Genomic DNA, 109354 nt, shown 5'->3' on the forward strand with positions numbered 1-109354 from the left:
ATCGGTCATAATGGCTCCGGAAAATCAACCATTGCAAAATTGCTTAACGGTTTATTAATGCCACATGATGGGGAAATTACCGTCGATGGTATAAAAGTAGATGACAATACGGTTTGGGATATACGGAAAGATGTAGGAATGGTCTTTCAAAATCCAGATAATCAATTTGTTGGTGCGACCGTTCAAGATGATGTCGCATTCGGAATGGAGAACAGAGGCGTTCCTAGAGAAGAGATGAGAGAGAGAATCCAGCGCACCTTATCTGCTGTTCGTATGCAAGATTACTTATTAACAGAGCCGCATCGTCTATCTGGAGGGCAAAAGCAGCGTGTAGCTATTGCGAGTGTATTAGCGATAGCTCCAAAAGTATTAATTTTAGATGAAGCCACCGCTATGCTGGATCCGACAGGAAGAAAAGAAATTATGCACACGGTCAGTGATATACAGGAGTCAGAAGGGCTCTCTCTTATTACCATTACACATGATTTACAGGAAATTGTTCAGGCAGATCGGGTAATTGTCATGAATAAGGGGCAAATTTGGGAAGAAACAACGCCGAGGGAATTATTCCTGCAGCGTGAAGGGCTACGTGAAATTGGTTTGGATGTGCCGTTTGTTGCACAATTAACGGATGAGCTGATCAAGCAGGGAGTTCAATTAAAAGAAGCAGCATTAAATCACGAAGAGTTGTTGGAGGAATTATGGAAATTCAATTCAAAGATGTAAGTTATATTTATCAAGAGAATACTCCTTTTGCCCATAAAGCCCTTGAAGACATTTCCTTTACCATCGAATCGGGCTCTTTTGTTGCTGTCATTGGACATACAGGCTCCGGAAAATCAACGCTAATCCAGCACCTGAATGGTTTAAGTCTTCCTAGCAGAGGAGAAATAACCATTGGTGACTTCCGACTAAGTTCAGAAGGGAAACCCAAAGATATTCGTGATTTAAGACGAAAGGTCGGAGTTGTTTTTCAATATCCAGAGCATCAGTTATTTGAAGAAACAGTGGCAAAAGACATCGCCTTTGGTCCGAAGAATTTTGACGTGGGACAAGAAGAAATTGACCGCAGAATAGAAAATCTGCTTCCAGCTGTCGGTCTGCCAGAAGAAATATTGGAGCGTTCCCCATTTGATTTAAGTGGCGGACAGAAGCGCCGTGTGGCTATAGCAGGCGTATTGGCAATGGCCCCAGAAGTTCTTGTATTGGATGAGCCAACTGCCGGACTGGACCCGCGCGGCCAGCGTGAAATCATGGATATGTTTTATCAGCTGCATCAGGAGCGCAATCTGACTACAGTACTTGTAACACATAGTATGGAGGATGCTTTAGCCTATGCGGATAAAATTATTATTTTAAATCGTGGACAAAAATATATGGAAGGTCCGCCGCTTGAAGTGTTTAAACAAACGGACAAGCTGCAGGACGTACAATTAGGTATCCCAGAAGTCATTCATTTTCTAAATCAGTATAATGAGCGCTTTGACACTTCTGTAAGGTATCAGCACCAATCCTTACAAGAGTTAGCAAAGGAGATAAAAGAACAACTGGAGGTGGGTTCCCATGAATAATGCTTTAATTATTGGTCAATATGTTCCCGGGAACTCACTTATACACCGACTAGATCCTAGAACCAAAATTACAGTTGTCTTTTTCTTTGTTATTATTGTATTCTTTGCAAACAATGTACCAAGTTATAGTTTATTAACAGCGTTCTCATTGCTTTGTGTATTTATTTCACGGGTGCCGTTGCGATTTATTTTAAAAGGACTTATCCCTGTCTGGTTTTTAATTATCTTTACATTTATTCTGCATTTATTTATCACGAAGGAAGGAAACTTGCTGGTAGAGTGGGGATTTATCAAGATTTATAGCGGAGGAATCATTCAAGGCTTTGCGATTTCTTTACGCTTTTTCTTGCTTATCTTAACGACTTCTCTATTAACTTTAACGACAACACCGATTGAAATCACAGATGCGATGGAGGAAATGCTTCATCCATTGAAAAAAATTAAGTTTCCTGTGCATGAGCTGGCCTTAATGATGTCTATCTCTTTACGTTTTATTCCAACACTGATGCAGGAAACAGATAAAATATCGCGTGCGCAGGCTGCTCGCGGTGTCGATTTTCGTACAGGCCCTATCAAGGATCGGGTAATGGCCGTTATTCCATTATTGGTTCCATTGTTTGTCAGTGCCTTTAAGCGTGCGGAGGATTTAGCGATGGCAATGGAAGCACGTGGCTATCAAGGTGGAGAAGGAAGAAGCAAGCTGCGTGAATTACACGTTGGTAAAAAAGATATTCTTGTTTTAATAGGTTTTGTACTCTTATTAGTAGCGTTATTTTTATTAAGACAGTAATAAATAAGAAAGGGGCTGTACAAATGGAAAGGATAAAATGCACGATTGCTTATGACGGTGCAGGTTTTGCTGGTTTTCAAGTGCAGCCCAATCAGCGGACAGTCCAAGGTACCGTGGAGAAAGCTTTAGCAAAAATCCATAAAGGAGAAACCATCCGCATTCAAGCATCAGGACGAACAGATACAGGTGTCCATGCAGTTGGTCAGGTCATTCATTTTGATACTCCTTTAACAATCCCTGAACGAAATTGGAAGCAAGCTGTGAATACACTCTTGCCGGATGATGTCCGAATAAATAAGGTCGAGAAGGTTAGTGATGCATTTCATGCCCGTTACAGCGTGAAACAGAAAGAATATCATTATTATGTTTTAAATCGGGAAGACCCAGATGTGTTTCGCCGGGATTATGTATTACACTTTCCTCGGAGCATAGATATAGAGGCTATACAAGCAGCCTGTAAGCATTTAGAGGGAACACATGACTTTACCACCTTTTCGTCAGCTAAATCGTCTGTAAAGGGCTCAAAAGTGCGTACATTATTCCATGCATCCTGTGAGAAGAAAGGCGACGATATGGAATTTATCTTTCGTGGAAGCGGCTTTCTATATAACATGGTCCGAATTATGGTCAGTGCGTTATTAGATGTAGGAATAGGAAAGCGCAAACCTGAGGATATACCAGAACTCTTAGCTGCAAAAGAAAGAGGGAAGTTGGGAAAGACGATTTCTCCGAATGGATTGTATTTATGGGAAGTCAGTTACGATGAGGAAGAAAATGACTCAGAGGAATAGACAAGTAGATAAGAAAAATGCAGGTGGAAGTTTTCTTTGCACGTTCGGAAAGTATAAAATTTTAGCAAGGAGGCATTTCGACGTAGCAAAAATTTTTAAGTACCAAGTATAAGTGCAACTAAGGCAACCCTACGCCATAAGACTTGGCTTGCCAAGTTTTCTTTAAATTACTTTCGTCCTAAGCTTGACTTTTGGTGCTAAAAGTTATAATATGATATATGGCATTTTATTTCTAAACCATGATTAGCCCCGGAATCTAATTATGTTAAGAATAAAAATATGATTACGAATGTAAAAGAAACGATAGATATATGGAGGGAAAAAATCATGCGCACAACTTTCATGGCAAATGAAGCAAATATTGAACGCAAATGGCTAGTTGTGGATGCGGAAGGAAAACGTTTAGGACGTTTAGCAAGCGAAGTAGCTGCTATCTTACGTGGTAAACATAAACCTACGTATACACCACATGCAGACACTGGTGATCATGTAATTATCATCAATGCAGAAAAAATTGAACTAACTGGAAACAAAATTAATGACAAAATGTACTACCGTCATTCCAATCATCCAGGTGGATTAAAATCTCGTACAGCAAACGAAATGCGTACGAAATATCCTGAGCAAATGCTTGAAATTACAGTTAAAGGTATGCTTCCAAAAGGACCTTTAGGACGCAAAATGTTAAAGAAATTGCATGTATATAGAGGCGCTGAGCATAATCATCAAGCTCAAAAACCAGAAGCTTACGAACTTCGAGGATAATTAAAGGGAGGTAAATGAATTGGCACAAGTACAATACAATGGCACAGGTCGCCGTAAAAAGTCAACTGCCCGCGTACGTCTAGTACCAGGTACAGGAAATGTTACTATCAATGGTCGCGATGCTAGAGACTATTTTCCATATGAAACACAATTATTAATCTTGAACCAACCACTTGTTACTACAGAAACTCAAGGAACTTATGATGTTCTTGTAAATGTACATGGCGGTGGATTTACTGGTCAAGCAGGTGCAATCCGTCACGGAATCGCACGCGCATTATTACAAGCTGACCCAGAATATCGTTCTGCATTAAAATCAGAAGGATATCTTACTCGTGATGCTCGTATGAAAGAACGTAAAAAATACGGTCTTAAAGGCGCGCGTCGTGCACCTCAGTTCTCAAAACGTTAATAGAAACATTGGTATATCAATGTTTACAGAGCTTTTTTGGTTCAAGTTGGTTCAAATTAACTTGAACCTTATAAAGCACTTAACAGATTTAAAGCATCGGCATCTTGCTGGTGCTTTTTTTGTGGCATTAATTCCAGATAATAATTCTGTGTGGTTTGAATTTTAATGTGACCTAATCGCTTTGATACATAAGCAATATCAATGTCTTGAGCAAATAAAAACGATGCATAAGTGTCTCTTAAACCGTGAAACGTTGTTTTTTTAATATCTAATTTCGTCAATAACTCAGATAATTGCTCCGACTGTTTAAAACCACCAAAACTGAAAATATAACCATTCTCTTTAACGGGTATTTTACGAATAAGCTCATATACTTCTTTATTTATAGAAACATCACTTTTTGCATTTTGTGTCTTTAATGAAGTATCTTCAGAAGTAGGACTGATTGAATGTCTAACCTTTATTCCGAGTAATTGGAAAGTATTTTGGGAATGATTTCGGTCTTGCAACGGGTATAAATACTATAAACGATGACAGTATAATAATTTTTCCTTTTGAATATATCGATGCAAAAAAACATGATGTGGTGGAAAGATTACCAATTGATTAAACACGATAGAATTAAAAACGTCACAAAAGGAAACTTACTAAACGCGGTGAACTCAGTTGCAGCTCAATTTATCATTTTGAGAGAATTAATTGAGTTTATTGATGAGTCCAACGGAAAAGAATATATAAGGAAAGATTACTGGTCTGAGTATTGGGTGCCAGTCGTATAACGAAGTAATAACTGAACCCAGTTGTTTTAGAATTGCCAGGGGCTCCTAATATATTCACCATCTATACATGGGTTATATGTAGGGGATTTTGATACACCGAAAATATACTGCATTTACATATATGAATTAAATGCTAAATAAAATATATTATAAGGTATAAAGAAAAATATTTAATAAATGTTTCAGAGGATTAACTAAATAAATTGTAATGTTTTAAAAAACAGAGATTAGTAAAATGTATGCCTTTTAATCTGTATAAAGACATCTTATAGTAACTAATCGGAACTTAATGTATAATTGAATTGATAGATTACTTGAATAATTTCATTTTCAGTCAATTGTTAGGAAAAATATTTATAGGGGGTACCAAATTGAGTTATTATTTTAAAGAGGTAAGAGCTTTTATTTCAACAAATATATCACTTAGAAAACCTCAAAGATTAGCACATAAAAGATTAAAAGAAAGTTTTTTAGAGGGAAAGGATACACATAAAATTATTGTCCTTCCAACAGGTGCAGGAAAAACAGGTGTAATTGGATTAGTGCCATTTGAAATAAGTGATGGAAAAGTACTGGTAATAACACCGAGTTTAGTAATTAGAGAAGGGATATCTGATGACTTTGACACGCGTACTCAATATAATTTTTGGACAAAAAGAAATGTTATTTTAAATGATGAGAATTTACCTTCAGTTTATAGATACGCTGGATATAATACAAGTGGTGATAAAAAGAGGGTAATGAGATATTTGAATAATGCTCATATTGTAGTAGCTAATATTCATAAGGTGTATAACAAAAACTCAAAGAAAGCACTAACAGATATATTAGATAAGGACTTTTTCGATATGATTATTATCGATGAAGCTCATCACTCTGCAGCAGATTCATGGTTAAAAACATTAGAACACTTTTCTGCTAAAAAAATAGTTAAGCTCACGGCTACTCCATTTAGGTCTGACGAAAAAGAATTAGATGGAGATATAGTGTATGAATATTCAATGGCAGATGCAATTAATAATAAATATATTAAAAATGTGGTTTCAGAGGATTATACCAATGAAGAATTGAAATTTATACTGGATGGAGAAGAAGTAGATAAAGAGACTGCTTTAGATATTATGGATAAAAACTGGGTATCTCGATCAGTAGCCTACTCAAAAGGGTGCAGTAAAACTATTGTAGATATGAGTCTGAAAAAACTTATAGAAAAAAGAACTAACGGAAATGCTCATCATCAAATTATTGCAGTTGCTTGTAGCATTGAGCATGCTAAACAAATAATGGAACTTTATGAGGAGGTCGGTCTAAGTGCTGCATATGTAACAAGTGACCGTCCAGAGGAGTCAGAAAAGGCGATAATTGAATTTAAAAAAGGACAAATAGACGTATTAGTAAATGTAAACATGCTTGGTGAAGGTTTTGATCATCCTAATATTAGTATCGCCGCTATTTTTAGGCCTTTTAGAACATTGCCTCCTTATGCTCAGTTTATAGGTAGAGCTTTAAGGAGAATACAGGAAGAAAACACAATAGATGATATCGATAATGTGGCACACGTTATATATCACAAAGAATTAGATTTAGATGAATTATGGAGTTATTACACAGGACAAAAAGAAAAAGCAGACAGAAAAAAAGGGATTTTAAGAGAATATGATGAAATTATATCTGAAAAGAATTTTGATGTTGGAAGAGTAAAGGTAGAAGGCGGAGTAGTTAAAAATACAAAAGAATTTTTGAGTGACGGAATAGGTAACCAATATAAGGTTGCTTTAAATAAAGTAATTGAAGATAGAGATGAAGAACTAAAGTCTACTGCAAAAAAAATGAAAGAGTCCGGAGTGTCTGAAGAAGACATAAAAGACTTTATTCATCAACAAAGACGAAAGTTAGAAAATGAAATAGATGAAAAAGCTAACAAATTAAGGGAGGAATTAATTAGGGAAGAATTACATGAGATACATAAAGAAGATATTGCTAATCAAGTTGAATACTTATTCGAAAAAACAAAAGTAGATCCAAAAGGTGACGAACTCCCATCTAAATCCAATAATCCCATTTATTCTTCAGCCAAAACTAACGACGCTTATGTTATGATGTATATTAACTTTAATTTAAAGCAAAAATTAAAACGAGGCATAGATGAGTGGGAAACATATGACTTTGAAGAAGCAAGAAAGTTACTACCAGGTGTAATTGAAAAATTAAATAAAAAACTTAATGAAAGGTAGATGAATATGAACAGTGTTAAAAAAGCTGCTGAATATTTAATGTATAAAGGACCAACATTAAACGAATTAATTCTTGAAGCAGGGGGAAAAAATTTTGCATATACTGTGAAAAATATTGAAAATGATGTTGTCCTAGAAGTGAAATCAAACACCTCGTATGATTTAGAGATAATTGATAGGTATTGGTATAATTCTGACAATGAGCTTTACAAACAGACATTAACTATGAGGGATAAAGAAAAAGTTATTTTTGACAAATATCAAGAAGCAAAAATTTTATTAGAAGCAATTAAACCAAATGTTAGTTTGATTTCATAATTTAATTGTAAGATAAAGAAGGACTTATTATCCGGCTGTTACTTTTGGTTAACCTAAAAATATGGACATAAACTTCGTTTATATTCCATGGTTTTATATGTCGTTTATAATCTGTTTATTTTCGATTCGTTAATTTTCCTAGGTTTCAAATGCTAAATCACTTATGATTTTTCATTTTCCCATATAAGTTATATCATACATTGATAATAATTTGAACGGGAAATATTATTGAAGATAGAGATATATATTACTCAACTTTCGCACACTCAAATAGACATGTAACCCTTGATATAGTTAGTGCCACCCATTGCTGTACTTGATTTTTTATTAATTTTTGGATTGCTTTATTGGTATGTTGGATGGCATCATCAAGAATCTCGATTAATTGCTGTAAAGCGACAGCCCAATCCAATTCATCGATTTCATCACATAATTCATAAAAATAAGCCGCCTAACGTTCGATCGTCTGTGTTACAACGATTTTGCCAAGAAAGCACGATATACCTTGTAAATACAATGGTTGTGTGGCTGATAAGGGCATCGTAAGACCGGCTTTGGAATTCTTTTTGTAGATTCAAAAGCGATTTGGTTGTCTTAAAAAAGACTTCAATATCCCAGCGCATTCCATAGATACGAATGATTTCTTGATCACTAAGCGTGCAATCCGTACTTAAAACAGCGAGCCAATCGCTCTTTTTATTACGATTACGCACAAATACCACTTTGACAGGTATACCATTGGCTTGTGTTGTATGAATCTAACGAAGGATGCCTTTCTTGCCGGATGCCGGTTTCGCCAGACGATAAAGTTCTTTTAAGCTGACATGTTTCTCATCTATCAAATAACGTTGTTTTAGGTTTTTCACCATGCCGATTACATCAAGACCTTGTTCTTTGATGTCCTTGATAAGAGGCGGCTGTGTGAACCAGGAATCCATCAACACATAAGAAGCACCTATGCCGGCATTTAAAGCACGCTGAAGCATCCCTGGAATTTGTTCTGGTGCCGTTTGTAAAGCTTCTTGGCGGCGTTTATAACCAGAACTACGCTTGTCGATGTCTTTGGAAACACCGTTGATTTGATGCTTTTTCGAACTTATTAAAGAGAAGTCTACAGGCATAAAGGTTGCGCCATCGGACCATCCCAAAGTTAACATACGGAATCCTTTATAAAACCTCATCTTTTGAGAAGCATGATCAAAACACCGGGGTATAAGCTCTACTTTTTTGCTTCGGTTCCGATCATAAGAAGAATCATCGATGATAAACACTTTGGGACGATAATGACTCGTAAAAATAGAAACTTTTGCGACAACAGAAGATGCTAAGGCAAGCAAAAAACGCCGCCAATTAAAGGTAGATTTGTTTAAAAAACGATAAACCGTATCTTTCGCCGGAAGATCTGTAGATTTCTTACTATCCAGCATACGAAACCAATTTTTATGTTCAAAGATAAGACGAAAGATTAATTGAAAAATAAACGCACTGGAAAAGCCAAAAGATTTTGTGATACCAGCGTTACGCAAATGTTTTAAAACACCTAATTCTTTAAATACAGATTTTATTTCAGTAGGCAGTTGCTTATTTGGGTCATTATTCGCTATCATAGTAGGAGACACCTCTTCTGTTTTGGTAGTGATTCTAGTCAAATCAACTATACCAAACGGAAAGGTGTTTTTTCATGTTTAAAATCTTTGTCAAGGAACCTACTACAGTAGCTGCAAGTACTTGAGCTTATTCATTATATTAGGTTTTTCTAGGTGCGAAAGTTGAGTATATTAGAAACAAAAGAATAATTAGTATTGTATTCAACTAACATCCATCAATTTAGTTCAAATTGGTTCTAGTAACATCAATTTCAATCCTTTTTCATACAATTTCATCCATATAACATATCCCGAAGTTTAAACGGATTAGGTACCCTTAGAATTCATGAGTATATTTCTCAAAAGGTTAATAGTTTTTCAACATCTAAACCTCTGCAACCACTTATGGTGCAGAGGTTTACTTTGGATCTATGTCAAGAAATTGGACACTAGAAATGGTGAATTTTTTAAATTCGTACCGTGCTACGTTTGCATCCCTCTGTGTTAAAAGAAGGGGAAAGTTCGCCCCTTCCTTTAACACAGAGACTAATAACGTTCTTCTATGAAACTATCTTACATAGATACATTTTTTCATACGCAATTGGTGACATATATCCAATCGTTGAATGAATTCGTTTGTAATTATAAAATTGTAAGTTAGAATTACTCATCTGCATGCTCCTTTAAATAATTTTTGATCCTCTCTAATACCTTTTGTTTTTGGTAATAAACGGTTCCCCTGGCTATTTCTAATTCGTTCGCAATTTCAGTATCACTCATATCTAAGAAAAAAAAGAACAAAATAATGAGTTGATTACTCTGTTGTAAAGACTGAATAGCGTTCGAAATCAAAAAGTCTTTTACTTTGATGGTACGACCATGAAAGTAAAAGTGATAAACATCTGTTACATAGTTGTCATACATGCTTAATTGATTGAGTTTATTCTGAGTTAATGCAGATAGTACAATTAAATTTTTATTCTGCCTGCTTATTTCTCGATAAATATCTCGTACAGCATTTCTTAAAACCGTTTTACAAAATGAATCAAATTGGCGTTGGATTCTTCTTTCTTGCACAGGTTCGTTTGTTACCATCTTTATCACCTCCTTTCTGAGTGACCAGCATTCTTACTTTTTTGCATAACTAACACGATGTGAAAGGTGGTTTTGCCGAAAAAAGAGAGAAAAGAACTAAAAAAAGGCCAAAAAACTAGAAAGTTCTTTGATCTAGATAAAAAATATTAAAAATTAGATAGAGATACAGAAATTCAACAAAGAAGAAAACAACGGCTACATACAACCAACTGCTGCTTTTTGATTTCATCCTTATTGATAATTTGTTTTTTTACGATCTTCTTTTCAATATTTTGAAAAAGATGATATAAAATTGACCAATTGAAAATAACCTCTACATCATGTTTAAAGGTAAAAATAAAATTGTCAGGTGAAGATTATTCTCGTGTGATTAAGGACTGTAAAAAAAGTAATGAAATTTAAATCAAAAATATTGGTAGTTAAAAAAGGAAATATAAATAACACTTATTTAGAACTATAAGAAACAAAATATAACATAACTCATTCGGATAGTATTTTAATATTTTGTGTCTGTTGTTCTACAAACTCTCGATATAAAGCATGATGTTGTAATAGATCCTGATGGCTTCCACTACCAGTTATTTCACCTTTTTCAATAAAGATAATTTTATCCGCATCAAGAATTGTTGATAAACGATGAGCTATAATAAAAGTTGTGCGACCCGTCATTAATTGTAATAATGCTTCTTGGACTATCAGTTCTGATTGACTGTCTAGGCTTGCAGTTGCTTCATCCAACAGTAATATTTTAGGATCTCGGAGAAATGCACGTGCAATATTAATACGCTGTTTTTGACCCATGGATAAATTCATTCCACGTTCTCCCACTGTTGTGTCCAGTCCTTCAGGAAAATCTATAATAAATTGATCAGAGTAAGCCATTTGGATAACTTTCCATAATATTTCATCGGGCGTATTTTTCTTTCTACTTAAACCATATAATAGATTATCTCGAATAGTTCCTGTAATCATAGAATTTTCTTGAGAAACATATCCAATTTGACTGCGCCATGACTTTAAAGATATGTCTTTTATCGGGGTATTGCCTATCTTAATATCTCCAGAGTTTGGTTCATAGTAACGCTCCAGCAAACTAAATAAAGTCGTTTTTCCTCCACCGCTGGGACCAACAAATGCAATTTTTTCTCCAGGTTGTGCTGTAAATGAAATATCTTTTAAAACTGATCCATGTTTATGGTAGGAGAAGCAAATATTTAATACTCTAACTGGTTTATCAGATATATCTATCTCTATCTCGATTTGACTCATTTCTTGAGGTAGTTCCAGAATTTCAATAATACGACTTGTTGCAGCTGTTGCTTTTTGTAGTTGGGTGAAAAACATTGTAAATGTAGTAACTGGCATAATAATTTGAAAGAGATATAACAGGAAAGCGACTAATGAACCCGTTGACAGTGAACCATCCACAACTCTAACTCCACCATAACCAATAACTCCGACAATCACTGCTGTCATGACTAGATACATAATTGGGCTGATTAATGAGACAATCTGTGCCTCTTTTAAACCAAATTTAAGCATTTTATGAATGCCTGTTATTCCTTGCTTTTTTTCAACAGACTCAGCTGTTGAGGCTTTCATTAACCGTATCTCGCTAAGAGTTTGTTGAATATTACCTGTAAATATCGCTGTTTCATCTTGTAGTCCACGTGAAACCTCCTTCATTTTATTTCCTAGTGGGATCATAATAAAAACTGTTACCGGAACAGAAACCAACATTAATAAAGTCATTTTCCAATCCATTATTAAAAGTATACTTACTGCTCCAATAATAGATATAATTCCCGAAATAAATTGAGGAAAATGATGTGAAATTAAATCTTTAACTACTCCTGTATCATTTACAACACGACTTATAATTTCTCCTGTTGAGTTCTCATCGAAATAGCTTACCGGTAATCGAAGTACTTTTAACCATATAAATTCTCTTAATCGTGAAATTATTTTTTGCCCGATTGCAGTCAGCATATAAGTCGAGAATCCATCAATGATTCCTTGAAGTATAAAAGCCACTATAATCAAAATGATGAAACTCGTACTTATAGAATCCATAGAAAAATTATCTATCAATTCCTTTGTAAATAGTGGTATTAAAAGACCCACAAATATTGACGCAATACTACCGAGTAAACCTAATGTTAATGCTACCTTTGATATATTTGTTGATAGTAAGAGAGAAGTAAATGGTTTGATTCCATCTTTTTTATCCATTTTGCATTCTCCTGTTTATTTGAATTTATAAACTTAGCCTTGAATGGTTAATAATTTTATTAAATAAGAAGCATAAAGAATTAATTTTCTCAGAACTTTAATAATGATTGATTAAAAACTGTTATAGTAAATAATATGTATAAAAGAAGATTAAAGACTGTGGCAAGATAAACGCTATTCTATACAAGAGAGTTTATATTAAATAATTCTTATAGATTTTCTAGTTATTCATTAATATTAATCTTTTCACTATTTTTTTTATTCCAAAGATAATAATATTCGCCTTTTTGTCGTAATAATTCTTTATGAGTACCTTTTTCTACTATTTCTCCTTGACTTAAAACAACTATTAAATCCGCATTTTTAGTACTCTGAAGCCGATGGGTAATCATAATTCTTGTAATATCTAATTGATCGATATAGTCATCAATATGCTGCTCGGTTGCAGTATCAAGATTGCTAGTTATCTCATCTAAAATAACAACAGAAGGATTATGGACAATTGCTCTTGCAATAGCTAAGCGTTGGCGTTGGCCGCCAGATAACATTGATCCATTTTCTCCGATTATTGTATTATATCCCATTGGCATGTTTGCGATTTCCTCGTCTAATTTAACTTTTTTTGTAGCCCTTTCAATCGCTTGTTGTGGTATATCCTTAAATCCAGATATATTATTACGAATAGTATCATTAAAAAGGAAACTATCTTGCAAAACAGCACCTGTTTGTTTACGAAAATCAGTTAAATTTAAATCAATTAAATTTTTATCTCCAATCAATACTTCTCCGTTTGTTGGTTGATAAAGTCCCAATATTATTCGAGATAGAGTTGTTTTCCCACTCCCTGTACGTCCTACTAAAGCTACTTTGCTACCAGCATTAATATCTAGTGAAATATTTTTAATTATGTTGACCTTCTGATGAGTAAATGTTATATTTTTTAATTTTATATCTTGATTCGAAAGTTCAAAATCTAGTTGTTTGTGATTATAATTTTCTTGCTTCGTCTCCAAGACGTCTTTGGTTCTCTCAAAAATGTCATCCATCATTTGAAACTGTCTAATATTTGTAATAACAGATGAAACAGGTATTACTAAAAACAGCCCTAATACACCCAACCCTACTAAACTTCCTAAAGATAAATTTCCGTAAATCACCTCTCTTGACCCAACCCAAAGTAAAATTAGAGGAGTACAAAATCGAATTGTTATAACAATAGTTTCTATTACAGCATCCAAAAGATATCGTTTAGTAAACATACTAATTTGCCTATTATTATAATAAGACCATCTATCTACAATAGCTTGATCTAAACCATTAGATTTTATAAAAGGGATTGCCCTTAACGATTCCACTAAAAAACTTTGTGTTGCTGTTTGAGAAGATAAATCATTACGGATAAAATCCTTAGTTTTTGGAATAAGTATAACAACCAAAAAAAATTGAATAAAGGCTAACCCAATTGCTACAAATGCTAGTTTAATAGATATAGTTAACATTGCTATAAAGAATATAATGAGTGTAATAATATCGAGCAAAATAGTTATGCCGCTTTTTGCTAATATCTCACGAATCATTGTAATATTATTTATTCTCATTGTTATATCACCGGTTGTTCGGCTTTCAAAAAATTTTATTGGTAACTTTACCAAATGTTCCATAAAATCAGTAGATAGGTTTTTACTTAGTTTCGCTTGTAATTTTATCTCAAAATATTTACGTAAAAGTACAAAAATACTAAACATGAGGAAAGACGTTATTATACCTAATCCTAATAGGGACAACATACTTAAAGAATTATTATTTAAAATAGAATTATCAAGTATATATTTAATTAAAAAAGAAGTTAATAGAGTCACTCCTTGCGTGAAAATAGAAAAAATGAGGACAGCAGATATAAGAACCCAATTTTCGAAGATATAAGGTAAATAAAAACGCTTAGTTGAAAAAGAAGTCATATCAGTGTTCATATTAGTATTATTAAAAATCAAGATTACGCCACTATAATGAGATTCAAATTCTTGCCTTTTAAGCTTTAATTTTCCCTTATTAGGATCTAGAATTGTCACTTCATTATTTCTCACCTTCTCTAAAACTACAAAGTGTTGATTGTCCCAGAATAAAATACAGGGAAAACAATGTGATATGTCAGAATTAATATCTTTAGAATTTATTTGATAAACTTTACAATTCAAGCCATAGTATTCAGAAACCTTTTTTAAAGTAGTCACTGATACACCATTTCTCTGGGCATCACATTGCTCACTTATTTTATTTAACGAAACTGGACGATTATAGTAATTCAAGATCATTGTTAAACAAGCAGGACCACATTCATGTTGCCCCATTTGTCTAAACAAAGGCACTTTTTTCATAACAACACTCCTTAAAAAGTTGAGCCCTAAATTTAGGACCCAACTTATGCATTAAATGTTTAAGTCTAATGGAGATTGAAGCATTAACACCGATGGCACCTGAGTTGGTGAGAATATTTTTAGTAATCCCAGGCCAATTCCTGCATAACCCATCATTAAAGATGGTGATTCATTATTCTTTTCAAATCCAGTTAACCAGCCTCTTTTTTTAATATCCCATAAAATTTGATGTGATAATTGACTAGCTTTTATTTCTAAATCCCTATCTTTTAACTCTTTCGCACCATATGTTAAAATATCTAAATTCCCCAAATCTCCATGACACAGCGAGTGGTCGTGTTCAAAACCACTTTCTAATGTTTTTTCCATTGCAATTTTTGCATCATTTCTAATGTGCTCTTGCTGATTGTATGGTAAGAGTAATAATCGACTTAGCCCAATCCCTGCTGCACCATTACACCACGCAACAAAGTTCTCATGACGGAAACTTCCATCGTTAAGCTTAATGTCTGCCCAATTATTCCTTTCTGAAACGAAAAGGGTTTTTTCAAATTCTAAACCTTTATCAGCCACTTTTTTATAAACAGGGTCATTTGTTAATCTGTAAATTTCATATAGTGCCCATATAATTCCTGATGCACCATGAGCAAATCCTGATGCTGGTTGTGGGTTTGCTTCTACTTTCCAACCTACGCCAACTTCCATAACATGGAGATTATCAATCAATTGATCTCCACATTTTTTTATAAGAGAATAAATTCTTTTATTTTTATACCTTTTATAAAGATTACACAATACGATTGCAGTTCCTGCAGCCCCAGTTAAAATATCATTATTATTATCCTTTTCAATTAGGTTCTCAAGTTTATCAAGAGATGGATGAAGTGCATCTAAAATCAGTTGTTCATCATTCCATAGGAGAGAAAGGTGGTCTAATAAATAAAGATAAGAAGCAATACCTCCAAATGCACCAATATCTATTGAAGAAGGTATATTTTTTAAAACAGGAACAAGAGATTGCTTTGAAATCTCAGTAAAATACTCACTATTTGTATGATAGCCTAAATATGCAAAGAATAGCGATATACCACTCACCCCCTCATATAATGTGCTATTTGTTGGACTTATTTTAAATTGATCTTCACGCTTATTGTCAACAAATGATCCAATCCATGAAAGATCTTTTTTACCATCTTGTTCTCCCTCAACCGCTCTTTTTGCTAAATATTCCCCTATTTTAATAGCTTCTTGTAAAAAGTCATTAGGCTGGAAAGATTTCTTTATATTTTTATTTAAATATTTTTGTTTATGGTTGTCATCTTTAATAACTAAAATAGCTGTTCTTATAAAGCTAATTTGTTCATCACAATCAATTTTATTTAAATTGTTAATTTTTGTTTGTATTTCTTTTAATGCACATGTTTTAAAGTAATGATTTATTATATTATCTTTGGAATTCCAAAGATGTGTAGACTTAGGTTTACTATAAAAATATGGAATATCTCCTGAAAATAAATCATTTTTTTCGCTATGCACTACATGTTTTAAGTATGGATTTAATTTAGTGTCAAGCCATAGTTTACCAAGAATCATTTCACGATCCAAACCATCTCTCATAAAATCTGGATGCAAACTGATTCTAAGAAGATTCGCATAGCGAGAGGTACCTCTTAATATTTGCCTAACTGTTACGTCTTTAAATCTGTCTATACTTTCTAGAAGATCTTCTTTATGATTCATAAAATAACTGTAAGTTTCTTTAAACCCAACAATTATATCTTCTTCGTAATCAGCAGCATTTATTGGCTTTCCACGCATCATTGGTCTATGATGGCTGACTGGAATCGGATAATTTCTTTCCTCTATCCGAATAGTATCTTTATCTCTATCAACAATTACAGTCGTTTTGTGTGGAGAAACTTGTCCTTCTTGTGCTCCTAGGCCACTTAAGTCAATACCTTCTATCCCGTCCTTACTACCGATTTTTCGAGGCAATAATCCAATTCTTAATACAGATTGTTCAATCTTATCTTGTGCTTTACTAAATGCGCTTGAATCTGAATATCTAGAATTATTATGAAATAAAGATTCTAAATCTATTAATACAGGATACTCTCCTTGAGCAATTAAATTTTGGTGATGAAAATCCACAGCATTTAAGGCATATAAAATAGCTAAATAGCTTCCAATACGTCGATAGAATCCGTTTAATTCTTTGGTTTCTTGACATTCTTTGTGTTGAATAAATTCTGACCAACCATAGGAGCCTTTATTTATAGTACGAACTGTTTTTAATTTGTATTTTAGTCCTATACTGTTCAAATAATTGATAAAATCATTAAACTTTTCATCGACTTCTAGTGAACGTGGTTTATAAACAATTTTTGTGTTTTCTTTAAAAGTAAAAATAGCAACTGTTTTTCCTTCATTATGTGAGTCTGAAACATCGCTACCTGTATCAATTGATACAACAGTTCCTAATGGCTTACCTTCATTAAAGTTCGTTTCTAAGAGAGGTTTGTCTTTATAAAATCGACATAAAATATCATAAGTGTTCTGAATCCAGTATTTCGTTTTTATAGCAAGCAATCGAGATAAAACAAGATACTCTTCTCTTATGGATTGTAAATATTCTTCATCATTTAGCATAACTTCATTATAATAAGTTGCTCTTTCCTCTGAAGTTTTTCCTTTTAGTTGATTGGATACCCTTGCTACATTTAATTCTAATATCAGTGTTCTACTACTTATGGATGCTAGTGATTTAGCTAAATCGTCTAGCAATTCTTCTATAACTGATGAATTAAAATAATTTTGCTCCATATTATAAAAACTCATCTGTTTGTCATCTATCAACTTTTCCTCGAGCATTCCTTTAGCTGTTTGGAGAAATGGTTTAACAAAATTAAAAAATATTATATTTTGTCTAGGGTTTATTTTCACATCTTGAAAAGATTGTTCACTCACTGCTTCTATGATCTCTATCCATTCTTGATGATTACTATAATTCAGTAATTGAACATTTTTCGTAGAAAGTATGTCCTTTAACCCGTCCTCATCAATTTGATAAGTAGCTAATACTTCATTTAGACTAATACCTTCATCACTTTCTACTATTTTTTTCCATCTATCTAATCTTTTATAGGTGATACTTTCCCAATTCTTATTGAATGCGTGATTGATAACCCTTTCATTTAATGCTGCTGATTTATTCCATTTGTCAAATTGTTTAGGCTGAGTCTGCATGAATTTACACCTCTTTTATATAGTATTTACATACAACTTTATCAGAGCTTTTTATTTGTTGGAATAATCATACATGGATTTAAATGGTTTTTTAAAATTATATATTAAAGAAAATTAATATTTGATTTGCAACATTATTTCACAAAAAGTTTATTGTATAATTACTTAAGGTGTCGTACTTACTCACGTATCCAAATCCATAGAATCGGTAATTTGATAAAAATAAAGGAGAGATATTAATGGATTTTTCAATATTTAAAAATAAGAAACTATTAATTGGAATGTCAGGAGCGATTTCGGCAGCTGGTATTTCTTCATATCTTTTATACTTTAATAATTACTTTAAGGAAATTAGAGTAGTTATGACTCCTACGGCAGAAGAAATTATTCCAGCCAGTACTATTTCTTATTTTGGATATCAGGTTTACACAGAAAATGGAGATAAAGAAATAAAACACAATCACATGACAATTGGTCGTTGGGCTGATGCTTATTGTATTATTCCTGCTACAGCTAATATAGTTGGACAAATAGCCAATGGTTTAGCTATGAACTTACTTACTACTACTGTATTAGCTCACTCTCATAGTACTATTTTATTTCCAACAATGAATGAATCAATGTGGCAAAAAAATATCACATCTAGAAATATAGAACAAATTAGAAAAGACGGTCATATTGTTGTAGATCCCGTAGAAATATTAGCTTATGAAGTTTCAAGTGGTACTAGGAAGACAAACCGAGCTATGGTTTCACCTGACAAAGCCCTTATCAAGATTGGAGAAGTTATTCAAAAAAGAGAAGGAAATTTATAGTTTTTTCAAAAGAGTTGTTTAAAACTAATCTCATGACTAATGAGATGGTTAGTTTTAAACAACTTTTTTATCAGTAGATGAGTTATGTGATAATTATGAGTTGTATTTATGATTAGATGTTAATATTATTTTAAATTATGTAATCTCTCAACCATTCCATTAAACAATATTTAAAATTAGTAACTAAAAACCGAAATAGAAAACAGAATTTATTTATCTTACTTCAATAGGATTAACTGAGAATTAAGGGATTATGTATTAATTAAAACTAAAGCTATCCTAAGTGATATTTATTAATTCACTAATCACCTTCTTTATGAACTTAATATTTTGCTCAACTTTCAAAAGATAGAAATTCAATCAAATCAATCAAACTCTCTAAATCCACATCATATGTATCTTTTCTCCCTCGAAGATATAATTCAGATAACGAATTCATCAGATTCATTCTTTTTATCTGTACTATCCTGCTGATCCGTTATAATATATCCTTTTCCAAATTTGGTTTGAATAATTTTAGGGTATCCAGGATTCCTCTCCACTTTTTCTCTAAGTGCATTTATATATACATATAAACTTGCTCTACTAGTAAGGTCGGCATAACTTATTAATTCTTCAGATGAGACAGTATTATTAATATTTAAGTATAGTAAATAAAGTATTTTGAATTCCTGTATAGCTAAAGGTGTATATTCTCCATTTTTCCATATACAATGTTTACCAATATCAAAGAACGTTGAAGGAGCTATTTCAACAAAATTCTTTTTATCAATTGAAAATCCACTCATTAGTTCTATTACTGGAGAAGGATTAAAATGTTCTGAAATGTGCGTTTGTAAGGAATCTAAAATAATTAAAGGACATTTTACTTCCCCCATTATTTTTAAGATAAAGTCATTTGATACACAAGTATCAAGTATTACTGCTAGAAAATTAGCTTCATCTATTTTCTGCTTTAATTCTCCAAAATCATTAATCCTTATTATTTCTACTCCGTGAGGTGTTAGTATATGATTTGTAAAGCCGGTAAAATAGCCGTTTTCTGAATAAATGAGAATTTTTTTCTTCATATTTCTCCTCCTCACAATTAAAGCCGTATAAACTTCATTAGTTTTGCATATAATAAAAAAACAAAGACTGATTTTCCATAAAAGAAAAACAGCCTTTGTTAGAAAAATCAGCAAATACATTCAGAAGTTAGTGTACAAACACCGCCTCCGCCAGGTAGTGTCCAAGTACAAGCAGCTTCCATGTCTCCTGCCCCAACTACTTTATCCATTTGAGCTTCCTCTAACTCATTGAATGGATTTCCAGCTGGATTTTGAGTAGATGCATTCTCACGTGCAAGTGGATCTTTCCAAGAATTAATCATAGCTTCTTTACTCATTATAAGTCACCTCCTTATTTAGTATATTATTAATATACAGGCTTTTTACTCTGGAATGGAAGTGCTTACAGTATATATGAACTAATCTTAAAATCTTGTCCTTAAGGATTTTTAATATCCATTCACGTAAGTTTCATAACTGCTTCTCTTATGTTAAAATATTAAATTGTATCTCTTTTAGCAAAATTTCTTAAACCATAAAAAAGTAAGATTGAAAAAGTCACAATCAATAAAGTATAGAATAAAAGATATGATTGAATGGGTGATTCGTCTTCTGGAGACATTGCTAACATTGGCTGTGTCCATGGGTAAAATTGACCTAATGGCGTACTTGCTACAATAATCGCTGGTAGTGTAAAAACAATCGTAACTGCAAGTGGAATGCCAAAGGTTTTAGAACGGATTGATATAATCAATTGTAAAACCACCAAGGGCAGACATGCCAATATACCTCTAATCATATATCCCAATAATGTAAAAACCGGTAAATTTCCATCCATCCCGATTAAATATCCAAAACTAATAAATAATATCATTAGGATAAGCATAGTAATGACAATCATTTTGATAATAGTTAAAAATTTACCGAAAAATATATTTGAATGACTAATTGGTAATGCTAATAGTTGTTTCCACCCACCTCCAACATGTTCACTTCTGCAAATAAGCGCGGCATACACCCCAACCAATATGGGCAATACAAATGGCCCCATAAATAATGCAACTTGTGTCCATGCCTCAATCCAAGCATTATCCCCTGGATTCATAAATAAATCATAATTCTTAAAAAAGTTGATATAGGCTAGAAATACTCCTAATAATGGACCAATGATATAAATTAGCCACATTTTAGATCTTTTTAATTTTAATCGCTCAACATATAAAATATCCTTCAACATAATCCCTCCAGTTCTTATTTGACTTCTCGTTTAGCAAATTGAATTGATCCGAGAACCAATAAGATAATACCTAAACAGAAACTGATAACAAGATAGGCTGAAAGATCCTGATTATAGCCTAAACCTTCATATTGCAAAATAACTGTCGATGCTTGGCTAGGATAAGCTAAGGGGAACCATCTAGTCGTTTGAGCAGCTGCTAGAAAAAGACCCATCATGGAAGAAACTGCTCCAATCAGGATTGAAAATGCTTGATTTTTTACTGTCATGGATAACCAAAATTGTACTGACATGATTGGTAAAATAACTACCAACATACTATAACTATCCCCGATCAAATACTTCCAAGGAGTGCGCCCTTCAAAACCCAACATGTTTCCTAGCAAAAACATACCAAGCATAAAAATAGTGGTTGAAAAGAAAAGGCTAATGAAAAGCCAACTAAACTTACTTAAGTAAACTCTCACTCGTGATATTGGTAGCGACAAAGTCTGTTTCCATCCATTCGCTTGATGTTCAACATTTGCTATAATGGATGCCGCAAGTGTTGCAGCTAAAGGAAAGCCCAGTCCGAATAATAAACTGTTATCATACAATAAATAGGTCCACATTGAATCAGCTTGGAACATTTCAGCCTGCTTTTCTACAAAATCCCCTCGATAAGTGAGATTTACTAGTTCATAAGCTAAGATAAGAAATGGAACCAATAAAATAATAATTGGCAATGAGGAACGTTTCAATTTAATTTTATCGGCCTTTAGTAAATGTTTCATAGGCTACCCTCAGTACCTGTTAATTCTAAAAAGATATCTTCCAGTGACTTTGTAACTTCTTCCAGACGATAAACCGATATCCCTGATTGTACAAGTGTTGCATTGATTTCAGATACAAATTCAGGTTTTGTTTCTTCCAACCATAAATAATCATTTTTCCATTGGGAACTTATTCCTTTTCCTTTTAATATAGAATGTGATTCCCTGCCATCGCTGACACCAACTTTTAATATTGGCTTACGTTTATGCCTTAAGCGATCAATGGAATCTTGAAAAATCATTTTACCGTTATTGATAATCCCTACTTCAGTTGCCATTTGATCTATTTCGCTTAATAGGTGGCTGGATACAAGAACGCTCATACCAGATTCAGGTAATTGTTTAATTAGTTCGCGTATTTCTTGTATTCCAGACGGATCTAAACCATTAGTTGGCTCATCTAAAATTAATAAGTCTGGCTCACTGAGTAGTGCGGAAGCAATACCAAGTCGCTGTTTCATTCCAAGAGAATACTCTTTTGTTAATCGATTTGCTACTTTGGTTAACCGGACAATTTCCAGGACTTCATGCACTCGTTTTTCAGGTATATTACGCAATCGACGAACTGCTTCTAGATTTTCACGCCCCGTTAAATTACCATAATAAGTTGGTGACTCTACCAAAGAGCCAATTCGCTGTAATATTTGAATGCGGTTTTTATTGAGATTTTGATTAAAAATTTTAATATTACCTTTTGTTGGCTTAATTAACCCCAATAGCATTCGTATGGTTGTCGTTTTTCCAGCACCATTCGGACCTAAAAAACCATAGATTTGACCACGCTCAATACTCATGTTTATTCCGTCTACAGAAATATTTTTCTTAAACTTTTTTGTTAGATTGTCAGTGACAATAATTTGATCATTCATTCTTTTCTCACCTCTCTTACTAATATCATAATCGAAATTTCCTAAACGCTAACATAACTCTTTCTTAACATCTCCTTAACAAGCATATAGTCTTTTACAAAGCCATTAATTGTCGTGTAAAATAGTAGAACAATGGAAAAGGAGGATATAATTTTGCAAATTCAAACAGAAGACTACTCCATTCTAATTATTGATGATGACCCCTACATTTTAGATTTATTAACAACAGTCTTTGAAAAAGAAGGTTTTCAACATATCTTTAAAGCAAGCACAGGAGAGGAAGCGAAGTTTCAAACGACTAAAAATAACCCGGATATTCTTCTATTGGATGTTATGTTGCCTGACACGGATGGATTCACTCTTTGCAGCCAACTTCGTTCATACACATCAGTTCCTATATTATTTTTGACGGCTAAATCAACGGATTTAGACAAACTACAAGGATTTAGCATTGGTGGAGACGATTATATTACAAAGCCTTTTAACCCTCTAGAAGTTGTTGCACGAGTAAAAGCTCAATTAAAACGTTCCAACCAATTAGAATCAAACCAGTTAACGAAAACAGTATACGATTACGGCTTTTTTAAAATTGATTCAAATAAAGGGAAATTAACCGTTAAAGGAAGACAAGTAGAATGTCCTCTGTTAGAACTGAAATTATTACATTACTTTTGTGAACACCCTAATCAAGTTTTAAGTAAACATCAAATTTATCGTGATGTATGGGGTGAGTATTATGGAGGCGATAACACTGTAATGGTTCATGTGCACCGTTTGCGTGAAAAATTGGAAGAAAATCCAAGTAATCCCCTATTGATTAAAACTGTTAGAGGACTAGGTTATATATTTGAATTGGATACAACAAAGGAATCATCATGAAACTAAAAAATAGAGTAGCATTTTATTTCGTATCACGACTCTTCTGGTTAATTGTTATTTGGGGTCTATTAATTGGGGTAAGTATTATTCTTTTTAGTTTTTTTCTCAGGCACGATCAAACAGAGACATCGGAATTATCAATTGAAGCAATAGCAAAAGATACGGTAATTCAAAACCAGAGAATTGATATTAATTATTCCGTAAAAGAGGATCTGCAAAACAATGATATGTGGCTACAGGTATTAGATGAAAATGGGAATGAAACTTTTTCATTTAATAAACCAAGAGAAGTTCAAGCACACTATAGTCCTGGGGAATTAGTATCTGATTATATTTATCCAGCAAATAATGGGTATCAGTTATCAACATGGTTTGAGACTATTAACGGACAAGAAGTGACATGGGTAACGGGAAAGCCTCTAACAAATAACAATCCATTTTTTTATTGGGCAAATAATTTGTGGATTCTTTCCATCATTGTAATTGGTATTTTTATTGCTTTATTTTTTGGGAAACAGCTAGGAGCTCCTTTATTATTCGTAATGTCTTGGATTGAAAATTTATCAAAAGGAAATTATGAAGAACCATCTTATCACTTAAAGTTACATTCAAAAAAACGTAATCAAAATAGAGGAAAACACAAAGTTTACCAAGAATTATTGTTGGCGCTTTCTAAGCTCACAACGAATTTAAAACAGAGTCAAGCGGAAAGAGAACGATTAGAAAAGACAAGAGAGGAGTGGTTGGCAGGAGTCTCCCATGACTTAAAGACACCATTATCAACTATCAAGGGGTATACAATGCTTATAGCTTCGGGTGAATACAATTGGGAAAAGAATGAAGTACGTAACTTTGCCGAAACAATGGAAGAACGAGTCGCATATATGGAACAATTGATTGAAGATTTTAGTTTAACCTTTCAATTAAAAAATGGTGCTATTCCTATAAAATTTGAACAAAATAATCTAGGAAATTTTATAAAAGATATTCTAGAACATATGAAGAAATTTCCCGAAGCAAGTAGTCAAATTTTTTCTTTTGATACTAATAAGGAACAAATATTATCTGACATAGATACTAAATTATTAAAAAGAGCCTTCGAAAACTTAATTGCAAATTGTATAAAGCATAATCCGCCAAAAACTAAAATCAAAATCGTACTATATGAAGAAACTGAAAAGATTCATATTACTATACAAGATGATGGTATTGGGATGAATCAAGAAACCGTTAATCAATTATTTAATCAGTATTTCCGCGGAACAGATTCTTCTTCTAATAATTCTGGAACTGGTTTAGGAATGGCAATTGCAAAGCAAATTATTTTAGCTCACGATGGAGATATAGTAGTAAAGAGTAAGATGCACATTGGAACCCAATTTCATATTATATTACCACGTAGACTACAAGAATAGCTGTTTGGATTAAGCAAACAATTTATCTTTTTAGATTAAAATTTTATACTTAATTCATATTTATAATAAGTTGAAAAGAAGGTGTTTCAATGGTTGTCTGTAAGAGTTGTGGGAAACAAAGGGGTTTATTCAAAACTTATAAATAGTTTTTGCTAATGATGGGCTAGAATGTTAAAACTGCGATAAGAAACAATAGAGAAATGATTCCTCACAATAGTAAAGCAGCACGAATTCAAGATTAGTTAGTAAGAATACGTGCTGTATAGCCGATAAAGGAATAGACTCTGTTGGGTCGTACTGAGAAGATATTCAAGGCATGTAGGAGTATTAGTGAGGCAGTTTCAAGAAAACATGATTTCTTTCATTTCTATCTTCAAAATAACAGTTAGATTAAAGTTGATCCTTACATTTCATGCCATTGGCATTTATAGTAAAACAGTTCGTACGGCTCCATGTCAAGGCATTTTGCGTAGGATGTAGACAAGGAGTATTCTGTATTTTTAATTGCCGGTTCACTGCATCAAGTAAGGAATCTTAAGCTACTTTTTAAAATTGGAAATCGTGTTGGCACTGTGTGGTAAATTCTTTGGCGAACGATGGTAAATAACATGGAAAGGGCGGTAAAATCCAGTGGCCGTAATCATCATATTCGCCATTTAATCCGATTTGTTCTTTCACATTCTCTATATCTATTGGCGGTTTAAACCAAGCCCCGACCAGTTCACCTTCATTATACTTTCCGAGATTTGCTATATAGACTTGCATTTCCACAGTGATCACTTCCTTTTATTAAAAATAGACGTAAAAAAACAGTAAATTTAAGAAATTTACTGTTTTTAAATACTTTAATTGTTTTTATTAATCAGGTGGATAATAGTCAATTCGTTTTTTAGGTTCAGCAGTCCATCGAGAACTGATATTATTTTTCTTACAAAACTGGTAGGTCTTTTCACCTAAAAACTCTCGTGTTTTTTCAAAATTTTTCGCCGAATGAGGGCTATCTGGGCTGTAAGTCCGCCAGCCGCAAAAATAAATCTTATCGGGTTCAGGAACATATTTAGCTTTATACCAGGCAATTTCATGAGGTTCAATATTACTTTTACTATATTGAGTGGGTAACTGTTTAGCAACATGTTTTAAAAACTTAAATGAAGTAAATGTTTCTTTACCCGGCTTTAAATTGAGTATCTCACATAACTTATAAAAATCTTGTTTAGATAAATTTGAAAGTTTATAGCCTTTTTCTAAATACAGAATAAAGCTAAAGTTTCTATCAATTATGCCAAAAAGTAATTCATATGGTTTTCGATCGATAAAGATTATAACTTCAAATTCAACATTGTTGTATGTGAATTTGAATTTATCCATCTTTGCATTATTTTCACCCATGTCAGATAACAAAGGCTTAATTTCTGGTAGTTTAAACTTAAATGTCAATTATATTCCCCCTCATATCTTCATAATATAAGAGTAATTATATCAGTTTAAAGAGTTTAATAAAAATTTGCGCATACTATAATGTTCTGATTAATTAAGTGCCACATTACTACCGCGCTATCGCTTGCTAGACCCACCTTTGATAAAAGTACGGGTAATATTAAGCCCCCTATGATTCTGTTTAACTCATGTTAAATCCTTTATAAATGGACTCAAGCAAGATTTTCACGCAGTTAAATTAAGTGTTCAAGAGGACTGGAATAACGGGATTACGGAAGGCCACGTAAACCGTTTGAAAATGCTTAAACGAATAATGTACGGTAGAGCCAGTTTTTCTGTCCTAAAAAACAGGGTCTTATATCAATTTTAAAAAATGATAGATTATTGTTGTTTAAATTCAACAGATACTTTCTCACCAAAAGAGCGTAAGAACCACTATAATAGACCATTTCTGCTAGATAAGAATGGACACTTTTAGGGGGGAGTAATTGCCTTGTATAGGTGTTGCCCCGGGAGGGGCAGCACCTATACAAGGCGTCGCGTCAATCTGCTCCCCTCGAATATAAAAATTCACCTCATTACGATATAGTCAAATTTGTTGAATATCGGTAATGGGGGAAAGAGAAAAGGTGGAAATTCTAGAAATGTATATGAAAATTAAACAAATGAAAGAACAAGGGTTTAAGATACGACGAATTGCCCGAACTCTGGGGATCTCCAGAACAACTGTTTATAAATATTTAGAGAAATCACCGGAGGAAATTGCGGAATGGATGGCATCCATAAAGGTACGAACCAAAAAACTAGATCCATACGAAATACTTATCCATACATGGCTTAGTGAACATCCAGACCTTTCGGCCTCTCAAATTCATGACTGGTTAAGGGAAAGATATCCAGATTTAGTTGTTGGGGGCAGCACAGTAAGGAGTTATGTTAAAGAGCTTCGTAATAAATATGGAATTCCTAAAACAGAGCCAAAACGTATCTATCAGGCAATAGCAGACCCGCCAATGGGGCAACAGGCTCAAGTAGATTTTGGAGAAACCAAACAGAAAACATCTCAAGGAAAGGAAATTAAACTTTATTTTATCAGTTTCGTACTCTCTCATTCTAGATATAAATATGTGGAATGGCTGGACAGACCTTTTACTACAAGAGATGTCATTCAAGCACATGAGCATGCATTTCAGTATTATGGCGGTATTCCCTATGAGCTTGCCTATGACCAGGATTCTTTACTTGTCGTGAGTGAGAATGCAGGAGATTTGATACTGACAAGTGAATTCCAGACTTATCGTGATGAGCGAAAACTTCAACTTTTTGTTTGTAGAAGAGCTGACCCAAAAAGTAAGGGGAGAATTGAGAATGTCGTTGGATTTGTGAAGAAAAATTTCGCTGAGAATCGAGTATTTCAACATATAGACAAATGGAATGAGGATTGTTTGTCATGGCTAGATAGAACAGGAAATGGGAACGTTCATAATACAACAAAAAAAGACCGGCTGATGTGTTCGCGTTGGAAAGGCAACACCTCAGACCGATCATTAAAGAGTTTCTTATAAGAAATATTGATTCAAGTATAACAAGAACCGTTCGAAAGGACAATACAATTGTGTATCAGTCCAATCGTTACTCCGTTCCTCTGGGCACTTATGAAAAAAATAAAGAGGTTTTTATTGAGGTAACAGATGAAAAGCGAGTTATACGAGAAGAAACAAATGGAGATGTCATTGCCAACCATCCGATTTCTATGGAAAAAGGCAAACTTATTCAGGATACGCAACATGTACGAGATCGTTCAAAAGGTATATCGGCCTTTATTGCGCTTGTTTCCGAAGAATTTGATAACAAGGCAATAGCCGCCGATTTCCTGGAGAAAATCCATCAAAATTACCCACGTTATATAAGGGATTAGTTAGGTATAATTTTAAAAATATCGAAAAAGACGGATCGAACGATCCGAAACGAGGCATTATCTGAATGCATGAGACGCGGGTTATACAGCGCAACAGAATTTACTGATGTGGTAGCATTCATTCAGCGTCAGCGACAATCTAACTCCGCACAAAAGGATGTCAATGAGGAAATCAAGATGTTGCATAGCGTTGATCCAGAATTAATGAACACACAGACCGAATCACGCGAATTAGATCGCTACCTAGATGTGTTAAAAGAGGGTGTGACAGGATGAAAAAATCGCTTGATCAATTACAACAGCAATTATGTTCCCTACGGTTATCAGAGACGGCAAAACACTTCTCTGATTCAACAAGCCGAATCAGAAGATTGGACGTATCAGACTTTTTTACACCAGTTAACAGCCTATGAACAGAAACGCCGGGAGGAAAAACAAATTGAAAAACGCTTGAAATGGGCTGCTTTTCCTTTCTATAAAACAATTGATACATTTGAAATAAACGAGCAGCAATCTCTAAGCAAGAAACAGCTACAAAATTCCAAGCACGAGATTTTCTCGTTCCACTGCATCTTGATAGACTTGTTCTTGTATTTCTTCACTTTTTTCATGAAGATTTCTCTTGGAAATGCGTTCTATGGTGGAATAGGGAACTTGTTCTTCCATGGATGTATACGTAACTGTGGCTCCATAAGTTTGACGTGCAAGATGGGTGGAAAATGCTTTCGTATACCGCTTTTTGGGCTCCACAAAAGAATATTCCCAGGTAAAAGTTGAATAACAATCATTGCAGGCTAAACAAATTGCAGGGATACGTAAGTCAACAGATTTTTCAAAAGCAGCTAGATGACGGATATCCCGTTTATAAGGAATCCCATTTCGTTTAACAAATGTGGAATGGCAATACGGACAATCCTGCGTATGATTGACTGGCGTTAGTTCAATAATGGCATGGTCTTCTTCTATCTCAATGTTTACAATTTTTATTTCTGGTAAATCTAAGAGTTCATTGATATACTGATAGGGCATCTGTCTTAGCTCGTTTTCTTTCGGTGTTGGAACTTAAAGAATAACAGGTAGGCAGATGTTTTTTATTTATTTAGCACTATTACCGTATTTATCCATTAGTATCAACCATTGATTTTGGTGTTGACCCTTAAAAATATCATGAAATTTTACAGTATTTTCCTTAAATAACCCTGAATATTTCTTAGGGTTTTCCGAAAAAAGTTGAACAAATGCTCTTGCGGAATCCCCTAAACTTTAAAAATGATATAGCATTAAGAACCTGTTGTAATCATTTATACACCGGTAATAATCCTTTATACCTTATTAAATTAATCCTTTTGTATTGAATAAATAATCCTAATTTCATTTTATTATATGTTATGGTAGATATTAGGGGGGATTGTAATGCAAAAAGATCAATTAGTAAATATAGCAAAAAAAATGATTAAAAATGGGTTTATAGAGGAAAGTATAAAAAAAGAAATAAGCCATTACATTGAATATAAATTTAATGAATCTATAAATTTTGCTAAAATTACTGAAGTTCATTTTGATATTTTTAGAGAGGATAAAAATAATTCATATAAGTTAAAAGCTATGACGATAATTGAGTTAATCATTCTAGCCTCTGATATTATGGACGATATACAAGATAAAGATACTCATAAGGATGTTCCATGGAGTAATATGGATGAAACTTATAGTTTTAATATTATTATTGGTATTTTGCTAATTTGTCTAAATGAAGTTAAAACATTAGGGAATAAAAGTGAGATAGAATGGTTACAAAATAATATATATCAATTTCTCTTACAATCCATTAATGGTCAACAATTAGATTTAAAAAATGAACTATTTACCGAAAGTGACTATTTGAACATGTGCTATTTAAAATCAGGCTCTTTAATTGCTCTAGCATGTATATTAGGAGCTGTTAATGTAGATAAGCAGTTAAGAGAAAAAATAAGTGAATACTCAAAATACTTAGGAGTAGTCTTTCAGTTAAGAAATGATGTTGCCGATATGAAAAATGGATTCATTAAAAATGATCTATTACTCAAAAAAAGAACCTTACCAATATTATATTTTTTAAACACAGACGATAAAGCATACGCTGCTATTAAAGATTATTATTTAAATAGCTCGTCAAATCAAGATCCTACAATAATTCATCATGAATTAATGAACAAGGACGCATTACTTTATTGTTCAATTGTAGAAAATATATTTATCAACAAATATGAAAGAATTATTAACCAACTTAATCTATCGAGAGAACAAAAAAATTTGTTATTAGGTATTATTTCCAACAGAAATGAATAATTAAATTAAAAAACTATTAAAAAAGCACTAGAGAAACCAACCTCTAATGCTTTTTTATAGTGTGCCCTGCATGGGTGAGAACTTGAAGGTTTATATTGTCACAATAAAGCAATCTCATTAATCTATGTATGTATGGTTATTTCAGATATAGTATATCACTACTTAAATTTATTGCTCATTGACAATATTAATAATAAACAGAACGATTCATTTTTTGAAAGTGATTACTATATCTATTCCCTAATTACTTATGATTCATAGGACACTCTTCTAGGATTAATAGTGGGAACTTAACCGAAAAGTGTCCATGAAACTTTCCTAGAATCAAATTAGCAAATGGTTTACTTTTCTATCGTAGGCAGCCTACTCCAACTTGCCCTGAAGTTCCTTTATTCCAGCTAACACCGAAGAACGAATAACCTTTTTGCATACAGTAGATACTTGCTGCTGTTACTACTACTACTGCGATAGAAGCTAATAAAACTAATGAAACAATAAACCAAAGTGGTGGAGCATTATAACCTTGTGCCCAATTTTCAACCTGTTGCATAATCTTGTCTTTTGAGCTCTCTTTTTTAACATATAAGTTCGACATGATATAATTCATTATTTTTCACCTCCCTTCAAGAGAAAATAAATCACTTCTTTTAATATCATATTCCCATCTTTAAAAAAAGGTAGGATACTGAAAATATGACATGCATAGGAGTAAATAAGTAAATCCATAAAAAAACTTTCGAGAAAGAACCATTGTTTAATTAAGTATAGAAATCCAGAAATAATAAAGCATATTATCGGACCAGAACATGCAATAATAATAGATTTAAATCCATGTATTTCATCGCAAGGAATTATACTAAAATGAGTTGGACTAATTTTTATTCTAATATGACTGTTATTTGTAATTTTTTTTATAAATAATATATGCATATACTCATGTATACTAATTGATAATATTCCACCTAAAAGATAGGTTAACGTGTATAAAATAACGTTAACTTTTATATAAAGTAATAATAATGAAACAATAAAGAAAAGGATAAAGAACCAATTGCACCATTTCATATAAAATAGAACGTACTTAATAATGTCAGTAAATATGATGGCATTAATGTTTATTTTTTTATCTACCATAATCTTTTACTTTACATTTTCTCTTATCTTTTTTCTATCTATATATACCTTAGTTAAAATTAAATAGAAAAACCAAAAAAAGATAATCGTTAAAATAATAGGTGTTAAATTATCGGTATTTACCCCTAAAGTTGTATATAAATCCCAGTCCTCGGTATTTTCCTCGACTTTTACAAATAACGAATTGAAAAATGAAGATGCATATCCAACTTCATCATGAGTAAACATCAGCTTAATCAAACTAATTACTAAGATTACTATCGTACTTAATACAGCTGACACTAGAGTTCCAATGATAATATTAACCATCTTCATGTAAGAACTCCTCCTTTAGTTTTTTTAATCCCAAACAACTTGTGTATATAACGAAAATATATAAAATCATCATTAATATACTATTGTACAGTTTTGATAAATCTAAAAATTGTAATATTAATGATATAAATCCTGAAATTACTACGATTATTAAAAATCCAATAAAAGGTGAGAATGGATTGTCCTTTTTTGCCGGAAATAAAATTCCAATCAAAGTTGAAAGTATAATCATTAAAACTAATTGACCAAAAATAATTAGAGTATCATAAAGATTAACGTTACCTTTATTTATAATAAGCCCTAATATCAATATTGGTAATGAAGTTATTGATATGTATAGATACTGACTGATAATTAGATTAATATAATCTTTAATTGCACTATAGTTAAATCTATAGTAATTTATTCTAATTGAATCAGTTTGAGTGTAAATATACAGTCCTGATGTAGTAACTAAAAACATAGCATATAACGGATTCAATATATCTAGAATAAGCAAAGAAATTGATAAAAAATATGCAATTATAAGAGTTGTTATGTTTTCCACTCTTCTCGATATTTGTAAAATATACAAATTAAACATAGTTAGTCTAAGTTTAATAGGCTTTTTAATTTTTAAATAATGATTATCTTCTGATCTGAAATTATTAGGAATATAAAGGATGATCATTAATAGTAAAAAAATGATTATTACAAGAATTAAGGATGTAACAATAAAACCATAATTACTGTACAATTCTATGTAAAATTGGGACCAGTGATTAAATTCACCAGTTTTATAATTTATATTATTTATAGATTGCACTATATCTAGATATAATATTGCCAAAATAACAATAAAACTTAGAATTGAAACAAGTGCACTTACTTTTTCTAATTTAATTAAATTTAATAGATATATGATTATGGAATTAATTAGTTGTAATAATAAATACCCTGTTAAACTCGTAAAAAAAACTGTGCAAATTAGTAAAGGAATATAGTGAAAGTTAGTGCGTAATACTACCGCAATAATAACAGCAATACTAATAAGAAAAATAATAATTAAAGACATAAGCAATTCAAAAATAATAAATGAACCATTTCTTTCATTATGTGTAACTGGCAATTGATTTGTTATTTTTAAGAAATCCCCTTTTTTTGAGAAAATAATTCTAGTAAAAACGAATATAATCGTCGTCCAAACGATAATATTTACACCTTGCATTTTAATAATAAAATATATAAAGTTAATTTGTTCGGAAACATCGGTGTCATCTAAAAAATTATATAGAAAAACTGTGGTTACCGTAATAGTTACTACTGTAGCAATAAAGATGAAAACTTTAAATATTTTCTCTTTTAATATACCCACACTTAGAATTCTTCTTAAAATAAATAAGAAATATAGCTTTTGCAAATTAAAAATATTTTTCAATTTCATTTTTCATGCCCTCATAATCTATAAGCTCTTTAAAAACATTTGTTAAATTAGAACCTGTCTTGAGAATGTTTTCAATAAGATCATCTATATATATTACACCTTTATTTATGAGTAACACCCTATTGCCTATCTCTTCAACTAAATCTAAATCATGGGTACATATTATTATGGAACCACCACGTCGTTTGTATTGTTCAAATAATAGTTTGGTTGCTTCTTTTGCTTCCACATCTATACCATTCAATGTTTCATCTATAATAATAAATTTATTGTTAATCATAAATGCACTAACTAATTGAATCTTTTTCCTCATTCCATGAGAGTAACTTTCTATCAATTGATTTAATTTAGACTCTAAAGAATAATACTCTACTAAGCGAGATAACTTTTCTTTATCCAATGGTGCATCATAAAAATCACATATCATTTCTATATATTCTTTACCTGTTAAAAAATCTGGTAAAAAATCCTCACTAGATAAATATATAATTTCTTTTTTAACCGATGGATTATCATGGGGAGTTTTGTTAATGGAAATAGACCCTTCTTGAATTTTAAGTAAATCTACTATTAACTTTATAAGCGTTGTTTTTCCACTTCCATTAGGGCCAGCAATTGTTAATAGTTCCCCTTTATTTAAATTAAAACTTACGTTGTTTAGAACCGTATTTTTTTCGTTATAATAATAAAGTATATTCTGAATATTAAGCATATACTCCTCCTATAAGTTTAATTATAAATAGTAATTTGTACGAATAGATTCTGATAAAGTCCATATTGACTAGCTTTTTGTTACAATGTTCTTAGCCACAAAAACTTTTCATAGAGACAAATCAATAAGGTCCATATCCATTTCTTAACTGGTTTTATTAAGCATTTCTGCATTGCCATCCGTACGTTGCAGCTTCTGCGGCAAGACCAATAGCATTAACTTTGAAACCAGCTTTCACTAAAGTATTAAACATTAATCTTGCAGCTAAATCATATTGTTTATTTTTAATATACTGATAAATAGCTCCAGTTAAAAATTGACGAGCTATATTTCCCATAACTGTTAGCAAATTTGTTAACCACACACTTTGCAAAACTAGCAGCACTCTGAGTACCTACTTCATCTTCTCCAATAGAAGAATCAGCTGTAGTTTGAGCTAGCTCATAAACAATAGCAGCATTTTCTTCTCCCTCTTCCACTTTTTCAAGTAAAAGTTCTTCGTCTTTAATTATATACTGACCTTTTCATTGAACTCACTGACTGTCTCATAATAAAATTCCATTTCTTCTTCCATTTTTTGAATTTCATCAAGTTCTTCATCTGTATAAGATTCACTACTTGCCAGTGCAATTCCAGGTGCTAATGTTGATAAAATCATCATCAGAAATAAATGGTTTAAAGTGATCGCTCTGAACAAATCTACTCATTCATTTCCTCTCCCAAGTACTTTTTGTAGTTTTCGCCATCCTTTTTACATAGACTTTAGTAAAGCTGCACGAATATAATGTCTAGCAACTACCTTAGTTAAATTCTATCATAGCTCTTTACAGTTTTTTCCCTAAAAAATCCCTAAACATTTTTAAGGTATTATTGCGGTTTTCCGCAAAATTTCCCAAAATTGTTTAGGGAGTATAGGTATAACAAATGTTGATTATTATATGATAAAGTATATATAGTGGATAAAATTAAGAAAAACTATATTCAGAATTTAGATATTTTTATAAGGTTTCCAGTTAGTCTCTGCTAGAGAATTAATGAATTTAGTAATATTATTTTCTTTGACAGAATCCTTGATAAAAGAAACTTCTTCAGATGAAAGATTTAATTGCATATTTAGATCATTACTAGCAAATGTTGACTTTTCATGCTCTGCTTTTTTCCCTAATTGTTGTTGAACAATTTGCATAATCATACTTTCACCTCCTTTCTAAATAAGTTGGTGTAAAAGGAGTGGAAATAAAATGCTAAAAATTGATAAATACAAAATAGTAAAACTATTGTTTTATTTACTACATATATATTTGTTGTATAGAGTCTTCTATCAAACTAATGAATATAATATTCAGTGGAATAATATGTATTTACCATGTATCTTTTCAACAGTTATTTCCATCTTTACTTATATGATATACACACAAAGTAGTAAAAAGTCCAGTCATTTTTTGATTTATTTTTTACTAATGGGTTCTTTAGCTTATTTTACAGCTTTTCTCCAATCAACAAATATTAATTTGGCTATTATGGTATTCACAGTTTGTTTTCAATTATCAGGATGGTTTTTTAATAAGTTTATTACTGAAATATTATATTTGCGAAGAATTAGTTATCGAAGAAAAAGCAAAACAGATAACTTAAATTTAATTCTTTTAATCTTTGTTATTTGTTCAGAGCTGTACTCTATTTTTTTCAACCAATTATCAAATATAATAAAAATTATTTCGATAATCTATTATTTAAGCAATATGCTTATTCCATTATTAAAATTATTTTACTTATTATTACATTCTAAGTATCCGGAAAATTCGTTTTTGCGTTGGATGTTAGGTATACCAATAATTGCATTTGGTCCTTTCCTTTTTCTCTTTGCGTTACCTTTATTAATTAATAAATCATGGGTTGATGCTGCTGTTACAACCTGGACTTTTTTTGCTATCCCAATTGGTTATACTTACTTAATTTTATCAAAAAATCTCTTAGGTTTAAGGTTTATACTAAATCGCTTACTTTACTATCTTTTACTGGCTGTAATACCTTCATTTTGGATTTCTTTAGTTTTAATTTGGTATAGTTCATTATTTCACCTTGTAGATTTAATTCAACTCTTTGGGTTTTTACTACTAATTATTGCAGTATTTCTCATGATTAAAGAACAAATTGACTACTATTTTCGCTACGCTTTCTTTCAGGACAAAAATAATGTTGTGCAAAGGGTTGAACAATTATTAAAAGATTTAAAAGGTATCCTGAGTCTCTCAGAATTAAATAATTATGTTACCCAAGAAATAAAGAAACAGTTTAACTCTGTTGAAACGACAATCATTAAGTATAATTCGAATACAAATCAAATAGTCAGAGAATATCTTATTGGGAATGCTGATTTTGAACATATCCCGTTTCAAAATATCGCCAGAAAAGAAGGTCGATTGTTAATTGACTATGAGAATAATATTGGTTTTTTTCTATCACGACAATCAAACACTTTTCACTACTTATGGATGAAGAAACCAAAAAATCATATGCGTTTTCATATCTATGAGAAATCATGGTTAATAATGTTTTTTTCTTATATCAGGCTTACCTATGAGAATATTTTAATTAACGAAGCTTTTGTAACGAAAATAATGGAATCTAATTTTGAATTTTCTTCTTCTCAATCTCGTTTTTTATTTCACATCGCTGAAGCTGAGAGAAGAAAGATAGCAGATAATATTCATAATACAATCTTACAAAACCAAATATACATTTATCGAAAATTAGACATTCTTGCGGAAGATAAATATTCTGAATTATTACCTTTAAAGAAGGAATTTAAGAATATTATTGATAGGACAAGAACAACCTACAGGGAAATTATACCTAACACTTTGCTCAATGATGGTTTATCTTATTCTCTAGATAAACTGTTGCATCAATCGCAACAGAAAGCCCCTTTTCGCTTAGATTATGAAGTAGAGTTAACAACTGGTAAATTCGATTATTACGAAAAATCCTTAATAATTTATCGTGTAGTGGAGGAGTTGATAAATAATGCAATAAAACATTCAGTTGCAAAACGTGTATCCGTCTATATAAGGGAAACTGAGAAAAAAATATATATAGACTACCTAGATGATGGTAAAGGTTTTAACAAGGAAGAAGCACTTGCTACAGAAAAAATTGGACTTAAAAGTATAATTGAACGAATTAAGAGTCTAAATGGAATAATTGAGTTCATTACAGATTCACCGAAAAATGTTCAGATATTTATAACAATACCGGAGTGATATTATGTTAAAAATTTTAATTGTTGATGATCATTATTTAGTGGGAGAAGGAACAAAAACAATGTTAGAAAGTGAGGGAGATATTTCTGCAAAATATGTATCTACAGGAAAAGAAGCGTTGATATTAAATGAAACATTCGATATTTATATTATTGATATCAATATGCCCGATATGACAGGAATTGAATTATCGAAAGATTTACTGAAAAAAAATAAAGAACAAAAAATTATACTATATACAGGTTTCGCCGAACAAGAGAATTTAGAATTATTTACTGAAATAGGCGTTAGCGGTATTATTAGTAAAACAGCTACAAAGTCTGAATTAATTGAGCTAATTCATAAGGTATTAGCTGGTCAAACTATTATACCTTTATCTATTTTTAGAGAAAAAAATAAAAAGAACGATGAAAAACAAAATTATGGATTAGCTGAAAGGGACTTAATTATTATAAAAGCTATTTCTGAAGGATTAAGTAATAAAGATATAGCTGAAAAATTATTTCTATCAGACCGAACAATAGAGTATCGTCTTTCAAAAATATATAAAAGTTTAGGAGTGAAAACAAGAGGAGAAGCAATAGCTGCTGCAATGCAATTAAAAATATTAGATATTTAACTCAACTTTCGCAGCCCAAACTAGGCAGGTATGCCCTGATATAACTAGGCAATCCTGCAAACCATTGTTGTAGTTGACTTATTATTAACTTTTTGAATTTCTTATTTGTCTTTTCTAAGGCATCTTCAAGAAGCTCGATAAGTTGTTGTAGTGCAACAGCCCAATCAAGTTCATTTATTTCGTCACAAAGTTCATAAAACATACCGCCAAGTGTGCGGTCGTCTGTGCTACAGCGATTCTGCCACGACAAAAGAATGTATCTCGCAAATACAATGGTGGTGTGGCTTATAAGTGAATCATAAGATCTGCCTTGAAATTCCTTTTGTAATTTTAAGAGAGATTTTGTCGCCTTGAAAAAGACTTCAATATCCCAGCGCATCCCATAAATTCGTATTATTTCTGTTTCTGTTAACGTACAATCTGTACTTAAAATCGCTAACCATTCACTTCTTTTGTTGCGATTTCGGACGAATACAACTTTTACTGGCACTCCATTTGCCATCGTTGTATGAATAGAGCGCAGGAGGCTTTTGTTTCCTGATGTTGGTGTTGCTAAACGGTAAAGTTCTTTTAAACCTACTCGCTTTTGATCAACTAAATAACGTTGATTTGTAGCTTTCACCATACCAATCACGTCAATACCTTGTTCCACGATAGATTGAATCAGTGGTTGCTGGGTAAACCAACTATCCATTAATACATAGGAAGCATTTATTCCTGCACAAAGTGCGCGAGAAATCATAGCTGGTAGTTGCTCTGGAGCTGTTTGTAATGCTTCTTCACGTCTTTTATAACCGGAAGTACGTTTGTCGATTTTATCCGAGATTCCATTAATTTTCGACTTCTTTGAGCTTAGTAAGGAGAAATCGATTGGCATAAAAGTAGCACCATCAGACCAGCCTAGTGTAAGCATACGAAAGCCTTTGTAAAAACGCATTTTTTGAGATGCATGGTCAAAACAGCGAGCGAGTAATTCTACTTTTTTACTACGATTTCTTTCATAGGCAGAGTCATCAACAATCAATACTTTTAGGCGGTCGCTTTTGGTCAAACGGCTAACCTTGGAAATCGTTGCAGCACTAAGTGAAAGTAAAAATCGACGCCAAGCAAACTTTGAATGATTTAAAAATCGATAAATCGTATCTTTCTCAGGCAGGTTTTCTGATTTTTTACTTTCAAGTAGACGAAAACAATTTCTCTGTTCGAAAATCAAGCAAAAAACAAGCTTGAATAAATAAGCACAAGAGAACCCAAAATCTTTTGTGATTCCAGCGTTCCGTAAGTGTTTAAGAATCTGTAATTCATTAAATGCAGATTTAATTCTTTTGGCAGTTGATTATTTGGGTCATTATCCGCTATCATAGTAGGAGGCACCTCTTCTATTTGGTAGTTTTTTCTCGACAATTAAACTATACCAAAAGTTGGGGTGCTTTTCTTCTATAATTACTTTGGTCAAGGTGCATAATGAAGCACTGAAAGTGTTATACCAGATAACGATTAGAGCTTATTTTTACTCTGCGAAAGTTGAGATATTTAATAATACTATCTTTCATTGAAATTATTAGTTATTAATAAAATTATGTTCAATTTCATATGTTTAAGTAAGATACATTAAAGTTGTGGTTTATTATTGTTCATCTTTTCTTAATTGAAGCTTTTATATTTTAATACGTATTTGTAATATGAAAATCATCCGCGTATCGTACAAATTTGAGTCCCCTTCTTTCTAGTTCTTTGTCTAATTCATCTAGGACAATATTTGAAAGAAGCGGACTCAATGGTCCACCTTATGCAAAGAAAGTTATTATGCAAAGTAATCGATATAAACCCCTGTATTTCGCTAATCAAATTCGATTTTCTTTGCATAATATCCGAGGTGAGGCAAAAGGTATTAAAGCTTTAAAAGCTTCATGAAGTTACATCGAAAGTTTCCTTTAACACAGCAGAAAAAGCTACACTTCAGTATTTCTCATTTTAAAGTCTGTTATTTTCATAAATACTGATTTGAAAAGATAGCACTATCCCGCCTCATATAAAAGTAATAAATACTGTTTTTTTAGATTTTATGCGTTGAGAGATCTCTGACATTTTGCAAAGTAAATGAAATAAAAAACTTATATCTATAGGTTTTATGATGTTTACTTTGCATAACGGAATACTTTGCATAATCCACCTTGGGGCGCTCCTTCTGTATTTGGATGCACCAGTCCATCCTCCATTATTCCCGCTTGTAGAAATCTGCGGATAAGTTGAAGGACTTTCGGGTCTTTGCCCCTCTGACTTAACGTTCTCATCAGGCGGTCGTGATTCACCTTATCGAAGAATTTCTCTAAGTCCATATCGATAACCCAGCGATATCCGTCCTTCATGTATTCTCTCGCTTTCCTCACAGCGTCATGACCTCGACGTTTCGGCCGAAATCCGTAGCTATATTCTGAGAAAGTTGGGTCGTATATCGTGGTAAGAACTTGTGCGATTGCTTGTTGGATAAACCGGTCTAGTACGGTGGGAATACCTAACTCCCTCATACCGCCGCCTTCTTGTTTACGGATTTCGTAACGGCGGACAGGCAGAGGATAGTAAGCTCCTGTTTCCAGCTGATCCCGAATAGAAGTCCAGTTTTCCACGATATGCGCTCGTATGTTTTGTACAGGAATTTTGTCGACACCGTGACTTCCTTTATTGCGCTTTACTCGGTGGAGCGCTGTTATTAAATTTTCTCGTGATAGGATCCTTCCAACATGATATCTAACTCCTGCGTGAATTGTCCTTTCTTCTTGTGTGGCAATTCCTCTCAGCCCTTCTAATGTCCCCCACGTGATTCACCGTTTCCTCCATTAGGAAGGTTTTATGTTTCTGCTTCATCGAGTATTGCGTACGCGAAGTGGCAATTCTCCGTAAATGATTCGGCCCTTCCCAGATACTCTAGAAGTATCTGGTACTATGGCTTCGGCTGACTTCTGATATTTCAGTGAACATTCGCATGTCCAGTTACGGTATGTGTACCGCATTTCTATCAGACCTCCCAGGGTAAGAACACGCTCTTCCTCTCCATGTCCCCTCTTCATTTACTCGATGCATCCTTTGGCAGTCTCATCCAAATGCATCTAGCCTTCTATGAAGTTCGTGTTCCTAGTGCCGGAGATTTGCCGCCGACTTCCTTCAGATTCTGGGTCACCCCAGACACCCTTGTCTTAAGCTAACCACTACTACTGCCTTCGTGGCTCGGGACTTTAACCCTAGAGAGTGTGCACATGCCTGGCACACCAAAATACCAGATTACTTATCCTAAAGTAATCTGGTATTTTCAGAAAGGATTTTATTACAATTAATAATTTTATGTTAGTTCTGTTCAAAACAAGTCATTTGAATAATCTAGTTATACCATCTATTTGATTCAAAATTGATAAGAAACTACGAAAAGTCTGTACCAGTCAACAGAATAATAAATACTATGAACCACAGTATTAACCTGCTTGCTTTTTGATACCACTATAAAATTCACTACCCGAACACAAACAAAGTTAAAAATATTTTTAAATCAAAGGTGTATGTTACGATTTTTAGGTTATTAATTAATGGTTACAGATAAGAAGGTAAGATTGAATTATTTAAACGTCTGCAAATACTAAAGTCAAAATAATAAAAAAAGTGTTAAAAATGTTTGACATGAAAAGCAAAATATATTATACTTACGTTAAACATATTTAACATTATGGAGGGCTTAAAATGGATTTTTTAGTAATTTTGTTTTTGGGATTAAATGTTATCATGGTTTTGATAATTGGCACATTATTATACCAATTATCAAAAAGTGGTGATGAAAGAAAAGAATTTATTAAGATGAAAACAATGGCTGATACATTCCTAATTACTGTAGGCGTTTTGCTTATAGACACCGTTGTTTCCTTTGTGAATGATGGAACAGCAACAAATAGCCCAATTATTTTTCTTTTTGTGATTGCAATTGTTTTCTTGATATCTCTACTAATAAATAAAAGAAAATTTGGTGATTAAAATGGAAAATAACATTTATCATTTAAGAAAAGAAAGAAAATTATCGCAAAAAGAACTTGCTGAATTATGTAAAGTATCAAGACAAACAATTATTGCTATTGAAAATAATAAATATGATCCTTCTCTTTCTTTAGCGTTTGATTTAGCGAGAAATTTGGATACAACTGTAGATAATCTTTTTATTAGTCGAAAATAAATAATCAGAGAAGCAATTTGAAAATATGAAAATCACAAAAGGCTATGAACTAAGTCCATTTTCGAATCTATGTACAAAACAAAGTGAGGCTAGTTATGTCCCAGCCTCTTACTTATTTAATTCATTCACTGCTTCTAATATATTAAAATCTAAATAACTAAAATGACAAAGTTTCGGTTGATTTGCTATTAAAGGACAGACAAAAAGCCCTTCACCTAATTGAAAATCCTTTTCTTTTGTATTAACTTCTGCACCAAACGCTGTTATATTCGTTTGTTTCTCAGCATTTCCAATCACGAACTTTACCGGAAGATTCTCACGTATATATGTTGGTATTAAGTTTGAATCTGATTTCTGCATAACAAACCAGATAAAGAAACCTAACTGTCTTCCTTGTAAAACTACTTGTGAAATTAAAGACATCACTTCATCACGTTTTTTCTTCTCCATCGACTGTAATTCTGTTTGAAAACTGGCAAAATTCATCAAAGATTAAAACATGTGCTGGATATCCAAAATCTACATACGTAGCTTCAAGTTTTGTGCCTAGTTTCTCTTTCAATTTGAATTTATATTGATTCATTAAATCATTAAAGTCTTTTAATAAATCAACAATATCACTGAAATTAGAAGCTGAGTTATGAGCAGTTATTTTTTCACCTATTACAGATAAACTTGAGTTTTTAGGATCTGCAAAGTAAAGATTATATAATTCTTTCTTGATTAGCATTTGAAGAATTAAGGAATACAGAGCGTACGTTTTACCTGATCCTGTTTGTCCAACAAATAATGAGCTATACATAGGTATTTTTGTGAATTTATCTATGAATAGATGCTGTTCCACTGTTTTTAATGAATACTCTTGAAACTCATTTAAATTTTCAAAAATAAGCTGACGGTTAATGTTGCTATCATAAATTTCAAATATATAATATTTTTCATCTCTAGATAAATAACTTCTCTCTACAACATATCTCTTTAAAGCAATTGATATATTGCTAGACCTAAGATCTTTTTCCATATGAATATTTTCAATATACAACTTACCGATGGATAATCCTTTTTCAAATTCTATTTTGATTTTTGGTAACTGTGCTATTTTTTTATTAAGGTGAAATTTAATGTTATAGTATTTTGAATCTAAAAAATATTTTCTTAAATTCAGTACAGTAGAATAGTGGATAAAAGCATACTTTATCCCTTTATAACCTTTATTCCTTATCATCGAAATAAGAGCTTGAACTGTAATTATTGAAAAGATAAAAGTTATTAAAAAGGGGTTACTGTATTTTGCAACCCCAGTATTCAATAGACTATCAATAATCGAGATAATTAATGTAAATATTGTAAGGAGGATAAGTGTAGTGTATACGTAGATACCATTTTGGATTCTACTTGTACTGATTGTCCTATTTCTTATTGACATTTACTTTCTCGACATCTTCAAATCTAAGAATTAGATCAAACTCTATAACAAAAGATTTTTCTGGAATGAAATTTATAAGTTTTACGTATTCACCTTTTTGTACGTCGATTGAGGCTTTATTATTTAGCACAGTTACATCAAAAGTGTTTAAAACATTGTTGTCACGTTCCAATCCATTTTTTTATCTACTCCATACTCCGTTTCATCTTTAGTGATTAATAATGTTAAAGTTACTCCACTTTCATTTGGATTTTTCTTACTTGTGTACGGTCGTTGTGATACTAATCGATAAAGATTGTGTGTATTTGCTAAAAACTCATCTGCTTTAAATTTGGTTTCAGTAAAAACCCATGCATTTGCAATTGGCATATTAAATTCCTCTTCTCATTTATTTTTTATACTTTTTTTAATTCAAAGAACAATTTTTTTGGTAAGACTAGCACCTCCATTTAATATTGATAGTCACTATCTTCATGTTCTATCAGGCCTATTAATATATTAACTTTATATATTTATGTATAGATGGTATACTTTTGGTAGTTTGATAGAAGAATATCTACCATATTCCGGGGGTGAAGATAATATTTGATTTTGAGACGTTTTTATATAAAGGCATAGGGTCGAGAATCAAAAACTATAGAAATAAGAAGCTAGGGGTCAAGCAAGACAAACTTGTTGCAAAACTAAAGACTGATTATTACATAAGTGTGGATACTTCTAGATTATCTGCTATTGAAAATGGTAGAGCACATAAAAAGAAAAATCCTCATCTATTAACAGAATCTCAGTTAGAGGGATTTACTGATTTATTTAATTGCAAAAAGAAAGAATTGATTTTTGGCAATCATATTGATAAAGAAGAAAGCGTGAAAATATTTTTATTAGCAATAACAATGAATAGCGAAAAAGACGGGGAAGGGAAATATATTATCCCTTTTATGGACTTTTTATTTAGGAAGAAAAATAGTCCGGAGTTAAGAAAAAGCATTAAGAAAAAATCAAGTGAAAGTAAAAATAAAATAGTAACTTTAAGTGAAAATAAAGAAATGTATCTAAGGACTATGAAGGGTTTAAACAAGGTTAAAGAAATGTACCCTTTTTTTACAAATGAAAAAGCATATGAAAAATATCAATTTCTTTTAGACGAGCCTCATTCCAGAATAGAGCTAATTTATTAATTAAACTATTAATGGGTGATTTAGAATTTGCAAAATACTATATCTTAAGAATGAGTAAGGTATGTGAAATAAATGGATCTAATGATGTTGTATATTCTTTTCTAGAAAATAAAGGGATGATTGGCGGAGCGTTAATAGGAGATAAAAATAATTTTTATATTTTTGCAAATGCGTTTGAAAAAATGTGGAGACGGCATAAAGAATTGATTATAGAATATTTCAAAGGGAATTTATTCAACAGAATAATAAAATCAGACCTTAAATATAAAGAAATAAAAAATGAATTATTTAATGATGTAATTACTGATACTAAATTTTCAAATCTTATCTTTTCAGTTATAGAAAAAGATAGATTTTCTATAGAGACTATGGATGGACATTATTTATTTTATCAACATCTGCTTAATAGGTATGTGGATAAAAAAATTGAGAATTCTATTGAACATACTTTGAGATAATGATTAGTTTAGTATAACAGGTATGCACAATCTATAAAGGAGTGAGATCGTTTATAAATGAAATCGTAATAGGGATTTTCTGAATTTACACATTAAATAATCCGAATATATGGTAAAATTATCAGGAGATTACAAGTTATCTAGTGTGATTATTTGGGGGTAAGATAATGGTAAGTACATATAAAGATTCGGCATATCAGTATCATTTAGAAAAGTTCAAAATATATCAGGACCAAAGTGGGGAAGATTTCGAAGGAATTGAGGAAGAGGACATAATTAGCAAACTGATGGAGGGAAACTTTGAGGATTTAGGTGGAATAACTGCAATTAGAGGATTTATGTATCAATATTACGTGACAATATATTATATTCTTAAGATGGTACAAGACCCTAAAAATAATTGGTGGGACAAAGTTGTATTTGAATATTTTGATGATGTCGCATTATTGCGAAACGATAAGATTCGGTTTATTCAAGTTAAGACTGTGAGACAGAACAGTTCAAATAGATTGCAACCAAACGACATCTATTCACGAAGCAAAAAAAAACGTGTGAATAGTGAATATGATCATTTTAATTCATGGATAGAGAAACTATTTAAAAATTATGATGTCTTTATTGATAAAGACCCGTCATCTCTAATCGAAGGCTACGTGGAAGAAATACCCTTCATTGATCCGGAGTTTGAACTTGTAAGTAATACACCCCATAATAGTCTTGGAGATTTAGAAGTATTTACACTTAATACATCATTTAAAGCAGATCTTTTAGACGACAATATTCTAAAGCCAAATATAGAAACTCCAGTAATTCTTAAAGATAAGAATATACAATTCAGTGAAGTTTTTTCAAAACCAGTGGATTTTTATTTAGAAAGGTTATACATCAATAAACTTGGTTCTTTCGATTCATTGAAGAATACAATTGAAGGTCTAATAGAAGATATTATTGGAATTACACACCCAATTAAGAAAACAATTGTCGGAGGAGTCTTCAGTAATTTGTTGTCTGAAATAGCACAAAGAACTTACAGAGATGATCCAGAAATGGATAAATCTGAGTTAGTCTTTAAAAGAGAAGATGTAAAAACATTAATTTATACATGGAGTGAGTCTTTGAAAGACGATGCCTCGAGTTATTTAGAAGACGATTCTCTATTAAGAACAATTAAATATCTGTTAGAAGCGCTTCGGAGCGAGTTTCAAGATGAGTTTAAGTCTAATCAAATGTTACTTAAGGAGTTACTTGAGACAATAGATTGGTTTAGAACAGAATTTGAGAAACAGTTTAGAAAGGACTCAAGATATTGCTTAGTGTTTCTAAACAAATTGTTTAACTTACAAAGTATAATCAAAGTTGAACAGTTCAATAATGATAAGAACAAGCAGCATATTAAGAGTTCTCTATCGTATATCATCCGTTGTTTAGTTTTCTATCCCTCTAGGAAAGTGGAATTCCAGAACTCTCAGTTATTGTTTCACACAGGGGAAATAGAAAACGAAAAACTTTTATTTACTATTTATAATGCCAGAAATAGATCAGGTACTGATATTGTAAAAAATACTGTAGTCTCTGCTTTGCAACAATGTGAGTACGGTTCTAACATTAATCAAGATTTATTTAGTTTAATAATTGACGAGAAGAAAGAACAACAAACAGGAAAATCCAAGACTAGTGAAAGACTTGCTGCAAGGTTTACTGTTGCTAAAGTTGAAAGAGATGACATATCAATAATTGATCCACCTGAAAACTTGAAATTTATTAATAAAGACGAAGTGGATGCTTTCTTCGAGTTTTTTAGTAATACGACTGGAGAGAGTGTTCCCACGTTTCAGGATAAAGAAATAGAGGCTAATTGGAAATTGAGTTTATTAGGGGAGTAGGTGATCTCTTTGCAAATTGAAGAGTTAATTATTAAATTTAAGCAGATGGGTTATGAACTAATGGAGTTTGAACCCTTTCAGGATGATATGTCTTATAGTGGAATACAGATGTGGGTAAAGGACTCAAGAGTGATTTTTGTAAAAGAATACGAGGCAAAATCGTTATTTCTTGACTGGTATATTTCCGAACAGCCACTTATAGCAAGCATATATAATTATCTTTCTGCAAATCACAAAAATAATATTTACTTTTTCATGATTCTTAATTTTGATTTGAATAATGACGATGATTTAACGCTTACCATAAACAAGGTTATTAAAGATGAATACGTTTGTAAAAAATATGTTTTTCAATCAATAGATGAAATTACGGATGTTCCTTTTCTAAGCAATCAATTTATTAAAATGCCACAATTTGATTATGATCAAGAGTTCAAATCTGGAATCTTGAATTTTAATAAGATAAATGAATTTGTTGGGGAAGAGAAAGAAAGTCTCAATAGTTTTTACTCACTGGCGAATAACTTGTTAGATTACTATTTTACTTCTTATTCCATCTTAGAAGAAACTAGTAAGCTTGAAAAAGATATCATTAATATAGGATTCAGGAGTGTAAGCGATGAAGATTAGTCGACTTAGAGTGGAGAATTTTAGAATATTTAGAGGTGTCCATGAGTTCGACTTGAAAGATAAGAAAGTGATCTTAATTGAGGGTTCAAATGGACACGGTAAAAGTACGATATTTGATGCTATAAATTGGGTGTTCACAGGCGAAATAAATCGTTTTTCTGGTAGCAGCGAACAATCCAAATTTAACTATCTTGTTAATAATCACGAGTATTTAAAGCAAACCTATAGAGTTAGTGTAGAAGTGGATATAGTTAATAGCCACGGATATGTAAGTACTATCAGAAGAGAAATTCGTAAACTATTATCAGGGAATATAGATAAAAAGCTTTTTGTTGAAGGTCAACAGTACACTATTCGAGATGGATTAAGAGCTATAATCAATCTAATTACAAAAGGGAACTTTTTAAACCAAGAACAAAAGTTGAACAGCTTTAGTTCAATATTTGCTTCTACTCAGATCTTATCCCAAGAGACTTTGGAAGACTTTGTGAAGGTTGATAAACCAACTGATAGATATGCAAAACTTGAAAACATACTTGGTCTTGATAAATATGGGAAAGAATTAAGAAATTACATTAATAAGAGTAAGGGTGCTTTTGAGAATGAAATAAATCGTATAGACTTAGAGCTTAAAGATATTGAAAACGAAATAAAGCGTCTTGACACACGGTATAGTGATAACGAATATATAATGGATTATACTGGTGAAGTCAATGAGGCGCATTTAATTAGTAACTTAAATAAATATTTTGATTCTTTGCCAGAATATCTTGTGAATTATGATGCTATAAAGATTCAAAGCCTGGAAGAAGATGAGATCCAGAAAATTAGAAATCAAAGGAAAGACTTAGAAAATAAAAATAGAAAATTACAAAATATGATTTCTAGGATACATAGATTTGAGATAACTAATTCTGATCTAAATGAAGAACAAACAAAACTTGACGCTTCGTATATGCATTTGATAAATACCAATAGAGAATTAGAAAAAAGAGAACAGGGAAAAATACGAGCTGAAAGTAGAAAAAATCAATTGTCATTACTTGAAGAAAACCTTCATGAAATAAATGTTTTGCAAGAAGAATTAAATGATTTAAAAGGTAAAGAGAACGAAATAATAAACTATCAATCTTATATTAACAGCAATATGGAAATAAAAAAAATCATTGAAAAGTATAATAACTACAGTACTTATATAAAAGAATTCGAAAGTAAAAAAGAAAGTAAAGAAAAAGAATTAAATAGATTAGAGTTACTGGATAAAATTCAAGAACTAGAGATAACAAACAAGAAATTGAAAAGTATTGAGAGTGAAATTAAAGACAAAAAAGAACAACTTGAACGAGCATACAGTAATAGGGAGAAGAAGAATCAAATTGTTGAGCAGTTGAAAACTAAGAAGAAGGACATTCGTGCAGATAATTTTCAACAAATTACTTTCTCACTACAAAGAAGTCTCTTAAATAGAGAATCTGAGAAAGAGTGTCCTGTCTGTGGTAGTGATTTTAAAGATGTAAATACTCTCTTGAGCCATGTTGAATTTAAGCTAAAAGAAGGCCAGGAAAAGTACGATGGAGTTGAGATAAAGCTTAGCGAAGAACTTTCTGCAATTTCAAGTATAGGTAACGAAATAAAGTCTTTACAAGAGCATATCGAATCATTGGAAGAAAAACTAAATGTAACATTGAAAAGTAAAAAAACTATTGAACGTAAGAAAATATACCTTGAATCTATTATTGGGGATTTGTCAGGTTTAGATAGACAAAATATAGAAAGTATAATAAAAAAGATTGATACTTTTATAAATGAACATGAACACTATTATAACTTAATTAAGGATGTGCTTGAAAAGTTTAATGAGTTGAAATCTTTAAGAGAGAAAATCAGTTTGAATGAGAAAAAGTACGAGAATTTAAAGAAGCCTTTCAAGGGTAAGTTTACTTATGTATTCAATAAAGATGCAATTACTACAAGAGTTAAGAAATTGGATAACTATTTGGATGGAAATAAAAAATCATTAAAACAGTTGAAATTAAAAACAGTTGAACTTGAATCTACAATCGATAGTATTAGAAATAAAATTGACCAAATTAACTACATTGTAAAGACATTAGAGTCAGATTATCCTAAAACATTCAAAAGTTATAGCATTAATGAATGTTTAATATACATTAAGCAACAATCAAAAATGATATTAGATATTGATGCTGAAATTGTATCTAGCTTAAAGAACGTTTCAGCTTTCAAAGAGAAAGATAAGTTGTCGAAAATACAAGGTGAAAAAGAGAAAATCGTTAAGCTTAAAAAGAATAAGGATTTAGAGCGTACATTAGTGAAAGAAAACTTAAGTAATATTGAAGTTTTTAAAAAAATACACACAAATGTTCAGAGTGATTTGATTAACAAGTACCTAAGAGATAATAGCAATATAATCAATCAGTTCTTTAGGCAAATCTCTCCTCACGCATACTACAAACATGTCAAACTTGTAACTAGAGAGAATGACTTATACGTATTACTTTCAGAGGAAGATAATTGGAGACTATTGGATGATCTAACTAGAGAACAACTAAAACAAGAAGTAAATGCAAATCTAAATTTTAGCGCAGCACAATCCACAATTCTTGCACTGAGTATCTTCTTATCTTTAAATATTACACAAAATTGGAGTAATCTGAACATAATCGGAATTGACGATCCTTTTCAACATTTAGACGATGTTAACACATATTCGTTCATTGATGTTCTCACCTCGCTTATTAATAACGAAGAAAAACAAATAATTGTAAGTACACACAATAAGAACTTTTCTGACTTGCTTATGTCGAAATTGTCTTTGCCTGCTGAAAATGTACTAAAAATATCAATTAATTCGTATAGTAAGAAACACATTGATGTTACAGCAGCAAATTATATTAATTGGACTCAGAATTAACAGATCATTTATTCTAGCGATGTACTTAAATTTGTTAAGTGTTCAGGCAAAGTTTTTAAAAAACTATCTTTGATGAAATTAAAAGAAGTAATTAGAATGAAAAAGTAAAATACATGTAAATAACTGCTGAAGAGATAAATGACTAAGACGAGCTGATAATTTTAAGGGAGAGTTTAGTTGGTATATTACCAAATAGCTTTGAAATAAACGTTAATCTAAAACAAAGTTTTTTATGATATCTATTTAATTGAGGGAGCTGTGTCGGAAAGTGCCATCTCTTAGGTAGTTTTTAAAGTGAAATTAGTAAAGCTAGAATTATTTTGTATAATTTAACAATGTATTCAACTAGCATCCATCTTTTTGGTTCAAATTGGTTCAAGTAATATTAATTTCAATCCTTCTTCATACATTTTTATCCATATAATAATTCCTGAAACGTTGATATGAAAGGATTTCCATGGATTAGTTACACTTGAAAATTATCTAGATATTTCTCAAAACGTTAATAGTTTTTCAACATCTAAACCTCTGCAACCACTATGGTGCAGAGGTTTACTTTGTTTAAAAATATTACTTATCTCTACTCCTTTCTATCAATAGAACAAGCGGCGCTAAGACTACTTTTACCGAGGTGCATTATGAAAATAATTTCAAACCGGCAGTTGCTCCTAATACCATCGCGATAAATACAATTCGCTTCCTTTTTTGTTCATAGAAAAATAATTCCTGCTTTTGCACCAGAGGCACCAATACCAGTCCATACAGCATAAGCAGTCCCCATAGATAGCTCCAAAACAAAACCAACAAGGCCCATGTTTGCCAATCACGGTCTTTGTGCAGTTTGTTTATCATTGTTATACCAACTCGACAATCCAGCTATAAATAATGAAGTCCAAGCCATTAAGATTCAACTCCCTCTTTTACTTTATCTTTCGTTTACTAATTACAAACCAATGACACCAGTCAATAAAATGGCAATCAACAGAATCTTTATTAGCTAAAATGGTTCCCAAAGGAAAGCAATATCTGCAAAAGTTGTTCCTGCTGTTCTCAGTCCAACAAAAACGGCAAAAGCCTGGGAGACAACTGTATAAATAGTCCCTTCCAGGCTTTTGTCTTTCCTTGGCATAGCCTAAGCTGTGAGTCTTTTCACGGACCAGACCAATCATTATTGCGGAATCCTAGAAAATATTCAATAGAATGAAATTAGTCCACATAATATATAAAATGAAGCTTTATTCGGGTTTTATATGGGTACGTTGCATCACAAAAAGTGTTGCATGTACTATTTAAGAAACCTTTAAACATTCCTATGTTATACTGCCTATATATTTTAATAACCAGAAAGGAAATGGAGAGATGTTGGATTGGTTTAAAAAGGCTGCCTGGTTTTCACTGGCCATCTTACTTGTATTCCTAGCAATCGTATGTTTATTTGTTCCATTTAATTCCATGACTGAAACGGATATAGATGCTGAAAGTCCGATTATACAAAAATATAGCACAAAAGGGCTTTATATGGGGCCCAGCTATCATGTTAAGATGTTAAATGGAGACGGATATGATGTATCAAAAAAAGAAATGTATCAATTGCAAATTGGCGATACATATGGAACGCAGAAAAATAGTTCCATTAAAAATGCTATTAAGTTAGGAGTTATTTTGTATCCGGTGAGTTTATTTATATTATGGGTTGCTTGGTTGATTTTTTCGGGTACATTTCCTGAATTGAAACTCGTGCAATGGGTTTATAAAAAAGAAGAAGCGCATGAAGGAAAATTAAAATATATAAAGGAAATTGCAATAAAAATTATCATTCCGCTATTTGTTGTAATTAGTATGATTATTTTTGCACTCATCGGAAAAAATGTATTTTATAAAATTTATCCAGTCGGGAAAGAAGAAGTGATGGCAGAAATTGTTGATGTAGAACAAGAAAATAAAATTGTCCCTAATGCAGGAGTCAGAGAAATAAATACATTCGCATTACAATTTGAGGATCATACAGGTACTACGTATGAAACAGAGAAAGATGTCTCTTCTTTTACATATGATTTATATCGAAATGAACAATATATACCAATTACTTATCGCACCAACCATCCATACGATATATTTATTCACTCTAATACGTTTAGAGAAATTTTAAGTGTACTGATGAGATTGGATTCTTTTGCCCTTTTCTTGGTTATTTATTTAAATTACTATACTATAAAAACATTTATTAAAAAGAGGAGGGATAGATACATTCGCTGACGATGCAGCACTAGTGAATCATCAATCATCAAAAAACTAAAAGCGATAATTCAAAGACGAAATTTGTTATTATGGATCGGCTAGACATTGGAGATGATCAATTATTGAATATTCATCATGAGTTCGGAAAGAAGCTATCCTTAGGGGAGAACAACAAATCCATGTTTGATGATGCTATTTATAGCGTTTTAATCGAAAAAGAAGAATGTTATCTATGCACACGGCGGGAGCGCACCTTTTTACCATTGCCACACAGACGGTCATCAATCTTCTTTAAAAACGTTAAATGAGCACTACTCGAAAGTTCTAGATCTTGAATTTATCTTCCGGTAATACAAATTATGTAAGGAAGCATGGGGATAACAATAAGTTCGAAAAGTTATTTATGAGTTGATAAATATGATAAAAGATAAAAATCCAGAATGAAGATGAGATTGGATATACAAAATATAAAAGTCCCACGACTATATCAATGTTTACAGAGCTTTTTTGGTTCAAGTTGGTTCAAATTAACTTGAAACTTATAAAGCACTTAACAGATTAAAGCATCGCTATCTTGCTGGTGCTTTTTTTTTTCGGCATTAAGTATAGATAACTTGCGTGAGTTGAATATTGAAATGTTCTAATCGACTCGTTAGTTGATTCGTAACGATTGAAGCAATACGAGTGCCAAAGGATAAATTGCAGACAGGAGGTGATTCATCAGTTCACTCAATTAACCCTATGCCGCGATTAACTGGCTATTATCGAGCGTAAATCAACCTATATATTTAATGTTGTTGACATAAACGAGAGCAGCTTATACAATTGTCTAGTTGCAGCGGAAAATTAGATTTTTGAAGGGTTATTTAACTTGTTCTTAAATTTAATGATTATATAAGGAAAGTAGAGAAATAAATTAGTATCGTAATTCTTTCGTCTTAGCAAATGGTTGTATATTAATACAGCAATTTCTGAGGCTTTTTTTATTTTAAAAGTATTACTGGTTAATGAAGGAGGTTTAAATAATGAAAACTACGTACAAAGATATTCTTTTAATTATGGTTGGAACTATACTAATAGCAGCATCTATTGAATTTTTTGTTATTCCGAATAAATTAGGTGACGGAAGTACATTTGGTATTTCCTTGATTCTGTATTATTTGTTTCAAATCCCTACAAGTATAAGTACATTGCTAATTAATATTATCTTTATTGCAATAGCTTATAAATTTGTAACAAAAAAGACAATCATTAATACTACAATTGGAACTATCATGATATCTATTTTCCTGAAAGTTGTAGGCTATATTCCATTTAGTGTTGATGATATGATTTTAGGTATTGTATTTGGAGCTTTATTAATGGGGGCTGGTGTAGCATTAATCTTTATCGCTGATGGTTCCACTGGGGGAACTACTCTGATGGCTTATTTATTAAATTATACGAAAGGGTATAGTTTTTCAAAAAGCCTGTTTTACATGGATAGTTTGATTATATTTGCCTCCATATTTGCGATAGGATTATATAATACATTATACACCTTAATTTTTGTTTATTTATGCATTAAAATCGTGGATGTCATTGTAGAAGGTTTTAATAATAAAAAAGCGTTGACCATTATGTCTGACAAATATGAAGAAATAGCGGAATTTTTTACTCATAAGTTCGGAAGTGCTGCAACTATATTTTATGGATATGGTTATTATGCTAATAAGGATAAACGTATTGTCTATGTAGTTATTAAAAAGAAAGAACTATTAAAAGTTAAGAAGAATGTACAGGAAATTGACCCAAATTCTTTTATTGTTATTCACGAGGTGAAAGAAGTTGCGGGCGGGAAATTTGGGTTTATGAATAAGAAAATATTAAATAATGCACGTAATTAACCATTTATAGTTACATGACCAGTAAACGGTGTAGTATTTCAAATGTTAAATATCTGTACTGGTTTCTGTATTTTTTGCTAATAGCTTGTTTATTTCAAGGGTCAGATTATATTATTAATCTGGCTTTTTATCTGTTACAAAGTTGCTAAAGATTGATATAGCGATACCAATAATGCCAATTGGCAAAATTACAGCCCACGATATGTTATGGATGTTGATTACATCCGTTACGCCCAATACCTTAAATATAAAAATTATAGTCATTAAAAAACCTACAACTTGTAAGCTTTTTTTATTAACTATGCGTCCTCCTTGGATCTTTTTCACACTAACGCCTCCCCGAAATAGCGTCTGTATAACTATTTTAATATTGTGTTTCACTATATATTCTTAGTCTCATTAAAATCTGGAAACGCGCCGTCCTCTGATACAGACTTAGCTCGAAAATAAAACGAGCACAAATAAGAATTAGTGAATCAATTATTTTTCATTCACTTCTTAATATAATAATATCATAATCTCCCAATATAAATAAATTAGATAAACATATATTTAAAACTTCAGGGAGTTCCTCAATAATTAAACAGGTATTCTAAACTCGTGGAATAATCAACAATAGAGTAAACTTAATAAATACTAATAGGTGGCTAAACGTCTTTGTTCTGTTTTTTACTTTGAAAATGAACGATTGTTCCCGGTTAGTCGTATTACATATAAATCATTATTGTATGGAGTAGATCTCATGGATGAAAAGGATTTAATCCGAAAGGCGAAAAAAGGAGATACATTGGCGCTTTCGCAATTACTACAGCAGAATTATTCGTTTCTCGTAAAGTATTTAATGAAAGTTACCCTTCATCCACAAATTGCAGAAGATTTAACACAAGAGACGATGATGAAGAGTATTGAAAAAATCCAACTGTATAATGGTGAATCCAAGTTTTCCTCATGGCTCATTACAATTGCAACGAACCTTTTCATCGATCAACAGCGTAGAAAGAAGCGGGAGAAAAAATGGCTAGAGCAGGAACAAGCGCTCCGGAAAATGAAATGGAATGCAGCCAATATGAACGAAGAATGGATAGATGTATTGGATGTACTTGCCCAAATTAAGGAAGAAATACGTATGCCAATTGTGTTAAAGCATTATTACGGATATTCATACGAGGAAATTGGAAAAATGATGGGTATTGCAGAAGGGACAGTAAAATCTCGAGTTTCCAATAGTCTAAAAAGTGTACGAAAGGAGTTGGCTGAACGTGAAGGAAAATGATTTTAAAAATAGTAATTCTATGTTGGATGATGAAGATGAATTAACGGTTAAGCAAGTAAAAGATGGTTTAGAAAAACTGGATCAATGGAATCCAGTATCTACTCCAAACTTACAATGGTTTCACCAGACTGTTGAATTAGAGAAAAAAAGAATACGAAAAAAACAATGGAAAGAGCTCCTCGCGTTTATTTCTGTTGCGGTATTTCTACTTACAATTGTGATTGCTGTCGTTTATCGTCAGCCAATTCTTTTTCTTTATTTTCAGCTTGTGGGGATTATCTTATTGCCCTTAGCTCTTAAGAAAAATAGAAAGAAGGTCCGTAATGAATGAACTCAAACGCTTTAAATAGCACACCGCTTTGGTTATTGGTTATGGCTGCATTCATTCTGATTTGCCAGAGCTCATGGATGTTTTGGGATGCGCGGAAGAGGGGGCACAATGCTTGGCTATGGGGCTTTTTAGGCCTTATTCAATTTCCAACCTACCTTATTATCTATCTTATTTTTGCAAGAAAAATATTTAAAAGAAAGGTCTCAGGATCAAATTCCTGAGATTTTTTTTTCTTTCGCGAGTGAACGATGCGGCGTACGTAACCGTATTAAGGGTAGATAAACAATTTGGAGGAGAGGAAAATGAATGAACTGTTAAATGGCATCCCATGGGGGGCGATTGCGCCAATTCTTGTCTTACAATTAATTCTTATGATTACCGCATTCGTTTCTTGTATTCGAGAAGAAAACACGAACGGACCAAAATGGCTGTGGATCCTTATTATTCTCATTATCCAATTAATAGGGCCAGTGCTTTATTTCGTTGTTGGAAGGAGAAATGATTAATGGCGTTATTAAAGGCAAGCGATTTAGTAAAAAGATTTGGAAATGCAAATGCTGTTAAGGGCATCAACTTTCATATTGAAGAAGGCAGGTGCGTTTCATTACTTGGACCAAATGGAGCCGGAAAAACAACGACATTAAAAATGCTATCCGGATTGTTGGAACCGACTTCCGGCAGTATTGATTTTAAAGGGAAAAAAGCAAAGGATTTAAGGCCGTTTATAGGGTATTTACCTCAATATCCTGCTTTCTATAATTGGATGAGCGGAAAGGAGTTTCTTGTCTTCGCAGGACAATTAGCAAAGCTGAATCGTAAAGAAGCAGAAAAAAGAAGTGAAGAATTACTAGAACGAGTGAGTCTAACGAATGCGAAGAAAAGAAAAATAGCGGGATATTCTGGCGGAATGAAACAGCGCCTCGGATTGGCACAGGCACTAATTCATCGTCCCCAATTACTCATTCTAGATGAGCCTGTTTCCGCACTCGACCCACTTGGGAGACGGGAAGTGTTGGACATGATGAGAGAGATTAAAGAGGAAACAACCATTCTCTTCTCAACGCATGTCCTTCACGATGCAGAAGAAATAAGTGACGACATTCTTATCATGCATGCTGGGGAAATTGCGATATCAGGTAGTCTGGAAAGTGTAATGGAAGCGTATCGACAACCTATTTTACAAATTGAATTTGAATCACAGGCTGCCGATTGGCTAAAGAGCATTGCGAGTTATAGCTTTGTATCTGAAGTAAGCATTCAAGGTAATAAAGCCAACATCGTATTAGGCGATATGGTAAATGGGAAGCAAACATTGTTAAAAGATATCGTGGATAGAAAACTTCCGGTTCGTAAGTTTGAGATATCTCAAACAACATTAGAAGATCTATTTATGAAGGTGGTGAAGGCATGACACAATGGACTGTTCTATATCGAAAAGAAATGACGGAAATGATGCGAAATTATAAAATGATATGGATTCCAATTGTCTTTATCTTGCTAGGTGTCATGCAGCCGGTTAGTTCGTATTATATGCCGGAAATCTTGGACACTTTTGGCGGTCTTCCAGATGGTACAATCCTTGAAATGCCTACCCCAACTGGGACGGAAGTATTAATGAATGTTCTATCTAATTATGGGATGCTTGGTGTACTTATCCTTGTTTTAAGTGCAATGGGGGTCGTTTCCGCCGAAAGACAGAGTGGAGTAGCGGGTATGGTCATGATAAGAGCTGTTCCTTATTCCTCATATATATTATCGAAATGGGCTGGATTACTTACAATTACACTCATTTCATTGTTTATCGGATATGCAGCTGCTTGGTATTATACGGGTTTACTCATTGAAACAGTCGCTTTTGAGCGCATTTTTCAAAGTGTAGTAATCTACAGCATCTGGTTAGTTTTTGTTGTTACTTTGACGCTCTTATTTAGTACGATAATGAAAGGAAATGGCAGTGTTGCTTTTGTTTCCATTTTTGTGGTCTTTGCCATTTCGACGGTTACATCCATTCTAGGAAAGTATATGAAGTGGAGTCCGGCTACGATGACGGAGCACACAGGTCAGGTCTTGTTGTCAGGAGAACTCGATTCTAGTTTCTTGCTAGCTTTTATTACAACCATTGCTATTATTATTTTCCTTCTCATCTTATCCATACAAATCTTTAAGCATAAAGAGCTGTTGGAATAAAAAAGGTAAACTACCGTGTGTATTCTTTTTTGATAAAGTTTGATAAAAACTTTCAAATGTTTTAAAAAATGATTTATTTGGGTTTTCCTTTAAATCACGATATATCATAAATATACATAATCCCATGCTACCTAGGCAAAATAGGAGCATGGAGGTGTATCTTTATGAGTAAAAAAGGTAAGAATAAGCGGGATGCTGTTGTCAATGATAAACAAGCAGTAAGAGAAAAGCTGTCGACAGAATTTGACCATGAATTTGCTAATGAACCATTAACCGAAGCGGAAAGACAAAATAATAAAAAGACGAAAAAACGTCAATAGTAAAAAAAGCACTTCTCATTTATTTGGTGAAGTGCTTTTTTTGTGCGAAGGCATTCGCACCTAGTGTGGATTTCTACACTTAACAAATCGTTAAAGGATTAGAGTACGCTACTTTGGTAAACAAGACCCTATATATCTTGGAAGATTTGCCACACTAGCCCCAACAGGACCTTCACCTACACATGTACATTAAATACTTCTTCATCGTTTGGCCTAGGAATATCCCCTGTGCTCCCTAATTTTAATGAATAATATATTGATGGCAATTAAATAATAGAAGAAAACAGTTTCCACACAACTAGGTTGATTACCTGCAAAAATTATAATATGGAAGGAATTTAGCTGATACACGAGAGATATGGTTTTGCTTTTGTGATTTTAGTCACAAAGATTTGCTGATAGATCAAGTCGTTCTTGGTGTTTTGTTGTGTTTAAAAATAATTTTAGTTGTTAAGAACCAATTTAATATAAATGTCTGTTCAAAATATGGAAGAAAACAAATTATAATTTGAGCACTCTCTTAACAATAAACATTTTGAAAGGAGTTTCTATATGAAATTAAAAGGGGTCTATATAGCATTTTTTGCGATTATTTCAGGCTTTTTAGCAGGCTGTGAACTACTCGTGCTCGACCCGAAAGGTCCTCAAGCTGATAAATTGGCTAATGTTATTTGGATTTCGATCATTACAATGATTGTCGTTACAATTGTAGTCCTAGTAATGTTGACCATCATTTTATTCAAATATAGAGCATCGAAGCAAGATCCTGACTATAAGCCGCCGCATATCGAAGGGAATAAATATGTAGAAATAATTATTGTTGGGGTTCCAATACTAATCGTTGCATTTCTTTCTGTAGTATCTGTTATTTCCGTACATCAAGTTGAAACTGCTCCCGAAGGATATGAAACGGATGAGCCGCTAGTTATTTATGCTTCATCATCTAACTGGAAATGGCATTTCAGTTATCCTGAGCAAGATATTGAAACAGTTAACTACGTATTTATTCCAACAAACCAAAATGTGGAATTTCGTTTATATTCCCATGGAACCATTTCAAGCTTTTGGATCCCGCAGTTGGCAGGACAAAAATATGCCATGTCTGATATGACAAACTACTTAAACATTGTTGCGGAGGAGCCTGGAGAATACTTTGGAAGAAACGCCAACTTTAACGGGGAAGGTTTTGCAGAAAATGAATTTAATGTAACAGCTTTGCCAGCTGATGAATTTGATTCTTGGATAGAGGATATTCAAAATACCGCTGAACCGTTAACAGAGGAAAAATTTGAAGAATTATTAGAACCTGGTCATTTAGGTCATATGACGTTTACTGGTACACATCAAGATTTCATGCCTGCTCCTGAAGGGGAAAACAGCCCTCATAATCATGGGAAATCTGATTCCGAGGATGATAGTGGACATCCTCATTAAGCAGAATTGGTAAATGCACATTTGCAGAGGTCAGACCATTTCTAAACTATGGAAAGGAGTTTTATTATTATGGATTTTTCAGATAGATTTTCTATCCCTCCCCATGACGATCCAATGCTTTACGCTTCCATCGTGGCTATTGTACTTACGAGTATTGCGATTGTTGTTGGTGTTACCTATTTTAAGAAATGGGGTTATCTTTGGAATAATTGGTTAACAACCGTTGATCATAAACGCATCGGAATTATGTATATTATTTCAGCATTGCTGATGCTCTTTAGAGGTGGGGCGGATGCTGTCATGATGCGATTACAAACTGCAGTTCCTGACAATACCTTCTTGGATGCGCAACATTATAATGAGGTTTTTACTACACATGGTGTGGTTATGATTTTCTTCATGGCAATGGCTTTTATTATCGGTATGATGAACTTTGTTGTTCCGCTTCAAATTGGGGCAAGAGACGTTGCATTCCCGCGTTTGAACGCGCTAAGCTTCTGGTTATATTTCACAGGAGCAATGTTATTAAATCTGTCTTTTGTCGTCGGAGGGTCGCCGGATGCTGGTTGGACAAATTATTATCCAATGGCAGGTCCAGAATTCAGTCAACATGTTGGGGTTAACTATTATAACTGGGCTCTGCAAATTTCTGGTATCGGAACACTCATGACAGGGATTAACTTTATCGCTACCATTATAAAAATGCGTGCTCCTGGTATGAAATTAATGAAAATGCCTATATTTATCTGGGCTGCTCTCATTACAAATTTGATGATCGTACTTGCGTTTCCCGTTTTAACAATTGCTTTATTAATGGGAACGCTTGATCGACAGTTTCTTACCAACTTCTTTACAACGAGCGATGGCGGTATGGATATGATGTGGGCAAACCTGTTCTGGGTGTGGGGACATCCTGAGGTGTATATTTTAATCATACCTGCTTTTGGTATTTACTCAACAATTATTGCTGCGTTTTCCGAGCGGAATTTATATGGTTATACGTCAATGGTTGCTTCTATTCTTGCTATTTCCGCACTTTCTTTTCTTGTATGGGTACACCATTTCTTTACAATGGGGCAGGGAGCTCTTACCAATAGTATTTTCTCCATTACAACAATGTTGATTGCTGTACCGACTGGAATTAAGATATTTAACTGGCTTCTGACAATGTGGAAAGGGAAAATACGATTTGCAACACCGATGTTATACTCGATAGCATTTATTCCGCTATTTACAATCGGTGGGTCAACAGGTGTTATGTTGGGCATGGCTAGTGCGGATTACCAGTACCATAATACATTATTTCTAGTTGCACACTTCCATAATGTTATTATTCCTGGTGTTGTATTTGCTATGATCGCCGGTCTCATTTTTTACTGGCCAAAAATGTTTGGTTTTATGCTAAATGAACGAATTGGTAAATGGGCATTTTGGAATATCACTATCGGTTTCTGTTTAGCTTTCTTTCCAATGTACTTTACTGGATTGAACGGCCAGGCACGCAGAATGTATACTTATTCGGAGGCGACGGGGTTTAGCACATTAAGCATGATATCCTTTATTGGTACATTATTACTTGCAGTTGGTTTTGTATTCCTTGTTTATAATATTTTCTATAGTTATCGTCACGCACCTAGAAATATTGGGGGTGACCCTTGGAATGCACGGACGCTTGAATGGGCAACACATTCACCAGTTCCGGAATACAACTTTGCGATTTCACCAACTGTTCATTCAGAAGAAGCTTTCTGGGATTACAAAGAGAATGATTATGAATTATTTAAAGGTAAAGTAGAGGATATTCATATGCCTAATAATAGTGGTTGGTCCATTATCTTTGCCGGATTCTTCTTTGCATTTGGGTTTTTCTTCATATTCCATGTATGGGTTGGAGTCATTATAGCCTTCCTGGGAATTATCGGATGTTTGATTTATCGCTCCTTTGAAAAAGACGATGGACACCATATTCACAAGGAAGAAATTGAAGCAACAGAAAAGGAACTTGGGGGTGCTAAGTAATGAAACTTGATCCTAAAAATTTGCCTCTTGAATATAGCACCGAAACAAATAAATTAAATATCCTGGGATTTTGGATTTTCTTAAGTGCGGAGATCATGCTGTTTGCGACGCTGTTTACAACGTATTTTGTTTATGTAGACCGTGGCGTGGGCAGCGGACCGGCCGGGGCAGAGATTTTTGAATTGCCGCCGGTATTGATTGAGACATTCCTTTTGCTGACAAGTAGTTTTACGATTGGATTAGCAGTCCATGCAATGCGTATTAATCGTGTGAAGGCGATGATCTGGTTTATGGTAGTTACGCTTCTCCTGGGGGCTGGGTTTCTCAGCGTGGAAGTATATGAATTTATTCATTACTACCACATCGGGGCAACGCTGCAAACAAGCGGTTTTACTGCAGCGCTTTTAACAACACTCGGGACCCATGGAGCTCACGTAACAATGGGGCTATTCTGGGGTATCATGATTATTATTCAAATACTTCGTGATGGCTTAAATGCACGGACAGCGAATAAATCATTTATATTCTCCCTTTACTGGCACTTTCTAGACGTTATGTGGATCTTCATTTTCAGCTTTATTTACTTGAAGGGAATGATGTAACATGAAAGAACTTTTTCCTCTAAAACAGGTTAACGGATATATCTTTTCGCTACTCCTGACGGTTATTGCGTTAAGTGTCTATTTCTTTGACATGTCTTTAGCAATGGGATTAACCATTTTGGTCGTTACAGCATTTATTCAAGCAGGCGTACAGCTCGTTGTATTTATGCATGCTGGAGAAAGTGAAGATAGAGCCGGTATTTATATTCATACGATTTTTGGCGTAGTGGTTGCCATCCTAACAATCCTTGGTTCATTACTTGCAATGATTTGGGGATATATGTATTAAATAAAGCACCAATAAAAGCTCAAACAGTCAATTGCTGTTTGAGCTTTTATTAATGAAGGAAGATAAAATGTTTAAAAAATCTATTCTTATTTCGATAACCCCAAAATCAACTCTTTATAGATGTCGAAGAATGCAAAGTAGTAATCTTTGTAGACATATTCATCCGTTTTGTGCGCCATTTTGGTTTCACCTGGGCCAAAGGCCATAAATGGGAAGTTATCATCTTTGCCCCGTAATAAATTGGATGCATCCGTCACCCCGGGTGAACCTATGACGGAAGGCTCTAAATCTAAATACTTTTTGCCGAGTTCTTTAGCTAGATTAATCATTTTAGAGGATCCTGTAGTGAAAACACTAGGTAGTGACATTGTCACTTCAACATCAATATCGGATCCTTCTTCATTGTATTTGTCGGCGGTTTTGTTGAATAGGTCAATCACTTCCTCATTATCAAATTCCGGAATAGTTCGCACGTTTATTTCAGCGACTGCTTTTTCTGGAATGGAGTTTACCTGGTTCCCGGCATTAATAATAGTTGTATTTATAATTAATTTATCTAGAACTTCATTTTTACGGTTATCGCCATTCAATTTATCGTCCATTTCTAATAGATATTTCATCAATGGATTAATTGCGTTATAACCTTGTTCAGGCATAGAACTGTGCGCTGCTTCACCGATAGAAGTGATGCGCAAATTAAGAGATCCTTTGTGACAGTAAACAAGCGCGTCGTGGGAAGGTTCGGCTACCCATAGATAATCTACATCATCCATATAGCCTTCTTCGTATAATTTTTGAGAACCCGCGCCACCGACTTCTTCGCCAGTTGTTGCGATAAAACGGACGGTTCCATTCTTTAGTTCCTTATTTTCTTTGAGTTCAATCATTACTAATGCAAGGTTTACTAAGCCTGCTTTCATATCATTCGTTCCACGTCCGTATAATTTTCCGTCTCTTTCTGTCAATGTGAACGGGTCTGAAGTCCACTCGCTCTCATCACCGGGAGAAACGACATCCATATGACCAGAAACGCCAATTACTGGACTACCTGTTCCAATTTCAGCCACCAGGTTAACACGAGTATCTGTAACTGGAATAATTTTAGATTCAATGCCATATTGATCGAATAATTTTTTTAAGTAATTTGCCACTTCGATCTCATTTTCATTAATAGACTTAATCGCTATAATGTCTGATAAAATCTTTATTTTTTCTTCTTCTGTAAAATGTTTCATACTACATCTCCCAAATTTCATTATGTATTTCCAATTAGATTACAACTATACATATATTACCCAAAAATGCTGGCGGTATAAACGGGACGAAATGAAAACCAAAGCAAGCGATCGTACTGAGACTATGTATGCTGATATGGGATCATTCATTTTACTGCCCCATTTCGCCTAAGGAGTAGGAAACCTCAGGCGGAAGTGGCTTATCTAGACATTTTACCTTTCAATTTCCCCGGAAGCATAAACGCCAGGGCAAGTACAAATATACAAAAAACAAAACAGATAATTGCAACGAGATGCAGGTGCTCTGTATCTAAGTGACGATTGAACGTTAAACCAAGCAGACTAGAGGATAAGATAGAACCTAAATAGCGGCTGGTTTGGAATAGACCTGAAGCAGAACCAGTGTCCTCTGGGTTCACATGTTCATACAGTGCTGTTTGGGCAGAAATATTATTAAAGCCATTACTCATACCAAGAACAGCCATAATAATAACCAGCCAGATTAAAGGCGATGCATCATTGTACGTTAGTAGCAAACCTGTACCTGTTAAAAGCAAGAAGGCACCGACTACCATAGGCAATTTTGAACCGTATTTATCAATCAGACGGCCGGCTAAGGGCGAAACAATTACACCGAACCCCGCCAATGACAGCATAATCAGGCCGGTATGCTGTTCACTGTAATGACGAACTTGCTGCAGATAAGTCGGGAATCCAAAAAAGAAACAATAATGAATCAAGTTAATACTCATGAATTGTAAGTAAATAAGAGAAACATAACGGTTTTTGGTTAATCCTTTTACGTCTATAAAGGGTTCTTCCTGCTTCAGTTCGAAATAGCAAAATCCAACTGCAGCAGATAAAAAGAGCAATAATGCCCACCAGCGAATGTTCTGATCAAGCGAAAGCAAGAACAAGATTAATCCTACAATCGCAATAATAAAGAGGATAATACCGCTAAAATCAATCCGTTTCGCCTCAAACTCTCCTTGTCCTGTATTTGGTAAAATAAAAAGAGCCAGCAAAAAGGATAAAATAATAAACGGAAAATTAATCAGGAAAATCGAATGCCAATCCCAAGACGCAACTAAGAATCCGCCGATAGAAGGACCAAAAGCAGCGGATGTGGAGGAAAAGATCGATAAAACAGCTAACGCTTTCCCTTGTCCGTTTGTAATATGCGTCCGGACCATACTCATGCCGCTAGGAAACAAAGTAGAACTGCCAATCGCCTGCAACGCTCGACAGCCTAAAAGAAACGGATAGTTTGGTGAAAAGGAAGCTAATATCGATGCAGCTGCTACGATGCCCAGCCCTGCGATAAACATCTTTTTCGGGCCAAACATATCACTTAACTTGCCCATGACTGGTTGTCCTGCAGCGCTTGCAAGATAAAAGATAGAAATCAGCCAGGAAGCATCAGCAAATGTTAATGCAAATTCGTTTTGTAACCTTGTTAGCGCTACTGAAATCATCGATGAGTTTAAAGGGTTTAATAATGTTCCAAGCCCAATTGTTAAAATGAACAGCCATGGCTTGCGGATAGTTTCTTTCATGGATACATCCCCTGTATATGTAAAATTAAAATCATATTTTCTATCGTAAATATAATTATAACAATGACTGCTTCTTATTTCTAAAAATTAGCTAAATACACACAATTACCATAGAGAATATATGTCCCTTGCTATGGTTAAACATTTATATAGAGTCTGAATGTATTATGTTGTTGTAATTAGGTTCACCAAACAATAGAAAATTATATACGAAATAATCGTATGAATAAATATAATTCTACATTTATCGTCATTATTTCCCCGGAAATATTCGACACCAACTTATATCTTTCGGTATTTCAGTTTCTAGTCTGTCGGAAAAACAATCAACCCCAAAGCAGCAAAATGGCCTTGGGGCTTGATAGATAATGAATTCATTTTCGAGTAATCTTCGTACTTGTTATTTTAAAATCAGCTATGACGGTTTATCGCAGTGTAACTGGCTGTAAGACTCCCACTTCAAGAAATGAGTAAAAATTATATTTCTAAGTGGGAGATCTAACAGCCAGTAACGGCCCGATTCGTTCAACTAACCTTCGGTGGGGGATGAAAGAAAACCCCCACTGAAGGAAGTTTCACTGTATTGGCATCACTTAAAGGTTTATCCTTTGCTGATTAATTTAATCCATTGTTTTTAATAACATCTTGATACCAGTAAAAACTGTCTTTTTTAATTCGACGCAATTCTTTCAGGTCGAAATCATCTCTGTCTACGTAAATCAAACCATAACGTTTCATAAAGCCTTGGCGGGAGCTTAATATATCCATGACAGACCATGGACAATATCCAAATAGCTCTACACCATCTGATATGGCATCATTACAAGCAGCAATATGGTTTTTCAAGTATTCAATACGGTAGTCATCATGGATTTTATCATCTTCTGTTAATTGATCTCCAGTTCCTAAACCGTTCTCTGTAATAATCATCGGCAGGCGATACTTTTCATAATAATCATTTAGTAAAATTCGAAGGCCCATTGGATCTACTTGAATACCATAATCTGTTACTTCGAGATTTGGGTTTCTGTCAATCTTAAAATATCCATATAAGTTAAAGTCAATATCATTTTCTTTTGTTCCAATCGGATGCGCTTTATCAGCAGGAAGATAGCTGGCTGATAATGTGCGGTAATAGTTTACAGCAATATAATCTGGTTTTGACGCTTTTAAGATCTCTTCATCCTCCAGTTTGGTTTCTGGATAAATATTACATTTTCTGAGATATTCTTTATAATATCCTGGATACTCTCCAAAACAATACATTTCCAAAGCATAATTTGTTTTAAAATTATCATTCATTCTAGCTGCCCACACATCTTCTGGGCGATTTGAGCTTGGATAAGTCATTGTGGAGGACACAGCAGGCCCAATTTGTGCGTCTGGAAGCATCTCACGGCAAGCATTGGTAGCTAGCGCATGTGCTAAAAACATATGATAATCCATTTGTGCTCTTACTTTTTCAACCTGATCACTTGGTACGTCATACATATTCATTCGTATATTAACGCGAATCATAAGGTTTTGTTCATTGTGTACTTGCCAATACTTTACGCGATCGCCGAAAGCTTCAAAGCAGGTTTTTGCATATTTTTCGAATGCATACGCACAATCACGGCTTTCCCAGCCATTGTACTTTTCAACCAGGGCAAATGGAAGGTCAAAGTGGTACAGGGTAACAAATGGAATAATATCATTCTCTAATAAGAAATCAATCACATTGTTGTAAAAGTCAATCCCCTTTTGGTTCACCTCACCATCCCCATCTGGAATAATTCTCGCCCAAGAAATAGAGAAACGATAAGCTTTTAAGCCCAGTTCCTTCATTAAAAGAATATCTTCCTTATAATTATGGTAGAAATCACTGGCAACTGTCGTATCTGCTTGTACATCTGATTTTTGGAAAGCGTTGTAATCAGCTACTGTTTTACCCTTGCCGTCTTTGTCCCATGCGCCTTCAATTTGGAAAGCAGAAGAAGAAGCTCCCCACCAAAAATCTTTGCTGAAATAGTTTGTCATTATTGTCACTCCTATACATTTTAAATCCTTTGTTATCAAGAAATTCTATTCTGCTCGTTTTCTACAATGGAAACACCCTGAAACTGTGAAGCGTTGGTTACAACAATTGGGGTGCTAAGATCGTATCCTTTTGATTCGATTTCTTTAATATTAAATGAGACGATTTTAGTTCCCTTGCTTATCTCGTCCCCTGCACTTACATGGGATTCAAATCCTTCCCCTTCTAATTCTACTGTATTAAAGCCTATATGAATTAACAATTCCACGCCATTTTCCAGCTCTAGCCCGATAGCATGTAACGTCGGGTATAAAACGGATACCTTGCAATCTGCCGGTGCTATCACTTCTCCAACCTCTGGATAAACCGCTGCTCCTTCACCTAATGTGCCTGAAGAAAAAACGTCATCTTTTACCTCGGATAATGGAATCAATTTCCCTTGAATTGGTGAAGGAATGATTACTTCTCCCTTTTTTTCTGTACTTGGAACCATCTTCTCGTTATCTATTGAAGGGTCTGTAGCATCCTCTTCTTCAGGGACGTCCTGAAAGCCAAATAAGAAGGTCATCGCTGCAGCACCGAAGAAGGCAATAGCGATACCAATAAGGTAACATAAGAATGCTTTTGCTCCTGCTTCAATATAGACTGGGATTGTTAAAAATCCCTGATTGGCAAAGGCTGTACCATAGGAACCGCCCCAACCCATCAGACCTCCACCTATTGCCCCGCTAATCACCGCATAAATCATCGGTTTTTTCAGACGGAGGTTAACTCCGTAAATGGCTGGTTCGGTAATGCCGAAAAGAGCTGTTATGGTTGCCGTTGCAGCTAATGTTTTTAATTTCTTATTTTTTGTTTTCAAAAAGACGCCTGCAGCCGCTCCTGCTTGGGAGAAGTTAGCTGCGCCTGCAAATGCTAAAAGATTCTGCTGTCCCGTTTGTGCAACATCATTAATTCCAATGGGCAAGAGGGTCTTATGAGCGCCAAAGATAACAAGAACGCACCAGATTCCGCCAATAAAAGCACCTAATAGTGTTGGACTGACATCCATAATTATATAATACAACCAGTTGATGAAGTTACCGAGGTAAATCCCAATTGGTCCAAAAATAATTAAAGTTGCTGGAGCCATCACTAATAGAGTGAGCGTTGGAACCATAATGATTTTCAAAACTTCAGGTATAGTCCGTTCGAAAAAGCGCTGCATGTATGCCATAATAAATACAGCAATAATGATTGGGATAACGGTTGATGTGTAGTCAGCTTGTGTGACAGGAATTCCTAAAAACGAAACCGGGACATCTCCGGTCATTAATGCAACAAGATCTGGGTAGCAGAGTGCAGCTGCTAGGACCATGGCAATTAATTCATTCGCCTTAAACACTTTTGCCGATACATAGCCAATCATAATTGGGAAGAAATAAAACAAAGCATTCGAAACCGCGTCTAATATACGATAGGTATTATATTCTTTAATATCCAGATTCCAATAGTGACTAGCGATAATGACAGAAAGAGCTAAGAGTCCTTTAATCATTCCGGATGCAGCAATGGCTGGAATAATGGGGAGGAATATAGATATCACCGTATGTAAGATTCGGTTTCCAATCGATCCTTTTTCTTTTTCATTATTATCTTCTTTCTTTGATTCGCCTAAAAGCTGTTGGACTTGATCATGTACTTCTTTCACTTTATTTCGAAGAACAACTTGGTATTGCCCGCCGCTCTCTACAACAGAGATAACCTCGTCCATCTTTTCTAAATCTATTTTATTCGCTTTACTCGTGTCATATAAAGTAAAACGTAAACGTGTATAGCAATGGGTTAGACCAGAAACGTTTTCTTTCCCTCCAACGTTCCTCAAAATATCCCTCGCAACCTGTTGATAATTCATATTTTTTCCTCCCTCGATAAAAAGTAACCTACTGGCCGACGGATAAAATAAGAATAACACATATTGTAAATATCTAAATAAAAATGCCTGTTTTGACGATGTAAGCATGTGCAATTATGACAATTTTATGTGGAAAACGTTTAAACAGACAACTTTCTCTGAAGATTCTACAGGCATAATAGTAAGCCACAAAGCTGGAAGTATCAACAATTTGTTTTGCCAAATGATGCGATTACGTCTGTCTATTAACAAGAATTAAGTTGGTCGTGATTCAGTTGTGGATATAGGAATACGAAGGAAGAAACCTGTTTTATCCACATCTATAAAAACTCATACTAGTTGGGAGATGAAAAAGGATGAGCATATAAATATCGCCTTTTTAATTTAGGATTAATATGTGGAGATTAATATATTGTATAATAGAATAGAAAATATAGTTGAAATGGAGGCAGGCGTATAAAAGTGAGAGGGATATGTAACAAGAATAGTACTAAAATTACTTATAGGGAGATACTGAAGTAGAATAGGGTAGTGAAAATACCGCTTAGGTTTGATCGAAGTACTGTATAGGACGGAATGAATAATAATACCTGACAAATTTATAAGAAATGAGGGTGTAAGGATGAAAAAGGCATTAATAAACATTGATTATACATTTGATTTCGTTGCCGATGAAGGCGCTTTAACTTGTGGGGAACCTGGTCAGAAGTTAGAAGAGGTCATTGTTGCTGTGACAGAACAATTTATACAAAATGGAGACTACACGGTTTTTGCAGTAGATATCCATGATCAGGACGATTCCCATCATCCTGAATCGAAGCTGTTCCCGCCTCATAATATTCGCGATACAAAAGGTAGATCTCTATACGGCAGCCTGCAAGAGGTTTATAAAGCAAATCAGGACAAGGAAAATGTCTATTACATGGATAAAACGAGATATTCCGCTTTTGCCGGAACAGATTTAGAAATAAAATTGCGGGAAAGAAATATTGAAGAAGTACATCTGGTTGGAGTGTGTACCGATATTTGTGTGCTGCATACAGCCGTCGATGCCTATAACAAAGGGTTTCGCATTGTCGTGTATCAAGATGCTGTTGCTTCGTTTAACCAGGCTGGCCATGATTGGGCGTTGGGGCATTTTGAAGGTTCGCTTGGAGCGAAAGTGGAGAAGTTTAGGGATGTGAAATCATAAAAGAGTACCCATTTTTGGACGATAGAAAGGCCGTATAAATGCCTGTGATTGCAGCTTTTTTGTGTTATTACTGTCAAATTTTCTAATACGTTATTTTCCTAGCATAATGGGAAAGTGCTTTTCATAAATTTGCTAATGTCCAACGAATAGAACAAACTATACTTTCCAATGGAACAATGATAATATTTTTGTTATAGATTCATATAATTGGGAATTCACTTAAATATGCAAAAAATAATGGATTATTGAGAGGGGAAAAGTTATGTATCCAAATATTTTGAGGCATCCTGGTCCTACTCCAGTTCCTAAAGAAGTGGAATTGGCAATGGCACAAAATATGATTAGCCATCGTTCAGAGGAATTTACCAGGCTATATCGAGAAACGACAGAACGTGTGAAAACCTTATTCGGAACGAAGCAAGATATTATGCTTCTCCCTTCAGGTGGAACAGCAGCATTAGAAGCGGCTGTAGTCAATACTGTTTCCGCCGGTGAAGAAGTAGTCGTTGTCACGGTAGGCGCTTTTGGGGATTATTTTGTTTCGATATGCGAAAAACATGGATTGCATGTCCATAAACTTGAAAAAAGTTGGGGAGAAGCATGTACGAAGGAAGACCTCATTAACTTTTTAAAACCATTATCCAATATTAAGGCTGTTTTTGTGACCTATAATGAAACTTCTACAGGTATTTTAAATCCGGTCAAGCAATTGGCAGAGGCGGTACACGAACATTCAGACGCTCTATTTATTGTGGATGGAGTAAGCTGTATTGGAGGCGCTCCTGCAGAAATGGACAAATGGGGTATCGATATTTTAGTAACTGGTTCCCAAAAAGCCATTATGCTTCCGCCGGGACTCGCTTTATTAGCTGTAAGTGAAAAAGCTTGGAAGGTCATAGAGGCTAATCGTACAACGGTCTATTATTTAGATTTATTAAGTTACCGAAATTGGGCAGAACAATCAATGACACCTAATACACCAGCAATTTCATTGATTATGGGGTTATCTGCTGTGTGTGATTTAATTGAGGAAGAGGGTGGATTTTCAAAAACAGTAGAACGCCATGAAGTCATGAAAAATATGGTTCGCGAAGCCATGAGAGCCCTTTCTATTGAGTTGCTGACCAGTGATGAGCATGCATCACCAACATTAACGACAATTCGTACCCCAAAGGGACTGGATCTTGCAGCCTACTTAACACACTTAAAGAAAAAGTATCATCTTGATTTTGCTGGCGGTCTTGGCCAGCTCCAAGGCAAAGTTTTTAGATTTGGTCATATGGGATATTGCTTCCCCAGCGATATACTTCAAGCAGTTTCCTTAATGGAAGCAGGTCTGCAGGACTTTTCCTATCCATTTGAGAGTGGCGCCGGGGTAAAGGCAGCGCAAAATGTTTTCTTGTCTTCATTAAAAAAGTAATCGATTAATCGATTATAAAGCTTGTTTTATTAAGGCTTCCCGTAAGTTGAATAAACTTGTGGGAAGCTGCACCCGCGGAGAACCATCCGTAAAGCGCCCGCCTCAAAAATAATAGTATGAATCATAAAGAATCATAAAGAGACCTTTTGCTAACGGCTTTTTGAATCTTTCTCCTGCATTTTCCTAATATTATCTGAGTGGTAAGGTGAACCTTTCATCTCATTTACTACACTAAATGGGTTTCCATCTAAATCAAAAAAGTCAAAGAACTTCATGTCACCAAAACGCATGATTTCGGTAGTTGCTATGTCATTGCTTTTAAAGTGCTGATGGGCAGCTGTAATATCATCCACGACAAAATTATAGTAGGAATTCTTTTGGCTTCCTTTGATAGTAAACTCCGTGGGCTGCGATTCCGTCACTTTTATCAGGCCTAATTGCGTTGATCCGATTGGTAAATATAATCCTGATCTACCTTCCCAGCTGTCAATTAGTTTAGCGCCAAGATATTGTTTATACCAATCTGTAGATTTTTCAATATCCGTTACGGGGATAAATATACTGCCAATTTGAAACATCGTATTCCTCCTATGAAAGATTATTTATGCCTTGTTATTTAGTTGATATAATAATAGTTATTATACAAGCTAACGGAACAGTTTTTCTAAAGCGGCTTTCTATCAGCACTGACTTTTCAGCAATGCTTCTCTTTTGGTCGATATTAGAAAAATCCTAATTTTAAATACATAATGAAATTATAACATGATATGTAAACGCTATTCTCCTTATACTTGCTGATTTGTAGAGAAGGGAATAAGCATAATTATTTCATGAATTGAAAGGAAGATAAAAGGATGACGATTAAAATGAAACCTTGCAGTCTAGCTGATTTGCAAGAACTTCGGAAAATTAGCGTTGAAACATTTGTGGAAACATTTCAAGAGCAGAACACACCAGAGAATATGCAAGCTTATTTGAAAGAGGCATATACATTAGAAAAGCTCCAAAAGGAAATGGCACATTCCAATTCGGCTTTCTTTTTTATCTATGATGATGATCAGATCGCTGGATATATGAAGCTGAATACGGATGATGCTCAAACGGAAGAAATGGGCGAAGACGCGCTTGAAATAGAACGGATTTATATTCGGAGCGGATTTCAGCGAAAGGGATTAGGGAAATATTTGATGGATAAAGCAATAGAAATAGCAAAGGCCAAAAAGAAGCAGAAGATATGGCTGGGCGTATGGGAGTATAATAATCAAGCACTGACTTTTTACGAGAAGAATGGCTTTGTCCAGACGGGGTCACATTCCTTTTTTATGGGAGACGATGAACAAACGGATTTTATTATGACGAAAACACTGGAGTATTATTGATCATCTGAAGAAAGAAGGGACTTCTGATTCTAAGTAAATTGCAGAGCAGATGGAGAAGAGACTTTAGATACGGACGGATATCTTGCAGGGCAGGAACCTATAAATAGTGAATAATTATTCGTGCATCAAAAAAATGAAAGGAGTAAGAAACAATGGTAATAGGATTACAAATAGCTCTATGCCTCTGTGTTGTGGCTATATGCACATTATTTACATGGTATGAAGGAAGCGGCATTATCACGGATTCTTTTGAATGGAATTATTCAACACCATTTTCCAATATGCTTCATGGAGAAATAACGCAGGCGAATGAACTTGTTATTTGGGATTACTTCGTCTATGCGGCAAAATTTTCACCCACTTATCTCATTATCATGCTAGTGGCAGGCCTATACTTATTGAGTTTGTTCGGGTATATGCTTTCCAAGAAAAGAAAGATGTTCCACCTTTATTTGTGGGGGCTTTCAGGCGTGCTGGCACTTTTAAGTATATTATTCTTCGGTGCAGATACAAGAGGTGGGAAAAGCTTTTTCCTCACATTTCTGCTAAGCGGAATGGCATGTGTTATAAGCGGATGGTTTGTTAAAAATAAATTAACTATCCAGTCCTGGTAACAACGAGAACAAAGGGTACAAATACATTTACAACGGATATGAAATAGCGTTGAAGGTGCAACAACGAAACTTGTGAAAGATAATCCTTTTAGTCGAAAAAAATGTTTGTAAACCGATTTTCTTCACCTAGAGACTCTGTAAATGGAAAGGGTAATTGAAATAATCACGTACAGAGTATTGATGTACGTGATTATTTCAATGATAGTTGGAATTTTTTAATTCGATATTGCAAATTTTGTCTACTCATGCCAAGAATTTTTGCAGTACGAGAAACGTTATGATTATTTTCTCTTAATGCTTCTAAAATATAGAGCTTTTCCACCTCTGCCATTTTTTCTTGCAAGGTTTTTGTATGTAAGGAACTTGGTTGCGTGTTTTTATCTTCTTTCTGATAACGGTTCCGTAATCGAAACGGCAGGTTATGTATTTGAATCTCTGTTTCATCACTAATTAAATTCATTGTTCCTTCAATAGTATGTTCAAGTTCTCTAGCATTTCCCGGCCAATCATGTTGGAATAGAATGGCTTTTACCTCCTCACTAATCCTACTTATATTCATTTGAAATAGAGTATTATATTTATGGATAAACGTTTCACTAAGTGGAAGGATATCTTCTTTTCTTTCACGCAGCGGTGGGATAAATAAAGTTACCACGCTGAGACGATAGTATAAATCTTTTCGTAATCGTTTATCTGCAATAAGGTCAATAGGATCTTCATTAATTGTAGCAATAATTCGGACGTTTACTTTTTTATCTTTCGTATCACCGATTCGACGGATGGTTTTCTCCTGAATAACGCGTAATAGCTTTGCTTGCAAGGCTGGATCGAGAGAATTGATTTCGTCCAGAAGTAAAGTTCCGCCATCAGCTTGCTCAAATAGACCAGGAGTATCCAATGCTCCGGTAAATGCTCCTTTTTTAGTTCCGAATAATATACTTTCCATTAGATTTTCGGGGATGGCAGCGCAATTTTGTGCTAGAAAAGGAGCATTGGATCTTGGGCTCGCATAATGAATGCTTTGGGCAAATAATTCTTTTCCAGTTCCTGTTTCGCCAACAATTAGCACAGACGAAGAGGTGCGGGCAGCTCGTTTTGCTTCTTCCACAACTGCTAAAAATGGCTTGCTACAGCCAATGATTTGGTCAAAAGTATAATTATTTTCTCTTTTTCTTAACACGTTTTTCTTAATAACATGGTCTAGCTGGGTAATATCTTTCGCAATTTCCACGGCTGCCGTAATTTTACCATTTTCGATAATAGGAAAGGTGTTATTAATGGTTGTGATTTCCTTCCCTCTATTATTAAAATAAGTTTGTTTTACATCTTTGGTTACTTTCCCTGTCATTAATGCTTGTACAAGTGTACTGCGTTCATCTTCATGAAATGTAAAAACCTCTAAAAGATTTTTATGAAGTACCTCGGTATCTACCATGGATTCAATTTCCATCATTTTTTTATTATATATGATGGTATTTCTATTCTGATCAATAACATGAATACCAACATTGATTTCATCTACCAATAATTGATATAAGTGATTCATTTGTTCAAGACTCCTTGATACCTTGTTTTCTTTCAAAAATAACCCTCCTTTGAGAATTAGTTTAATAGATAAATAGAAATAGTGCAAAATATTTTTTCGGTTACCTTTCTACAATGCAAAAATATTTTTCTTTAATAATTTGGAAACACTTTCATAATGCGTTTTTATAATTTGGCATAAAAATTGCATGTAAGAATAGTGAGTGCAATTTATTTTAGGAGGTATAGCATGCTGACACCATATAAACACGAACCCTTTACAGATTTTACAGTAGAAATAAACCGAAAAGTGTTAGAAAATGCATTAAATCATATTCAGAAGGATCTCGGTAAGGATTATCCGTTATTAGTTGGGGGAGAAAATATTTCAACAGAAGCAAAACTTGTTTCTTATAATCCAGGGAAGAAAGAGGAAATTATCGGTACAGTATCAAAAGCTGATCAAGCCCTTGCAGAAAAAGCAGTTGGAGCAGCAGATCAAGCTTTCCAAACATGGCGATATACAGAAGCGGTAGATCGAAGCAATATTCTATTGCGAGCAGCTGCAATTATTCGTCGTAGGAAGAGTGAATTTACAGCCCTTCTTATTAAGGAAGCCGGCAAACCATGGAAAGAAGCTGATGCGGATATTGCTGAAGGCATTGACTTTATGGAATATTATGCAAGACAAATGCTGGAAATTGATCAAGGTAAAGCTATCCTTAGCAGAGAAGGAGAGCATAATCGTTATTTTTACATTCCAATGGGAGTAGCAGTAACAATTCCACCTTGGAATTTTGCGTTTGCGATTATGGTAGGAACAACAGTAGCTCCACTGGTTACGGGAAATACAGTTATTTTAAAACCGGCAAGTGCAACGCCAGTGATTGCAGCTAAATTTGTAGAAGTATTACGAGAAGCAGGTGTTCCAGATGGTGTCATCAACTTCTTGCCTGGAAGTGGAGCAGAAGTGGGTGATTATTTGGTAGATCATCCGAAAACATCGTTAATTACGTTTACTGGTTCACGCGATGTTGGAACAAGAATTTATGAGCGAGCAAGCGCTGTCCAACAGAAACAAAGCCATTTAAAACGTGTCATTGTCGAAATGGGTGGAAAAGATACGGTAGTTGTTGATAAGGATGCAGACATAGATATTGCTGTAGATGCGATTGTTACCTCAGCATTTGGGTTCTCTGGTCAAAAATGTTCTGCGGGTTCACGTGCCGTTATCCATAAAGATGTGTATGAAGAAGTATTGCAAAAAGTCATTGCACATACAGAAAAATTAACTGTAGGTGAACCAACATCAAATGATGTATATATGGGGCCGGTAATTGATCAAAAATCCTTTGATAAAATTATGGGTTATATAGAAATCGGTAAAAAAGAAGGACGCCTTGTAGCGGGTGGAAATGGGGATGATACGAAAGGGTATTTTATTTCCCCTACGATTTTTGCAGATGTAGATGTAGAAGCACGTATTATGCAAGAAGAAATTTTTGGACCAGTGGTGGCATTTTCCAAAGCTGATGACTTTGATGAAGCACTTGCAATAGCAAATAACTCTGAATATGGGTTAACCGGTGCTGTAATTACCAATAATCGTAAGCACATCCGCAAAGCAACAATGGAATTTCATGTTGGAAACTTATATTTTAACCGGAATTGTACTGGCGCAATTGTAGGATATCATCCATTTGGCGGCTTTAAAATGTCTGGAACTGATTCAAAAGCAGGAGGTCCAGATTATCTTGGGCTTCATATGCTGGCGAAAACTGTTTCAGAAATGTATTAAAGCTAGATAAAAGGCGACAAGGGGAAATAATTGTGTGAACGGAAGAAAACGTACGTACTTTACACAATTATCCCTGACATTTAAGGAGGAAATTTGATGACTATCGTAAAATCACATGACATTATTGAGCGAACAAATACTTATGGTGCGCATAACTATCATCCATTGCCAATTGTTATCACGGAGGCAGAAGGTGTATGGGTGAAAGATCCTGAAGGAAATAGATATATGGATATGCTTAGTGCGTATTCAGCATTAAACCAGGGACATCGCCATCCAAAAATCATCCATGCATTACATGAACAGGCAGATAAAGTAACATTAACTTCGCGCGCTTTCCATAATGACCAGCTTGGTCCATGGACGGAACGGGTGGCAAAATTAACAGGAAAAGATAAAGTGTTGCCGATGAATACAGGGGTTGAAGCAGTTGAGACAGCGATTAAAGCAGCCCGCCGCTGGGCATATGAAATCAAAGGAGTGGAGGACAATAAAGCAGAAATTATTGCTGCGAAAGGTAATTTCCATGGTCGGACATTAAATGCGGTCTCCTTATCAAATGATCCAGAAGCCACTAAAAATTATGGGCCATTTGTGCCAGGTATAAAAAAAGTAGAATATGGTGATGTGCAAGCAATTCGTGATTCGATTACTCCTAATACAGCGGCTGTAATTGTGGAACCAATTCAAGGAGAAGCAGGTATCATTATTCCGCCTGAAGGTTATTTACAGGCAATTCGGGACGTCTGTACGGAAAATAATATTCTTTTTATTGCTGATGAAGTACAAACAGGTTTTGCCCGGACTGGAAAGATGTTTGCCTGTGAATGGGAGAATGTGACCCCAGATATCTTTGTGATGGGAAAAGCATTAGGAGGCGGTGTTTTTCCAGTATCGGCTATCGCAGCAAATAAAGAAATTATGGATGTATTTACTCCAGGTTCACACGGGTCTACTTTTGGAGGAAATCCGTTAGCTTGCGCAGTGTCTCTAGCAGCAATTGAAGTAATTGAAGAAGAAAATTTAGTGGAGAAATCCTTAGAATTAGGGGAGTATTTTGCCTCGGCTTTACGAGCAATGGATAATGATGATTTAACAGCAGTTCGTGCACGGGGATTATTTATCGGGGTAGAATTCAATCATCCTGTCCGTAAGTACTGTGAGCAGTTAAAAGAAGTGGGCGTTCTATGTAAAGAAACGCACGAAAATACCATTCGTTTTGCCCCGCCGCTTGTGATTACGAAGGAAGAATTGGATTGGGCAATCGAAAAAATAAACCGTGTTCTATCAAAATAAGGGAGACCTTTTAAATGGGGTGTGACATATGGGAGTAATGAATGAGGATATTCAAGCTAAAAGGGAACAGGCATCATTAGATATTGTTAAATCAACACAAAAAGTTATTAAAGAAGCAATTGGTTATCTTGGTTATTCAGATGATATGTATGAATTGTTAAAAGAACCAATGCGGATGCTGACAGTTCGTATTCCTATCCGTATGGACGACGGGAAGACAAAGGTATTTACAGGTTATCGGGCACAGCATAATGATGCTGTTGGACCAACTAAAGGTGGAGTGCGGTTTCATCCAGAAGTTAATGAAGCAGAGGTAAAAGCATTATCTATGTGGATGAGCTTAAAAGCCGGAATTGTTGACTTGCCTTATGGTGGAGGGAAAGGTGGCATTGTTTGTGATCCCCGTGAAATGTCTCTAGGCGAGATTGAAAGATTAAGCCGTGGATACGTACGGGCAATCAGTCAAATTGTTGGTCCGACTAAGGATATTCCAGCGCCGGATGTATTTACAAACTCACAAATCATGGCATGGATGATGGATGAATATAGCCTGATTCGTGAATTTGATTCCCCGGGATTTATCACTGGAAAACCACTTGTCCTTGGCGGATCGCATGGTCGGGAAACAGCAACAGCAAAAGGTGTTACAATATGTATTGAAGAAGCTGCACGAAAAAAAGGTTTAGATTTGAAGGATGCCCGGATTATTATTCAAGGATTTGGAAACGCAGGTAGTTTTCTTGCTAAGTTTTTGCAGGAAGCGGGAGCAAAAATTGTTGGTATTTCTGATGCACATGGTGCTTTATACGATTATGAGGGACTAGATATTGAATATTTGTTAGATCGTCGCGATAGTTTTGGAACAGTTACAAATTTGTTTAATAATCGAATTTCCAATAAAGACTTGCTGGAAAAAGAATGTGATATTTTAGTTCCAGCAGCCGTTGCGAATCAATTAACAGCAAATAATGCTCCAAAAATTAAAGCGTCGATTATTGTGGAAGCAGCTAATGGTCCGACTACACTGGAAGCAACAGAAATCTTAAGCAAACGGGGGATCTTAATTATTCCAGATGTCCTTGCAAGCGCAGGTGGAGTAACTGTATCTTATTTTGAATGGGTGCAAAATAACCAGGGATTTTACTGGTCTAAAGAAGAGGTAGCTGAACGTATGCGGCAGTTACTTATCGATTCCATTGATAAAGTATTTGCTGCAGCGGAAAAACACCAAGTAAACATGCGACTCGCTTCTTATATTGTGGGTATTCGAAAAACCGCTGAGGCTTCCCATTTTAGAGGTTGGGTTTAGATCTTAAATTGTTTACACTTTTATATGTCAACCAAAGTATAATTGTTTTTTAAAGCTGTTATATTTTGGTTGGCAAAACAAGTTATAATGTAAGCGTTTCCTCTATTTGGTTAAAGATATAAAGGGGGAGGGGAAAAATGAAGAAAGAAGTTTCTTTTTGGTTAGCGCTTTTGCCATTAATTATCATGATTACCGCAATGGCTGTTACGATTGTGGGATTAAAAGGTGACCCGCATCTACCTTTGATGATTGGTACAGCTGCAGCTGCAATAATTGCAAAACAAGCAGGGTTTACATGGAAAGATATTGAAGAAAGTATGTATAAAGGAATTAAGCTTGCTTTACCGGCGATTGTTATTATTATTCTAGTAGGGTTGACTATCGGTTCATGGATAGGCGGTGGCATTGTCGCAACAATGGTTTTTTATGGATTAAAAATGATGACGCCCTCTTTATTTCTGGTTTCTATCTGCATTATATGTGCCGTGGTATGCCTTGCTATTGGCAGTTCATGGTCTACGATGGCGACCATCGGGGTTGCTGGTATGGGGATTGGTTTAAGTATGGGATTACCAGCGGCAATGATTGCAGGAGCTGTTATTTCAGGTGCATATTTTGGAGATAAACTTTCTCCATTATCTGATACGACAAATCTTGCCTCTGGTTTAACTGGAACAGATTTGTTTGAACATATTAAATTTATGCTTATAACTACCATCCCATCACTATTAATTGCTTTAATGGTATATTGGCTTCTTGGAAGAAGTTATATTGAGGGAAAAGCAGCAAGCTTAGCAGATATTGAAAATACTATGTTAGCTTTGCAAAGTAACTTTGTAATTTCTCCTTGGTTGTTACTTATTCCGCTTGCTGTTATTGTACTATGTATGTTTAAAGTGCCGGCTGTTCCAGCACTGGTTGTTGGGATTGTGTTAGGGTCTTTCAGCCAGTTATTTATACAGGGGGATGCATTAAATATTGCTGTCTCCACGCTCCAGAACGGATACGCCATTGAATCAGAAAACAGTATGGTAAACGAGCTGTTCAATGGTGGTGGAATTGAAGCAATGATGTACACTGTATCCCTAACGATTGTTGCGATGACTTTTGGAGGGGTGTTAGAAAATACAGGAATGTTAGAAATAATTGTCCAGCGAATTTCGAAAATAGCAAAGACAGCTAAACGTTTAATTATAACTACTGTTTTTTCTAGTTTTGCGACCAATATTTCTTGTTCAGAACAATATATTTCGATTGTTGTTCCGGCTAGAATGTATGCAAAGTCATATGAAAATCAAAATCTGCATTCCAAAAACTTGTCTCGTGCAATAGAAGATGGAGGCACATTAACATCTGTTTTTGTTCCATGGAATACCTGCGGAGTGTTTATCTTTGCTACTTTAGGTGTACATGCCTTCCAATACGCACCATATGCTATTTTAAATTTCACTGTACCACTGCTATCTATTATTTTGACTTTACTTGGAAGATCGATTGTATACCGTAATCCAAATAAAAAAATAGATGCTCTAAAACAAACAAAAAAGGTAATCTGAATAGAAGAAATTGGTTCCCTTTTTAGGGGAAATTTATATAGGGAGAGATGAACTCTTTGGAAGATACAGCACAACAAATGAAAAACGGCGAACAAATGGAGTCTTATAAAAAGCCTTATAAGGTTAGTGATTATCTACGGTTTATTGTCCCTTCTTTAATAGGAATTTTCCTATTTGTTATTCCTTTATCGATAAATGGTGAATTTACTATTTCAGTGGCGATTCTGGCAAATTATGTTCAAAGCTTTTTAGAGGGGGCTTTACCAAACATAGCAACATTCCTTATCGCTATTACAGCTTTATTATCCTTACAAGCTAAAATTTTTAAACCTTCTTATATTTCGAACTCACCATTTCTTGATAAATTATTTAACGTATCATGGATTTGGCAAATTGTAAGGGTTCTTGGAATGATATTTTCTATATGCGCCTTATTTAACGTCGGCCCAACTGCATTCAATTCTGAAAATACGGGTGGATTATTACTTTATGATTTAGTTCCTGTCCTATTTTCTGTATTTTTATTTGCGGGCTTATTTCTTCCGCTACTCCTTGATTTTGGTCTTCTGGAGTTATGCAGCGCCTTATTTACAAAGTTCATGAGACCATTGTTCACACTGCCTGGCCGTTCATCCATTGATTGCTTAGCATCTTGGCTTGGTGACGGAACAATCGGTGTACTTTTAACAAGCAAACAATATGAAGATGGTTTTTATACAAAGCGTGAAGCAGCAGTAATAGGAACAACATTTTCAGTCGTTTCCATTACATTTTCAATTGTTATTATCAGTTACCTACAACTTGATTCCTATTTTGGCCCCTTTTATTTAACACTTATAATTGCAGGTCTTGCTTGTGCTATTATTATTCCAAGAATTCCTCCGCTGTCTAGAAAGTCTAATACTAATTATGGTGAAAAAGAAAAAGTGGATGAGGCTGCGCCCAATGATATGTCTTCTTTTAAATGGGGAATACAGGGAGCAGTTCAGCAGGCAAAAAAGAATCAAAACTATTCAAAGGTTTTAAAACGCGGTATACAAAACGTATTAGATATGTGGTTAGGCGTGCTTCCAGTAGTAATGGCTGTTGGAACATTAGCACTAATTGCTGCGGAATATACACCCGTATTTAAACTGCTAGGTGCACCCTTTATTCCAGTCTTAGAAATTATGCAAGTTCCGGAAGCGGCCGAAGCCGCACAAACAATGGTTGTTGGCTTTGCAGACATGTTCTTGCCAGCGATAATTGGAAGTGGAATCGAAAGTGACTTGACCCGTTTCGTTATCGGCTGTATATCGATCTCTCAATTAATCTACATGTCAGAGGTTGGTGGGTTATTATTAGGGTCTAAAATACCCGTATCCTTTCTTGATTTAGTAGTTATCTTTTTGCAGCGCACAATCATTTCATTGCCAATTATAGTTTTGATGGCACATCTTATTTTCTAGGCCAAAACGCAATTTGCATCGGTGTATTTTGTATGGGGATAACGGCTGAATTAAGGGGACAAGTTTGAAAAACTTTTTAATAATTATCGGTACCTGGTCTAACGTGATTATTAATTAGCGGGTGGTCGTGCCTCTGATAAAGAAGAAATCCAAAGAGAAGCAGCAAATGATTATTAAATGACTGTTTACTCAGGTGATAATTTGAATGTTTTAACCACTCCTTCTATGTAGAAGTAGTGGCGGAAAGAAAAACCATAGCTATAGAGCAAAAAATCAATTTGGTTTTAATTATACACTTTCCCCAAATCCAACTGATGGACATTGGGTTAGTGCAATATTTGGTGAATCTGAACCTGAAGTACAAAAAAGAATAGAATTAAATTTAAAGAAGCAGCAAGTGAGAAATTAAACTAAGAAGATAGAGTTGGTATAATGCAGGGAGGAGTTAATTATGAAAAAAGATATTTCTATTTTAGGTGTTCCTATGGATTTAGGTCAATCGAGACGTGGAGTTGACATGGGACCAAGTGCTATTCGTTATGCAGGTGTCGTTAATCGTTTAAAAGCAATAGGACATACAGTGATAGATGCTGGTAATATTGAAATTATACAATCAAAGCAGGAAGAGAAAGAAACTACTAATTTAAAAAATTTAGAAGCAGTAGTCAAAGCAAATTCAATACTTGCAGAAAAAGTTAATCTACAAATTAAAGAAGGCAAGTTTCCTTTAATTTTAGGGGGAGACCATAGTATTGCGATTGGAACATTGGCAGGTGTAGCACGTAATTATTCAAATTTAGGTGTCATTTGGTATGATGCACATGGCGATTTGAATGATGAGAAAACATCCCCTTCTGGAAATGTTCATGGGATGCCACTCGCAGCCAGTTTAGGCATCGGCCATCCTTCCTTAACAAAAGTAGGGGGATACAGTCCAAAAATTAAACCTGAAAATGTTGTGATTATTGGTGCGCGAGATCTCGACGATGGGGAGAGAAAACTGATTAAAGAACTTGGAATAAAAGTGTATACCATGCATGAAATTGACAAATTAGGGATGCATCACATTATGAAATCTGCTATTAATGATTTAAGAGATACAGACGGTGTCCACTTATCACTAGATTTAGATGGTCTAGACCCAAAAGATTGCCCTGGAGTCGGTACCCCGGTTATTGGCGGGATTAGTTATCGAGAAAGTCATCTAGCCATGGAATTGTTAGAGGAGGCTCAAATCATTACTTCTGCTGAATTTGTAGAAGTAAATCCGATATTAGATGAAAAGAATAAAACTGCTGAAGTAGCTGTAGCTCTACTTGGTTCATTATTTGGTGAAAGGTTGCTGGATTAACCTTTAAAAAATAACCTGAATTCTAAGTGAGTATAAAAATACCTCATAAATCATCAGTAAATCTGAGTTTATGAGGTATTTCTATCCTATTCTCCATAAAAAATCATTGTAAATACGGGGTCAGTAAAAGACTTATGGCTTATATTGGGTATTAGATTGGCACTTTACATGGCTGCCTTAGTAGGCGTGCAATTTATTACCCGAATTCACCCAGCAACCATTCTCTCAGTTCCTCCAGATACTTCAGTTGTTTAAGGGCAATATTAGATATACATTTAAAAAGGAGTTGAAAAGCTTTATGATTGGATTACAAATAGCTCTATGCCTCTGTGTTGTGGCTATATGCACATTATTTACATGGTATGAAGGAAGCGGCATTATCACGGATTCTTTTGAATGGAATTATTCAACACCATTTTCCAATATGCTTCATGGAGAAATAACGCAGGCGAATGAACTTGTTATTTGGGATTACTTTGTCTATGCGGCAAAATTTTCACCCACTTATTTCATTATTATGCTGATGGCAGGCCTATACTTATTGAGTTTGTTCGGGTATATGCTTTCCAAGAAAAGAAAGATGTTCCACCTTTATTTGTGGGGGCTTTCAGGCGTGCTGGCACTTTTAAGTATGTTATTCTTCGGTGCAGATACAAGAGGCGGGAAAAGCTTTTTCCTCACATTTCTGCTAAGCGGAATGGCATGTGTTATAAGCGGATGGTTTGTTAAAAATAAATTAACTATCCAGTCTTGGTTTGTTAAGACATGATAAATGGAGAGTAAGGGGTGTTTAATAGTAGATTTATTCTATAAAGATTGGTAATATAAAAAATAATTCATTGAAAGGAAGTGTTTATTTGTTCGCAGCACCTGTTATTTTAGAAGAAAAAGCAGACTACATGAAGCATGATCGGCTGTTTAAAAAGCTGATAAAAGAGTTTTTCGAAGAGTTCATCGAAGGATTTTTCCCCGATCTTCACCCCTACATTGATTTCTCCGAGGTCACGTTCCTAGAGCAAGAGGTGTATTTGGATTACATCAAGGGCACCAAGAAAGAAATCGACCTTCTGGCAGAGGTAAAGCTAAATCATGAGGCCAAACTCCTCCATATTCATACGGAAGCCCAATCGTCTCATGAAGCTGATTTTCCCGAAAGAATGTTTTTATACTTCAGCTACCTTTATGCAAAACACCGCAAACCTATTCAACCCATTGCTGTTTTGAGTTATAATAGACAAAAAGAAGAACCAACCCAATTCAGAATAAATACCCTTCATCAAAATGTACTTCAATTTAACTTTTTACAACTACACTTAAAAAAGAAAAACTGGAAAGAATATATTCAATCAGATAACCCGGCCGTAGCAGCATTACTCAGTCAGATGGGGTATAAAGAGCATGAACGTGTTCAGGTGAAGTTGGAATTTCTGCGCATGATCAGTCGCATGCAAATTGATCCTGCCAAAATGGAATTCTTCGCAGTGTAACTGGCTGTAAGACTCCCACATCAAAAATAAGGAAACTCGTTATTTCCAAGTGGGAGGTCCAACAGCCAGTAACGGCCCGATTGGTTCAACTAACATTCAGAACCCCACTGAATGAAGTTTCACTTTATATACGGCTTTTTCGAGGCCTATTTAAAACTAAATGAAAAGGAGGAAGCGCAAATGATGGAGAAAATTGATAACTTGCCGGAAGGAGAAAAAGAAGTGGTGCTTCAGTTGCCCAATTCCTATTTTGAGAAGGGGAAACAAAAAGGCATAGAAGAGGGCATGGAAAGAGGAATAGAAAAAGGGAAACAAGAAGGCATAAAAAAACGGAATCAGGAAGTAGCTTTGAAATTGATAGCAAAAGGAATTCCAATCAGCGAAATAGCAGAAATTACCGAACTGAGCCAAGAAGAAATTAAAAAACTTGCCGTGGATTAACCAAATTAATTAAAAGAAAGTGAGCGACTCCTTTTATACAGGGAGTTACTCACTTTCTTTTGTTACACTAACCTGTCTAAAATAGTTAAACGACTTATTTACATTCCACCTGCCTTAAAAGCTAAAACAAATTCCATATTCTCTTTACTTCTGGAGTACGAAAACTGTCTAAAGTTTTTAGTGTATCTGCTTTTTTCGATAAAATAATCAGGAAAAATATTAAAACTCAGTTGACAAATCAGAATACATACACTAATATTACATTTAATCACAAAAAACAGAAAACTCTTATAACGAGAAGCGGAGGGAACTGGCCCTAGGAAACTTCGGCAACCATTGGATATCTTTCAAACGGTGCCAAATCCAGCAGACATTATCATCTGATCTATAAGGGGGGATTTTACCAAGAACAAGAACGCCTCTTATGTTTAATAAGCAGGGCGTTTTATTTATATACGAGAAGTGGAAACAAATTAAATCGATAAGCATAGGAATAAGGAAGAAATGATAATTTCTCAAATCGATATTTTTTAACTTTAAACCTGAGTTAAATGATAAGAATACAATGTTTATGGTTTCTCTTCACATTTGTGAAAGTATTTTTAAATAAATAGAAGCTATGAGCAATGGATTCGTTGTATAAATTTCAGAAGTATTACTGTGAGTACATTTTATTAAAAAAGATATACAGAGGAGGAGAATACATGCGTTTTACATTTGATCATCTCGTACATTTTGTTGGCAGTCCAGAAGAAGCAAGGGATGAGTTAAGAGAGCTTGGTCTTCATGTTGTTGATGGGGGCAGGCATGAAAATGGAGGGACATATAATACACTTAGCTATTTTGGTTTAAGTTATATTGAGTTAATTGGATTATTTGATAAGCGTTTGGCAGAGCAATCAGCAGAGAAGTATAGTTTGAGGGATACGTTCCAAAAGGATAATTACGCGATTGGTTTATCACGCATTGCATTAAGGTCCCAAAACTTAGATGAAGAAGCAAAACGGTTTAAGGCCCTTGGTTTAGACGTTAATGGACCAGTTCCTTTAAGCAGAAAAAGGCCAGATGGAAGTGTTGTAAAATGGAAACTATTATTTGCAGGGAATACCGAGGATAAGCTGGATTTGCCATTCTTTATTCAATGGGATGAATCGGATGATGAACGCCTGAGAGATTTGAAAGAGCAAGAGACAATTGCAGAACATAACCGTGGGAACCTTGCCTTGGCAGCTGTAGGGTTTGCTGTAGAAAATGCAGAAGCGACGATGGAAAAATGGTCAGCTTATTTAGACTTAGAAAAAGGAGAACGTTTTACTGATGAAGCTTTAAATGCAACAGGGCATCGGTTAAAGCTGCCAGGAGGGGACATTGTCTTTTATAGTCCAAATGGAGAAGGGACTGTTTCAGAAACGTTAGCAAAACGAGGGGAAAAACCTTTTATTGTTGATTTTTCTGGAGCAAATCAAAAAGAACAATTTGAAGTGAAAAAGGCGATATATCGGTTTTTTTAAAAAGGGGGTTACGAGATGAAAAAGAATAGATGGAAATCATATTTTAGTATATTTAGTTTTTTATTTCTTTTAGTAGCACTTTTCTTAGCTGGGTGCGGGAGCGGAGCCTCGGAGACCTCTGGAAAAGAGAATAGCAAGGTTGTCAAGGTTGGCTTTCAAAAAGGAAATACATTGCATATTTTGAAAGAAACAGGCTTCTTAGAGGAAGCATTAGAAGAAGAAGGTTATGAAGTTCAATGGGAGATGTTTACCCATGGGGGAGCTTTGCTAGAAGGAATTTATAGTGGAGCGATTGATTTTGGTCATGCTGCTGATGGATCTGGTATCTTTGCCCAAGCAAGTGGAAAACCGCTAGTATACGTAGGTGCAGATGAGCCGAATCCAGAAGGGGTAGGTTTATTAGTGTTAGAAGACGCTGGTATTAACACCATAGAGGACCTAAAAGGAAAGAAAGTAGCTGCGTTAGAAGGCGGAAATCATCATTATCTAGCAATTCTAGCTTTAGAAGAAGCTGGATTGTCTGCGGATGATGTGGAATGGGTTTACCCTGAGGATGCAGGTCAGGGAAGAATTATTTTTGAAACAGGGGAAGTAGATGCGCTTGCTTCCTATGATCCTTATTTGGCATCTGCCGAAGTAGAGTTGGATACAATTTCTTTCAGTGAAGGGAAGGATTATAACTATCCAAATCGTACTTTCTATTATTCAACACCGGATTTTGCAGAGAATCAGCCAGAGCTTGTTGACCTTATTTTAGAAACAATTGATGAAGCAGACCAATGGGCGAATGACAATAATGATGAGGTGGTTAAGTTATTATCAGATAGCTTAGGGATAGACGAAGAAGTAATTGGCAAGCAAATTTCCCGCCGGACGTTTGGTGCGACGGAAATTACCCAAGAAATTCTAGATAGACAGCAAGAACAGGCGGATAAATACTATGAAACTGGCTTAATTCCGGAACCGGTAGATGTTTCAGAAGTCATGCCGATTGAAAAAGAATAAATTCAATTTTGAACATCCTTTTATAGAGCGCTAGTTTAGTAATGCGCATTCATTATTGCTTTCTTCTAATTTCATAAAAGAGAGCTAAAAGGACAATAGCGGCGGGATAAATTATGGAGGGCGATGCAAATGAAAGAAACATGGTATGAAAAATTACAACCTTGGATAATTCCATTCATTCTTTTAATTAGCTGGCAATTAGTTTCGACATTAGGTATTATTTCAGAAAATTTATTTCCATCGCCATTAAGTGTTATCACTAGCGGTTGGCAGCTTACAGCGAGCGGGGAAATAGTTGAACACCTTGTTGCTAGCTTAGGGCGCGCTGGAGTAGGGATGCTTATTGGGGGAATAATTGGTTTTACGTTTGGAATTTTAAATGGGCTTTCTAATAAGTCTTACCGATTCACGGATACAACCATACAAATGATTAGAAATGTCCCTCATTTAGCTTTACTTCCTTTAGTAATCGTATGGTTTGGCATTGGCGAGACCGGTAAAGTATTTCTTGTAGTTATCGGGGTGTTGTTCCCTATATATGTTAATACTTTCCACGGTATTCGCAACGTAGATCCGAAATTAGTGGAGATGGGGAAAATGTATAACTTAAAAGGATGGAAGTTATTTAAAAATATCCTTCTTCCTGGCGCCTTACCATCTATTTTTGTTGGGGTAAGATACGCGCTAGGAGTAATGTGGCTGACTTTAATCATAGCAGAAACAATACCGACGCAGGTAGGTATTGGCTATTTAGCAACCAACGCAAGAGAATTTATGCAAACCGATATTATTATTTTAAGTATTGTTATTTATGCATTGCTGGGAAAACTGGCAGATTTAATTGCACGAATAGGAGAGAAAAAGCTGTTAACTTGGAATGAAAGTTATAAATAAAGTAGTGGGAATAAGGATGGTGAATCCCTGTTACTAAAGATAAAAGAGGTGGCTGAATTGAGTGGAGAAATAAGCGGAAATAGCGATAACGTGAAACAGTTAACCCATCAAGCAGTTCAAATTGATGTGGAGCAAGGCAGTAAATCGTTTGGGGAGAAACAAGTATTAAAAGATATTAATCTATCTATTGAAAAAGGGCAGTTTGTCGCGATTATTGGCCAGAGTGGAAGCGGAAAGAGTACCTTCCTTCGCCTTGCAGCCGGATTAGATGAATTAACAAAAGGAAAGTTATTATATAATCAAACCTCGCTCGATCAATCAACGATAAATGTGACCATGATGTATCAAGATTCCAGATTACTTCCTTGGAAATCGGTTATCGATAATGTCAATCTTGGTCTAGAAACAAAGGGAGAAAAGCGGGCGGAACAGGTACTGGATGCAGTGGGATTATTAGAGCATAAGGATAAATGGCCGGCGCAGCTATCCGGCGGTCAGCAGCAACGGGTGGCTTTGGCAAGGGCCTTGATTCATGAGCCTTCCCTGTTACTATTGGATGAACCGCTTAGTGCACTGGATGCTTTTACAAGATTAGAGATGCAGAATTTAATTGAAGAAATATGGAGTAAACTTGGCTTTACTACGCTTCTGGTAACCCATGATGTACGTGAAGCAATTCGTTTAGCCGATCGTATTATTCTTATTGAGGATGGAAGTGTTGCTATGGATTTAGAAATCGATCATCCTAGACCCCGGCAGCTATCAGATACAAAACTTGTTGTGTTGGAGGAACAAATTTTAAATCGTATTATGAATGGGGAAGTTGATGAAAGTTTAAAGGAGAAATTATCCATATAAGAATTAGAAAAGCCATGAACTTATTTAAGAGGTTCATGGCTTTATATATGACTAAGAAACTGTATTTCAGCTTCTTTCATTTTATTCTGCAAATACCTTATTCCATTGTGCTTTGTTTTCTAGCATTTCTCTTGCTAATTCTTGCGCGCCTTCCAAGCTGTGACTGGCTGCCCAGCCGCATTGTACTTCATTGCATGCTGGAACTTCTTCTGCTTTTAGTACATCTTCCAGCGTTTTTTCTACTGTTTCTAGAATTTGATTATAGCTTTCATCATTGAGGACGGTTAAATAGAAGCCAGTCTGGCAACCCATTGGACTTAAATCTACTACTGTGTCATGGTGATTCCGAATTAATTCAGCCATTAAATGTTCTAGTGAATGCAGTGCAGGCATTTCCATATGTGCTTTATTCGGCTGCTTGAACCGTAAATCATATTTATAGATAACATCACCATTCGTACCTTCTGTTGTTCCGGCTAAACGGATATAAGGTGCCTCGACTTTTGTATGATCTAAATTGAAGCTTTCTACATTCATTGTTTTTGCCATTTATACATTCACTCCTTATTTTTAAATTTATTTTAACATATAATCTACTTTAGTTGGTGTTCTTCTTATTCAGTTTAGGGAAACCTATCAAAATTGCAGCTACACCACATATTGCCAACGTCATTGGATAAAATGCATATGCCATGATACTGACTGGTGAAATGGCTGCAAGTCCTGAAGCTGCTAGCATCTGTCCGCTATAAGGAACAAGTCCTTGGCAACAGCCTGAAAAGATATCAAGCAGACTAGCAGATTTTCGTGGATCAATATCATATTCATCTGCAATATTTTTTGCGAGCGGGCCAGTCATAATAATAGAAATCGTATTGTTTGCCGTTGCGATGTCTGCCGCACTTACTAATCCAGCAATACCAAACTCTGCACCCTTTTTTGTTTTAATCTTGCTGGTCACAGTATGAAGCAGCCACTGAATGCCTCCATTATACTGGATAATCCCAATCATTCCACCAATAAAGATGGCGACTAACGCAATATCCTCCATGTTCATAACACCTTGAGAAACAGATTGAATGAGCCCTATTCCAGTAAAAGAACCATCTAGAAGTCCAATAATCGCGGCTAGAATGGTCCCTCCTAAAAGGACAATAACGACATGGATTCCAGCGATTGCACAAGCTAAAACGGCAATGTATGGCAAAACTTTTATGACTTCATAAGGATATTCGCCAAGTGTGTTTACTGTCGTTCCTTGGGTAAGAAACCAAAGAATAAATGATGTCACAATTGCTCCTGGTAAAACAATAAAAAAATTCGTCTTAAATTTATCGCTCATCTTTGTTTGTTGTGTTCGAACTGCGGCAATGGTTGTATCTGAAATCATAGATAAGTTATCACCAAACATCGCTCCACTAATAACCGTTCCCATTGCTAAGGCCATCGGAATTCCTGTTTGCTCAGCGATTCCAATACCAATTGGAGCAAGTGCTGCAACTGTTCCCATCGATGTTCCCATCGAAATGGAGATAAAACAGCCGACGATAAACAAACCAACCATTAATAAATTACTTGGAATGTAGGACAGCCCCATATTAACAGAGGAATCAACAGCTCCCATGGCTTTAGCAGTTTCAGCAAACGCCCCTGCGAGAATGAAGATAACTACCATTAACATTATATTCGGGTGTCCCGCCCCTTTTGTGAAAGTTTCCATTTTTGCAGATAACTTTTCTTTCCTGTTCATGGCAAGTGCGACAGCAGATGCAATAATCACCGCCACATTGATTGGCATATTAGAAAAGTCCCCGGTAATTAACCCGGTACCGATGAATAGAAGTACGAAAATAAATAATGGGAAAAGTGCTATGAAGCTTCCTTTATTTGCTTGACTGTTCATTAAAACCCTCCTGGCTTTCTTTCTAATTTAAGTAGCGAAAATGTATGAAGCAATCATTCGTTTATCGACATCCCGCCTGTAACATTAATTCCTTGTCCTAGGAACGTTTGCTCCGCATTCCAAGAGAGCTTTTGCGATTGCTTCACCAATTCCATTAGCCCCGCCGGTTACCATTGCAACCTTTCCAGTTAAATCCATTGTATACATAACTACATTCCTTTCATAACGCAATAACTATTTTTCATTCCAATTAAAAAAAAAAACCTCTTCTAAATGGAAAGAAGAGGTTCATTCATAATAGCGATTTTTCCCTTCCTATCTTTAGCTTTTTTGCTGCTGGAATTGGCACAGTACTGTTTAGTCCGCTGCCGAGGCTTCAAAGGGCCAGTCCCTCCACCTCTCTAGATAAGAAAATTTATAATTATATAATTGATATTAATCAAGATACAGGAAATTAATTTGAAAGTCAATAAAAGTACGTGTTCAAAGGCATGAGATGATTAAAATATAAATATTTCTTCGATGAATAGGACGCCCCTTCCCTTGAACAGGAAAATAAGATTAGATTTCATCATTAATCGCGGGTCCTTAGGTCGTTTATATATCGTTTAAATTGGAAACAAGTAGGGAACTATACAAACTAGAATACTACAATTATTGGAGGTATATAGAAATGACAGATACGCATATGCCGAAGGACAAAGGATTAGACCATACACTGAAGCTTTTAGATGAAGCATATCGTTTTATTACAAATCGCTCGGAAAAGTTTGAATCGCGTGTATTTGAAACGACATTGTTAGGTGAGAAAACGATTTGTATGGTAGGTAAGAAAGAAGCAGAAGTATTTTATGATAATACGAAGTTCTCTCGAAAAGGAGCTTCTCCTGGACGAATTCAGAAGACATTGTTTGGGGAAGGAGGCGTTCAGGGATTAGATGGGAAGGAACATCACCATCGAAAAGAGATGTTTATGTCTCTTATGACAAAAGAAGGCCTGAAGCAGATATCCGCTATCCTGCAGCAAGAGTGGGAACGGGAAATGGAAAGACAGTCAAAAGAAGAAATACAGGTATATCAGGCGGCAAAATATGTATTGACCCGTTCTGCCTTACGATGGACTGGCGTACCTTATCAAGAATCAGAGATTCCTGAGTGGACAGATCAGCTTAGCGATATGTTTGAGGATGCGGGATCGGTAGGATTAAGCCATTGGCAAGCGAGAAGGTCAAGATCCAAAGCGGAAAAAGAGGTTGTTGACTTAGTAGAAAACGTACGTGCGGGAGAGACAAAGGTTAGTGAAGATAGCCCAGTTTACCACTTTGCCATGCATCGTGATTTAAACGGAGAATTACTGGATGCTCAAATTGTAGCGGTCGAATTATTAAATTTATTGCGCCCGATTGTAGCAATTGCTGTCTATATTGATTTTCTCATCTTAGCTGTGCACGATTATCCGGAAAAAGTGAGTCAGCTAGAGAACGAGGACGATTTACAGCATTTTATTCAGGAAGTTAGACGATTTTATCCGTTTTTCCCAGTAGCGCCAGCACGTGTAAAAGAGGATTTTAGCTGGAATGGCTATACATTTGAAAAAGGGACATTGACGTTATTAGATTTATACGGTACAAACCATGACCCGGAAATTTGGGACAACCCGGACACATTTCAACCAGAGAGATTTCAAACATGGGAAGGGTCTCCGTTCGATTTCATCCCCCAAGGCGGCGGAGAGTTCAATATCGGTCATCGCTGTGCTGGAGAATGGATAACTATTGACATCTTAAAAGTAACCCTGGACTTTTTTGTGCATCGTCTTTCTTTTGATTTCCCGGAACAAGATTTGGATTATAAAATGAATGATATCCCTCCAGTTCCAGAGAGTGGGGTAGTTATTAAAAATGTACACTTAAAATAATCGCGAATACAATGTAATATCAAAGTTCAACGGACATGCTGTATAATTTTACTTATACGGCATGTCCGTTGATTTTTAAAACTTATTTAGAGAAATCCCCTTTATGCCATGTAATACCAATCATAATTAATAGGATAATGATGGAACTGATGAAAGCTGCAAGGCTTATAAACCCAAATCCCATACCTTTCCATCCATCGAAGAATAAGCTGATAAATACACATATAATACTAATAGAACTTACCACCATTGGCGGAATAACACGTTTTTCTTTAACAAAAAGGCTAATTAGAAGTAAGATGACACTCATTCCCAAAATAAATGGTAAAAATTCCATTATAATTTTCATGTTTTTCCCTCCATTAAGTGTTGTTTTTATATATGTTTTTTCCCTTTTATGCTTTTCTTTAATCAATTTTAGATATTTTTACACGATGTTCTGTTACATTAGGTGAAATGCTTTTTTGTGCTTCCATTCCCGTTCTCAGCCTATTTTTCTTCCATTATTAGAATGTCATGGCTAAATGAGCAAGAGAATTTCTTGAAAAATAGGTTATTACATCAAACCGAGATTAGGGAGTGTACATAGTCTATAGAGAAAGATGAAAGAAAAGGAAAGGAGGTCCTTTACGGTGAGAGGTAGTAAACATCATCAAGGACAATTTAATCAAGGCTGGGGAAACCAACAGGTACAAGGAGCTTCTATGAAGGGACATTGCCATAAAAAGCAACAGCAAATGCCGATGCAGCATATGCCTCAGCAGCAAATGCAGCCAGAATATTGCGCTCCGCAAGTATCACCTACACAACAAGGTCCAACACAGGTATCACCAACGAAGCAATATGTAAAAACAAACATTTCTAATACGGAAGTGAAGCATATTCACCCTAGTCACACGACAAATGTTAACCAGCATATGACAACGCACAAACATTACTTTCCTCATACAGAATCTGTTGTAAATAACGTTCAAGAGCAGCATATCATGTGTGGTAAACCGCATCATCCTTGTCCGCCATGCCACCCGCCAAAAGGCCATTGTGGATGCTAAGAACTAATTAGGAATAACCATCAATTCGCAGTCTGATGTGATGCTGCGGAGTGGTGGTTTTTTCTATGTATGGGTAGTTATTCTAAAATGCTGCTTGAGTTGTCATATAATTAAGAAAGGATAGGCTGACAGTTGGTTTCTATAGAAGAAATCCGTTATAATAAGAAAAGATTCATTTTCAAATTTGCAAGAGAGAGGAACGAGTATATATGAAGCAAGAAATTGGTGTTATCGGTTTAGCCGTTATGGGAAAAAATATCGCATTAAATATAGAAAGCCGAGGCTTTGCGGTATCTGTTTTCAACCGTTCATATGAGAAAACGGAAGACTTTATGGCAAATGAAGCAAAAGGGAAAAACTTCTTCGGTGCCAAAACCATTGAAGAATTTGTTCAATCCCTTGAGAAGCCTCGCAGAATTATGCTTATGGTTAAGGCTGGTCCAGCAACAGATGCTACTATCGCTTCTTTACAACCATACTTAGAAGATGGAGATATCTTAATCGATGGAGGAAACACACTCTTTGAAGATACTATCCGCCGTAATGAAGAGTTAGACAAAACAGGTATTCATTTCATTGGAACGGGTGTATCTGGCGGAGAAGAAGGAGCTTTAAAGGGACCTTCTATGATGCCGGGCGGACAAAAAGAAGCGTATGATCTTGTTGCGCCAATCTTTGAAGCCATTTCTGCTAAAGTGGATGGTGCTCCATGTGTTACTTATATTGGACCAAATGGTGCCGGACATTTTGTGAAAATGGTTCATAATGGAATTGAATATGGAGATATGCAATTAATCGCTGAAGCATATGATTTAATGAAGAATGTTGTCGGCCTAGACGCTAATGAACTACATGAAGTATTTCAAGAATGGAACAAAGGCGAACTAGACAGCTTCCTTATTGAAATTACAGCAAATATCTTCACGAAAGTAGATGAAGAAACGAAAAAGCCGTTAGTTGAAGTGATTCTTGATAAAGCAGGCCAAAAAGGTACTGGTAAATGGACAAGCAAAAATGCGTTAGACTTAGGTGTACCACTGCCATTAATTACAGAGTCTGTATTTGCACGTTTTATTTCTTCTTTAAAAGAAGAGCGCGTTCAAGCAAGCAAAGTATTTTCTGGTCCTGCTAAAGCAGAGATATCTGAAAGTAAAGAAGAGCTTATCGAAGCGATCCGTCAAGCACTTTACATGAGTAAAATTGTTTCTTATGCCCAAGGATTTGCGCAAATGCGTGCAGCGTCTGAAGAAAATGGCTGGAACCTAAACTATGGTGAAATTGCTATGATCTGGCGTGGAGGATGTATTATCCGTGCAAAATTCCTACAAAAAATTAAAGATGCTTACGACCGTGATGCAGATTTACCAAACCTTATGCTCGATCCTTATTTCAAAGAAATCGTCGAAGGTTATCAAGCGTCTCTACGCAAGGTTGTTTCTTTAGCAGTACAACAAGGCGTTGCTGTCCCAACATTCGCAAGTGCTATTGCTTATTATGACAGCTATCGTTCAGAGAACCTGCCAGCTAATTTAATTCAAGCACAGCGTGATTATTTTGGTGCACATACGTATGAGCGTAAAGATAAAGAAGGCATTTTCCACTCTCAATGGTTTTAATTGCCCTGTAAGTAGGGTTTTTGATTTTTCATAATGATAAAATGTCCCGGAGTCAAAGGGTTTTGATTCCGGGGCTTTTCATTATCAGACAGAATGGGATTTGTAAGCAACATTTACTAAAAACATGCAGAGGTGGAACAGAGTTGAGAAAAAAATTAGGTTGTTTACATGCACATCATTCGAATATAGGATATATCGAGCGTGCACTTTCCCTATTTAATGTTGAATTAATCCATTTCGTTGATCCGGCACTAATGTATCGCGTTAGTTCAGATGAAAAGTTTCAAGAATCAAACGCCTCAAATAAAGTGAAAGAACAAATAGAATGGATTGCTCAATGTAATGTGGATGCTATTCTTATTACTTGTACCAACTATATTGCCATGTTAAAGGAAGACCAACTCTCCACAGCTGTTCCAATTATTAAGATCGATGAGCCTTTCTTTGACGCTCTTTGCAATATACAAGAACCCCAGGCAATTCTTTTTACGAATCCTGAGACAGTTAGAGGAACGATGAAACGTCTGAAACAGTATGCGGATAATCATCAAAAATCTTTAGATATAGAAGTTATGGTTATAGACAATACTTTTAAATTGATTATGCAAGGGTTAAAAGAGGAATACAATCAAGAAATCTCTAGGTATTTAAATCAAAGGATGAAAGAGAATCATAAAGTTATTTCTGTTGCCCAATTATCTATGGTTGACGCAGCTCTGCAAGTTGAGGAGAAAACAGCTAAGATAATTATAAACCCGTTGAATACCCTGACATCTTTTATAGTTAAACAATTAAAATTAGAAACGTGAAGCGAGGAGGGAATACAGTGACGATTATAGATAAATTAAAGCTTCAAAAATACACAAACATGGCAGTTATCAACCAACCAGATGATTATGCTATTTTTACAAAACATAATCAATCGTTTCACCAAGAGCATGATGCTATTTTTATTTTTGTAGAAACATTGGATGAAATGGTTGCGTATACACACCAAATTATAGAGCACCAGTTGCTGCTTCCAAAAGGGTATGTATTTTTTGCTTATCCTAAAAAGGGGAATAAGCGTTACAGCACATATATCCACAGGGATGAAATTTTCCCATCTTTGAAAGTAGACGAAGAAGGCTATGTGGCAGGAAGTGATTTGAAATTTTCCCGTATGGTGCGGATGGATGATGTATTCACGGTTGTTGGTTTAAAACGCGAGAAGCGGAAAGAGAAGAAGCCGGTCTCAGCAAGCCAGCGCGTGGCAGATTATGCACAAAATGTACAGGACGTTGAAGCGATATTAGCCGACTATCCGGAGATGCTTTCATTTTATCAAAGCTTAACACCTGGCTATCGAAAGGATTGGGCGCGTTATCTCTTTTCCGCTAAACAGCAAAAGACGCGCGATAAACGCAAGCAACAAATGCTCGATATTCTGTCACAAGGGTATAAATCTATTGAACTGTATCGTCAGCAAAAGAAGTAATCCCTTTATTCGCAAATGAGGAGGACATTCATGATTAAACAAATTCCAGTAACAAATGACGAAATTTATGAGTTATCTGCCTTTGCATTTCAATCGCCTGCAACTCCAGAACAAATGGAGCAGAAAAAGAAAGAGAAGGAAAATGAAACAGTCTGGGGTTGGATGGAAGGGGAGAATCTAGCTGCAAAGGTTCATATCATTCCATTAGAAACTCGTATTCATGGAAAAGTCATGAAGACAGGAGGCATTTCCTCCGTTGCAACATGGCCAGAGTACCGCAGAAAAGGCGCTGTGCGAAAGTTGCTGCTTCATGCTATCGGTGAAATGAAGAAAGAGGGACAAATCATTTCTTACCTGGCGCCATTTAGTGTTCCTTTTTATCGGAAATTTGGATGGGAGATGACCATCAATGAAATGCAATTTACGATTCCGATGGACCGCGTGCCAAGGTTTAAAGATACATCAGGTTATGTACGTCGTCTAAAAAAAGGGGAAGAATCGATTTTAAAGGATGTATACCAAGAATATACAAAACAATATACAGGTATGCTCGTCCGTGATGACCATTGGTGGGAGCACAAAATTTTCAGTAAAGAACAGTTGACCACGGTGATAAGTTATGACGATGAGGGAAATGCAGATGGATATATACGCTATAAAGTAAGAGATAATAAGATGGACATTGATGAATGGGTTGCAGTCACCCCAAACAGTAAAAAGCGGCTGTTGCAGTTTATTGCCAATCATGATTCGATGGCGAAGGAAGTACATATAACGCTTCCTGATGATGATTTGCTTCCGCTCTTTTTAGAGGAGCCAAGGGCGAAACAAGAACAAGAGCCATATTTCATGACAAGAATTGTAGATGTAGAAGCCTTTCTCAAAATGTATCCATTTCTGACGCGAGGAAATAGAGAGGGAGTATATACGATTCAAGTGAAAGATGAGGTTTTTGAGGATAATAGCGGTTTTTATCACATTCATTTTCAAAATGGGTCTCATCAAATAGAGAAAATGGAAGCTCCCTCCAATCGGATTCATACAACAGCATCCATGACCATTCAACAATTAGCGATGGTTTTGTTAGGAACACAAACCATGGAACAGCTTTATCAGCTAGACTTTGTTTCTGGAGATATGGACAAGATAGTGAAACTGGATCAGTATATTCCTAAGAAACGGCATCCTTATCTTGCTGACTTTTTCTAAGCCGGCAATAAATATAAAGTAAAGCCCCTCCCAAGAACGAGACGGGGCTTTACTTAAGTTGTTATTCTTAATTATTTACTGCTTCTTCTAGTTCTCCCTTAGAACTGTCCACTTTTTTCTGATGGAACATACTATTTAGCAGAGCACCTACAAGCAGAATAATGCCTGTTAGGAAGAACCAGATCATAAGAATGATAATTCCTCCAAGGCTTCCGTACGTAGCGGAATAATTTCCGAAGTTAGATACGTAAATGGAAAAAGCAAAAGAACTCACTAGCCATAATACACTTGCTGTAAATGTACCCGGTAAAATATGCTTGAAAGGAATACGTTTATTTGGCGCAAACCGATAAAGACCCAACAAAATAACTGTGACAATAACAATGGCCATAATGAAGCGAGATATTTGCAAAATAAGTCCTGTTCCTTTACTAATCCCAATGAAGGAAATTAAGAAGTTGACGATCACATCGCCAAAAACCAGTAAGGTGATGGATGTAATTGCTGCTAAAAGCATCCCGATAGTCAGCAGAATTGCTGTACCTCGGACTTTAATAAAGGAACGCGTTTCTTCCACTTCAAATGCCTGGTTCGATGCTTTAATAAAACCATTAATCCCATTTGACGCTGACCAAATCGTTCCTAGAATCCCGATAGTTAATAGTCCTCCGCGCGGTGTTTCTACCAAGCTGACAATATTCTCCTCAAACGTTGCGGCTAGACCTTCTGGTAAAATGGAGCCGATAAATCCAACCGCTTCATCTGGACTGATATTAAAATAAGGAATAATTGCAAAGCCGACGATAAGAAGCGGGAAGATAGCCAACAGAAAATAATAAGCAAGTGCAGCCGCAAGCAATGTCGTATTATTTTCGGAAAAGCGGTTCATAAATTCTTTACCGAATTGTTTTATACTATTCATAGTCGCCTCCAATAAGTAATTTTTTAATGCCCCTGCCTATGTTATATTAACATAGAGAAATGGAATAAATATATCTATAAAGGCGGGGAAAGATAAGATATATGGGTTCTATACCCAAAAATAAAAAGATATAATCTTATGTTATGAAGAAGAAACGTTTTATTTATTTTTACAGGTGGTATAATATTGTTTATAGAGGCTGTTCAAAAAGTCCGGTTAAAAATGATGCGTCAAAATTCGAGCAGTATCTTTTAAGAATCGACAAGCTCATTTTATCCTTTTGAACATGCAATGGAAAAGGAGGGGATTTTTACATATGCCTATTATTTCTATAGGGATTCTACTTGTTGCTATTGCTTTTGCTATCGGTTGTTGTTATATGGCCTTTGCATTATATCGACTATCTAATACAATGCGTTTACTTGGAAACTCGATAGTAAAAATGGAAGAAGAAATGAACTATGTTACACCTGAAATATCGACAACCCTGCAAGAGGTAGATCATTTAATTGATGATACCCATATAAAGTTGCAGACGACAAATAGTATCTTTGGCTCTTTAGAAGATGTTGGTACATCCATTCAGTCCTTGAATGATGCCTATAAAGCGAAACGTCAAGCATTAGATGATGCAAATCTGGAAGAAAAATTAAATCTGGCGAGTAAAGGTATCACTTGGAGTGAAGCAGCAATACAAATTTATAAAAGCTATCAAGCAAGTAAAAAGAATAAAGTTAACCAGAATAAGGAGGACGTAAAATGACATTAATAGGGATTGGCGTCATTATTATTGGAATTGCATGTGTTATTTTAGCTATTTTTATTAGTCATATATTAAACAACTTAGCAAGTGTACTAAGCGGTGTTGATAAGACTGTCCAACAGTTACCAGAACAATTGGACGGCATAATGAAAGAAACAAGTAATGTGATCCGTGAAGGTAATCAAGCTTTAGCAGATGTAAATGAAAAAATGGAACAATTAAGTCCGCTATTTTATATTGTTGGGGATGTTGGAAATGCTACCAGAAAGCTATCCTCTTCCTTAGTGGATGTAACGAACTCCGTAAAGACAAAAACAGAAGCTGGTCAGGAAGTTTCTAATAAAAACAACCTTGGCGGTGTATACGGCGGAGTCGCACTCGGATATTATTGGTTAAAGAAAAAAAGAGATTTAAAACGTGAGAAGCGAGCATACACACATGAGCAATAAAACGTATAAAGCTGGCATCGTTGTAAGTACTGTTGTTGGCGCAGCATTAGGATGGACAGCGAGCTCTTATGTGGAAAAGAAACGAGCTTTAGAGGAAAATCCATCCTTATTAACTCGCCTCCGTGATTTTGAACAACGCCTTTATCATGATGGCTATCAAAAAGCGACAGAGCTTCAAGAAATACGCCAGGAAGTCGAAAATAAAATTGCAGAAAATGAATAAAAAAAACTGCTTGGAATTTCCAAGCAGTTTTTTAGGTTAAAACCAAAATCTATGGTTGATATTAAAGAATAAATATGTTAATTACGCCTAGCTAGCGTAGTGTTTTTCCGTAGCGGTTGCTCATAACAAATTAATTATAATTTTGTCATCCATAGATTTTGGTGAAGAGCCAGCTTTTGTTCTAATTATTTCTTATTAAACTTCACAAGAAAATAACCGATGGTCGCTAAGCCGTAAATACCCTGCAAGTTTTTATTTGCTATTGTCAGGTTAGCTTCTTCTGTCTTTTCCTGTAATTGATTTGCTGTCTTAAGTACGGATGATGTCATGTTATGTGTAGCTCGTCCTGCATCACCGATTAAGTAGAACAAAGGAGATAATTCCTTGATTTGTTGATTTACTTGGTGCAATGTTTTATTACCTGTTTTTAGGATATCTGTTAATTGCGAAGTTATCTCGTCTACCTTTTCCGGGAGCTGATCCGTTGTTTTTGTTGCACTTTGAATGAGTTTTCCCAGTCCTCCCAATTTCATAAAAAGAAAACCACTTACTGCTAATAAGCCCAGTCCAATAAGGACAGCTCCAATACCTAATAAAATCAATATCCAGTTAGCCATAATAATACCTCCGAATCATTATTTCTAAATACCCCATAAACGATAAATTAAAACGCTCATTTTATTTTAGCATACCACAAAAGATAAGTCATAAACTGGGCGACCAACCCATAAAATTTTAATAAGGAATGCTGCTGTCTATTGTATCACTTTGTACATGCTTATTAAACAGCGATGGAATGGCGATACTTTATTTGAATCCGATGTTTACCTATAAATCGTAACAAGGAATGCAAATTTATGGTAGAAAGGAACGAAGCGATATGTCAAAAAAGAAGAAAGTGGCCTTTTGGTTTCTCGGTTTATTTTTACTTATTTTCTTATTACAGTATCCCACGAAGGAAGCAATTAATTCGTCTAATTCTGCTTGGTCACTGCCATTAAACGGAAAAGTTATTGTGATTGATCCTGGACATGGAGGGGCAGATGGGGGAGCGGTAGGTTCCGATGGTACAGTGGAAAAAGATATTGCGCTTGAAGTCTCCAAGATTGTTCAATCTTATCTTATGCAGCATGGTGCGTTGGTTTATTTAACCCGTGAAGAGGATGTAGATTTAGCTGCAGAAGGGACAAGCGGTCTGGCTAATCGTAAGTCGGAGGATATACGGAATCGCTTAGCATTTATTCATGAGAAACAGCCAGAATTCTTTATCTCCATCCATTTAAATGCACTGCCTTCTAAACAGTGGCATGGTGCTCAGACTTTTTATTATCCGAGATTTGAGGAGGGAGAACATCTGGCAACCATGATTCAAGAAGAGATTATCCGTAATTTAGAAAATACAAATAGACAGCCGCTCGCTTTGGATAAAATGTATCTGCTAAAGCATGCGGAAGTCCCTGGAGCATTAGTAGAGATAGGATTTTTATCAAATGAAGCAGAGCGAGAACAACTGAAAGATGAAACATATCAGCGGCAAATGGCGGCCAGTATTTATGAAGGAATCTTGCGTTATGTGACAGAAGACGCTGTGGAGGAAGAGGTGGAGTGATATATTGTTTCGGTTTTGCACGCACTAGCTGTTTTTAATGTCTAGTCATGATAAGAAGAGGTTGGGACAAAAAAGTGTAACGTCTAGAAGCTGCACAACATGCAATGGAGCGGCGTATATTTCCGAAGCGGGTATTCGCACCAATGATGTTCGGAATCTGCTGGATAAAAAAACTTTTGTCTCTGCCTCTTTCACGTCGTGGATAAGTGTGGAGATAGGAAATAATGGACATTAAAACCTCGATTCATTTAAGCAAACTGCAGCTCTATTTAATACAGAAAGAGAAAGCGCCACCACTGAATGAAGATTTGTTTTATGTTATACTAAAACATGGACAGATTCAAAAAGGATGGTGAGAATATGTTAACGCAAGATGAGGTTATAGAGTTGCTTCGTTCTGTGAAAGATCCCTTTTTACATAGAAGTTTAGAGGAATTGGATGCGATTAAATCCGTTACGATAAAAGAGGAGAAAAAGCATGTCAGTGTCAAAGTAGGTATTTCCAAAATGAATACTGGTGAACAAATGGAGCTTCAGCAAGAGATTGTCGGCATTTTAAAACGTAATGGAGCAAATACAGTAGGACTACGGTTTGAACAGTTGCCAGATGAAACCGTTAAGAAGTATCAATCCGAAGCGGAAAAGGCAAAGGAAGAGTCATTAATAGCTGGTGCTTCTAACACTAAATTTATCGCTGTTGCAAGTGGTAAAGGTGGCGTTGGTAAGTCAACAGTAACCGTTAACTTAGCCGTCTCCTTAATGCGTTTAGGCAAAAAAGTAGGAATTATTGATGCGGATATTTATGGTTTTAGTGTTCCGGATATGATGGGTGTAGAGGAGCGGCCTGTTGTTCGCGGAGAAAAGATTATCCCTGTTGAACGCTTTGGCGTCAAAGTAATCTCTATGGGATTCTTTGTGGAAGATAATTCGCCAATCATCTGGCGCGGTCCAATGCTTGGAAAAATGTTAAACAGCTTTTTTACAGAAGTAGAGTGGGGCGAGTTAGACTATCTATTGCTTGATTTACCACCTGGAACTGGTGATATTGCAATGGATGTTCATGAACTCTTACCGTCTTGTAAAGAGGTTATTGTGACAACACCGCATCCAACGGCGGCTTTTGTAGCAGCACGTGCGGGACAAATGGCAATAAAAACAGACCATGAGATTCTTGGCGTGGTGGAAAATATGTCCTATTTTGAAAGTAAGAAAACGGGTGAAAAAGAATATGTCTTTGGCAGAGGCGGCGGAAAAAAACTGGCGGAAGTTCTAAAAACAAAGGTTCTTGGCCATTTATCACTCCAACAGCCATATGAGGAAGAGGATGAATTTGCTCCATCTGTCTACCAGGAAGATCATCCAAATGGAAAAGAGTATCATAAGATTGCTGCAAAAATTGTTGCAAAATTAGAGGAATAATATAGATAACAAATAGGGTGCTTGTTTCTGGAAACAGCGCCCTATTTGTTTCTAGGTTTTAGAAGAAGGGTACATAGATGAAAATTCTTCCTAAATACATTAGCTGGACGAACCACTATTTTCATTGGAAGAGCCTTGGTTACTTTGATCGCTTTCGGATGATTTTTTCTTCGCGGCTTCTTCAATGGCTTTATTTATCTTTTCTTGGAATAATGGAGATTGTAATGTTTCTTGGATTGTCTTTTCCAGATGAGCGCGGAATGCTTGGCTTGTCATAATAGCAAGCATTTGTTTATCCACCTCAGGGTTATTTAATATCTCAATCATTTGCTCTTGAAATTGACTATCATGCATAAGGTCTTTCATAAGCTTCTTTTGCTCGTCGGAGATGGATTTTGCATAAGTTTTCGTAAACTCAGGGTCTTGGAACATTTTTGTCCAGTTCTTTTTACCTTCTTCTGATGATAAGGCTTTATTTACAGTTTCTTTTACTTCTTCTGATTCCATAATCAGTTGGTCTTTTAATTCATTGTCGGCTAAGATATCCTTTATGGCCTTTTTGCCTTCTTCTGTCTGTAGAATATCAACAACCATCTTCTTTGTGGTTTCATACTCCGCATCATGAGATTCGGCGTTGTTTCCACAAGCGGAGATAAATAATATAGATAAGCTTAGGAGTGCAATGGATACTTGTCGTATCACAATATAGCCCCCTTTCTTTTTGTGATTAGATTTGGGGTGAGAACCTAATCTACATGTTCTTAATATGGTTGATAATTTAACAAAATATACACAAGGCATGGAAGAAAAAAAGAACGCTTCATGATAAAATACGAATGATTGTTTCTATAGGGAGGGTGAAGAATTGAACACAAGAATACTGGTGAATTTCTTTTGGAAAACATTTTGGCTTGGCGGACTTGCTGGGTTGATTGCGAGCTTTTTCATACGGCCAGCGGAATATCTTACATATCTTTCTCCTTTTAATGCAATGGAGCTTTTTGGAGTATTTCTTTTCTTTTTGGCGCTTGGTCTGACATTTGCAGCAGTAAGTATGACAGGTTTCTTTGCGTACTTATTCGTGAATAGAATGCTTCTGAATTTGTTTAAAGGGTTTTGGCCTACCGTACAAGTTGGTGTTATTATCTTTATTTTATTTGATCTTATTTATTTCCCCTATCGTGCAGCGGGTGAAAATGTAGCGATATATTGGTTTATACTCATAGCTGCTGCCATGTTAGTGATTGCGTGGATTGTTGCAAAGGTTAAAGCAAAAGAAACAAATTCGACAGCTTTTATTCCGGCGCTTTTCTTTATGATTGTTTTTACAACAGTCGAATGGGTTCCTGGTTTAATGGTAGATGGTACTGATTACGCTTGGCTGATGGTTGTCCCATTATTGGTATGTAACACCTACCAGATTTTAATGCTTCATCGACTACCTTTTGTCCAAAAAGAATCAACAAAAGGACAACAATCTACACCGAAGTCGAAAAAGGAACAAACTAAAAAAGCATAAATTGAAAATGATAACGAATACGTATCATTTCGGATACAGAAAAAGGCAGTATCTTTCATCAATAAATGAGAGATATTGCCTTTTTGAATGCATTTCTAATATTTGAAAGGACCTGGACGCATTTCCTCTAAGACTGTAAATGAAGCTTCTTCTTATCGTAAAAGAAGTTACAGAAAAATACAGCAGGTTTTAATCAATGAGTTCTGCTTCTGCCTTTGCTTGGTTAATCATCTCAGATATCGTAATGAGCCCATACCCTTTATTTTTCAGGCCTGGAAGAATTGTTTCTAATGCTTCAGCAGTTTGTTTCGCGCTATCAGAAGCATGTAATAGGATAATATCGCCATTATCAGTTTGCTTCATAACTTCATCGATAATTGTTTCTACACCAGGATTTTCCCAATCATCCGGATTGACATTCCAATGAACCACTTGGAACTGCATGCTTTCTGCTAACTCAATAATTTCTTTGTTTAAATGACCATGTGGCGTACGAAGCAGTCGAACATCTTCATATCCTAATTTGGTCATAACCTCTTGTGCTTTTAATAAATCCTTTCTTATTTCTTCAGGCTCTTGATCTAAATAGCTTTTATAGCGATAACCAAGCAGTCCGATTTCATGTGCCCCGTCTGAAATTGCCTCTAAGATATCCGGATGCCGTTCAGCCCATTCACCACTGACAAAAAAGGTAGCTTGAACATCTTCTTTCTCCAATGCTTCAAGAATGCTCTCTACCTTTTCCTCTCCCCAGCTAATGTTAAAGGTTAATGCTATATCTTCTAAATCTTCATTCCCCTTTGATAAAGCTACTGGTTCCTCTTCATTAGAGAAGACAGAGATAATGGAAGGAGTCTGCGTCCAGACAAGAAGCACTGCCGCAATAGCTGCCACTGCTAACAAAATCATTTTCTTTGGCTTCAAACGTATTGTGTAGAAATGATTCAATTTTATTCCCCCTCATTTTTGGATATAATGTATCATGGGTATCTTAAAACAATGCAAAATGATTCATTGTATTGCTATATATATGTGGTGATAGGAGAGATATGTACAAGCATACAGAAAATGATTGTCGTAAATGTCAGTAGAAATTTTGTTTGCATATAGAGTGCGGGGGATACTTAGATGGTGAGAAAACTATACTTTCAGCCGCTACGCCTAGATGAGGCAAAATGGTATTCATTCATCCTTTGCAAAAATAAATTCTTTAAAAAGAAGAAGGCATCGTCTTACAAAAGACAGCCATATGTAAGAAACTATGAGGAACGAATGATATAAAAGATAGATTTTATATAACATATCACTTCAAAAGAGAGTATGTTTATTAGGAGGGAAAGTACCTTTTCAGCAGCTATAGATAAGATGATTTGATACGATTATCAAATGAATTACATTTTTTTTGCAAAAAGCTATTGCGCTTCTAAAATATCTATGGTATATTATTTTTTGTTGTCACAAGCAAACGACATTAACCGAAATTGCTTCGACAAAATACTTCAAAAAAAGTGTTGACAACATAAACAAAACATGATAAATTATATCTTGTCGCAAAAAACGACAGAAAAAAATTGCTCTTTGAAAACTGAACAAAACAACCAGTACGAAAGAAGAAAGACAACCTCGTTTTTCTTATTAAATAAGTCAGAAGTTGACTTCTGAAAGCTAAGAAACAAAAAACTTTTATAGAGAGTTTGATCTTGGCTCAGGACGAACGCTGGCGGCGTGCCTAATACATGCAAGTCGAGCGCAGGAAGCAAACGGAA

At 34.8% G+C, this 109354-nt stretch carries 101 protein-coding genes, 1 rRNA gene, 10 pseudogenes and 2 riboswitches (1 of these 114 running past the window's edge); of the genes and pseudogenes, 68 read left to right on the forward strand and 44 right to left on the reverse strand.

The features are described from left to right. The 6 genes from KI343_RS07660 to rpsI all read left to right on the forward strand — a co-directional run. Nucleotides 1-726, forward strand: the 3' portion of a protein-coding gene (locus tag KI343_RS07660) for an energy-coupling factor ABC transporter ATP-binding protein (RefSeq protein ID WP_212925833.1). Its footprint begins 117 nt before the window's first position; only the last 726 of its 843 coding nucleotides appear in the window; its start codon lies off the left edge, out of view; the stop codon is at nt 724-726. Beyond that, nucleotides 702-1571 carry an energy-coupling factor ABC transporter ATP-binding protein gene (locus KI343_RS07665; RefSeq protein WP_212925834.1) on the forward strand — a complete coding sequence of 290 codons (870 nt, stop codon included), beginning with the start codon at nt 702-704 and terminating at the stop codon, nt 1569-1571. Before KI343_RS07660 ends, KI343_RS07665 begins: the two co-directional genes overlap by 25 nt. After that, nucleotides 1564-2361 (forward strand): energy-coupling factor transporter transmembrane component T family protein, encoded by a 798-nt coding sequence (locus tag KI343_RS07670; protein WP_212925835.1) that lies wholly within the window; start codon nt 1564-1566, stop codon nt 2359-2361. Before KI343_RS07665 ends, KI343_RS07670 begins: the two co-directional genes overlap by 8 nt. A gap of 23 nt (nt 2362-2384) precedes the next feature. Next, complete coding sequence (truA, locus tag KI343_RS07675) at nt 2385-3152, forward strand: tRNA pseudouridine(38-40) synthase TruA (RefSeq protein ID WP_212925836.1); 768 nt, start codon at nt 2385-2387, stop codon at nt 3150-3152. A 327-nt stretch (nt 3153-3479) separates the two neighbouring features. Then, nucleotides 3480-3917 (forward strand): 50S ribosomal protein L13, encoded by a 438-nt coding sequence (rplM, locus tag KI343_RS07680; RefSeq protein ID WP_212925837.1) that lies wholly within the window; start codon nt 3480-3482, stop codon nt 3915-3917. Between the two features lie 19 nt (nt 3918-3936). Next, nucleotides 3937-4329, forward strand: coding sequence for a 30S ribosomal protein S9 (gene rpsI, locus KI343_RS07685; RefSeq protein ID WP_212925838.1), 393 nt, complete (start codon nt 3937-3939; stop codon nt 4327-4329). 68 nt (nt 4330-4397) lie between these two features. Here the strand turns inward: rpsI and KI343_RS07690 are convergent, their stop codons facing one another. Beyond that, nucleotides 4398-4838: a tyrosine-type recombinase/integrase gene (locus KI343_RS07690; RefSeq protein WP_244856817.1), complete on the reverse strand. Its 441-nt coding sequence runs from the start codon at nt 4836-4838 to the stop codon at nt 4398-4400. 69 nt (nt 4839-4907) lie between these two features. Here KI343_RS07690 and KI343_RS07695 point away from each other — a divergent pair, with 69 nt between their 5' ends. The 3 genes from KI343_RS07695 (at nt 4908) to KI343_RS07705 (ending at nt 7660) form a co-directional block, all read left to right on the forward strand. Further along, nucleotides 4908-5108, forward strand: coding sequence for a hypothetical protein (locus tag KI343_RS07695; RefSeq protein WP_212925839.1), 201 nt, complete (start codon nt 4908-4910; stop codon nt 5106-5108). 371 nt (nt 5109-5479) lie between these two features. Next, nucleotides 5480-7342 carry a DEAD/DEAH box helicase gene (locus tag KI343_RS07700; RefSeq protein ID WP_212925840.1) on the forward strand — a complete coding sequence of 621 codons (1863 nt, stop codon included), beginning with the start codon at nt 5480-5482 and terminating at the stop codon, nt 7340-7342. A gap of 6 nt (nt 7343-7348) precedes the next feature. Further along, nucleotides 7349-7660 (forward strand): hypothetical protein, encoded by a 312-nt coding sequence (locus KI343_RS07705; protein ID WP_212925841.1) that lies wholly within the window; start codon nt 7349-7351, stop codon nt 7658-7660. Nucleotides 7661-7926: 266 nt separating this feature from the next. Here KI343_RS07705 and KI343_RS07710 read toward each other — a convergent pair. The 5 genes and pseudogenes from KI343_RS07710 to KI343_RS07730 all read right to left on the reverse strand — a co-directional run bounded on the left by KI343_RS07710 (nt 7927) and on the right by KI343_RS07730 (nt 18194). Further along, a pseudogene (locus KI343_RS07710) lies at nt 7927-9267 on the reverse strand (IS4 family transposase). Nucleotides 9268-9909: 642 nt separating this feature from the next. Beyond that, nucleotides 9910-10341, reverse strand: a complete 432-nt coding sequence (locus tag KI343_RS07715) for a sigma-70 RNA polymerase sigma factor region 4 domain-containing protein (protein WP_212925842.1) — start codon at nt 10339-10341, stop codon at nt 9910-9912. A gap of 480 nt (nt 10342-10821) precedes the next feature. After that, nucleotides 10822-12573: an ABC transporter ATP-binding protein gene (locus KI343_RS07720; RefSeq protein WP_212925843.1), complete on the reverse strand. Its 1752-nt coding sequence runs from the start codon at nt 12571-12573 to the stop codon at nt 10822-10824. A gap of 224 nt (nt 12574-12797) precedes the next feature. Further along, nucleotides 12798-14948, reverse strand: coding sequence for a peptidase domain-containing ABC transporter (locus KI343_RS07725; RefSeq protein WP_212925844.1), 2151 nt, complete (start codon nt 14946-14948; stop codon nt 12798-12800). A 51-nt stretch (nt 14949-14999) separates the two neighbouring features. Next, nucleotides 15000-18194, reverse strand: a complete 3195-nt coding sequence (locus KI343_RS07730) for a type 2 lanthipeptide synthetase LanM family protein (RefSeq protein WP_212925845.1) — start codon at nt 18192-18194, stop codon at nt 15000-15002. A gap of 239 nt (nt 18195-18433) precedes the next feature. Here KI343_RS07730 and KI343_RS07735 point away from each other — a divergent pair, with 239 nt between their 5' ends. Then, nucleotides 18434-19009 carry a flavoprotein gene (locus tag KI343_RS07735; protein ID WP_212925846.1) on the forward strand — a complete coding sequence of 192 codons (576 nt, stop codon included), beginning with the start codon at nt 18434-18436 and terminating at the stop codon, nt 19007-19009. Between the two features lie 422 nt (nt 19010-19431). On the opposite strand, the gene KI343_RS07740 is transcribed toward KI343_RS07735, so the two are convergent. From KI343_RS07740 to KI343_RS07760, 5 genes are all read right to left on the reverse strand, one after another. Next, complete coding sequence (locus tag KI343_RS07740; protein WP_212925847.1) at nt 19432-20079, reverse strand: winged helix-turn-helix domain-containing protein; 648 nt, start codon at nt 20077-20079, stop codon at nt 19432-19434. A 107-nt stretch (nt 20080-20186) separates the two neighbouring features. Next, nucleotides 20187-20396, reverse strand: a complete 210-nt coding sequence (locus KI343_RS07745) for a plantaricin C family lantibiotic (protein ID WP_212925848.1) — start codon at nt 20394-20396, stop codon at nt 20187-20189. 161 nt (nt 20397-20557) lie between these two features. Beyond that, a complete protein-coding gene (locus KI343_RS07750; RefSeq protein ID WP_244856818.1) occupies nt 20558-21295 on the reverse strand; it encodes an ABC transporter permease in 738 nt (245 codons plus the stop codon). Between the two features lie 14 nt (nt 21296-21309). Beyond that, complete coding sequence (locus KI343_RS07755; RefSeq protein ID WP_212925850.1) at nt 21310-22068, reverse strand: ABC transporter permease; 759 nt, start codon at nt 22066-22068, stop codon at nt 21310-21312. Then, complete coding sequence (locus tag KI343_RS07760; protein ID WP_212925851.1) at nt 22065-22976, reverse strand: ABC transporter ATP-binding protein; 912 nt, start codon at nt 22974-22976, stop codon at nt 22065-22067. The genes KI343_RS07755 and KI343_RS07760 overlap by 4 nt, the downstream gene beginning before the upstream one ends. Before the next feature lie 159 nt (nt 22977-23135). On the opposite strand from KI343_RS07760, the gene KI343_RS07765 reads away from it, so the two are divergent. Beyond that, nucleotides 23136-23855 carry a response regulator transcription factor gene (locus KI343_RS07765; RefSeq protein ID WP_244856851.1) on the forward strand — a complete coding sequence of 240 codons (720 nt, stop codon included), beginning with the start codon at nt 23136-23138 and terminating at the stop codon, nt 23853-23855. Further along, the gene (locus tag KI343_RS07770) at nt 23852-25270 is read left to right on the forward strand and encodes a sensor histidine kinase (RefSeq protein ID WP_212925853.1); all 1419 of its coding nucleotides are present in this window, start codon (nt 23852-23854) and stop codon (nt 25268-25270) included. The genes KI343_RS07765 and KI343_RS07770 overlap by 4 nt, the downstream gene beginning before the upstream one ends. A gap of 636 nt (nt 25271-25906) precedes the next feature. On the opposite strand, the pseudogene KI343_RS07775 reads toward KI343_RS07770, so the two are convergent. Together KI343_RS07775 and KI343_RS07780 are read right to left on the reverse strand one after the other, a co-directional pair. Beyond that, nucleotides 25907-26041 (reverse strand): annotated as a pseudogene (locus tag KI343_RS07775) (antirestriction protein ArdA); the annotation flags it as partial. An 87-nt stretch (nt 26042-26128) separates the two neighbouring features. Further along, nucleotides 26129-26707 (reverse strand): DUF6037 family protein, encoded by a 579-nt coding sequence (locus tag KI343_RS07780; RefSeq protein WP_212925854.1) that lies wholly within the window; start codon nt 26705-26707, stop codon nt 26129-26131. 196 nt (nt 26708-26903) lie between these two features. Here KI343_RS07780 and KI343_RS20560 point away from each other — a divergent pair. The 3 pseudogenes from KI343_RS20560 to KI343_RS20085 form a co-directional block, all read left to right on the forward strand. Continuing rightward, a pseudogene (locus tag KI343_RS20560) lies at nt 26904-27077 on the forward strand (ISL3-like element ISMdi2 family transposase); the annotation flags it as partial. 241 nt (nt 27078-27318) lie between these two features. Next, nucleotides 27319-28901, forward strand: a pseudogene (gene istA / locus KI343_RS20565) (IS21 family transposase). A gap of 9 nt (nt 28902-28910) precedes the next feature. Next, a pseudogene (locus KI343_RS20085) lies at nt 28911-29105 on the forward strand (hypothetical protein); the annotation flags it as partial. Between the two features lie 51 nt (nt 29106-29156). Here the strand turns inward: KI343_RS20085 and KI343_RS07795 are convergent. Further along, a complete protein-coding gene (locus KI343_RS07795) occupies nt 29157-29654 on the reverse strand; it encodes a transposase (protein ID WP_212925855.1) in 498 nt (165 codons plus the stop codon). A gap of 384 nt (nt 29655-30038) precedes the next feature. On the opposite strand from KI343_RS07795, the gene KI343_RS07800 reads away from it, so the two are divergent. Further along, nucleotides 30039-30956, forward strand: a complete 918-nt coding sequence (locus tag KI343_RS07800; RefSeq protein WP_212925856.1) for a polyprenyl synthetase family protein — start codon at nt 30039-30041, stop codon at nt 30954-30956. Between the two features lie 349 nt (nt 30957-31305). On the opposite strand, the gene KI343_RS07805 is transcribed toward KI343_RS07800, so the two are convergent. The 7 genes from KI343_RS07805 to KI343_RS07835 form a co-directional block, all read right to left on the reverse strand. Continuing rightward, nucleotides 31306-31563: a hypothetical protein gene (locus KI343_RS07805; protein ID WP_212925857.1), complete on the reverse strand. Its 258-nt coding sequence runs from the start codon at nt 31561-31563 to the stop codon at nt 31306-31308. Between the two features lie 533 nt (nt 31564-32096). Beyond that, a complete protein-coding gene (locus tag KI343_RS07810; RefSeq protein WP_212925858.1) occupies nt 32097-32405 on the reverse strand; it encodes a hypothetical protein in 309 nt (102 codons plus the stop codon). Beyond that, the gene (locus KI343_RS07815) at nt 32392-33828 is read right to left on the reverse strand and encodes a hypothetical protein (protein WP_212925859.1); all 1437 of its coding nucleotides are present in this window, start codon (nt 33826-33828) and stop codon (nt 32392-32394) included. The genes KI343_RS07810 and KI343_RS07815 overlap by 14 nt, the downstream gene beginning before the upstream one ends. Next, complete coding sequence (locus tag KI343_RS07820) at nt 33806-34540, reverse strand: ABC transporter ATP-binding protein (RefSeq protein ID WP_212925860.1); 735 nt, start codon at nt 34538-34540, stop codon at nt 33806-33808. Before KI343_RS07820 ends, KI343_RS07815 begins: the two co-directional genes overlap by 23 nt. A 157-nt stretch (nt 34541-34697) precedes the next feature. Then, nucleotides 34698-34925: a hypothetical protein gene (locus tag KI343_RS07825; protein ID WP_212925861.1), complete on the reverse strand. Its 228-nt coding sequence runs from the start codon at nt 34923-34925 to the stop codon at nt 34698-34700. A 123-nt stretch (nt 34926-35048) separates the two neighbouring features. Next, nucleotides 35049-35237 (reverse strand): hypothetical protein, encoded by a 189-nt coding sequence (locus tag KI343_RS07830; RefSeq protein ID WP_212925862.1) that lies wholly within the window; start codon nt 35235-35237, stop codon nt 35049-35051. Between the two features lie 291 nt (nt 35238-35528). Further along, nucleotides 35529-35732 carry a hypothetical protein gene (locus KI343_RS07835; RefSeq protein ID WP_212925863.1) on the reverse strand — a complete coding sequence of 68 codons (204 nt, stop codon included), beginning with the start codon at nt 35730-35732 and terminating at the stop codon, nt 35529-35531. 49 nt (nt 35733-35781) lie between these two features. On the opposite strand from KI343_RS07835, the gene KI343_RS07840 reads away from it, so the two are divergent. Then, nucleotides 35782-37803: a sensor histidine kinase gene (locus tag KI343_RS07840; protein ID WP_212925864.1), complete on the forward strand. Its 2022-nt coding sequence runs from the start codon at nt 35782-35784 to the stop codon at nt 37801-37803. A 4-nt stretch (nt 37804-37807) separates the two neighbouring features. Next, the gene (locus KI343_RS07845; RefSeq protein WP_212925865.1) at nt 37808-38422 is read left to right on the forward strand and encodes a response regulator transcription factor; all 615 of its coding nucleotides are present in this window, start codon (nt 37808-37810) and stop codon (nt 38420-38422) included. Between the two features lies 1 nt (nt 38423). On the opposite strand, the pseudogene KI343_RS07850 reads toward KI343_RS07845, so the two are convergent. The 3 pseudogenes from KI343_RS07850 to KI343_RS07860 form a co-directional block, all read right to left on the reverse strand. After that, nucleotides 38424-39784, reverse strand: a pseudogene (locus KI343_RS07850) (IS4 family transposase). A gap of 317 nt (nt 39785-40101) precedes the next feature. Next, nucleotides 40102-40209: pseudogene (locus KI343_RS07855) on the reverse strand (reverse transcriptase domain-containing protein); the annotation flags it as partial. 381 nt (nt 40210-40590) lie between these two features. Next, nucleotides 40591-41187 (reverse strand): annotated as a pseudogene (locus KI343_RS07860) (reverse transcriptase domain-containing protein); the annotation flags it as partial. A gap of 964 nt (nt 41188-42151) precedes the next feature. Between KI343_RS07860 and KI343_RS07865 the strand changes: the two are divergent. Together KI343_RS07865 and KI343_RS07870 are read left to right on the forward strand one after the other, a co-directional pair. Continuing rightward, nucleotides 42152-42439: a hypothetical protein gene (locus KI343_RS07865; protein WP_212925866.1), complete on the forward strand. Its 288-nt coding sequence runs from the start codon at nt 42152-42154 to the stop codon at nt 42437-42439. A 1-nt stretch (nt 42440) separates the two neighbouring features. Then, nucleotides 42441-42635, forward strand: coding sequence for a helix-turn-helix transcriptional regulator (locus KI343_RS07870; RefSeq protein WP_212925867.1), 195 nt, complete (start codon nt 42441-42443; stop codon nt 42633-42635). A gap of 108 nt (nt 42636-42743) precedes the next feature. On the opposite strand, the gene KI343_RS07875 is transcribed toward KI343_RS07870, so the two are convergent. The 3 genes from KI343_RS07875 to KI343_RS07885 form a co-directional block, all read right to left on the reverse strand. Next, on the reverse strand, nt 42744-43085 hold the full coding sequence (locus KI343_RS07875; RefSeq protein WP_212925868.1) for a hypothetical protein: 342 nt from the start codon (nt 43083-43085) through the stop codon (nt 42744-42746). Then, nucleotides 43066-43944, reverse strand: coding sequence for a hypothetical protein (locus KI343_RS07880; protein WP_212925869.1), 879 nt, complete (start codon nt 43942-43944; stop codon nt 43066-43068). The genes KI343_RS07875 and KI343_RS07880 overlap by 20 nt, the downstream gene beginning before the upstream one ends. 264 nt (nt 43945-44208) lie before the next feature. Beyond that, a complete protein-coding gene (locus tag KI343_RS07885; protein ID WP_212925870.1) occupies nt 44209-44430 on the reverse strand; it encodes a hypothetical protein in 222 nt (73 codons plus the stop codon). 203 nt (nt 44431-44633) lie between these two features. Here KI343_RS07885 and KI343_RS07890 point away from each other — a divergent pair, with 203 nt between their 5' ends. The 5 genes from KI343_RS07890 (at nt 44634) to KI343_RS07910 (ending at nt 51145) form a co-directional block, all read left to right on the forward strand. Next, the gene (locus KI343_RS07890; protein WP_212925871.1) at nt 44634-45239 is read left to right on the forward strand and encodes a hypothetical protein; all 606 of its coding nucleotides are present in this window, start codon (nt 44634-44636) and stop codon (nt 45237-45239) included. 11 nt (nt 45240-45250) lie between these two features. Further along, nucleotides 45251-45697, forward strand: a complete 447-nt coding sequence (locus KI343_RS07895; RefSeq protein WP_212925872.1) for a hypothetical protein — start codon at nt 45251-45253, stop codon at nt 45695-45697. 167 nt (nt 45698-45864) lie between these two features. Continuing rightward, complete coding sequence (locus KI343_RS07900) at nt 45865-47580, forward strand: dsDNA nuclease domain-containing protein (protein ID WP_212925873.1); 1716 nt, start codon at nt 45865-45867, stop codon at nt 47578-47580. Nucleotides 47581-47589: 9 nt separating this feature from the next. Further along, the gene (locus KI343_RS07905; RefSeq protein ID WP_212925874.1) at nt 47590-48210 is read left to right on the forward strand and encodes an ABC-three component system middle component 1; all 621 of its coding nucleotides are present in this window, start codon (nt 47590-47592) and stop codon (nt 48208-48210) included. After that, entirely contained in the window at nt 48200-51145 is a 2946-nt protein-coding gene (locus KI343_RS07910; protein ID WP_212925875.1) for an AAA family ATPase, read from the forward strand. The genes KI343_RS07905 and KI343_RS07910 overlap by 11 nt, the downstream gene beginning before the upstream one ends. Nucleotides 51146-51781: 636 nt before the next feature. Here KI343_RS07910 and KI343_RS07915 read toward each other — a convergent pair. Both KI343_RS07915 and KI343_RS20570 read right to left on the reverse strand, forming a co-directional pair. Then, nucleotides 51782-52046: pseudogene (locus KI343_RS07915) on the reverse strand (DMT family transporter). Between the two features lie 99 nt (nt 52047-52145). After that, a pseudogene (locus KI343_RS20570) lies at nt 52146-52229 on the reverse strand (QacE family quaternary ammonium compound efflux SMR transporter); the annotation flags it as partial. Between the two features lie 275 nt (nt 52230-52504). Here KI343_RS20570 and KI343_RS07920 point away from each other — a divergent pair. Together KI343_RS07920 and KI343_RS07925 are read left to right on the forward strand one after the other, a co-directional pair. After that, nucleotides 52505-53401, forward strand: a complete 897-nt coding sequence (locus KI343_RS07920) for a hypothetical protein (protein WP_212925876.1) — start codon at nt 52505-52507, stop codon at nt 53399-53401. Nucleotides 53402-54408: 1007 nt separating this feature from the next. After that, nucleotides 54409-55269 (forward strand): YitT family protein, encoded by an 861-nt coding sequence (locus KI343_RS07925; protein ID WP_212925877.1) that lies wholly within the window; start codon nt 54409-54411, stop codon nt 55267-55269. A gap of 114 nt (nt 55270-55383) precedes the next feature. Here KI343_RS07925 and KI343_RS07930 read toward each other — a convergent pair whose 3' ends face one another. Next, a complete protein-coding gene (locus KI343_RS07930; protein ID WP_212925878.1) occupies nt 55384-55596 on the reverse strand; it encodes a hypothetical protein in 213 nt (70 codons plus the stop codon). 415 nt (nt 55597-56011) lie between these two features. Between KI343_RS07930 and sigY the strand changes: the two genes are divergently transcribed. The 10 genes from sigY to qoxD all read left to right on the forward strand — a co-directional run bounded on the left by sigY (nt 56012) and on the right by qoxD (nt 63724). Beyond that, nucleotides 56012-56542 (forward strand): RNA polymerase sigma factor SigY, encoded by a 531-nt coding sequence (gene sigY / locus KI343_RS07935; RefSeq protein WP_212925879.1) that lies wholly within the window; start codon nt 56012-56014, stop codon nt 56540-56542. After that, nucleotides 56529-56873 (forward strand): YxlC family protein, encoded by a 345-nt coding sequence (locus KI343_RS07940; RefSeq protein ID WP_212925880.1) that lies wholly within the window; start codon nt 56529-56531, stop codon nt 56871-56873. Before sigY ends, KI343_RS07940 begins: the two co-directional genes overlap by 14 nt. Nucleotides 56874-57175: 302 nt before the next feature. Then, nucleotides 57176-57379 carry a PLDc N-terminal domain-containing protein gene (locus tag KI343_RS07945; RefSeq protein WP_212925881.1) on the forward strand — a complete coding sequence of 68 codons (204 nt, stop codon included), beginning with the start codon at nt 57176-57178 and terminating at the stop codon, nt 57377-57379. Beyond that, on the forward strand, nt 57379-58284 hold the full coding sequence (locus KI343_RS07950) for an ABC transporter ATP-binding protein (protein ID WP_212925882.1): 906 nt from the start codon (nt 57379-57381) through the stop codon (nt 58282-58284). The genes KI343_RS07945 and KI343_RS07950 overlap by 1 nt, the downstream gene beginning before the upstream one ends. Next, nucleotides 58281-59060, forward strand: coding sequence for an ABC transporter permease (locus KI343_RS07955; RefSeq protein ID WP_212925883.1), 780 nt, complete (start codon nt 58281-58283; stop codon nt 59058-59060). The genes KI343_RS07950 and KI343_RS07955 overlap by 4 nt, the downstream gene beginning before the upstream one ends. Nucleotides 59061-59224: 164 nt before the next feature. Beyond that, on the forward strand, nt 59225-59380 hold the full coding sequence (sspO, locus tag KI343_RS07960; protein ID WP_212925884.1) for a small acid-soluble spore protein O: 156 nt from the start codon (nt 59225-59227) through the stop codon (nt 59378-59380). A 552-nt stretch (nt 59381-59932) separates the two neighbouring features. After that, on the forward strand, nt 59933-60814 hold the full coding sequence (qoxA, locus tag KI343_RS07965) for a cytochrome aa3 quinol oxidase subunit II (RefSeq protein ID WP_212925885.1): 882 nt from the start codon (nt 59933-59935) through the stop codon (nt 60812-60814). A gap of 69 nt (nt 60815-60883) precedes the next feature. Then, nucleotides 60884-62833: a cytochrome aa3 quinol oxidase subunit I gene (gene qoxB / locus KI343_RS07970; RefSeq protein WP_212925886.1), complete on the forward strand. Its 1950-nt coding sequence runs from the start codon at nt 60884-60886 to the stop codon at nt 62831-62833. Continuing rightward, complete coding sequence (gene qoxC, locus KI343_RS07975; RefSeq protein ID WP_212925887.1) at nt 62833-63435, forward strand: cytochrome aa3 quinol oxidase subunit III; 603 nt, start codon at nt 62833-62835, stop codon at nt 63433-63435. The genes qoxB and qoxC overlap by 1 nt, the downstream gene beginning before the upstream one ends. Before the next feature lies 1 nt (nt 63436). Continuing rightward, the gene (gene qoxD / locus KI343_RS07980; RefSeq protein WP_212925888.1) at nt 63437-63724 is read left to right on the forward strand and encodes a cytochrome aa3 quinol oxidase subunit IV; all 288 of its coding nucleotides are present in this window, start codon (nt 63437-63439) and stop codon (nt 63722-63724) included. A gap of 86 nt (nt 63725-63810) precedes the next feature. Here qoxD and KI343_RS07985 read toward each other — a convergent pair whose 3' ends face one another. From KI343_RS07985 to KI343_RS08000, 4 genes are all read right to left on the reverse strand, one after another. After that, a complete protein-coding gene (locus tag KI343_RS07985) occupies nt 63811-64959 on the reverse strand; it encodes an ArgE/DapE family deacylase (protein WP_212925889.1) in 1149 nt (382 codons plus the stop codon). A 200-nt stretch (nt 64960-65159) separates the two neighbouring features. Then, nucleotides 65160-66515 (reverse strand): MFS transporter, encoded by a 1356-nt coding sequence (locus KI343_RS07990; protein WP_212925890.1) that lies wholly within the window; start codon nt 66513-66515, stop codon nt 65160-65162. A gap of 615 nt (nt 66516-67130) precedes the next feature. Then, entirely contained in the window at nt 67131-68534 is a 1404-nt protein-coding gene (locus tag KI343_RS07995; protein WP_212925891.1) for a glycoside hydrolase family 1 protein, read from the reverse strand. 35 nt (nt 68535-68569) lie between these two features. Next, nucleotides 68570-70426, reverse strand: a complete 1857-nt coding sequence (locus KI343_RS08000) for a beta-glucoside-specific PTS transporter subunit IIABC (protein WP_212925892.1) — start codon at nt 70424-70426, stop codon at nt 68570-68572. Nucleotides 70427-71048: 622 nt separating this feature from the next. Between KI343_RS08000 and KI343_RS08005 the strand changes: the two genes are divergently transcribed. Together KI343_RS08005 and KI343_RS08010 are read left to right on the forward strand one after the other, a co-directional pair. Next, complete coding sequence (locus tag KI343_RS08005; RefSeq protein ID WP_212925893.1) at nt 71049-71618, forward strand: cysteine hydrolase family protein; 570 nt, start codon at nt 71049-71051, stop codon at nt 71616-71618. 262 nt (nt 71619-71880) lie between these two features. After that, the gene (locus KI343_RS08010; protein ID WP_212925894.1) at nt 71881-73038 is read left to right on the forward strand and encodes a pyridoxal-phosphate-dependent aminotransferase family protein; all 1158 of its coding nucleotides are present in this window, start codon (nt 71881-71883) and stop codon (nt 73036-73038) included. A gap of 149 nt (nt 73039-73187) precedes the next feature. Here KI343_RS08010 and KI343_RS08015 read toward each other — a convergent pair whose 3' ends face one another. Further along, nucleotides 73188-73616, reverse strand: a complete 429-nt coding sequence (locus KI343_RS08015; RefSeq protein ID WP_212925895.1) for a VOC family protein — start codon at nt 73614-73616, stop codon at nt 73188-73190. Between the two features lie 276 nt (nt 73617-73892). On the opposite strand from KI343_RS08015, the gene paiA reads away from it, so the two are divergent. Next, on the forward strand, nt 73893-74417 hold the full coding sequence (paiA, locus tag KI343_RS08020) for a spermidine/spermine N(1)-acetyltransferase (protein WP_212925896.1): 525 nt from the start codon (nt 73893-73895) through the stop codon (nt 74415-74417). A gap of 152 nt (nt 74418-74569) precedes the next feature. After that, nucleotides 74570-75031 carry a DUF4306 domain-containing protein gene (locus tag KI343_RS08025; RefSeq protein ID WP_212925897.1) on the forward strand — a complete coding sequence of 154 codons (462 nt, stop codon included), beginning with the start codon at nt 74570-74572 and terminating at the stop codon, nt 75029-75031. 190 nt (nt 75032-75221) lie between these two features. Here KI343_RS08025 and KI343_RS08030 read toward each other — a convergent pair whose 3' ends face one another. After that, nucleotides 75222-76577, reverse strand: coding sequence for a sigma-54 interaction domain-containing protein (locus tag KI343_RS08030; RefSeq protein ID WP_212925931.1), 1356 nt, complete (start codon nt 76575-76577; stop codon nt 75222-75224). Nucleotides 76578-76805: 228 nt separating this feature from the next. Here KI343_RS08030 and pruA point away from each other — a divergent pair, with 228 nt between their 5' ends. The 13 genes from pruA to KI343_RS08095 all read left to right on the forward strand — a co-directional run bounded on the left by pruA (nt 76806) and on the right by KI343_RS08095 (nt 91509). After that, nucleotides 76806-78353 (forward strand): L-glutamate gamma-semialdehyde dehydrogenase, encoded by a 1548-nt coding sequence (pruA, locus tag KI343_RS08035; RefSeq protein WP_212925898.1) that lies wholly within the window; start codon nt 76806-76808, stop codon nt 78351-78353. Between the two features lie 96 nt (nt 78354-78449). Beyond that, entirely contained in the window at nt 78450-79649 is a 1200-nt protein-coding gene (locus KI343_RS08040) for an ornithine--oxo-acid transaminase (protein ID WP_212925899.1), read from the forward strand. Between the two features lie 37 nt (nt 79650-79686). Further along, nucleotides 79687-80958 carry a Glu/Leu/Phe/Val family dehydrogenase gene (locus KI343_RS08045; RefSeq protein WP_374705420.1) on the forward strand — a complete coding sequence of 424 codons (1272 nt, stop codon included), beginning with the start codon at nt 79687-79689 and terminating at the stop codon, nt 80956-80958. A gap of 137 nt (nt 80959-81095) precedes the next feature. Then, nucleotides 81096-82514: a Na+/H+ antiporter NhaC gene (gene nhaC, locus KI343_RS08050; protein WP_212925901.1), complete on the forward strand. Its 1419-nt coding sequence runs from the start codon at nt 81096-81098 to the stop codon at nt 82512-82514. Nucleotides 82515-82609: 95 nt separating this feature from the next. After that, entirely contained in the window at nt 82610-83962 is a 1353-nt protein-coding gene (locus KI343_RS08055; RefSeq protein ID WP_374705421.1) for a YjiH family protein, read from the forward strand. Nucleotides 83963-84413: 451 nt separating this feature from the next. Further along, nucleotides 84414-85313 carry an arginase gene (rocF, locus tag KI343_RS08060; RefSeq protein ID WP_212925902.1) on the forward strand — a complete coding sequence of 300 codons (900 nt, stop codon included), beginning with the start codon at nt 84414-84416 and terminating at the stop codon, nt 85311-85313. Nucleotides 85314-85611: 298 nt separating this feature from the next. Continuing rightward, complete coding sequence (locus tag KI343_RS08065) at nt 85612-86082, forward strand: DUF4306 domain-containing protein (protein ID WP_212925903.1); 471 nt, start codon at nt 85612-85614, stop codon at nt 86080-86082. A gap of 88 nt (nt 86083-86170) precedes the next feature. Then, nucleotides 86171-86800 (forward strand): RpnC/YadD family protein, encoded by a 630-nt coding sequence (locus KI343_RS08070; protein WP_212925904.1) that lies wholly within the window; start codon nt 86171-86173, stop codon nt 86798-86800. Between the two features lie 180 nt (nt 86801-86980). Next, on the forward strand, nt 86981-87241 hold the full coding sequence (locus tag KI343_RS08075; protein ID WP_212925905.1) for an RpnC/YadD family protein: 261 nt from the start codon (nt 86981-86983) through the stop codon (nt 87239-87241). Nucleotides 87242-87526: 285 nt separating this feature from the next. Further along, a riboswitch (SAM riboswitch) is annotated at nt 87527-87635 on the forward strand. Nucleotides 87636-87945: 310 nt separating this feature from the next. Further along, nucleotides 87946-88752, forward strand: a complete 807-nt coding sequence (locus KI343_RS08080) for a VOC family protein (RefSeq protein WP_212925906.1) — start codon at nt 87946-87948, stop codon at nt 88750-88752. A 15-nt stretch (nt 88753-88767) separates the two neighbouring features. Continuing rightward, entirely contained in the window at nt 88768-89757 is a 990-nt protein-coding gene (locus KI343_RS08085) for an aliphatic sulfonate ABC transporter substrate-binding protein (protein WP_212925907.1), read from the forward strand. A 129-nt stretch (nt 89758-89886) separates the two neighbouring features. Then, the gene (locus KI343_RS08090; protein ID WP_212925908.1) at nt 89887-90651 is read left to right on the forward strand and encodes an ABC transporter permease subunit; all 765 of its coding nucleotides are present in this window, start codon (nt 89887-89889) and stop codon (nt 90649-90651) included. A gap of 57 nt (nt 90652-90708) precedes the next feature. Then, a complete protein-coding gene (locus tag KI343_RS08095) occupies nt 90709-91509 on the forward strand; it encodes an ATP-binding cassette domain-containing protein (protein WP_244856833.1) in 801 nt (266 codons plus the stop codon). A gap of 81 nt (nt 91510-91590) precedes the next feature. On the opposite strand, the gene KI343_RS08100 is transcribed toward KI343_RS08095, so the two are convergent. The 3 genes from KI343_RS08100 to KI343_RS08110 form a co-directional block, all read right to left on the reverse strand. Continuing rightward, nucleotides 91591-92058, reverse strand: coding sequence for an S-ribosylhomocysteine lyase (locus KI343_RS08100; protein ID WP_212925909.1), 468 nt, complete (start codon nt 92056-92058; stop codon nt 91591-91593). Nucleotides 92059-92107: 49 nt separating this feature from the next. Then, nucleotides 92108-93412: a Na+/H+ antiporter NhaC family protein gene (locus KI343_RS08105; RefSeq protein WP_212925910.1), complete on the reverse strand. Its 1305-nt coding sequence runs from the start codon at nt 93410-93412 to the stop codon at nt 92108-92110. An 84-nt stretch (nt 93413-93496) separates the two neighbouring features. Further along, nucleotides 93497-93619, reverse strand: coding sequence for an SDR family NAD(P)-dependent oxidoreductase (locus tag KI343_RS08110; RefSeq protein ID WP_374705418.1), 123 nt, complete (start codon nt 93617-93619; stop codon nt 93497-93499). Nucleotides 93620-93724: 105 nt separating this feature from the next. Beyond that, nucleotides 93725-93824, reverse strand: a riboswitch (SAM riboswitch). A 261-nt stretch (nt 93825-94085) separates the two neighbouring features. On the opposite strand from KI343_RS08110, the gene cypC reads away from it, so the two are divergent. Next, the gene (gene cypC, locus KI343_RS08115) at nt 94086-95330 is read left to right on the forward strand and encodes a CYP152 family fatty-acid peroxygenase CypC (RefSeq protein WP_212925911.1); all 1245 of its coding nucleotides are present in this window, start codon (nt 94086-94088) and stop codon (nt 95328-95330) included. An 82-nt stretch (nt 95331-95412) separates the two neighbouring features. Here the strand turns inward: cypC and KI343_RS08120 are convergent, their stop codons facing one another. After that, entirely contained in the window at nt 95413-95679 is a 267-nt protein-coding gene (locus KI343_RS08120) for a YesK family protein (protein WP_212925912.1), read from the reverse strand. 283 nt (nt 95680-95962) lie between these two features. Here KI343_RS08120 and KI343_RS08125 point away from each other — a divergent pair, with 283 nt between their 5' ends. The 5 genes from KI343_RS08125 to KI343_RS08145 all read left to right on the forward strand — a co-directional run bounded on the left by KI343_RS08125 (nt 95963) and on the right by KI343_RS08145 (nt 100684). Then, nucleotides 95963-96382: a CotD family spore coat protein gene (locus KI343_RS08125; RefSeq protein ID WP_374705419.1), complete on the forward strand. Its 420-nt coding sequence runs from the start codon at nt 95963-95965 to the stop codon at nt 96380-96382. A gap of 209 nt (nt 96383-96591) precedes the next feature. Continuing rightward, nucleotides 96592-97998, forward strand: a complete 1407-nt coding sequence (gndA, locus tag KI343_RS08130; protein WP_212925913.1) for an NADP-dependent phosphogluconate dehydrogenase — start codon at nt 96592-96594, stop codon at nt 97996-97998. A gap of 143 nt (nt 97999-98141) precedes the next feature. Next, nucleotides 98142-98807, forward strand: coding sequence for a hypothetical protein (locus KI343_RS08135; protein ID WP_212925914.1), 666 nt, complete (start codon nt 98142-98144; stop codon nt 98805-98807). A gap of 17 nt (nt 98808-98824) precedes the next feature. Then, nucleotides 98825-99475: a YdeI/OmpD-associated family protein gene (locus KI343_RS08140; RefSeq protein WP_212925915.1), complete on the forward strand. Its 651-nt coding sequence runs from the start codon at nt 98825-98827 to the stop codon at nt 99473-99475. A 30-nt stretch (nt 99476-99505) separates the two neighbouring features. Continuing rightward, nucleotides 99506-100684: a GNAT family N-acetyltransferase gene (locus tag KI343_RS08145; protein ID WP_212925916.1), complete on the forward strand. Its 1179-nt coding sequence runs from the start codon at nt 99506-99508 to the stop codon at nt 100682-100684. Between the two features lie 67 nt (nt 100685-100751). Here the strand turns inward: KI343_RS08145 and KI343_RS08150 are convergent, their stop codons facing one another. Next, a complete protein-coding gene (locus tag KI343_RS08150; RefSeq protein ID WP_212925917.1) occupies nt 100752-101606 on the reverse strand; it encodes a YihY/virulence factor BrkB family protein in 855 nt (284 codons plus the stop codon). A gap of 316 nt (nt 101607-101922) precedes the next feature. Between KI343_RS08150 and KI343_RS08155 the strand changes: the two genes are divergently transcribed. Genes KI343_RS08155 through KI343_RS08165 form a run of 3 tightly spaced genes read left to right on the forward strand, consistent with a single transcriptional unit; the run spans nt 101923 to nt 103041 of the window. Continuing rightward, a complete protein-coding gene (locus tag KI343_RS08155) occupies nt 101923-102369 on the forward strand; it encodes a DUF948 domain-containing protein (protein ID WP_212925918.1) in 447 nt (148 codons plus the stop codon). Beyond that, nucleotides 102366-102818 carry a DUF948 domain-containing protein gene (locus KI343_RS08160; RefSeq protein ID WP_212925919.1) on the forward strand — a complete coding sequence of 151 codons (453 nt, stop codon included), beginning with the start codon at nt 102366-102368 and terminating at the stop codon, nt 102816-102818. The genes KI343_RS08155 and KI343_RS08160 overlap by 4 nt, the downstream gene beginning before the upstream one ends. Beyond that, a complete protein-coding gene (locus KI343_RS08165; RefSeq protein ID WP_212925920.1) occupies nt 102808-103041 on the forward strand; it encodes a hypothetical protein in 234 nt (77 codons plus the stop codon). Before KI343_RS08160 ends, KI343_RS08165 begins: the two co-directional genes overlap by 11 nt. A 185-nt stretch (nt 103042-103226) precedes the next feature. On the opposite strand, the gene KI343_RS08170 is transcribed toward KI343_RS08165, so the two are convergent. Beyond that, a complete protein-coding gene (locus tag KI343_RS08170) occupies nt 103227-103658 on the reverse strand; it encodes a DUF948 domain-containing protein (protein WP_244856834.1) in 432 nt (143 codons plus the stop codon). A 263-nt stretch (nt 103659-103921) separates the two neighbouring features. On the opposite strand from KI343_RS08170, the gene cwlD reads away from it, so the two are divergent. The 3 genes from cwlD to KI343_RS08180 all read left to right on the forward strand — a co-directional run bounded on the left by cwlD (nt 103922) and on the right by KI343_RS08180 (nt 106069). After that, nucleotides 103922-104650, forward strand: a complete 729-nt coding sequence (gene cwlD / locus KI343_RS08175) for an N-acetylmuramoyl-L-alanine amidase CwlD (RefSeq protein ID WP_212925921.1) — start codon at nt 103922-103924, stop codon at nt 104648-104650. A gap of 224 nt (nt 104651-104874) precedes the next feature. Then, nucleotides 104875-105006, forward strand: coding sequence for a hypothetical protein (locus tag KI343_RS20340; protein ID WP_280530120.1), 132 nt, complete (start codon nt 104875-104877; stop codon nt 105004-105006). Between the two features lie 4 nt (nt 105007-105010). Continuing rightward, complete coding sequence (locus KI343_RS08180; protein ID WP_212925922.1) at nt 105011-106069, forward strand: Mrp/NBP35 family ATP-binding protein; 1059 nt, start codon at nt 105011-105013, stop codon at nt 106067-106069. A gap of 99 nt (nt 106070-106168) precedes the next feature. On the opposite strand, the gene gerD is transcribed toward KI343_RS08180, so the two are convergent. Then, complete coding sequence (gene gerD / locus KI343_RS08185) at nt 106169-106771, reverse strand: spore germination lipoprotein GerD (protein ID WP_244856843.1); 603 nt, start codon at nt 106769-106771, stop codon at nt 106169-106171. Nucleotides 106772-106934: 163 nt separating this feature from the next. Between gerD and KI343_RS08190 the strand changes: the two genes are divergently transcribed. After that, complete coding sequence (locus tag KI343_RS08190) at nt 106935-107588, forward strand: KinB-signaling pathway activation protein (protein ID WP_212925923.1); 654 nt, start codon at nt 106935-106937, stop codon at nt 107586-107588. Nucleotides 107589-107777: 189 nt separating this feature from the next. Here KI343_RS08190 and pdaB read toward each other — a convergent pair whose 3' ends face one another. After that, nucleotides 107778-108536 (reverse strand): polysaccharide deacetylase family sporulation protein PdaB, encoded by a 759-nt coding sequence (gene pdaB / locus KI343_RS08195; protein WP_212925924.1) that lies wholly within the window; start codon nt 108534-108536, stop codon nt 107778-107780. Between the two features lie 734 nt (nt 108537-109270). Between pdaB and KI343_RS08200 the strand changes: the two genes are divergently transcribed. Next, nucleotides 109271-109354: ribosomal RNA gene (locus tag KI343_RS08200) — 16S ribosomal RNA — on the forward strand; the annotation flags it as partial.

Origin of the sequence: Oceanobacillus sp. J11TS1, assembly GCF_018333215.1 — a bacterium.
In the GTDB taxonomy this organism is placed as follows: domain Bacteria; phylum Bacillota; class Bacilli; order Bacillales; family Amphibacillaceae; genus Oceanobacillus.

Bases quoted from the DNA above. Each gene is read 5' to 3' on its own strand.
- KI343_RS07670 (WP_212925835.1), top strand. From the start codon at position 1,564: ATGAATAATGCTTTAATTATTGGTCAATATGTTCCCGGGAACTCACTT.
- KI343_RS07885 (WP_212925870.1), bottom strand. From the start codon at position 44,430: ATGCCAATTGCAAATGCATGGGTTTTTACTGAAACCAAATTTAAAGCA.
- KI343_RS08065 (WP_212925903.1), top strand. From the start codon at position 85,612: ATGATTGGATTACAAATAGCTCTATGCCTCTGTGTTGTGGCTATATGC.
- KI343_RS07730 (WP_212925845.1), bottom strand. From the start codon at position 18,194: ATGCAGACTCAGCCTAAACAATTTGACAAATGGAATAAATCAGCAGCA.
- qoxC (WP_212925887.1), top strand. From the start codon at position 62,833: ATGAAACTTGATCCTAAAAATTTGCCTCTTGAATATAGCACCGAAACA.
- KI343_RS07955 (WP_212925883.1), top strand. From the start codon at position 58,281: ATGACACAATGGACTGTTCTATATCGAAAAGAAATGACGGAAATGATG.
- KI343_RS07865 (WP_212925866.1), top strand. From the start codon at position 42,152: ATGGATTTTTTAGTAATTTTGTTTTTGGGATTAAATGTTATCATGGTT.
- cwlD (WP_212925921.1), top strand. From the start codon at position 103,922: ATGTCAAAAAAGAAGAAAGTGGCCTTTTGGTTTCTCGGTTTATTTTTA.
- KI343_RS07805 (WP_212925857.1), bottom strand. From the start codon at position 31,563: ATGAATTATATCATGTCGAACTTATATGTTAAAAAAGAGAGCTCAAAA.
- sigY (WP_212925879.1), top strand. From the start codon at position 56,012: ATGGATGAAAAGGATTTAATCCGAAAGGCGAAAAAAGGAGATACATTG.
- KI343_RS07990 (WP_212925890.1), bottom strand. From the start codon at position 66,515: ATGAAAGAAACTATCCGCAAGCCATGGCTGTTCATTTTAACAATTGGG.
- KI343_RS07750 (WP_244856818.1), bottom strand. From the start codon at position 21,295: ATGTTGAAGGATATTTTATATGTTGAGCGATTAAAATTAAAAAGATCT.
- qoxB (WP_212925886.1), top strand. From the start codon at position 60,884: ATGGATTTTTCAGATAGATTTTCTATCCCTCCCCATGACGATCCAATG.
- KI343_RS08085 (WP_212925907.1), top strand. From the start codon at position 88,768: ATGAAAAAGAATAGATGGAAATCATATTTTAGTATATTTAGTTTTTTA.
- KI343_RS07945 (WP_212925881.1), top strand. From the start codon at position 57,176: ATGAATGAACTGTTAAATGGCATCCCATGGGGGGCGATTGCGCCAATT.
- KI343_RS08000 (WP_212925892.1), bottom strand. From the start codon at position 70,426: ATGAATTATCAACAGGTTGCGAGGGATATTTTGAGGAACGTTGGAGGG.
- KI343_RS07985 (WP_212925889.1), bottom strand. From the start codon at position 64,959: ATGAAACATTTTACAGAAGAAGAAAAAATAAAGATTTTATCAGACATT.
- KI343_RS08015 (WP_212925895.1), bottom strand. From the start codon at position 73,616: ATGTTTCAAATTGGCAGTATATTTATCCCCGTAACGGATATTGAAAAA.
- cypC (WP_212925911.1), top strand. From the start codon at position 94,086: ATGACAGATACGCATATGCCGAAGGACAAAGGATTAGACCATACACTG.
- KI343_RS07870 (WP_212925867.1), top strand. From the start codon at position 42,441: ATGGAAAATAACATTTATCATTTAAGAAAAGAAAGAAAATTATCGCAA.
- KI343_RS07895 (WP_212925872.1), top strand. From the start codon at position 45,251: ATGGGTGATTTAGAATTTGCAAAATACTATATCTTAAGAATGAGTAAG.
- KI343_RS07715 (WP_212925842.1), bottom strand. From the start codon at position 10,341: ATGGTAACAAACGAACCTGTGCAAGAAAGAAGAATCCAACGCCAATTT.
- KI343_RS07720 (WP_212925843.1), bottom strand. From the start codon at position 12,573: ATGGATAAAAAAGATGGAATCAAACCATTTACTTCTCTCTTACTATCA.
- KI343_RS20340 (WP_280530120.1), top strand. From the start codon at position 104,875: ATGGACATTAAAACCTCGATTCATTTAAGCAAACTGCAGCTCTATTTA.
- KI343_RS07665 (WP_212925834.1), top strand. From the start codon at position 702: ATGGAAATTCAATTCAAAGATGTAAGTTATATTTATCAAGAGAATACT.
- KI343_RS08165 (WP_212925920.1), top strand. From the start codon at position 102,808: ATGAGCAATAAAACGTATAAAGCTGGCATCGTTGTAAGTACTGTTGTT.
- KI343_RS08150 (WP_212925917.1), bottom strand. From the start codon at position 101,606: ATGAATAGTATAAAACAATTCGGTAAAGAATTTATGAACCGCTTTTCC.
- KI343_RS08025 (WP_212925897.1), top strand. From the start codon at position 74,570: ATGGTAATAGGATTACAAATAGCTCTATGCCTCTGTGTTGTGGCTATA.
- KI343_RS08145 (WP_212925916.1), top strand. From the start codon at position 99,506: ATGATTAAACAAATTCCAGTAACAAATGACGAAATTTATGAGTTATCT.
- KI343_RS08155 (WP_212925918.1), top strand. From the start codon at position 101,923: ATGCCTATTATTTCTATAGGGATTCTACTTGTTGCTATTGCTTTTGCT.
- KI343_RS07920 (WP_212925876.1), top strand. From the start codon at position 52,505: ATGTTGGATTGGTTTAAAAAGGCTGCCTGGTTTTCACTGGCCATCTTA.
- KI343_RS07835 (WP_212925863.1), bottom strand. From the start codon at position 35,732: ATGATTATGCAAATTGTTCAACAACAATTAGGGAAAAAAGCAGAGCAT.
- KI343_RS07815 (WP_212925859.1), bottom strand. From the start codon at position 33,828: ATGAAATTGAAAAATATTTTTAATTTGCAAAAGCTATATTTCTTATTT.
- KI343_RS07800 (WP_212925856.1), top strand. From the start codon at position 30,039: ATGCAAAAAGATCAATTAGTAAATATAGCAAAAAAAATGATTAAAAAT.
- KI343_RS07760 (WP_212925851.1), bottom strand. From the start codon at position 22,976: ATGAATGATCAAATTATTGTCACTGACAATCTAACAAAAAAGTTTAAG.
- KI343_RS08055 (WP_374705421.1), top strand. From the start codon at position 82,610: ATGGAGTCTTATAAAAAGCCTTATAAGGTTAGTGATTATCTACGGTTT.
- rplM (WP_212925837.1), top strand. From the start codon at position 3,480: ATGCGCACAACTTTCATGGCAAATGAAGCAAATATTGAACGCAAATGG.
- KI343_RS08160 (WP_212925919.1), top strand. From the start codon at position 102,366: ATGACATTAATAGGGATTGGCGTCATTATTATTGGAATTGCATGTGTT.
- KI343_RS08180 (WP_212925922.1), top strand. From the start codon at position 105,011: ATGTTAACGCAAGATGAGGTTATAGAGTTGCTTCGTTCTGTGAAAGAT.
- KI343_RS08170 (WP_244856834.1), bottom strand. From the start codon at position 103,658: ATGGCTAACTGGATATTGATTTTATTAGGTATTGGAGCTGTCCTTATT.
- sspO (WP_212925884.1), top strand. From the start codon at position 59,225: ATGAGTAAAAAAGGTAAGAATAAGCGGGATGCTGTTGTCAATGATAAA.
- pruA (WP_212925898.1), top strand. From the start codon at position 76,806: ATGCTGACACCATATAAACACGAACCCTTTACAGATTTTACAGTAGAA.
- KI343_RS08040 (WP_212925899.1), top strand. From the start codon at position 78,450: ATGACTATCGTAAAATCACATGACATTATTGAGCGAACAAATACTTAT.
- KI343_RS07725 (WP_212925844.1), bottom strand. From the start codon at position 14,948: ATGAAAAAAGTGCCTTTGTTTAGACAAATGGGGCAACATGAATGTGGT.
- KI343_RS07950 (WP_212925882.1), top strand. From the start codon at position 57,379: ATGGCGTTATTAAAGGCAAGCGATTTAGTAAAAAGATTTGGAAATGCA.
- KI343_RS07795 (WP_212925855.1), bottom strand. From the start codon at position 29,654: ATGCCCTATCAGTATATCAATGAACTCTTAGATTTACCAGAAATAAAA.
- KI343_RS07820 (WP_212925860.1), bottom strand. From the start codon at position 34,540: ATGCTTAATATTCAGAATATACTTTATTATTATAACGAAAAAAATACG.
- KI343_RS08005 (WP_212925893.1), top strand. From the start codon at position 71,049: ATGAAAAAGGCATTAATAAACATTGATTATACATTTGATTTCGTTGCC.
- KI343_RS07755 (WP_212925850.1), bottom strand. From the start codon at position 22,068: ATGAAACATTTACTAAAGGCCGATAAAATTAAATTGAAACGTTCCTCA.
- truA (WP_212925836.1), top strand. From the start codon at position 2,385: ATGGAAAGGATAAAATGCACGATTGCTTATGACGGTGCAGGTTTTGCT.
- KI343_RS08030 (WP_212925931.1), bottom strand. From the start codon at position 76,577: ATGAATCACTTATATCAATTATTGGTAGATGAAATCAATGTTGGTATT.
- KI343_RS07840 (WP_212925864.1), top strand. From the start codon at position 35,782: ATGCTAAAAATTGATAAATACAAAATAGTAAAACTATTGTTTTATTTA.
- KI343_RS07745 (WP_212925848.1), bottom strand. From the start codon at position 20,396: ATGAGTAAAGAAGCTATGATTAATTCTTGGAAAGATCCACTTGCACGT.
- KI343_RS07995 (WP_212925891.1), bottom strand. From the start codon at position 68,534: ATGACAAACTATTTCAGCAAAGATTTTTGGTGGGGAGCTTCTTCTTCT.
- KI343_RS07740 (WP_212925847.1), bottom strand. From the start codon at position 20,079: ATGAAGAAAAAAATTCTCATTTATTCAGAAAACGGCTATTTTACCGGC.
- KI343_RS08105 (WP_212925910.1), bottom strand. From the start codon at position 93,412: ATGAACAGTCAAGCAAATAAAGGAAGCTTCATAGCACTTTTCCCATTA.
- KI343_RS07900 (WP_212925873.1), top strand. From the start codon at position 45,865: ATGGTAAGTACATATAAAGATTCGGCATATCAGTATCATTTAGAAAAG.
- KI343_RS08120 (WP_212925912.1), bottom strand. From the start codon at position 95,679: ATGAAAATTATAATGGAATTTTTACCATTTATTTTGGGAATGAGTGTC.
- rocF (WP_212925902.1), top strand. From the start codon at position 84,414: ATGAAAAAAGATATTTCTATTTTAGGTGTTCCTATGGATTTAGGTCAA.
- paiA (WP_212925896.1), top strand. From the start codon at position 73,893: ATGACGATTAAAATGAAACCTTGCAGTCTAGCTGATTTGCAAGAACTT.
- KI343_RS07925 (WP_212925877.1), top strand. From the start codon at position 54,409: ATGAAAACTACGTACAAAGATATTCTTTTAATTATGGTTGGAACTATA.
- KI343_RS08010 (WP_212925894.1), top strand. From the start codon at position 71,881: ATGTATCCAAATATTTTGAGGCATCCTGGTCCTACTCCAGTTCCTAAA.
- nhaC (WP_212925901.1), top strand. From the start codon at position 81,096: ATGAAGAAAGAAGTTTCTTTTTGGTTAGCGCTTTTGCCATTAATTATC.
- KI343_RS08075 (WP_212925905.1), top strand. From the start codon at position 86,981: ATGATGGAGAAAATTGATAACTTGCCGGAAGGAGAAAAAGAAGTGGTG.
- KI343_RS07735 (WP_212925846.1), top strand. From the start codon at position 18,434: ATGGATTTTTCAATATTTAAAAATAAGAAACTATTAATTGGAATGTCA.
- KI343_RS07910 (WP_212925875.1), top strand. From the start codon at position 48,200: ATGAAGATTAGTCGACTTAGAGTGGAGAATTTTAGAATATTTAGAGGT.
- KI343_RS07845 (WP_212925865.1), top strand. From the start codon at position 37,808: ATGTTAAAAATTTTAATTGTTGATGATCATTATTTAGTGGGAGAAGGA.
- KI343_RS08090 (WP_212925908.1), top strand. From the start codon at position 89,887: ATGAAAGAAACATGGTATGAAAAATTACAACCTTGGATAATTCCATTC.
- gndA (WP_212925913.1), top strand. From the start codon at position 96,592: ATGAAGCAAGAAATTGGTGTTATCGGTTTAGCCGTTATGGGAAAAAAT.
- KI343_RS08110 (WP_374705418.1), bottom strand. From the start codon at position 93,619: ATGTATACAATGGATTTAACTGGAAAGGTTGCAATGGTAACCGGCGGG.
- KI343_RS07770 (WP_212925853.1), top strand. From the start codon at position 23,852: ATGAAACTAAAAAATAGAGTAGCATTTTATTTCGTATCACGACTCTTC.
- KI343_RS07695 (WP_212925839.1), top strand. From the start codon at position 4,908: ATGATGTGGTGGAAAGATTACCAATTGATTAAACACGATAGAATTAAA.
- KI343_RS07875 (WP_212925868.1), bottom strand. From the start codon at position 43,085: ATGGAGAAGAAAAAACGTGATGAAGTGATGTCTTTAATTTCACAAGTA.
- KI343_RS07705 (WP_212925841.1), top strand. From the start codon at position 7,349: ATGAACAGTGTTAAAAAAGCTGCTGAATATTTAATGTATAAAGGACCA.
- KI343_RS07810 (WP_212925858.1), bottom strand. From the start codon at position 32,405: ATGAAGATGGTTAATATTATCATTGGAACTCTAGTGTCAGCTGTATTA.
- qoxA (WP_212925885.1), top strand. From the start codon at position 59,933: ATGAAATTAAAAGGGGTCTATATAGCATTTTTTGCGATTATTTCAGGC.
- qoxD (WP_212925888.1), top strand. From the start codon at position 63,437: ATGAAAGAACTTTTTCCTCTAAAACAGGTTAACGGATATATCTTTTCG.
- KI343_RS08100 (WP_212925909.1), bottom strand. From the start codon at position 92,058: ATGGCAAAAACAATGAATGTAGAAAGCTTCAATTTAGATCATACAAAA.
- KI343_RS08080 (WP_212925906.1), top strand. From the start codon at position 87,946: ATGCGTTTTACATTTGATCATCTCGTACATTTTGTTGGCAGTCCAGAA.
- KI343_RS08045 (WP_374705420.1), top strand. From the start codon at position 79,687: ATGAATGAGGATATTCAAGCTAAAAGGGAACAGGCATCATTAGATATT.